At 73.0% G+C, this 104,757-nt stretch carries 76 protein-coding genes, 1 tRNA gene and 1 pseudogene; 56 read left to right on the forward strand and 22 right to left on the reverse strand.

The window, feature by feature from the left end; translation table 11 throughout:
* Positions 1–192 precede the first annotated feature (192 nt).
* Together ABZ479_RS29065 and ABZ479_RS29070 are read left to right on the forward strand one after the other, a co-directional pair.
* A complete protein-coding gene (locus ABZ479_RS29065; RefSeq protein ID WP_500464325.1) occupies positions 193–1,158 on the forward strand; it encodes a DegT/DnrJ/EryC1/StrS family aminotransferase in 966 nt (321 codons plus the stop codon).
* Positions 1,159–1,241: 83 nt separating this feature from the next.
* Positions 1,242–1,314, forward strand: a tRNA-Thr gene (locus ABZ479_RS29070).
* A gap of 73 nt (positions 1,315–1,387) precedes the next feature.
* Here the strand turns inward: ABZ479_RS29070 and ABZ479_RS29075 are convergent.
* Positions 1,388–4,003, reverse strand: coding sequence for a SpoIIE family protein phosphatase (locus ABZ479_RS29075; protein WP_499601983.1), 2,616 nt, complete (start codon positions 4,001–4,003; stop codon positions 1,388–1,390).
* A 284-nt stretch (positions 4,004–4,287) separates the two neighbouring features.
* Between ABZ479_RS29075 and ABZ479_RS29080 the strand changes: the two genes are divergently transcribed.
* The 9 genes from ABZ479_RS29080 (at position 4,288) to ABZ479_RS29120 (ending at position 18,553) form a co-directional block, all read left to right on the forward strand.
* Positions 4,288–9,765: a HAMP domain-containing protein gene (locus ABZ479_RS29080; protein WP_500464326.1), complete on the forward strand. Its 5,478-nt coding sequence runs from the start codon at positions 4,288–4,290 to the stop codon at positions 9,763–9,765.
* Positions 9,766–10,034: 269 nt separating this feature from the next.
* Positions 10,035–10,715, forward strand: coding sequence for a response regulator (locus tag ABZ479_RS29085; RefSeq protein ID WP_499601980.1), 681 nt, complete (start codon positions 10,035–10,037; stop codon positions 10,713–10,715).
* Between the two features lie 114 nt (positions 10,716–10,829).
* A complete protein-coding gene (locus ABZ479_RS29090) occupies positions 10,830–13,472 on the forward strand; it encodes a DNA translocase FtsK (RefSeq protein WP_500464327.1) in 2,643 nt (880 codons plus the stop codon).
* 220 nt (positions 13,473–13,692) lie between these two features.
* The gene (locus ABZ479_RS29095; protein WP_499601978.1) at positions 13,693–14,493 is read left to right on the forward strand and encodes a helix-turn-helix domain-containing protein; all 801 of its coding nucleotides are present in this window, start codon (positions 13,693–13,695) and stop codon (positions 14,491–14,493) included.
* Between the two features lie 113 nt (positions 14,494–14,606).
* Positions 14,607–16,091, forward strand: coding sequence for a 30S ribosomal protein S12 methylthiotransferase RimO (gene rimO / locus ABZ479_RS29100; protein WP_500464328.1), 1,485 nt, complete (start codon positions 14,607–14,609; stop codon positions 16,089–16,091).
* Positions 16,088–16,825: a CDP-diacylglycerol--glycerol-3-phosphate 3-phosphatidyltransferase gene (gene pgsA / locus ABZ479_RS29105; RefSeq protein WP_500464329.1), complete on the forward strand. Its 738-nt coding sequence runs from the start codon at positions 16,088–16,090 to the stop codon at positions 16,823–16,825. The genes rimO and pgsA overlap by 4 nt, the downstream gene beginning before the upstream one ends.
* Positions 16,822–17,364: a CinA family protein gene (locus tag ABZ479_RS29110; protein ID WP_499601975.1), complete on the forward strand. Its 543-nt coding sequence runs from the start codon at positions 16,822–16,824 to the stop codon at positions 17,362–17,364. Before pgsA ends, ABZ479_RS29110 begins: the two co-directional genes overlap by 4 nt.
* Positions 17,365–17,458: 94 nt before the next feature.
* On the forward strand, positions 17,459–17,842 hold the full coding sequence (locus tag ABZ479_RS29115) for a helix-turn-helix domain-containing protein (RefSeq protein ID WP_089228334.1): 384 nt from the start codon (positions 17,459–17,461) through the stop codon (positions 17,840–17,842).
* Between the two features lie 240 nt (positions 17,843–18,082).
* A complete protein-coding gene (locus ABZ479_RS29120) occupies positions 18,083–18,553 on the forward strand; it encodes a Dps family protein (protein ID WP_499601974.1) in 471 nt (156 codons plus the stop codon).
* 540 nt (positions 18,554–19,093) lie between these two features.
* Here the strand turns inward: ABZ479_RS29120 and ABZ479_RS29125 are convergent.
* Genes ABZ479_RS29125 through ABZ479_RS29135 form a run of 3 tightly spaced genes read right to left on the reverse strand, consistent with a single transcriptional unit; the run spans position 19,094 to position 25,496 of the window.
* A complete protein-coding gene (locus ABZ479_RS29125) occupies positions 19,094–19,891 on the reverse strand; it encodes an SDR family NAD(P)-dependent oxidoreductase (RefSeq protein WP_500464330.1) in 798 nt (265 codons plus the stop codon).
* Positions 19,892–19,927: 36 nt separating this feature from the next.
* Positions 19,928–20,755, reverse strand: a complete 828-nt coding sequence (locus ABZ479_RS29130; protein WP_500464331.1) for a DNA-formamidopyrimidine glycosylase family protein — start codon at positions 20,753–20,755, stop codon at positions 19,928–19,930.
* Positions 20,756–20,786: 31 nt separating this feature from the next.
* Positions 20,787–25,496 (reverse strand): ATP-dependent helicase, encoded by a 4,710-nt coding sequence (locus ABZ479_RS29135; protein ID WP_500464332.1) that lies wholly within the window; start codon positions 25,494–25,496, stop codon positions 20,787–20,789.
* Between the two features lie 109 nt (positions 25,497–25,605).
* Here ABZ479_RS29135 and ABZ479_RS29140 point away from each other — a divergent pair, with 109 nt between their 5' ends.
* Genes ABZ479_RS29140 through ABZ479_RS29155 form a run of 4 tightly spaced genes read left to right on the forward strand, consistent with a single transcriptional unit; the run spans position 25,606 to position 28,772 of the window.
* Positions 25,606–26,454: an AraC family transcriptional regulator gene (locus tag ABZ479_RS29140; protein WP_500464333.1), complete on the forward strand. Its 849-nt coding sequence runs from the start codon at positions 25,606–25,608 to the stop codon at positions 26,452–26,454.
* Between the two features lie 25 nt (positions 26,455–26,479).
* On the forward strand, positions 26,480–27,196 hold the full coding sequence (locus tag ABZ479_RS29145) for an AzlC family ABC transporter permease (protein ID WP_500464380.1): 717 nt from the start codon (positions 26,480–26,482) through the stop codon (positions 27,194–27,196).
* The gene (locus tag ABZ479_RS29150) at positions 27,193–27,501 is read left to right on the forward strand and encodes an AzlD domain-containing protein (RefSeq protein ID WP_499601969.1); all 309 of its coding nucleotides are present in this window, start codon (positions 27,193–27,195) and stop codon (positions 27,499–27,501) included. The genes ABZ479_RS29145 and ABZ479_RS29150 overlap by 4 nt, the downstream gene beginning before the upstream one ends.
* 50 nt (positions 27,502–27,551) lie before the next feature.
* Complete coding sequence (locus ABZ479_RS29155) at positions 27,552–28,772, forward strand: PucR family transcriptional regulator (RefSeq protein ID WP_500464334.1); 1,221 nt, start codon at positions 27,552–27,554, stop codon at positions 28,770–28,772.
* A 6-nt stretch (positions 28,773–28,778) separates the two neighbouring features.
* Here ABZ479_RS29155 and ABZ479_RS29160 read toward each other — a convergent pair whose 3' ends face one another.
* A complete protein-coding gene (locus ABZ479_RS29160; RefSeq protein ID WP_499601967.1) occupies positions 28,779–29,681 on the reverse strand; it encodes a hypothetical protein in 903 nt (300 codons plus the stop codon).
* Between the two features lie 254 nt (positions 29,682–29,935).
* On the opposite strand from ABZ479_RS29160, the gene ABZ479_RS29165 reads away from it, so the two are divergent.
* From ABZ479_RS29165 to ABZ479_RS29180, 4 genes are all read left to right on the forward strand, one after another.
* The gene (locus tag ABZ479_RS29165) at positions 29,936–32,377 is read left to right on the forward strand and encodes an ATP-binding SpoIIE family protein phosphatase (RefSeq protein WP_500464335.1); all 2,442 of its coding nucleotides are present in this window, start codon (positions 29,936–29,938) and stop codon (positions 32,375–32,377) included.
* Positions 32,378–32,504: 127 nt separating this feature from the next.
* Entirely contained in the window at positions 32,505–34,595 is a 2,091-nt protein-coding gene (locus ABZ479_RS29170) for a SpoIIE family protein phosphatase (RefSeq protein ID WP_500464336.1), read from the forward strand.
* A 110-nt stretch (positions 34,596–34,705) separates the two neighbouring features.
* Positions 34,706–35,665 carry a polyphosphate kinase 2 family protein gene (locus tag ABZ479_RS29175; RefSeq protein ID WP_500464337.1) on the forward strand — a complete coding sequence of 320 codons (960 nt, stop codon included), beginning with the start codon at positions 34,706–34,708 and terminating at the stop codon, positions 35,663–35,665.
* Positions 35,666–35,722: 57 nt separating this feature from the next.
* Complete coding sequence (locus ABZ479_RS29180) at positions 35,723–38,506, forward strand: cation-translocating P-type ATPase (RefSeq protein WP_500464381.1); 2,784 nt, start codon at positions 35,723–35,725, stop codon at positions 38,504–38,506.
* Here the strand turns inward: ABZ479_RS29180 and ABZ479_RS29185 are convergent.
* Together ABZ479_RS29185 and ABZ479_RS29190 are read right to left on the reverse strand one after the other, a co-directional pair.
* Positions 38,467–39,567, reverse strand: a complete 1,101-nt coding sequence (locus ABZ479_RS29185; RefSeq protein ID WP_499601961.1) for a sensor histidine kinase — start codon at positions 39,565–39,567, stop codon at positions 38,467–38,469. The genes ABZ479_RS29180 and ABZ479_RS29185 overlap by 40 nt on opposite strands.
* Positions 39,564–40,229, reverse strand: a complete 666-nt coding sequence (locus tag ABZ479_RS29190) for a response regulator (protein ID WP_500464338.1) — start codon at positions 40,227–40,229, stop codon at positions 39,564–39,566. Before ABZ479_RS29190 ends, ABZ479_RS29185 begins: the two co-directional genes overlap by 4 nt.
* A gap of 174 nt (positions 40,230–40,403) precedes the next feature.
* Between ABZ479_RS29190 and ABZ479_RS29195 the strand changes: the two genes are divergently transcribed.
* Positions 40,404–41,627, forward strand: coding sequence for a DUF418 domain-containing protein (locus ABZ479_RS29195; RefSeq protein WP_500464339.1), 1,224 nt, complete (start codon positions 40,404–40,406; stop codon positions 41,625–41,627).
* Between the two features lie 41 nt (positions 41,628–41,668).
* Here the strand turns inward: ABZ479_RS29195 and ABZ479_RS29200 are convergent, their stop codons facing one another.
* Entirely contained in the window at positions 41,669–43,519 is a 1,851-nt protein-coding gene (locus tag ABZ479_RS29200; RefSeq protein WP_500464340.1) for a Na+/H+ antiporter NhaA, read from the reverse strand.
* Between the two features lie 308 nt (positions 43,520–43,827).
* On the opposite strand from ABZ479_RS29200, the gene ABZ479_RS29205 reads away from it, so the two are divergent.
* The 4 genes from ABZ479_RS29205 to ABZ479_RS29220 all read left to right on the forward strand — a co-directional run bounded on the left by ABZ479_RS29205 (position 43,828) and on the right by ABZ479_RS29220 (position 50,266).
* The gene (locus ABZ479_RS29205) at positions 43,828–46,431 is read left to right on the forward strand and encodes a Pls/PosA family non-ribosomal peptide synthetase (RefSeq protein ID WP_500464341.1); all 2,604 of its coding nucleotides are present in this window, start codon (positions 43,828–43,830) and stop codon (positions 46,429–46,431) included.
* Between the two features lie 178 nt (positions 46,432–46,609).
* Positions 46,610–49,087 (forward strand): ATP-dependent Clp protease ATP-binding subunit, encoded by a 2,478-nt coding sequence (locus ABZ479_RS29210; protein ID WP_500464342.1) that lies wholly within the window; start codon positions 46,610–46,612, stop codon positions 49,085–49,087.
* Positions 49,088–49,180: 93 nt separating this feature from the next.
* Complete coding sequence (locus ABZ479_RS29215; protein ID WP_500464343.1) at positions 49,181–49,600, forward strand: SHOCT domain-containing protein; 420 nt, start codon at positions 49,181–49,183, stop codon at positions 49,598–49,600.
* A gap of 54 nt (positions 49,601–49,654) precedes the next feature.
* A complete protein-coding gene (locus ABZ479_RS29220) occupies positions 49,655–50,266 on the forward strand; it encodes an HdeD family acid-resistance protein (protein WP_500464344.1) in 612 nt (203 codons plus the stop codon).
* 15 nt (positions 50,267–50,281) lie between these two features.
* On the opposite strand, the gene ABZ479_RS29225 is transcribed toward ABZ479_RS29220, so the two are convergent.
* From ABZ479_RS29225 to ABZ479_RS29235, 3 genes are all read right to left on the reverse strand, one after another.
* Entirely contained in the window at positions 50,282–52,585 is a 2,304-nt protein-coding gene (locus ABZ479_RS29225) for a SpoIIE family protein phosphatase (protein ID WP_500464345.1), read from the reverse strand.
* Positions 52,586–52,678: 93 nt separating this feature from the next.
* Positions 52,679–53,899 (reverse strand): PP2C family protein-serine/threonine phosphatase, encoded by a 1,221-nt coding sequence (locus ABZ479_RS29230; RefSeq protein ID WP_499601948.1) that lies wholly within the window; start codon positions 53,897–53,899, stop codon positions 52,679–52,681.
* 284 nt (positions 53,900–54,183) lie between these two features.
* A complete protein-coding gene (locus ABZ479_RS29235; RefSeq protein ID WP_500464346.1) occupies positions 54,184–54,765 on the reverse strand; it encodes a TMEM165/GDT1 family protein in 582 nt (193 codons plus the stop codon).
* A gap of 333 nt (positions 54,766–55,098) precedes the next feature.
* Between ABZ479_RS29235 and ABZ479_RS29240 the strand changes: the two genes are divergently transcribed.
* The 5 genes and pseudogenes from ABZ479_RS29240 to rny all read left to right on the forward strand — a co-directional run bounded on the left by ABZ479_RS29240 (position 55,099) and on the right by rny (position 60,057).
* Positions 55,099–55,293, forward strand: a complete 195-nt coding sequence (locus tag ABZ479_RS29240) for a DUF3046 domain-containing protein (RefSeq protein ID WP_500464347.1) — start codon at positions 55,099–55,101, stop codon at positions 55,291–55,293.
* Between the two features lie 134 nt (positions 55,294–55,427).
* Positions 55,428–56,582, forward strand: a complete 1,155-nt coding sequence (locus ABZ479_RS29245) for an AI-2E family transporter (RefSeq protein WP_500464348.1) — start codon at positions 55,428–55,430, stop codon at positions 56,580–56,582.
* A gap of 191 nt (positions 56,583–56,773) precedes the next feature.
* On the forward strand, positions 56,774–57,907 hold the full coding sequence (gene recA, locus ABZ479_RS29250) for a recombinase RecA (protein ID WP_500464349.1): 1,134 nt from the start codon (positions 56,774–56,776) through the stop codon (positions 57,905–57,907).
* Positions 57,817–58,476, forward strand: a pseudogene (gene recX / locus ABZ479_RS29255) (recombination regulator RecX); the annotation flags it as partial. The gene recA and the pseudogene recX, both read left to right, overlap by 91 nt.
* A gap of 93 nt (positions 58,477–58,569) precedes the next feature.
* Complete coding sequence (rny, locus tag ABZ479_RS29260) at positions 58,570–60,057, forward strand: ribonuclease Y (protein ID WP_500464350.1); 1,488 nt, start codon at positions 58,570–58,572, stop codon at positions 60,055–60,057.
* A gap of 84 nt (positions 60,058–60,141) precedes the next feature.
* Here the strand turns inward: rny and ABZ479_RS29265 are convergent, their stop codons facing one another.
* From ABZ479_RS29265 to ABZ479_RS29285, 5 genes are all read right to left on the reverse strand, one after another.
* Positions 60,142–61,797, reverse strand: coding sequence for an FAD-dependent monooxygenase (locus ABZ479_RS29265; protein WP_500464351.1), 1,656 nt, complete (start codon positions 61,795–61,797; stop codon positions 60,142–60,144).
* 105 nt (positions 61,798–61,902) lie between these two features.
* Positions 61,903–62,751, reverse strand: coding sequence for an amino acid ABC transporter permease (locus tag ABZ479_RS29270; RefSeq protein WP_500464352.1), 849 nt, complete (start codon positions 62,749–62,751; stop codon positions 61,903–61,905).
* Positions 62,748–63,395 (reverse strand): amino acid ABC transporter permease, encoded by a 648-nt coding sequence (locus ABZ479_RS29275; protein WP_500464353.1) that lies wholly within the window; start codon positions 63,393–63,395, stop codon positions 62,748–62,750. Before ABZ479_RS29275 ends, ABZ479_RS29270 begins: the two co-directional genes overlap by 4 nt.
* 111 nt (positions 63,396–63,506) lie before the next feature.
* On the reverse strand, positions 63,507–64,430 hold the full coding sequence (locus tag ABZ479_RS29280; protein ID WP_499601937.1) for a glutamate ABC transporter substrate-binding protein: 924 nt from the start codon (positions 64,428–64,430) through the stop codon (positions 63,507–63,509).
* 40 nt (positions 64,431–64,470) lie between these two features.
* Positions 64,471–65,247, reverse strand: coding sequence for an amino acid ABC transporter ATP-binding protein (locus ABZ479_RS29285; protein ID WP_499601936.1), 777 nt, complete (start codon positions 65,245–65,247; stop codon positions 64,471–64,473).
* A 291-nt stretch (positions 65,248–65,538) separates the two neighbouring features.
* Here ABZ479_RS29285 and ABZ479_RS29290 point away from each other — a divergent pair, with 291 nt between their 5' ends.
* The gene (locus ABZ479_RS29290) at positions 65,539–66,246 is read left to right on the forward strand and encodes a response regulator transcription factor (protein WP_500464382.1); all 708 of its coding nucleotides are present in this window, start codon (positions 65,539–65,541) and stop codon (positions 66,244–66,246) included.
* A 14-nt stretch (positions 66,247–66,260) separates the two neighbouring features.
* Positions 66,261–67,649 (forward strand): sensor histidine kinase, encoded by a 1,389-nt coding sequence (locus ABZ479_RS29295; RefSeq protein WP_500464354.1) that lies wholly within the window; start codon positions 66,261–66,263, stop codon positions 67,647–67,649.
* On the opposite strand, the gene ABZ479_RS29300 is transcribed toward ABZ479_RS29295, so the two are convergent.
* Entirely contained in the window at positions 67,624–68,391 is a 768-nt protein-coding gene (locus ABZ479_RS29300) for a GntR family transcriptional regulator (protein WP_500464355.1), read from the reverse strand. The genes ABZ479_RS29295 and ABZ479_RS29300 overlap by 26 nt on opposite strands.
* A 277-nt stretch (positions 68,392–68,668) precedes the next feature.
* Between ABZ479_RS29300 and ABZ479_RS29305 the strand changes: the two genes are divergently transcribed.
* Genes ABZ479_RS29305 through ABZ479_RS29325 form a run of 5 tightly spaced genes read left to right on the forward strand, consistent with a single transcriptional unit; the run spans position 68,669 to position 74,486 of the window.
* A complete protein-coding gene (locus ABZ479_RS29305) occupies positions 68,669–69,829 on the forward strand; it encodes an ABC transporter substrate-binding protein (RefSeq protein ID WP_500464356.1) in 1,161 nt (386 codons plus the stop codon).
* Between the two features lie 8 nt (positions 69,830–69,837).
* Complete coding sequence (locus tag ABZ479_RS29310) at positions 69,838–70,734, forward strand: ABC transporter permease (RefSeq protein WP_500464383.1); 897 nt, start codon at positions 69,838–69,840, stop codon at positions 70,732–70,734.
* Positions 70,722–71,558, forward strand: coding sequence for an ABC transporter permease (locus ABZ479_RS29315; protein ID WP_500464357.1), 837 nt, complete (start codon positions 70,722–70,724; stop codon positions 71,556–71,558). Before ABZ479_RS29310 ends, ABZ479_RS29315 begins: the two co-directional genes overlap by 13 nt.
* A 7-nt stretch (positions 71,559–71,565) precedes the next feature.
* The gene (locus ABZ479_RS29320) at positions 71,566–72,657 is read left to right on the forward strand and encodes an ABC transporter ATP-binding protein (RefSeq protein ID WP_500464358.1); all 1,092 of its coding nucleotides are present in this window, start codon (positions 71,566–71,568) and stop codon (positions 72,655–72,657) included.
* A 47-nt stretch (positions 72,658–72,704) separates the two neighbouring features.
* Complete coding sequence (locus ABZ479_RS29325; protein WP_500464359.1) at positions 72,705–74,486, forward strand: HAD-IA family hydrolase; 1,782 nt, start codon at positions 72,705–72,707, stop codon at positions 74,484–74,486.
* Positions 74,487–74,523: 37 nt separating this feature from the next.
* Here ABZ479_RS29325 and ABZ479_RS29330 read toward each other — a convergent pair whose 3' ends face one another.
* Together ABZ479_RS29330 and ABZ479_RS29335 are read right to left on the reverse strand one after the other, a co-directional pair.
* Positions 74,524–76,362 carry a bifunctional serine/threonine-protein kinase/glutamate ABC transporter substrate-binding protein gene (locus ABZ479_RS29330; RefSeq protein ID WP_500464360.1) on the reverse strand — a complete coding sequence of 613 codons (1,839 nt, stop codon included), beginning with the start codon at positions 76,360–76,362 and terminating at the stop codon, positions 74,524–74,526.
* Between the two features lie 124 nt (positions 76,363–76,486).
* Positions 76,487–77,470: a TAXI family TRAP transporter solute-binding subunit gene (locus ABZ479_RS29335; RefSeq protein WP_500464361.1), complete on the reverse strand. Its 984-nt coding sequence runs from the start codon at positions 77,468–77,470 to the stop codon at positions 76,487–76,489.
* 145 nt (positions 77,471–77,615) lie between these two features.
* Between ABZ479_RS29335 and ABZ479_RS29340 the strand changes: the two genes are divergently transcribed.
* From ABZ479_RS29340 to ABZ479_RS29355, 4 genes are all read left to right on the forward strand, one after another.
* Positions 77,616–78,500, forward strand: a complete 885-nt coding sequence (locus tag ABZ479_RS29340; RefSeq protein ID WP_500464362.1) for an MBL fold metallo-hydrolase — start codon at positions 77,616–77,618, stop codon at positions 78,498–78,500.
* A 122-nt stretch (positions 78,501–78,622) separates the two neighbouring features.
* On the forward strand, positions 78,623–80,113 hold the full coding sequence (gene miaB, locus ABZ479_RS29345; protein ID WP_500464384.1) for a tRNA (N6-isopentenyl adenosine(37)-C2)-methylthiotransferase MiaB: 1,491 nt from the start codon (positions 78,623–78,625) through the stop codon (positions 80,111–80,113).
* Positions 80,114–80,167: 54 nt separating this feature from the next.
* A complete protein-coding gene (locus ABZ479_RS29350) occupies positions 80,168–80,497 on the forward strand; it encodes a hypothetical protein (RefSeq protein WP_500464363.1) in 330 nt (109 codons plus the stop codon).
* Positions 80,498–80,522: 25 nt separating this feature from the next.
* The gene (locus ABZ479_RS29355; RefSeq protein ID WP_500464364.1) at positions 80,523–81,218 is read left to right on the forward strand and encodes a class III extradiol dioxygenase subunit B-like domain-containing protein; all 696 of its coding nucleotides are present in this window, start codon (positions 80,523–80,525) and stop codon (positions 81,216–81,218) included.
* Positions 81,219–81,249: 31 nt separating this feature from the next.
* Here ABZ479_RS29355 and ABZ479_RS29360 read toward each other — a convergent pair whose 3' ends face one another.
* A complete protein-coding gene (locus tag ABZ479_RS29360) occupies positions 81,250–81,489 on the reverse strand; it encodes an antitoxin (protein ID WP_500464365.1) in 240 nt (79 codons plus the stop codon).
* A gap of 108 nt (positions 81,490–81,597) precedes the next feature.
* Here ABZ479_RS29360 and miaA point away from each other — a divergent pair, with 108 nt between their 5' ends.
* The 7 genes from miaA (at position 81,598) to hflX (ending at position 90,408) form a co-directional block, all read left to right on the forward strand.
* Positions 81,598–82,539 (forward strand): tRNA (adenosine(37)-N6)-dimethylallyltransferase MiaA, encoded by a 942-nt coding sequence (gene miaA / locus ABZ479_RS29365; RefSeq protein ID WP_500464366.1) that lies wholly within the window; start codon positions 81,598–81,600, stop codon positions 82,537–82,539.
* 147 nt (positions 82,540–82,686) lie between these two features.
* On the forward strand, positions 82,687–83,220 hold the full coding sequence (locus ABZ479_RS29370) for a hypothetical protein (protein WP_500464367.1): 534 nt from the start codon (positions 82,687–82,689) through the stop codon (positions 83,218–83,220).
* Between the two features lie 311 nt (positions 83,221–83,531).
* Entirely contained in the window at positions 83,532–84,008 is a 477-nt protein-coding gene (locus ABZ479_RS29375) for a hypothetical protein (protein WP_500464368.1), read from the forward strand.
* A gap of 16 nt (positions 84,009–84,024) precedes the next feature.
* On the forward strand, positions 84,025–84,903 hold the full coding sequence (dapF, locus tag ABZ479_RS29380; RefSeq protein ID WP_500464369.1) for a diaminopimelate epimerase: 879 nt from the start codon (positions 84,025–84,027) through the stop codon (positions 84,901–84,903).
* Positions 84,904–85,055: 152 nt separating this feature from the next.
* Positions 85,056–87,200, forward strand: a complete 2,145-nt coding sequence (locus ABZ479_RS29385) for a RelA/SpoT family protein (protein WP_500464370.1) — start codon at positions 85,056–85,058, stop codon at positions 87,198–87,200.
* A 72-nt stretch (positions 87,201–87,272) separates the two neighbouring features.
* The gene (locus ABZ479_RS29390) at positions 87,273–88,757 is read left to right on the forward strand and encodes a M1 family metallopeptidase (RefSeq protein ID WP_500464371.1); all 1,485 of its coding nucleotides are present in this window, start codon (positions 87,273–87,275) and stop codon (positions 88,755–88,757) included.
* A gap of 142 nt (positions 88,758–88,899) precedes the next feature.
* Positions 88,900–90,408 carry a GTPase HflX gene (gene hflX / locus ABZ479_RS29395; RefSeq protein ID WP_500464372.1) on the forward strand — a complete coding sequence of 503 codons (1,509 nt, stop codon included), beginning with the start codon at positions 88,900–88,902 and terminating at the stop codon, positions 90,406–90,408.
* Positions 90,409–90,481: 73 nt separating this feature from the next.
* Here hflX and ABZ479_RS29400 read toward each other — a convergent pair whose 3' ends face one another.
* The gene (locus ABZ479_RS29400; protein ID WP_500464373.1) at positions 90,482–91,657 is read right to left on the reverse strand and encodes a trypsin-like serine peptidase; all 1,176 of its coding nucleotides are present in this window, start codon (positions 91,655–91,657) and stop codon (positions 90,482–90,484) included.
* Positions 91,658–91,870: 213 nt separating this feature from the next.
* On the opposite strand from ABZ479_RS29400, the gene ABZ479_RS29405 reads away from it, so the two are divergent.
* The 4 genes from ABZ479_RS29405 to ABZ479_RS29420 all read left to right on the forward strand — a co-directional run bounded on the left by ABZ479_RS29405 (position 91,871) and on the right by ABZ479_RS29420 (position 97,992).
* Complete coding sequence (locus tag ABZ479_RS29405) at positions 91,871–93,250, forward strand: diaminobutyrate--2-oxoglutarate transaminase family protein (RefSeq protein ID WP_500464385.1); 1,380 nt, start codon at positions 91,871–91,873, stop codon at positions 93,248–93,250.
* Between the two features lie 67 nt (positions 93,251–93,317).
* Positions 93,318–95,183 carry an IucA/IucC family protein gene (locus ABZ479_RS29410; RefSeq protein ID WP_500464374.1) on the forward strand — a complete coding sequence of 622 codons (1,866 nt, stop codon included), beginning with the start codon at positions 93,318–93,320 and terminating at the stop codon, positions 95,181–95,183.
* Between the two features lie 21 nt (positions 95,184–95,204).
* Complete coding sequence (locus ABZ479_RS29415) at positions 95,205–95,924, forward strand: GNAT family N-acetyltransferase (protein ID WP_499601903.1); 720 nt, start codon at positions 95,205–95,207, stop codon at positions 95,922–95,924.
* 79 nt (positions 95,925–96,003) lie between these two features.
* Complete coding sequence (locus ABZ479_RS29420) at positions 96,004–97,992, forward strand: ATP-dependent DNA helicase (RefSeq protein WP_500464375.1); 1,989 nt, start codon at positions 96,004–96,006, stop codon at positions 97,990–97,992.
* A gap of 143 nt (positions 97,993–98,135) precedes the next feature.
* On the opposite strand, the gene lexA is transcribed toward ABZ479_RS29420, so the two are convergent.
* Positions 98,136–98,906, reverse strand: a complete 771-nt coding sequence (gene lexA, locus ABZ479_RS29425) for a transcriptional repressor LexA (protein WP_499601900.1) — start codon at positions 98,904–98,906, stop codon at positions 98,136–98,138.
* Between the two features lie 536 nt (positions 98,907–99,442).
* Here lexA and nrdR point away from each other — a divergent pair.
* The 5 genes from nrdR to ABZ479_RS29450 all read left to right on the forward strand — a co-directional run.
* Positions 99,443–99,955 carry a transcriptional regulator NrdR gene (gene nrdR, locus ABZ479_RS29430; protein WP_499601899.1) on the forward strand — a complete coding sequence of 171 codons (513 nt, stop codon included), beginning with the start codon at positions 99,443–99,445 and terminating at the stop codon, positions 99,953–99,955.
* A 126-nt stretch (positions 99,956–100,081) separates the two neighbouring features.
* Positions 100,082–102,997: a vitamin B12-dependent ribonucleotide reductase gene (locus tag ABZ479_RS29435; protein ID WP_500464376.1), complete on the forward strand. Its 2,916-nt coding sequence runs from the start codon at positions 100,082–100,084 to the stop codon at positions 102,995–102,997.
* Positions 102,998–103,261: 264 nt separating this feature from the next.
* Entirely contained in the window at positions 103,262–103,573 is a 312-nt protein-coding gene (locus tag ABZ479_RS29440) for a hypothetical protein (RefSeq protein WP_500464377.1), read from the forward strand.
* A gap of 124 nt (positions 103,574–103,697) precedes the next feature.
* A complete protein-coding gene (locus ABZ479_RS29445; RefSeq protein WP_500464378.1) occupies positions 103,698–104,162 on the forward strand; it encodes a hypothetical protein in 465 nt (154 codons plus the stop codon).
* A gap of 51 nt (positions 104,163–104,213) precedes the next feature.
* The coding region (locus tag ABZ479_RS29450) for a serine/threonine-protein kinase (protein ID WP_500464379.1) at positions 104,214–104,757 on the forward strand (544 nt) is incomplete at its 3' end.

Below are 104,757 nucleotides of genomic sequence, written 5' to 3' on the forward strand. Positions count from 1 at the left end.
GCCGATGGTACTGCAGGGGGGACCCTGTGGGAGAGTAGGACGCCGCCGAACAATCATTCAGAGCCGTGCCCCCGGACCCAGTCCGGGGGCACGGCTCTTTGGCGTATCCACACCCGCTGTTCATGTTCAGATCAGCAACGCATCATCCGCTGCGGTGATCCTTGCCGGACCGGGTAAGTGGAGGTGAGCCTGATGCAGCAGTTCCTGGTTCAGGGTGCTGAAGTAGCCGCGCTGGAGGACGAGTTCTCGTCGGCGGTGGACGGGCGTCATACCGTTGCCGTGGATTCGGCGACCTCCGCGTTGCAGCTGGCGCTGCTCTCGCTCGGCATCGGCGCCGGCGAGGAAGTGATCCTGCCGTCGTTCGCGCCCGTGGAGACCGCGGCCGCCGTGCGGCAGGTCGGTGCGGTGCCGGTCTTCGCGGACATCGACCCGCTGACGTTCTGCCTCGATCCGGAGGCCGTCGCCGCCGCGATCACGCCCCTCACGGTGGCCATCCTCCCGGTGCACCTCTTCGGGCACCCCGCGGCCGTCGACCAGATCACCGACATCGCCGCCCGGCACGGCCTGGCGATCGTCGAGGACGCCACCCAGGCCCAGGCGGCCACGCTGGCCGGCCGCCGGGTCGGCACCTACGGCGTGCTGAGCGTGTTCTCCGTCGAGGAGGGTGCCGTGGTCACCACGGAGCACCCCGAACTGGCCAGTGCCGTCAAGCGGCTTCGGGACACCGTCCACGCCCGGGCCCGCATCACCGACCGCAAGGCGGCCGCGGGCCGGGGGGCGCTGGCGAAGCTCGCCGGTGCCGTCGCCCGGCAGCGGGCCAACTGCCGCTACCTGGACTCGGCGTTGACCGGTGTCCTGGTGCCGTACGTGGAGCCCGGCGCCCACCACGTCTACCACCGCTACACGGTGCGCATACCGGGGAACGGCCGGCCGGACCGGGACGCGTTCGCGATGGCCCTGGCCGCGCGGGGCGTTCAGGCGAACGTGAGCATCCCGACGCCCGTGCACCGGCTCCCGGAGTACCGGTCGAGTTCGTACCTGCCGCGTACCGAGAAGGCGGCCGGCGAGACGCTGTCGCTGCCCGTCCACCCGGGTCTGACGGAGAAGGAGTTGGAGCGGATGGCCGCGGCGTGCAACACGCTCGGCGGCCTGCTCTGATCCCTGGCCGTTCCGGTGGGTCCGTACGTCGAGCGGATTTCCGAACCGGGACCGGGATGGGTTAAGATCCTTCACGTCGACGCGCCCCAATAGCTCAGTCGGCAGAGCGTCTCCATGGTAAGGAGAAGGTCTACGGTTCGATTCCGTATTGGGGCTCTGATGAGGAGAGGCCCCCGCCGTCACGGCGGGGGCCTCTCCTATTTCCCGGGCTCTGCGCGGACCGGGCCCGCTAGGCGGGCAGTTCCGGGACGCGCATCGAGAGGATGGCCATGTCGTCGGAGGGCGCGTCCGATGCGAAGCGCTCGACGGCGCGCTGGATGCGGGCCGCGACGGCGCCGGCGGTGAGGCCCGTGCACGTCGCCAGGACGTCGGCGAGGCCGTCGTCGCCGAGCATGCGGGTGCCCTCGCGGCGTTCGGTGACGCCGTCGGTGACGCAGAGCAGGACGTCGCCGGGGTCGAGGGTGACGGTCTGCTCGACGAGTTCGAGGTCCTCGATGACGCCGAGCAGCGGCTGCGGCTCCGCGGCGGGTTCCACGACGCCGCTCTGCCGCAGTCGCAGCGGCAGCGGGTGCCCTGCGCACACCACCTTCAGGACGGCGCTGCCGTCGCTCTGCGGCCACATCTCGCCGTAGAGGAGGGTGAGGAAGCGGCTGCGGGCCCCCTCGTCCAGGATGGCCGCGTTGAGGCGCTCCAGGACGGACGGGCCGCTGAAGCCCTCACGGGCGAGCAGGCGCAGCGCGTGCCGGGCGAGACCGGTCACGGCGGCGGCCTCGGGGCCCGTGCCGCACACGTCGCCGATGGCGAAGCCCCAGCAGCCGTCGCGGATCGGGAACACGTCGTAGAAGTCGCCGCCGACCTCGTTGCCCTCGCCTGCGGCGCGGTAGACCACCTCGACCTCGACGCCGGGGATCACCGGCAGGCCGGGCGGCAGCAGGCTGCGCTGGAGGGACTGGCTGATGGCCGTGCGCTCGCTGTAGAGGCGGGCGTTGTCCAGGGCGAGGGCGGCCCGGCGCGACAGGTCCTCGGCGAGTTCCAGGATCTCCTGGCGGAAGCGTTCGTCGGCGGACTTGCCGAGGGTGAGCATGCCGATGACGCGGTTGCGGGCCACCAGCGGCAGGACGACCGTCTCCCCGCCGACGGCCGCCGCGGTCGCCAGGGCCGTGCCGGGGCCCGTGGCGGGCCGTGCGGCGTCGCCGAGGCCCAGGCTGCGCAGGGAGGCGCGCAGGGCCGTGGAGTGCGCCGCGTCGGCCGGAGCCGTCCACACCCGGGCCCCGGGGGTGGGGTCGGGCTCGGGAGGGGCGACACGGGAGAGCAGGGCCTTGATGCCGTCGATGCGGTCCTCGTCCTCGTGGAGGACGAAGGCGAGTTCGGGCTCCGAGGCCTGGTCGGCGATCGTGTAGACGGCGCACCAGTTGGCCAGGGTCGGCACCGTCATCTGGGCCATCAGGGCGAGCGTCTGGTCGCGTTCCAGGGTGCCGGCGAGCAGGTCGGAGGCCTCCACCAGGAAGGACAGCGAGCCGCGGCGCAGCCGCTCCAGCTCGGTCAGGCGCGCGCTCTCCACCGCCAGCGCGATGCGGTCGGCGGCGAACTGCAGCCGCAGCGCCTCCTCGTTGGTGTAGCGGCCGGGGCTCTCCGCGGCGACGCCCAGCGAACCGGTGAGGCGGCCCTCGACCTTGAGGGGGACGGTGACGACGGAGCGCATGCCGGTGCCGGCGAGCAGCGGGACGGCGCCGGGCACCGCCGTGAGGTCCTCGTGGACGGCGGGCATGCGGGCGCTGCCGTAGCGGCCGGTGCCGGCCTCGACGGGGACCCGCGCGAAGCGCTGCCGGGCGGAGGGCAGACCGGTGGAGGCCCGTACCTCCAGTTCGGTCTCGTCGTCGGTGGCGAGCAGCAGGTAGGCGGCGTCGCCGTCGAGCATGTCGCGGGCGCGCTCGACGGTGCGCTGCAGCAGCCCGTCGAGGTCGTCGGGGGCGGGGGAGCCGATGAAGGACTCGAAGGGGTCCACGGCCTTGCCGCGTTCGGCGCCGCCCTCGACGGCGATCATGCCGCGGCCCGGGTTCTGCAGGACGGCCCGCTCGTCCTCGCGCACCAGCAGGCACACGGTGGACGGCTCGCCGGAGGAGTCGCGCACCCGCAGGTGCGTGCCGTAGACGGGGAGGATCCGCCCGTCGGCGCCGCGGAGGCCGTAGCTGCCCTCCCAGCGGGACAGCCGCAGGGCCTCGGCGATGCCGTGGCCGGTGCCGGGGGTCTGCGGCCAGGCGGCGAAGTCGCCGAGCGGCTTGCCGGTCACCTGGTCGCCGGCGTGGCCGAAGAGCTCGGCGGCGTCCTGGTTCCAGCGGGTGATGATGCCGCCGCGGTCGACCTGGACGACGGCGACGCGGACCCGTTCGTCGGCCAGCGGCAGCGCCTGGACGGGCAGGGCCGGGCCCGCGGAACGGGTGCCGGCGGGGCGCTGCGGGAGTTCCAGGCGGAACCAGACGTGCTTGTTGGCGGCGGTGTACTCCACGCCCCACCGGCTGGCCAGCGCCGAGCACAGCAGCAGCCCGCGGCCGCCCTCGTGGTCGGGGTGGATCTGCTTCTTGGCGTCGTGGAGAGGAAGCTCACGTTCCGGGTAGCGGTCGGCGACCTCGATCCGTACGGCGGACTCGAAGCGCAGGCACTGGACGTCCGCCGCGGTACCGGCGTGGACCACGGCGTTGGTGACGAGTTCACTGGTGAGGACGACGGCGTCGTCGACGACCTCGGAGAAGCCCCAGCCCTGCAGCGTGTCGCGGACGAACGCGCGTGCGGTGGCGACCGAGCGTCCCACGGGTTCGAAGGTGGCCGCTGCCCGCGCCGTGATCACGGATCTCCTTGTTTGTCCCGGGACGTCACCGTTTGTCGTCCGCTGTACTGTCACCACCGGCCCCCACTTCGAGGTGTACGCCCGGCCCAAGGTGGGCAACCGCATGCCAGGTTACTTACCCCCGGCGACCGCGTGTGTGCCGGTTGGGGGTGTTCCTGCCCCGATCATGACGCCGGTCATATGCGATGCTGCCGAACTGTTATGGCCGGGCCCGGGCATGGTGAAACACTGGTCATGCCTGAACGAGGCACCTGCAGGTCGGTCGACCCTCCGGGAGGGACACGGTGGAGTCTGGCGCATCGGCGCGAGGCGGCGCGGCATCCGCGGCGAAGCGGGGCGGTTCCGCACGGGTCAAGAACGCGCGGTCGCGTACGGGCGGGGCCGGTACGGGGACCGTAGAGGTCGACTCGGCGGCCCTGCACCGGCTGCTGTCGGCGTTGGAGTCCATGCGGGACGGCAACTTCCGCAAGAGGCTGACGGTCACGGGCGACGGCGTCATGGCGGAGATCTCCGCCGTGTTCAACGAGGTCGCCGACCGCAACCAGCACCTGACCGGGGAGCTGGCGCGGGTGCGGCGGGTCGTGGGCCGCGAGGGCAAGCTCGCGGAGCGCCTGGAGACGGGGGCGTGCGAGGGCGCCTGGGCGGCGGCCATCGACGCCTCCAACGCGCTCGTGGACGACCTCGTGCGCCCCATGTCCGAGGTCGGCCGGGTGCTGTCGGCGGTCGCGGAGGGCGACCTGGAGCAGCGGATGGACCTGCGCGCGCAGGGTGCCGACGGTTCCGGGCACCCGCTGCGCGGCGAGTTCCTCAAGGTCGGCCGTACCGTCAACGGGCTGGTCGACCAGCTGTCCACGTTCACCGACGAGGTGACCCGGGTGGCGAGCGAGGTCGGCACCGAGGGCAAGCTGGGCGGCCAGGCGCGGGTGCGCGGCATGTCCGGTTCGTGGAAGGACCTCACGGACTCGGTCAACACCATGGCGTCCCGCCTGACGGCCCAGGTGCGTGACATCGCCCTCGTCACGACGGCGGTCGCCAAGGGCGACCTGTCGCGCAAGGTCACCGTGCACGTGGCCGGCGAGATGCTGGAGCTGAAGAACACCGTCAACACGATGGTGGACCAGCTCTCCTCCTTCGCGGCCGAGGTGACCCGCGTCGCGCGTGAGGTGGGCACCGAGGGCCAGCTGGGCGGCCAGGCCAAGGTGGCCGGTGTCGACGGCGTGTGGAAGGACCTCACGGACTCCGTCAACCTGATGGCCGGCAACCTGACGGCCCAGGTGCGCGACATCGCCCAGGTGACCACCGCGGTCGCCAACGGCGACCTGTCGCAGAAGATCACCATCGGCGCGCGCGGCGAGGTCGCGCAGCTCGCCGAGACCGTCAACGCGATGACCGAGACGCTGCGCACCTTCGCCGACGAGGTGACCCGGGTGGCCGGCGAGGTCGGCGCGGAGGGGCGGCTCGGCGGCCAGGCGCAGGTGCCGGGCGCCGCGGGCACCTGGAAGGACCTCACCGATTCGGTGAACACCGCGTTCCGCAACCTGACCGGTCAGGTGCGGGACATCGCGCAGGTGACGACGGCGGTCGCCAACGGCGACCTGTCGCAGAAGGTCACGGTGGACGTTTCCGGCGAGATGCTGGAGCTGAAGAACACCGTCAACACGATGGTGGACCAGCTGTCGGCCTTCGGCGCCGAGGTGACCCGGGTGGCGCGTGAGGTCGGCGTCGAGGGCGAGCTGGGCGGCCAGGCGCAGGTGCCGGGTGCGGCGGGTCTGTGGAAGGACCTCACCGATTCGGTGAACACCGCGTTCCGCAACCTGACCGGCCAGGTCCGCAACATCGCGCAGGTGACGACGGCGGTCGCCAACGGCGACCTGTCGCAGAAGGTCACGGTGGACGTCTCCGGCGAGATGCTGGAGCTGAAGAACACCGTGAACCGCATGGTGGACCAGCTGTCCTCGTTCGCCGGACAGGTCACGCGCATGGCCCGGGACGTGGGCACGGAGGGCCGCCTCGGCGGTCAGGCCCGGGTCGACGGCGTCAGCGGCGTGTGGAAGGAGCTGACGGACTCCGTCAACTTCATGGCGGGCAACCTCACCTCGCAGGTCCGCCAGATCGCCCAGGTGACGACGGCGGTGGCGCGCGGTGACCTGTCCCAGAAGGTCGACGTCGACGCGCGCGGCGAGATCCTGGAGCTGAAGAACACCATCAACACGATGGTCGACCAGCTGTCCTCGTTCGCCGAGCAGGTGACCCGGGTGGCCCGCGAGGTGGGCACCGAGGGCCGGCTCGGCGGCCAGGCGCAGGTGCCGGGCGTCGCCGGCGTGTGGCGGGACCTCACCGACTCCGTGAACGGCATGGCGGGCAACCTGACCGCCCAGGTCCGCAACATCGCCCAGGTGGCGACCGCGGTGGCCCGCGGTGACCTCTCCCAGAAGATCGACGTCGACGCGCGCGGCGAGATCCTGGAGCTGAAGAACGTCCTCAACACGATGGTCGACCAGCTGTCGTCCTTCGCCGAGCAGGTGACCCGGGTGGCCCGCGAGGTGGGTACCGAGGGCATCCTGGGCGGCCAGGCCGAGGTGAAGGGCGTGTCGGGCACCTGGAAGGACCTGACGCAGTCCGTCAACTTCATGGCGAACAACCTCACCATGCAGGTCCGCAACATCGCCGAGGTCACCACCGCGGTCGCCCAGGGCGACCTGTCCAAGAAGATCACCGTCGACGCCAAGGGCGAGATCCTCGCCCTGGTCACCACCGTCAACACGATGGTCGACCAGCTCTCCGCCTTCGGTGACGAGGTGACCCGGGTGGCCCGCGAGGTGGGCACCGAGGGTCAGCTGGGCGGCCAGGCGCGGGTGCGCGACGTCTCCGGCATCTGGAAGGACCTCACCGACAACGTCAACCTGATGGCCAACAACCTGACCAGCCAGGTGCGTTCGATCTCCTCCGTGGCCACCGCCGTCGCCAACGGCGACCTCACCAAGAAGATCACCGTCGAGGCGCGCGGCGAGGTCGCCCAGCTCGCCGAGACCATCAACACGATGGTCGACACGCTCTCCGCCTTCGGTGACGAGGTGACCCGGGTCGCCCGCGAGGTGGGCACCGACGGCATCCTCGGCGGCCAGGCCCGCGTGCCGGGCGTGTCCGGCTCGTGGAAGGACCTCACCGAGTCGGTGAACAACATGGCCTCCAACCTGACCGGCCAGGTCCGCAACATCGCCATGGTCACCACCGCGGTCGCCCGCGGCGACCTGTCCAAGAAGATCGACGTCGACGCGCACGGCGAGATCCTGGAGCTGAAGACGACCATCAACACGATGGTCGACCAGCTGTCGGCCTTCGGTGACCAGGTGACCCGGGTGGCCCGCGAGGTGGGCACCGAGGGCCGGCTGGGCGGACAGGCGCGCGTGCCGGGCGTCTCGGGCATCTGGAAGGACCTCACCGAATCGGTGAACCTGATGGCGAACAACCTGACCCGTCAGGTGCGCAACATCGCCCAGGTGGCCACCGCGGTGACCCGCGGCGACCTCAACATCCGTACGGACGTGGACGCGGCGGGCGAGATCCTGGAGCTCCAGGACTACATCAACACCATGATCGTCAGGCTCCGCGAGACCACGCTCGCCAACAAGGAGCAGGACTGGCTCAAGGGCAACCTCGCCCGCATCTCCGGTCTGATGCAGGGCCGCCGCGACCTCAACGACGTGGCGGCGCTCATCATGAGCGAGCTGACCCCGGTGGTCTCCGCCCAGCACGGCGCCTTCTTCATCGCGGAGGAGCCCTCCGGCGGGGAGGAGATCGACGAGGGCTACGAGCTGCGGCTGAGCGGCTCGTACGGCTTCTCCAAGCGGACGATGCCGACCGTCTTCCTGCCCGGCGAGGGCCTGATCGGCACGGCCGCGGTCGAGAAGCGCTCCATCCTGGTGGAGGACGTGCCGCCGGGCTACCTGAGGATCTCCTCCGGTCTCGGCGAGGCGCCGCCGGCCCACGTCATCGTGCTGCCGGTGGTGTTCGAGGACCGGGTGCTGGGCGTGATGGAGCTGGCCTCCTTCCAGCCGCTCACGCAGATCCAGAAGGACTTCCTCGGCCAGATCACCGACATGATCGCGGTCAGCGTGAACACCATCAGCGTGAACACCAAGACCGAGTACCTGCTGGAGCAGTCGCAGGAGCTGACCGAGCAGCTGCGGGAGCGGTCGGCGGAGCTGGAGAGCCGGCAGAAGCAGCTGGAGATCTCCAACACGGAGCTGGAGGAGAAGGCGGAGCTGCTGGCCCGCCAGAACCGGGACATCGAGGTGAAGAACACCGAGATCGAGGAGGCCCGGCAGGTCCTGGAGGAGCGCGCCGAGCAGCTGGCGGTCTCGATGCGCTACAAGTCCGAGTTCCTGGCCAACATGTCGCACGAGCTGCGCACCCCGCTCAACTCGCTGCTCATCCTGGCCAAGCTGCTCGCGGACAACGCCGAGGGCAACCTCTCCCCGAAGCAGGTCGAGTTCGCCGAGACGATCCACGGCGCCGGCTCGGACCTGCTGCAGCTCATCAACGACATCCTGGACCTGTCCAAGGTCGAGGCGGGCAAGATGGACGTCAGCCCGACCCGCATCGCCCTGGTGCAGCTGGTCGACTACGTGGAGGCCACCTTCCGCCCGCTCACCGCGGAGAAGGGCCTGGACTTCTCGGTGCGGGTCTCCCCGGAGCTGCCGGCCACGCTCCACACCGACGAGCAGCGGCTGCTGCAGGTGCTGCGCAACCTGCTGTCGAACGCGGTGAAGTTCACCGACAGCGGCTCCGTCGAGCTGGTCATCCGGCCGGCCGGTCCCGACGTGCCGCAGGCTATCCGGGAGCAGTTGCTGGAGTCCGGGTCCCTGCGGGGCGCGGACGAGCCGCTGATCGCCTTCTCGGTGACCGACACGGGCATCGGCATCGCCGCGAGCAAGATGCGGGTCATCTTCGAGGCGTTCAAGCAGGCGGACGGCACCACCAGCCGCAAATACGGCGGTACGGGCCTGGGCCTGTCCATCAGCCGGGAGATCGCCCGGCTGCTCGGCGGCGAGATCCACGCCGACAGCCAGCCCGGCCGCGGTTCGACCTTCACCCTCTACCTGCCGCTCAACACCACGGAACTGCCGCCCCAGGGCTACCCGCAGCTCCCCGGCGGCGAGGCCGCGGAACTCGAGGGGGCGCCGCCCGAGCCGCTGCACGCCCCCGCCCACGGCCACGTCGCCGTACGCGGGCGGGGCGCGGGCAGCAGCCTGGCGCGGCTGCGCCGGCGTTCGGCGGCGCAGCGGCCCGCGGCGGCCCCGGGGCCGGCCGAGCGCACCGCACTGCCCGAGTCGTGGGTGGAGGGCGCGCACAGCGACGCCTACACCGGCTTCGCGGGCGGGTTCAGCGGTGAGAAGGTGCTCATCGTCGACGACGACATCCGCAACGTCTTCGCCCTGACCAGCGTGCTGGAACAGCACGGGCTGACCGTGCTGTACGCCGAGAACGGCCGGGAGGGGATCGAGGTCCTGGAGCAGCACGACGACGTCGCGGTGGTCCTGATGGACATCATGATGCCCGAGATGGACGGTTACGCGACCACGGCGGCGATCCGCCGGATGCCCCAGTTCGCCGGGCTGCCGATCATCGCGCTGACGGCCAAGGCGATGAAGGGCGACCGGGAGAAGAGCATCGAGTCCGGGGCGTCCGACTACGTGGCCAAGCCGGTGGACACCGACCACCTCCTCGCGGTGATGGAGCAGTGGATGCAGTCCAGGTGACGCCGCGTCGGCGCCACGTTGGGTGACCGACGGGGCAACGGACGGTGAATGTCCATGACTCGGCGTGTGTGAAGAGGTGTGGGAGTGCGGGATTCTGGGAACCTTCTGGTCTCCGCTTGCGTTTCTGCTACGTGCACAGTGACATGGCGGTGACAGGGTGTGGCGGACAGCGGGGTGCGGCTACCATGACCGGCACAAGGACGGGCGGCACTCAGGAGTCGTCCATGGGGGCGGCGACCGGTGCAGTGCCGGGGCGAGGAGGGCGGGCCATGGTGCAGAAGGCCAAGATCCTCCTGGTCGATGACCGGCCGGAGAATCTGCTGGCGCTGGAGGCCATCCTCTCCGCGCTCGATCAGACCCTGGTGCGGGCATCGTCCGGGGAGGAAGCGCTCAAGGCGCTGCTCACCGACGACTTCGCGGTGATCCTGCTCGACGTCCAGATGCCGGGCATGGACGGCTTCGAGACCGCCGCGCACATCAAGCGGCGCGAGCGCACCCGCGACATCCCGATCATCTTCCTGACCGCCATCAACCACGGGCCGCACCACACCTTCCGCGGTTACGCGGCCGGCGCGGTGGACTACATCTCCAAGCCCTTCGACCCGTGGGTGCTGCGCGCCAAGGTGTCGGTCTTCGTCGAGCTCTACATGAAGAACTGCCAGTTGCGCGAGCAGGCCGCCCTGCTCCGGCTGCAGCTGGAACAGGGCGCCCGCTCCGGCGGCAACGGCGCCAAGGAGCCCGTCGGCCTGCTCGCCGAGCTCTCCGCGCGGCTCGCCGCCGTGGAGGAGCAGGCGGAGGCGCTGTCCAAGCAGCTGGACGAGTCCGCGGACGCCGCGGCGGTGGCCACCGCCGCGCACCTGGAGCGCAAGCTGACCGGGCTGCGCCGCGCGCTGGACGCGCTGGAGCCGGGCACGGGCGGCGGCGACAAGAAGATTCCCCCGCAAGAGTGAAGCGTGTGCGCCAGTTGATGCAGGGTCATCCTTGGCGCACCAGGGGCACGACACGAATGGCGGTATGCGTGGCCACACGTGTCGTGTGCGGGGCGGAACGGTAACCTCACCACCATGGCCTCACGTACGTCCGGCACCGCCAAGAAGGCTGCCGCCAAACCTGCGGCCAAGCCCGCGGCGAAGAAGGCCCCCGCGAAGAAGGCGGCGGCGGCCAAGAAGCCGCCTGCCAAGGCGGCGGCGGCCAAACCCGCGCCGAAGGCCGCGCCGTCCCCGACCGGGGGCGTGTACCGGCTCGCACGGGCGGTGTGGCTCGGCCTGGCGCACACCGTGGGCGCCCTCTTCCGCGGCGTCGGGCGCGGCGCGCGCGGGCTCGACCCGGCGCACCGCAAGGACGGGCTGGCGCTGCTGCTGCTCGGCCTCGCGCTGGTCGTGGCCACCGGTACCTGGTCGGACCTGCGGGGTCCGGTGGGCGACCTCGTCGAGATACTGATCACCGGGCTGTTCGGACGGCTGGACCTGCTCGTGCCGTTCCTCGTCGGGGCCGTCGTGTGGCGGCTGATGCGCCATCCGCAGAAGTCCGACGCCAACGGACGCATCGTCATCGGACTGACCACCCTCAGCGTCGGCGTACTGGGGCTGGTGCACATCGGCTGCGGTGCCCCCGGCCGCAGCCAGGGCGCCGACGCGATCCGCGACGCCGGCGGTCTGATCGGCTGGGCGGCGTCCGCGCCGCTGGACTACACCGTCGGCGCGCCGCTCGCGGTGGCGCTGCTGGCGCTGCTCACCTTCTTCGGGCTGCTGGTCACCACCGCGACCCCGGTCAACGCCATTCCCCGGCGGCTGCGCGAACTCGGCATCCGGCTGGGCCTGGTGGAGGAGGAGGGCACCACGCCGGCGGAGGACGACGCCGTGCCCTTCAGCGACCTGCTGGAGGAGGAGACCGGCTCCCGGGACGGCGGGGAGGGGTCGCGCCGCCGCTCCTCCAGGCGCCGCCAGGAGCGGACGGACCTGCCCGATCTCACGCCCGGCGACGGCCTGGACGCGGTCGGCCTCGCCTACGGCGTCGCCGCCGACCTCGACGGTGCCCTCACCTACGGTGTGCCCGGCTCCTCGGTCGTGGCGGACCTCGTCAGCCAGTCCCTGCCGCAACGCCGCGACGCCGCGGAGGAAGGCGCCGCCGAGGACACCGCGGGCACCTCCGTGCCCGACCTCACCAAGGCCGCCGCGCCCGAGCAGGGCGCGCCGCTGCCGCCGCGCGCCGAGCAACTCCAGTTGTCCGGCGACATCACCTACGGCCTGCCCTCCCTGGACCTGCTGGAGCGCGGCGGTCCCGGGCGCACCCGAAGCGCCGCCAACGACGCCGTGGTCGAGTCGCTGACGAGCGTCTTCTCCCAGTTCAAGGTGGACGCCCGGGTCACCGGGTTCACCCGCGGCCCGACGGTGACGCGTTACGAGGTGGAACTCGGCCAGGCCGTCAAGGTCGAGCGGATCACGGCGCTGGCCAAGAACATCGCCTACGCCGTGGCCAGTCCGGACGTGCGGATCATCAGCCCGATCCCCGGCAAGTCGGCGGTCGGCATCGAGATCCCCAACAGCGACCGGGAGATGGTCAACCTCGGCGACGTGCTGCGCTCGGCGGACGCCGCCGGCGAGGAGCACCCGATGACGGTGGGCCTCGGCAAGGACGTCGAGGGCGGCTACGTCATGGCCAACCTCGCGCGCATGCCGCACATCCTCGTCGCGGGGGCCACCGGGTCCGGCAAGTCGTCCTGCATCAACTGCCTGATCACCTCGATCCTGGCGCGTGCCACGCCCGACGAGGTGCGGATGGTCCTGGTGGACCCCAAGCGCGTCGAGCTGACCGCGTACGAGGGCATCCCGCACCTCATCACCCCGATCATCACCAACCCCAAGCGGGCGGCCGAGGCGCTGCAGTGGGTCGTGCGCGAGATGGACCTGCGCTACGACGACCTGGCCGCCTACGGCTTCCGGCACATCGACGACTTCAACGCGGCCGTGCGCAGCGGCAAGGCGAAGCCGCCGGAGGGCAGTGAGCGCGAGCTCTCCCCGTACCCCTACCTGCTGGTGATCGTGGACGAGCTCGCCGACCTGATGATGGTCGCGCCGCGGGACGTGGAGGACGCGATCGTCCGCATCACCCAGCTCGCCCGGGCCGCCGGCATCCACCTGGTGCTGGCCACCCAGCGGCCCAGCGTGGACGTCGTCACGGGTCTCATCAAGGCCAACGTGCCCTCCCGGCTGGCCTTCGCGACCTCCTCCCTCGCCGACAGCCGGGTCATCCTCGACCAGGCCGGCGCCGAGAAGCTGATCGGAAAGGGTGACGGGCTGTTCCTGCCCATGGGCGCGAACAAGCCGGTGCGCATGCAGGGCGCCTTCGTCACCGAGGACGAGATCCACGCCCTCGTCGCCCACTGCAAGGCGCAGTTGACGCCCGCCTACCGCGACGACGTGGTCGTCGGCTCGGGACCGAAGAAGGAGATCGACGAGGAGATCGGCGACGACCTGGACCTGTTGTGCCAGGCCGCGGAACTCGTCGTCTCCACGCAATTCGGCTCGACTTCGATGCTCCAGCGCAAACTGCGTGTCGGCTTCGCGAAAGCGGGCAGGCTCATGGACCTGATGGAATCGCGCGGGATCGTCGGCCCCAGCGAGGGGTCGAAGGCCCGCGACGTACTGGTCAAGCCGGACGAGATGGACGGAGTGCTCGCCGTGCTCCGCGGCGACGCCGGTTCGTAGCCATTTTGTGGCTCACTCGTAAGTGGGCTGGACGCAACCGTTGCTCCCGCCCGTACGTCAAGTTAGTGCAGGGGGAAGGCGTATGGCCGACTGTCATCGGCGCCGGGAGAGACGGCAATCCTGATGGCGGACAAACAACGCCCGCCCGCTTGCCCGTCCTTTTGCACACCCCCCTAGACTGAGTCTCCAGCAGGTGGCTACACGCTCGAAAGGCGCCCCCGTGTCCATCGGCAACCCGCCCCCCGACGACCGGATCCCGGTCGGTCGTGCCCTCGCCCAGGCCCGCGTCGCCGCGGGCCTGACCGTCGACGAGGTCAGCAACACCACGCGTGTGCGCGCGCCCATCGTGCACGCGATCGAGCAGGACGATTTCTCCCGCTGCGGCGGCGACGTGTACGCCCGCGGCCACATCCGGGCGATCGCACGCGCCGTGGGCCTCGATCCCGAGGCCCTGATCGAGCAGTTCTCGGCGGAGCACGGCAGTGCGCCCGCCCCGACCCCCGTGGCGCCGCTGTACGAGGCGGAGCGGATGCGTTCCGAGCCGCGTCGCCCCAACTGGACCGCCGCCATGGTGGCGGCGATCGTCGCCGTCGTCGGCTTCGTCGGATTCACCCTCTTCAGCGGGGGCGAGGACGGCGGCAAGGAGCCGGTGGCGGGCAAGCCGAGTGCGGCGAGCCCGGCGGCCACCCCGTCCGGTGACCGCACGAGCACCGCGCCGAGGCCCGAGGAGTCCGACAGCGCGATCGCGGCCGCCCCGGCGGACAAGGTCACCGTCAAGCTCACGGCCCCTGACGCCAAGAGCTGGATCCAGGCGGTGGACAGCAACGGAAGGCAGCTCTTCCAGGGCAGCCTGGAGGCGGGCGACTCCAAGACCTTCACCGACAAGAGCAAGATCAACCTGATCATCGGCAACGCGGGCGCGGTCAACCTCTTCGTCAACGGCAAGGACCTCGGCCCGGCGGGTGACCCCGGTCAGGTCCAGCGCCTCACCTTCACCCCCGGCGACCCGGAAGCAGGGTGACGCCCGGTTCCACGGGCGCGCACGGCACCGCGGCGCCCGGCGCGGGACACCAGTCCCCGCGCCGGGCGCCGCTGCGCGTCGGAGCCCCGTCAGGGACAAAGTAGGCTGAGCCTATGTCCGAACCCCGTACCGTCGCTCTTGTCACGCTCGGCTGCGCCCGTAACGAGGTGGATTCCGAGGAGCTCGCCGGCCGTCTGGCGGCGGACGGGTGGCAGCTCGTCGAGGACGCCGCCGTCGCAGACGTGGCCGTCGTGAACACCTGCGGCTTCGTCGAGGCCGCCAAGAAGGACTCCGTCGACGCCCTGCTGGAGGCCAACGACCTCAAGGGCCGGGGGCGCACCCAGGCCGTCGTCGCGGTCGGCTGCATGGCCGAGCGCTACGGCAAGGAGCTGGCCGAGGCCCTGCCCGAGGCCGACGGCGTGCTCGGCTTCGACGACTACGCGAACATCTCCGACCGCCTGCAGACGATCCTCTCCGGCGGCGTCCACGCCTCGCACACCCCGCGTGACCGCCGCAAGCTGCTGCCGATCAGCCCGGCCGCCCGGCAGGCCGCCGGCGAGGTCGCGCTGCCCGGCCACGCGCAGACCGCCGAGGAGCCCGCTCCCGCCCCCGAGGACCTGCCCGAGGGCGTCGCCCCCGCCTCGGGGCCGCGTGCCCCGCTCCGCCGCCGTCTGGACAGCAGTCCGGTCGCCTCGGTGAAGCTCGCCTCCGGCTGCGACCGCCGCTGCTCCTTCTGCGCCATCCCGTCCTTCCGGGGGTCGTTCATCTCCCGCCGCCCCTCGGACGTCCTCGGCGAGACCCGCTGGCTGGCCGAGCAGGGCGTCAAGGAGGTCATGCTGGTCAGCGAGAACAACACCTCGTACGGCAAGGACCTCGGCGACATCCGGCTGCTGGAGACGCTGCTGCCGGAGCTGGCCGCCGTCGACGGCATCGAGCGGATCCGGGTCAGCTACCTGCAGCCCGCAGAGATGCGCCCGGGCCTGATCGACGTGCTGACCTCGACGCCGAAGGTCGCCCCGTACTTCGACCTGTCCTTCCAGCACTCCGCCCCCGGGGTGCTGCGCGCGATGCGCCGCTTCGGCGACACCGGGCGGTTCCTGGAGCTGCTCGACACCATCCGCTCCAAGGCGCCGGAGGCCGGGGTCCGCTCCAACTTCATCGTCGGCTTCCCGGGCGAGTCCGAGGCGGACCTGGAGGAGCTGGAGCGCTTCCTCGGCGCCGCAAGACTGGACGCCATCGGCGTCTTCGGCTACTCCGACGAGGAGGGCACGGAGGCGGCCGGCTACGAGGACAAGCTCGACGAGGACGTGGTCGCCGAACGGCTGGCCCGGGTGTCCCGGCTGGCCGAGGAGCTGACCGCGCAGCGTGCCGAGGAGCGGCTGGGCTCGACGGTGCACGTGCTCGTCGAGTCCGTCGACGAGGAGGAGGGGGCGGTCGGCCGGGGCGCCCACCAGGCGCCGGAGACCGACGGCCAGGTCGTCCTGACCTCCCACGCGGGCCTGGCGCCCGGTACGTTCGTCGCGGCGAAGGTGGTGGACACCGAAGGCGTCGACCTCGTCGCGGAGCCGCTCGGCACGACGGAGGAGGCGCGCAGATGACGGGAGTCCCGGCGTCCGCCGCCGGCGACCACCGGTCCGCACCCGCCGTCCCGGCGACCGCGGTCCGGCGGCCGTCGCTGTGGAACATCGCCAACGTCCTGACGATGGTGCGGCTGCTGCTGGTGCCGGGCTTCGTCGCGCTGCTGGTGCACGAGGACGGCCACGACCCGGCCTGGCGCTCCTTCGCGTGGGCCGCGTTCGCCATCGCCATGATCACCGACCTCTTCGACGGCGAGCTGGCCCGCCGCTACGGTCTGGTCACCGACTTCGGCAAGATCGCCGACCCGATCGCCGACAAGGCGATCATGGGTGCGGCGCTGATCGGGCTGTCCGCCCTCGGGGACCTGCCGTGGTGGGTCACCGCGGTGATCCTCTTCCGTGAGCTGGGCATCACCCTGATGCGGTTCTGGGTGATCCGCTGGGGCGTCATCCCGGCCAGCCGCGGCGGCAAGCTGAAGACGCTCACCCAGGGCGTCGCCGTCGGCATGTACATCCTGGTCCTCACCGGGCCGCTGGCGACGCTGCGGGCGGTGCTGATGGGCGCCGCGGTGGTGCTCACGGTCGTGACGGGCCTGGACTACGTGCGCCAGGCGGTCGTCATGCGCCGGGCCGGGCTCGCGGCGCAGCGCACGGCCGCCGCGCACCGGGCGGACGGGACTGCGGACGGGACCGAGGGGGAGCCCGCGGACGACGTCCCGCCGGCGCTCCCGGAGGAGCAGGGACAGGGCGCGTGAACGCCGCCGCCGAGGTCCTCGGACTGCTGGAGACGCGGCAGGAGTGGCTCGCCGTCGCCGAGTCGCTGACCGGCGGCCTGGTGGCGGCGGAGCTGACCTCGGTACCGGGCGCCTCCCGGTCCTTCCGCGGCTCGGTCACCGCCTACGCCACCGAGCTCAAGCGGGACGTGCTGGGCGTGGACGGCACGCTGCTGGCCGAACGCGGAGCCGTCGACCCGGACGTCGCACGGGGGATGGCGGAGGGCGTGCGGCGCGTGCTGCGCGCCGACTGGGGGCTCGCCACCACCGGTGTCGCGGGCCCCGACCCGCAGGACGGGCAGCCGGTGGGGACGGTCTTCGTGGCGGTCGCCGGGCCGACCGGCTCGTGGTGCGAGAGACTGCAGTTGAACGGCGACCGTGCCGCCATCCGTACCACCACCGTGAACGCCGTTCTGACCCTCTTGCAGCAGACGCTTCTGACGGGCCGGGGAACACCCGGCGAATCCCCGGCGGCGAAGGGTAGGGAAGACAGCGGGGGGCAGGGATGTTTGCAGCCCTGAGTGAACACGTCATCGCTCCCCGCACGGCCGGTGTCGGAGGCGGTACGGTGGGGCAAGAAGGTTGCGAATTCGCGGTCCGAGGAGGGAGCCACCGATGATTCTGCTCCGTCGCCTGCTCGGTGACGTGCTGCGTCGGCAGCGCCAGCGTCAGGGCCGCACCCTGCGTGAGGTCTCCTCATCCGCCCGGGTCTCCCTGGGCTATCTGTCGGAGGTCGAACGAGGGCAGAAGGAGGCTTCCTCCGAACTGCTCTCCGCGATCTGTGACGCCTTGGACGTCCCGATGTCCGAGGTGATGCGGGAGGTCAGCGACGATCTGGCGCTTGCCGAACTCGCCGAGTCGGCTGCTGTCGAGTCGGCAGCCGCGCCTATGCGGCCGCTGCTGGGCGCGGTTCCGTCCGTACCGTCCGGTCCGGACGAGCGGGTCACCATCAAGGCGCCGAAGGCGCCCACCGAGGCCGTGGACGTCGTCGCGGCCTGAGCGACACCAAGCAGTCCCAACCGTGGCCCCGGCCGGTGCGCGAACCGGCCGGGGCCACGGCGTGTCCGCGTGCGGGCTGCGTGGGGGCTGCTGTCGGTCTGGGTCCGGTCCGCGGTCGGTGTGCGTACCCGTCTGCGTTCCGGTCCGCGTTTGGCCCGCTGATCCGGGGAAGGCGCCCTTGTGGCGGGGCCGCCGTGGAGGTGGTCCCGCGACACCAGGCACTTCCCGAGGAGGAGCAGCATGACCGTCGTGAAGAGCACGCTGCCCGAGGCCGACCGCAAGATCGTGGGCGAGGCCCTGCAGCACACCCTCAGCGACCTCATCGACCTGTCGCTCGTCGCCAAGCAGGTGCACTGGAACGTGGTCGGGGCACGGTTCCGGTCGGTCCACCTCCAGCTCGACGACGTGGTCACCACCGCGCGGACCTACGCCGACACCGTCGCGGAACGGGCGGCCGCGATCGGGGTGACGCCGGACGGGCGCGCCGGGACGGTGTCCAAGAGCAGCAGGATCGACGAGGTGCCGGACGGCTGGATCAAGGACGAGAAGGTGGTCGCGGTCATGATCGCCGGGCTCGACGCCGTCATCCGGCGGGTGCGCGAGGGGATCGTGGCGACGGAGAAGCCCGATCCCGTGAGCCAGGACATCCTGATCGGCCTCGCCGCCGAGCTCGAGAAGCACCATTGGATGTTCCAGGCCGAGAACGTCTAGGCGGTCGGGTCCGTCGGGTCTGTCCGTGCCCCGGTGTTCGTCGCCGTGGGTTGCCCTCGGCTGCGGAATGTCGCAGGTAGTAGCCGTACGTGTACTCCTTCCGGGTGAACGTCGTGCGGGGTGGGGCGGCGGAGGTCTAGAGATCTTGTGGGCAGGGGATCGCACCTGTGTACGGGGAAAGCCCGGGATTGGGTCCCTGGTGATTCCCGCCGCAACCTCGGGGCTCCGAAGGAGGCGGCCATGCTTGTTCTCCGCCTGTTTCACGAGCTGTGGGCCCGGCGGCCGGTCCGCTGGGCGATCGCTTTGGTCGCGGGTGTGGTGTGGTGGTGGGCCCTGGTGAGGCTCGTCGTCCAGCCCGCGCAGGCAGGCTCCTTCGAGGGCCTGGTCGTCGCCGGGGGCTGGGGACTCAGCATCGTCCCCCTGCACACGGCGCGGTGGTCACGGGGATCGTCATCCGCCCGCCGGGCGGCCGTCCGTGAGGTTGAGGGCCCGGTGCCGGGAGGTCTGCCGGGAAGACTCCCAGGACCCCGAAGTCAGTCACTACCAGGGCATGACGACGCCCCCGTTGGGGCGCAGGATCTGGCCGGTCGTGAAGGCTGAGGCGTCGGAGGCCAGGAAAAGCACGGTGTGCGCCACGTCCAGCGGGTCGCCCACGCGGCCCAGGGGCGCGGCGCGCACCAGCGCCTCCTCGGCCCGGGCCTGGGCGCGCTCGTCGAAGCGGCCGTCCGGGCCGGTGCCGTAGTGGCTCGTCATCGGCGTGCGGACGAAGCCGGGCGCCACGGCGTTGGCCCGGACCCCGCGGGGCCCCAGCTCCGTGGCCAGGGTCCGGGTGAGCTGGACGACGGCGGCCTTGGAGACGCTGTAGCAGAGCAGCCCGCGGGCGCCGGTGTCGATGGCGCCGGAGGCCATGGTGACGATGCTGCCGGCACCGCGCTCGGCCATCGGGCGGGCGGCCTCGCGGGCGCAGTGCAGCACCCCCTTGAAGTTCACCGACAGCACCCGGTCCAGGTCGGCGTCGTCGGTCTCCAGGACGGTGCTGGAGTGCATGACGCCGGCGATGGCCGCCAGTACGTCCAGCCGGCCGTGGGCGGCCACGGTGGCCTCGACGGCCTCCGCCACCTGCGCGCGGTCGGTGACGTCCACGGTGCGGGCCTCCGCCGCGCCGCCGGCCTTCACGGCCAGCTCGGCGGTGGCCCGGACGCCGGGCCCGTCCACGTCCGCGCAGACGACGGTGGCCCCGGCCTGGGCCAGCAGCAGCGCCGAGGCCCTGCCGATCCCGCCGGCGGCGCCGGTGACCAGGGCGGTGCGCCCGGTGAGGTCGTACGCCGGAACGGTCATGCGGCGACGGTACGACCGGATCTGACGGTCCGTCAATCAGTATGACCGCGACCCCGGGGCGGCCGCGGGCGCGGGTGCGGGACCGCGTTGGCAGCGCGGGCACCAGTACGTCACCCGGGTCTGGCCGGTCGGCCCCAGTTCGGCGACGCGGATCGCCGTCCCACAGCGCAGGCACTCGTGCCGGCCGCGGCCGTACACCCAGTGCGTCCGGCCGCGCCGGGTGTCGCCGGTGGTGATGTGGCCGTGCCGGGTCTTGTTGGCCTGCAGCAGTTTCCTGGCGAGCTCGACCAGCCGCTCGGGCTCGGCGACCTCGCCGACCGGCATCCAGGGCGTGACGCCGCGCAGGAAGCACAACTCGCACTTGTAGACGTTGCCTATGCCGGCGAGATTGCGCTGGTCCAGCAGCGCGTCCCCGACCGGCCGCGCCGGGTCGGCGGTCAGCCGGCGCAGCGCCTCCCGCGGATCCCAGTCCGGGCCGAGCAGATCCGGGCCGAGATGACCGACCGCCCGGTCCTCCTCGGTGGTGCGCAGCAGCTCCAGGACGGGCAGCCGGTAACCGACCGCGACCCGCTCGGCGTTGGCGAGGACCGCCCTGACCTGGTGGTCGGGGCCGCCCCGCCAGCGCTCACCGGGTGCGTACAACTGCCAGGAACCGTCCATGCGCAGGTGCGAGTGGAGGCTCAGCCCGCCCTCGACCCGGATCAGCAGGTGCTTGCCGCGGGCCACGACCTCCTCCACACGGCGTCCCGACAGGTCGGCCGTCGCCAGGCGCGGCACGCGCAGATCGGCCCGGAGCAGCACGTGCCCCGCCAGCGCCCAGTGCAGCCGGTGCGCGGCCAGCCAGATCGTGTCGCCCTCGGGCACGGATCCCCCTGTTCCTGTCTGTGGTTCCCGGTCAGGCCCGCAGCCGCAGGCCGCGGGGTGTCGCGTGGAAGCCGGCCGCCTCCAGGGCGCGGCCGAGCACCGAGGTGAGAGCGGACTCGCCGTTGGTGCGCTCCACCGTGAGCCGGCCGAGCGCGCCGTCCCGTACGGCCAGGGCGAGCGCGTCGGCGGCCGCCTGCAACCGCTCCGCGTCCGCGCCGCCGCCTCCCCCTCCGTCGCCCTCCGCCCCGGACGGGCCTGGCCAGGCCAGCAGCGTCTTGCCGCCGCGCTCCACGTACAGCGTGAGCTCCCCGTCGACCAGGACGACCAGGGCCCCCGCCTTGCGTCCCGGCCGGTGGGTCACCCCCGCGGGCTGCTCGGGCCAGGGCAGGGCGGCACCGTAGGCGTTGGCCGGATCGGCGGCGGCCAGCACCACGGTGCGGGACTTGTCGTGCCGCGCGTCCTCGCGCTCCCGCGCGTTGCTGATGGCCCGCAGGCGGTCCACGGCCCCGTCCATCGCGAACTGGGCCGCGCCCAGACCCTCCACGACGTAGCCGCGGCGTGCCTGGCCGGTCTCCTCGAAGGCCGACAGCACACGGTACGCGGCCGAGAAGCCGCCCTCCACGCCCTCGGCGGCCACCGCGCCCCGGGTGACGACGCCGTGCCGGTCGAGCAGGGTGTGGGTGAGCGCGTGCGCCCGGTGCGTCGCGTCGGACTCCACGGCCGGCACCAGGGACCAGCGACCGGCGGTCGTCGGCGGGCCGCCCCGGGAGGCCGTCACCCGGGGCGCGGGGCGGCCGGTACGGGCCGTGAAGGCGCCGTAGCGGCCGCGGGGCACCGCGCGCGGCGCCCGGTGCGCGGTGGAGCCCGCCGTACGGCCGGAGCCGAGCAGGGCGCGCAGCGGCGCGAGGGTGTCGTTGGTCAGCCGGCCCGACCAGGCCAGTTCCCAGACCACCTCGGCGAGTTCCGGATCGGACAGCTCGTGCCCGGCGGCGCGGACCTGTTCGGAGAGCTGCCGGAAGAACAGTCCGTAGCCGCCGGAGAGCCCGTCCAGGACGGCGTGGTGCACCGGGGAGAGCTCCAGGGGCTGCGGCTGGGGCAGCAGCAGGGGGGCGGTGTCGGCGAGGTACAGCGCCAGCCAGCCGTCCTTGCCCTGCAGGGCGCCGGCCCCGGCCCACACGATCTCGCCCGCCGAGGTGAGCTCGTCCAGCATCGCCGGGGTGTAGTCCGCCACGCGGGCCGGCAGGACGAGCTTCTCCAGGGCCGAGGCGGGCACCGCGGCGCCCTGGAGCTGCTCCACGGCCCGCACCAGGCCGTCGACGCCGCGCAGGCCGTGCGTGCCCACGTGCTGCCACTGCGGCAGGAAGGTGGCCAGGGTGGTCGGCGGCACGGGTTCCAGTTCGTGCCGCAGCGCCGCCAGCGAGCGCCGCCGCAGCCGCCGCAGCACGCCGGCGTCGCACCACTCGTGGCCCGCGCCGCCCGGCCGGAACTCACCCTGGACGACCCGGCCGGACGCGGCGAGCCGGTGCAGGGTGCCGTCGGCGACGGCGGTGCCCAGACCGAAGCGGTGGGCGGCCTCGGCCGAGGTGAACGGGCCGTGGGTACGGGCGTAGCGGGCCAGCAGATCCGCCAGGGGGTCCTTGACGGGCTCGGTGAAGGCCTCCGGCACCCCGACGGGCAGCGCGGTGCCGAGCGCGTCCCGCAGCCGCCCGGCGTCCTCCACGGCGGCCCAGCGGTCGGCGCCCGCGACACGGACCCTGATCGCCCGGCGCGCGCCCTCCAGCCCGGCCGCCCAGCCCGGCTCCGCTCCGCGCGCCGCCAGCTCGGCGTCGTCCAGCGGGCCGAGCACCCGCAGCAGGTCGGCGACGCCCTCGGGGCCCTTGATCCGCCGGTCCTCGGTGAGCCACTGCAGCTCGCTCTCCAGCTCCACCATGACGTCGGCGTCGAGCAGTTCGCGCAGCTCGGCCTGGCCCAGCAGCTCCGCGAGCAGCCGGGAGTCCAGCGAGAGCGCCGCGGCGCGCCGCTCGGCCAGCGGCGAGTCGCCCTCGTACAGGAACTGCGCGACGTAGCCGAAGAGCAGCGACTTGGCGAACGGCGACGGCTCGGGCGTCGTCACCTCGACCAGCCGCACCTTGCGGGACTCGATGTCGCCCATCAGCTCGACCAGCCCGGGGACGTCGAAGACGTCCTGCAGGCACTCGCGGACGGCCTCCAGCACGATCGGGAACGAACCGAACTCCGAGGCCACCTGGAGCAGCTGGGCGGCCCGCTGGCGCTGCTGCCACAGCGGGGTGCGCCGGCCCGGGTCGCGGCGGGGCAGCAGCAGCGCCCGGGCCGCGCACTCCCGGAAGCGGGACGCGAACAGCGCGGAACCGCCGACCTGGTCGGTGACCAGCTGCTCCACCTCGCCCTTGTCGAAGGCGACGTCCGCGGCACCGACCGGTGACTGCTCCGTGTCGTACTCGGCGCCCTGCCGGGCCGGGTCCACGTCCAGCAGGTCAAGGCCCATCAGGTCCGCGTCCGGCAGGCGCAGCACGATGCCGTCGTCGGCGTGCATCACCTGCGCGTCGAAGCCGTACCGCTCGCCGAGCCGGGCGCCCAGCGCGAGCGCCCACGGGGCGTGGACCTGGGCGCCGAAGGGGGAGTGGACGACCACCCGCCAGTCGCCCAGCTCGTCGCGGAAGCGCTCCACCACGATGGTGCGGTCGTCGGGTACGTGGCCGCAGGCCTTGCGCTGTTCCTCCAGGTAGGCCAGCACATTGTCGACCGCCCACGGGTCGAGGCCCGCCGCGGCCAGCCGTGCCCGGCCCTTCTCCGGCGCCAGGGCGGCGACCTCGCGCAGGAAGGCGCCGAGCGCGCGGCCCAGCTCCAGCGGACGGCCGAGCTGGTCGCCCTTCCAGAACGGCAGCCGCCCCGGCACGCCCGGGGCGGGCGAGACCAGCACCCGGTCGCGGGTGATGTCCTCGATCCGCCACGAGGTCGTGCCCAGGGTGAAGACGTCGCCCACCCGGGACTCGTAGACCATCTCCTCGTCCAGCTCGCCGACCCGGCCGCCGCCCTTCTTCGGGTCGGCGCCGGCCAGGAACACCCCGAACAGCCCGCGGTCGGGGATCGTGCCGCCCGAGGTGACCGCCAGACGCTGCGCGCCCGGCCGGCCCGTCACGGTGTTCGCCACCCGGTCCCACACCACGCGTGGGCGCAGCTCGGCGAAGGCGTCGGACGGGTAGCGCCCGGCCAGCATGTCCAGCACCGCGGTGAACGCCGAGTGCGGCAGCGCCGCGAAGGGCGCGGCCCGGCGCACCACCGCCAGCAGTTCGTCGACGTCCCACGTGTCCAGCGCCGTCATCGCGACCAGTTGCTGCGCAAGAACGTCCAGGGGGTTGGCCGGGACGCGCAGCGCCTCGATCGCGCCCTCCCGCATCCGCTCCGTGACGACCGCCGACTGCACCAGGTCGCCGCGGTACTTGGGGAAGACCACGCCCGTCGAGACCGCCCCCACCTGATGCCCGGCCCGGCCCACCCGTTGCAGCCCGGACGCCACCGACGGCGGCGACTCCACCTGCACGACCAGGTCGACCGCACCCATGTCGATGCCCAGCTCCAGGCTGGACGTGGCGACGACGGCCGGCAGCCGCCCGGCCTTGAGGTCCTCCTCGACCAGGGCGCGCTGCTCCTTGGAGACCGAGCCGTGGTGTGCCCTGGCCAGCACCGGCGGCGCCCCCTGCGCCGCACCGGACTGCGCCATGATCTCCGCGGGCGGCGCCCCCTCGGGCAGGGGCTCGCCGGTGGCCCGCTCGTACGCGATCTCGTTGAGCCGGTTGCACAACCGCTCGGCCAGGCGGCGCGAGTTGGCGAAGACGATGGTGGAGCGGTGGTCCTGCACCAGGTCGGCGATGCGCTCCTCGACGTGCGGCCAGATCGACGGCCGCGGGTCGTCGCCCTCGGTGGCAGGCGAGCCGCCGAGCTCGCCCAGGTCCTCGACGGGGACGACGACCGACAGGTCGAACTCCTTCTGCGACGGCGGCTGGACGACCGTCACCTTGCGCTGCGGCGACAGGAAGCGCGCCACCTCGTCCACCGGGCGGACCGTCGCCGACAGGCCGATCCGCCGCGCGGGGCGCTCCAGCAGCTCGTCCAGCCGCTCCAGCGACAGCGCCAGATGCGCGCCCCGCTTCGTCCCGGCGACGGCGTGCACCTCGTCCAGGATCACGGTCTCGACGCCGCGCAACGACTCCCTCGTCGAGGAGGTCAGCATCAGGAACAGCGACTCGGGGGTCGTGATCAGGATGTCCGGCGGCCGGGTCGCGAGCGCGCGCCGCTCGGCGGCCGGGGTGTCGCCTGAGCGGATCCCCACCCGCACCTCCGGCTCCGGCAGCCCCAGCCGTACGGACTCGTGCCGCAGACCGGTCAGCGGGCTGCGCAGGTTCCGCTCGACGTCGACGGCGAGGGCCTTCAGCGGCGACACGTACAGCACGCGGCAGCGGCGCTTGGCCTCGGCGGGCGGTGGCGTCGACGCCAGCCGGTCCAGGGCGGCGAGGAACGCCGCGAGCGTCTTCCCGGAGCCGGTGGGGGCCACCACGAGCACGTCCGACCCGCCGGCGATCGCCCGCCATGCCCCCGCCTGGGCGGCGGTGGGCGCGTTGAAGGCCCCCGTGAACCACGCACGCGTGGCGGGGGCGAACGCGTCGAGGGCCGCCGCGGGATCCTGCTCCCGCGGGGTGCCTCCGGTGCTCCGTCGCGACATGCCATCCATCCTGCCTCGCCGCACTGACAAACCGCCCCCACTCCGTGCCGGCACCGGCTTTCCGGGCGGGGACCGGAGGGACGGGCGGGGGACGGCGCAGAATGGTGCGATGGGGTCGGACGAGCGGGCGCGGTTCTGGAGGCATCCGGGGTTGCCGGACGTCGACCTCCTGCGGGCGCGCTACGTGCGCAAGACCTTCGTCCGGCACACCCACGAGTCCTTCGTGATCGCCGGCATCACCAGGGGCGTCGAGGCCTTCCACCACCACGGCAGGATCGAGCGGGCGGGACCGGGGGCGCTGGCGCTGATCAACCCCGACACCGCGCACACCGGGCACGCCGGGGTGCCCGAGGGGTGGACGTACAGCGTGCTCTACCCGGGGGCGGACGTCGTCGCCTCCGTCGCGGCGGAGACGACGGCGATCCGCGGGACGGCGGGCTTCGCCGTGGCCGTCGCCGAGGACCCGTACGCCGTGCACCTGGTCACCCAGGTGCTGCGGGCCACCGACCAGGGCAACGCGCTCGCCGCCGACACCATGATGCGGCTCGCCATCGCGCGGCTGCTGTGCGGCCACGGGGGAGCGCTGCCGGAGCGCGTCCCGCTCACCGCGGGCGCCCGCAACGCCGAGCGCGCCCGGCAGATCCTGGAGGCGCGCCTCACCGACCCACCGCCGCTGGCCGAGCTCGCGGCCGGGCTCGGCACCAGCCCCTTCGCGCTGCTGCGCGGCTTCCGCGACCTGTACGGCATGCCGCCGCACGCCTGGCTCACCGACGCCCGGGTGCGCCGCGCCCGGCGCCTGCTGGACGACGGGACGGCTCCGGCCGAGGCCGCGGTGGCCGTGGGCTTCACCGACCAGCCCCATCTGAACCGCCACTTCACGCGGATCGTGGGGGTGCCGCCGGGCGCATATCAGCGGGAGCGCAAGAACGTACAAGACGGCGCCGAGGGCGCGGCCTAGCGTCGGACGGGTGACCGCAGCACCCCTGGAAGCCGGAGAGCACCGGCAGCAGCATCCACCGTCCTCCGCCAGACCGCGTTCCGCGGTGGTCCGCGACGCCCTGGGCGTGGGCGTGGCCGTCGGCCTGTCCGGCTTCGCCTTCGGGGTGACCTCGGCCGGGGCCGGGCTGAGCCTTCTGCAGACCTGCGCGCTCAGCCTGCTGGTGTTCACCGGCGCCTCCCAGTTCGCGCTCGTGGGCGCCCTGGGCGCGGGCGGCAGCCCCCTGGCGGCCGCGGCCGGGGCGCTCTTCCTGGGGGTGCGCAACGCCTTCTACGGGCTGCGGCTGTCCGGGCTGCTGCGCCTGCCGCGCGCCGTGCGGCCCCTGGCGGCGCAATGGGTGATCGACGAGACCTCCGCCGTGGCCCTGGCGCAGCCCGACCGGGCGAGCGCCCGCCTGGGCTTCACGGTCACCGGCGCCAGCCTCTACGTGCTGTGGAACCTGACCACGTTCCTGGGCGCGCTGGGCGCCGCCGCGCTGGGCGACCCGGCGGACTGGGGGCTGGACGCGGCCGGACCCGCGGTCTTCCTCGCGCTGTTCGCGCCGATGCTGCGCGGCCGCCGCGAGCGGGCCACGGCGGCGCTCGCCGTGCCGCTCGCCCTGCTGTGCCTGCCCCTGCTGCCCGCTGGGGTGCCCGTCCTGGTCGCGGCCCTGGCCGCGCCCCTCGTCCTGACCGTGACCCGCCGCAAGGAGGCCGACCGTTGAGCACGTGGATCGCCGTGGGCGTCACGGCCCTGGGCTGCTACGCCGTCAAGCTGCTGGGTCTGTCCGTCCCCGCCGGCTTCCTGGAGCGTCCCGTCGTACGCAGGCTCGCGGCGCTGCTGCCCATCGCCCTGCTGGCCGCCCTCACCGCATTGCAGACCTTCGGGGACGGCCGCGCCCTGGTGCTCGACGCGCGCGCCGCGGGCCTGGCCGCGGCGGGCGTCGCCCTGCTGCTGCGCGCACCGTTCCTGGTGGTCGTCGCCGTGGCCGTCGTGGTGACCGGAGCGCTGCGGACCGTCACCGGGTGACGGGTTAATGTGACCCGTCACAACACATGCGGCAAGTGGGGGGTGGGACGATGGCGGCCGACGCCCTGCCGGTCCTCTCCGAGGCGGCCCGGGCCCTGGCGGCGCGCTGCGAGCACAAGGTGAACGAGATCGCCCGCTCCATGACGACGCGTGCCTTCGCCGACCTCCCCGGCTACGCCGAGCTGCCGGCCGACGTCAAGGACGGGGAACTCGCCGCCACCGCACGCCACGGCCTGCGGCTCTTCCTGCGCCGGGTCGTCCACGGCACCCCCGCGGAACGGCCGGAGCGGGGCGACTTCGACCGCTTCAGGGAACGCGCCGCGCAGCGCGCCGAGGAAGGGCTGCCCCTGCACTTGGTGCTGCGCAGCCACCTGCGCGGCACCGCGGTGCTGTGGCGGGCGCTGCGCGAGGTGGCCCGGCCGGGCGAGGAGGCCGCGCTCGCCGAACTCGCCGACCTCCTCATCGGCCTCCAGGAGGGCATCGTCGGCGCCGTCTCCGAGACGTACCTGGACGAGCAGAGCACGCTCGCCGCCGAACGCCGCGAGGAACGCCGCGCCCTGGTGCGGGCGCTGCTCGACGGCACCCTGCCGCCGGAACGGTTCCCCGCCGGACGGCTGGGCCTGGCGGACGGCGCCCTGGTGCTGGCCCTCCACTTCCCGCCCGAGGACAGCGCCGGCCGTCCCCCGGGCGCCGCGCACCGCAGGCCCCGCCGCGCCCAGGCCGCGCTCGACCGCGCCTTCGGCACCGAGGTCCCGGCCCTGCTCGACGACACCGGCGGCCACGCCGTCGTCCCCGGCCACCGGACGCCGCCGGGCGGCGACGAAGCGCTGCTCGCCCCGTTGCGCCGCGCCTGCTCCCCGGACGTACGGCTGGCCGCCGTGACGGCCGACCGGCCGGCGGACATCCCCGGCGCGGCCCGCACGGCCTCGGAGGTGCTGCGGGTGGCCCGCGCGGGCGGGCTGCCGCCGGCGCTGCACCGGCTCGACGACGTGCTGCTGGAGTACCACCTGTCCCGGCGCGACGAGAGCAGCGGGCGCATAGCCGCCCTGCTCGACCCGATCGCGGACCGCCAGGACCTGGTCGAGACGCTGCGGACCTACCTCGGCAGCCGACAGGAACGCCGCAGCACCGCCCGGCAGTTGGGGCTGCACCCCAACACCGTCGACAACCGGCTCGCCCGGATCTGCGAACTCACCGGGCTCGACCTCGCCGCGCCGCACGGTACGGCCCTGGCGCTGGCCGCGCTGCTGCTGCGCGACGCCGCCGGGTGAGCGGCGTCAGGCCAGGCGCCCGTACGCCCGCAGGGTGAGCAGCGCGTCGAGGGTGACGAGGGGCCGCCACTCCAGCAGCGTCCCGGGGGCCCACGCGGGCCGGCGGGCGGGCCAGCCGCCGTCGTCCCGCTGCGTGTCCGCCAGGAAGTCCAGCGCGCGGTCCATCTCGGCGTCCGTGAACCACTCCCGCGCCGGGGAGTCCGGGGTGCGCGCGTAGTCGTACGCGAAGCGGTGCTCGCCGTCGGGGGACTCGGACGGCGGCGTCCGCTCCCCGTACCGCCCGGGGTCCAGCACGACGAGCCGCTGCTCGCGCACGATCCGCCCCAGCCGTGCCGCGGCCTCCCGGGCCCGCGCGCGGTCGGGCGCGTGGTCCAGGAACGCCATCGCGGCCACGGCCTCGCCGGGATGCGTCTTGTCGAGCGTCTCGATCGCCGCCCAGCAGAAGTCCGTGGCCCGGAACAGCCAGGCGTGCCACACCTCGTTGCGGTGCAGGGCGCCCACGACGGGCCCGGTGGCCAGCAGGTCGCCGGGCGGGCTGTCCACCACCGGCAGCCAGGGGGCGACCGGGAAGCCGCGCAGCGAGGTGTGGAGCGCGGGCAGGGCGCCCTCCGGGGTCGAGACGGCCGTCACGTAGCGGCAGATCCGCTCGGCGCGCTGACCGGCGCACCTGCCGATCTCGTCGAGCACGCGCAGCGCGTGGGCCACGTGCAGGGGCTGGCTGACCGTCCCGCGCAGATCGGGGTCGAGGGCGTGGCCGTAGCCGTCGTCGGCGTTGCGGTACGCGGACAGCGCGGTCTCCACCGCGTCCGCCGGGCCGTTCCGGAAGTGGTACGCGAACCTGCGCTGCTCGAGCACGCGTGCGGTCAACCACACGAAATGCTCGGCGCGTTCTAGCGGGGTTGCTGGCATGTGCGCACAGTAGGCCTCCGTAAGCGCTCTGCACACAGAAGTGCGCAGGGAGCACCCTGGCGTGCGACCACGCGCCCCCCGGTACGGGTCACGAGCCGCCGGGAGTTGACGGCCCCGGCGCATCCGGCACCCCATGCGCCGGAAAACGCGGGGGCGGGGAGATCCGGCCCCCGGCGCACCCCCGTCGTGACGATGCGCGCGCGGGCCCACCGGGGGGTTGAATGGGAGGGGGCCCCACGACATCGGACGACCGGGTGACTGCACACAACGACCTGGACCACCGCGGCTCGCCGCACGACGGCAGCTGCGCCCTGTTCGTCGTCGACGGGCACGGTGACGTCCTCATGTGCACCGGGTCGGTGCGCGGGCTGACCGGACGGTCCCCCGACACGGTGTGCGGGCGCCCGGTGGCCGCACTCCTGGTGACGCCCGAGGCGTGGGCCCGGCACCTCCCCGCCGCGGGCGTCGCCGAGACGGAGTGCGACGCCGAACTGCGGCACGGCGACGGCACGGCGGTCCCCGTGCGGCTGCGGGTGCAGGCGACGGCCGCGGGCGGCGGCCCGGCCGGGGGCCTGCTGGTGACCGCCACGCCCCGCGCGGTGGCCGAACGCCGCAAGGAGGACGAGGCCTTGATCAGGGCCCTCTTCCTGCAGCGGCACGTGGGCCTCGCGATCCACGACCTGACGCTGGAGACCACCCGCTTCAACCTCGTCCCCGGCATCGACCTGCCCTCTCGGGCCGGCCCACGCATCGATCCGGTGGATTGGCGCATCGAGGACGTGCTGATCCCCAAGGACGCGGCCGCACTCCGGGAACAGTTCCGGCACGTCGCCGAGACCGGGGAGCCGCTCGTGGACTGGGTGCACAGTGCCCGGCGCCAGGAGGCGCCCGACGTGAAGCGGGTGGCGTCCTTCTCCGCCTTCCGGCTGCACGGCACGAACGACCGGCCCGTCGGGGTCGCCGTCATCTTCACCGACGTCACCCAGGAGCAGGCCGCACGCCAGCGCATGGAGTTGATGCACGCCGCCGCGGAGCGCATCGGCCGCAGCCTGGACGTCGCCAGGGTCGCGCAGGAACTTGTGGACGTGCTGGTCTCCCACCGCTTCGCCGACCTGGCCGCGGTGGACCTGACCCACACCGTGCTGATCGGCCAGGAGCCCGGCGAGTTCCGGCTCGGCGCCCCCTTCCGCAGGGTCGCGGTGGCCTCCACGGACGGCTCGTGGCCCGCCGAGATCCACCCCCGGGGCGCCGGTTTCCGGCTGCGCAGCCTGGAGAGCGACCACCTGCGCCGGGGCGCCGCCGTCTTCAGGTCGGACCTGACCTCCTGGCGCGAGGGCCTGGCCGGGGACCTGGAACGCAGCCGGTTGCTGCTGCCCGACGCGGCGGCGTCCTTCCTCAGCGTGCCGCTGATCGCCCGCGGCTTGGTGCTCGGCGTCCTGATGATGTGGCGGACCGCTGATCTCCCGCCGTACGGCACGGGTGACGCCGGACTCGCCGAGGAGCTGGCCTCACGGGCCTCCCTGGGCCTGGACAACGCCCGCCGCTACACGCGGGAGCACCGCACCGTGGAGGCGCTGCAGCGCAGCCTGCTCCCGCCGTCGATCACCGAGACCAGCGGGGTGCTGACCGCGGGCAGCTACGTGCCGGCGGGCACGACCGAGGCGGTCGGCGGCGCCTGGTTCGACGTGATCCCGCTGTCCTCCAGCCGGCTGGCGCTGGTCAGCGGTGACGTCACCGGCCACGGCCTGAACGCCGCGGCCACCATGGGGAGGCTGCGCACGGCGGTGCAGACCCTGGCCGACCTCGATCTGCCGCCCGGCGAGCTCCTGGCCCACATGGACGACCTCGTCGTCAGGCTCGGCGACGTCGCCCCGCCGCACGGCGAGGAGGAGGACGGCACCGCGCGCGGCGGCGCGGTCGGCGCCACCTGCCTGTACTGCGTCTACGACCCCGTCGAGGGCCGCTGCGAGATGGCGAGCGCCGGGCACCCCCCGCCGGTGTACGCCGCGCCCGGCGCCCCCGCCCAGGTGATCGGGCTCAAGCCCGGGCCCGCGCTGGGCGTGGACAGCCTGCCCTTCGAGCCGGTCGGCTTCGCGGTGCCCCCGGGGAGCGTGCTCGCGTTCTTCAACGAACCGCTCATCTCGCACCCCGACGGCTCCGCGCGGGAACGGCTGGGGCGGCTGTGCTCGGTGCTGGCGGCGGACCCCACCGGGACGCGCACCCCCACCCGCACCGGCCGCGCGATCCTGGAGGAACTCCTCGCCGAGCCGCCCGGCGACGACGTCACGCTGCTGGTGGCCCGTATGCGCCCGCTGCCGCCGGGGTCCGTCGCCACCTGGGAGTTCCCCGCCGATCCCGCCGTCGTGGCGCGGGCCAGGACCGCGGTGGAGAGCCAGCTGCAGATCTGGGACCTCAAGCACCTGTCGTTCACGACCGAACTCATCACCAGCGAGCTGGTCACCAACGCGATCCGCTACGGCGGCGCCCCGGTCGGCCTGCGCCTGATCCGCGACGACACCCTGGTCTGCGAGGTCTCCGACCCGAGCCAGACCCAGCCCCGGCTGCGCCGCGCCCGGCTGTCCGACGAGGGCGGCCGCGGGCTGTTCCTCGTCGCCCAGCTCTCCAGCCGCTGGGGCAGCCGCTACACCGCGGGCGGGAAGACCATCTGGGCCGAGCAGCCGCTGTCCGAGCCCTGAGGCCCGTGTCAGGCGTCCGGGCCGCCCGGGTCGCCGGTTCGGGTGGTTCCCACCGAAGCTGGGAGGACGACCGTAGGCGGCGTCCGTCCGGTGCCCCTCCGGGCGCACGCCGACGGAGGTGGTTGCAGTGGCGCACGGCGGCCCACCCGCCCCCATGGGCGACGCGGAGGCGGCGATCCTGCGCGCCCTGTTCACCCAGTCGCCGGTGGGGCTGCACGTCCTCGACCCGGAGCTGCGTGTCGTCCGCGTCAACATGGGCACTCCGGCCATGCGCGGGGTTCGGCCGGAGGACCTCCTCGGGCGCTACTTCCGCGACGCCTATCCCGTCGTCTCGCCCGACGACGTGGAGATACGCGTGCGCCGCGTCCTGGAGACGGGGGTGCCCCTGATCGAGGACGTCGTCAGGACACGCGCGGTCACCGGGAACGGCGCGGAGCACTCCTACGCGGTGTCCGTCTTCCGTCTGGAGGACCCGGACGGGACGGTCCTCGGCGTCGCGCTCGCCGTCGTCGACGTGACCGAACGGGAGAAGGGCCGGGCCCGGCTGCGCGTGCTGAACAGGGTGCGCGACCGGGTGGGCCGCACCCTGGACGTGGTGGTGACCTGCGAGGAGCTCGTCGGCGCCCTGGTGCCGGCCTTCGCCGACATCGTGGTGGTGGAGGTCGTCGACGACGTGGTGCGCGGTGACGACCCGCCGCTGTCGCCGCTGCCCCGGGGGACCCCGCTGCGGCGGGCAGCGTTCGGCAGCAGCGCGGGGGCGGGGCAGCCCCAGGCGTACCCGGTGGGAGACGTGCGGAGCCTTCCCGACCCGACCCCGTACACCCAGGCGCTGTCCGACCTGCGGCCCCGGGTGCTGCGGCTGCACACCGGACTGCCGTGGCTGGCCACCGACCCCGCCCGCGCCGAGGCGATCCGCGCCTCGGGGGCGCGGACGCTGCTCACGGTGCCGCTGACGCTGCGCGGCACCGTGCTCGGGCTGATCAGCCTCTACCGCACCGAGCGGCTGGAGCCCTTCACGGAGGACGACGTCGAGATCGCCCTGCAACTGGCCGACCACACCGCCCTGTGCGTCGACAACGCCCGCCGCTACACCCGGGAGCACACCGTCGCCGCGACGGTGCAGCGCCAACTGCTGCCCCGCCGCCCGGTGTCGCACACCGCGCTGGAGACCGCCTACCTGTCGACGGCGCGGGAGAGCGCCGCCGGGTCCTGGTACGACACCATCCCGCTGTCCAGCGCCCGCACCGCGCTGGTCGTCGGCGACGTCGCCGGGCAGGGCATCCACGCCACCGCCGGCATGGGCCAGTTGCGCACCGTGATCCGCTCGCTGAGCGCGTTCGACCTGGGGCCCGACGAACTGCTGGCCCGGCTCAACGACATCACGACCCACCTCGCCGCCGAGCGCGCCACCCTGCCGGCGGCCGACCCGCTGCACCGGGAGGCGCTCACCGCGGCCTGCGTGTACGCCGTGTACGACCCGCTGACCCGCCGGTGCACCATGGCCCGCGCCGGGCACCTGGCGCCGGTGATCGTACGGCCGGACGGCAGCGCGCGGATCGCGGAGATCCCGGACGGGCCGCGGCTGGGCACCGTCGGCGGCGCGCCGTTCGCCGCCGCTGAACTGGACATCCCCGAGGGCAGCGTCCTGGCCTTCACCAGCTCCCCGGTGCTGTCCCTGCACCTGGCCGGCGGTTCCACCCCGCTCAAGGGCGTCCCGCCGGGGCGCGGACGCCCGCTCCAGGAACTCTGCGACGAGATCATGTACACCCTCCCCGTCGGCATCGACCGGGGCGTGCCCATGCTCCTGCTGGCCCGCACCCACCCCTTCCCGCAGGACCGCGTCGCCGCCTGGCCGCTCGGCGACGGCCTCACGGCGGTCGCCACCGCGCGCAGGCTCGTCCGCGACCGGCTCGCCGTGTGGGGGGCGGACGAGGACACCGCCTTCAACACCGAGCTGATCGTCAGCGAACTGGTCACCAACGCCCTCCGCTACGGCAGTCCACCGATGCGGCTGCGCGTCATCAACGACCGCATGCTGACCTGCGAGGTGCGGGACGCCAGCCCCGCCGCCCCGCACCTGCTGCACGCGCGCACCGTGGACGAGGGCGGCCGCGGGCTGTTCATCATCGCCCAGCTCGCCGACCTGTGGGGGACGCGGTACGCGGAGGACGGCAAGACCATCTGGACCGAGCAGGCCCTCCCCCCGCCACGGGTCTGAGGACCCCGCCGGCGCACCCGTTCAGGCGAACGGCCCCGGTCCGTTTGACGCACCGTCCGGGGCGGCGGAACGTGGCGGGTACCCCCCGCTCGTAGAAAGGCCGGACGGCGATGGCGGACACCCGGACCAGGCGCATAGCGAAGTTCATCGAGCCGCTGCGTGTCGAGCCGGGGTCCACCGTGGACCTGGCCAGGGACTTCGACCCCCGGTACAAGGGCAGCCTCAGGAAGCGGGACGGCGCCGGCCTGCTGAGCACCGGCGTGTCGCTGCTGGCCGAGTACCAGGCACGGCTGGCCGCCCAGGACACCTACGGGGTGCTGCTCTGCCTCCAGGCACTCGACGCGGGCGGCAAGGACGGCACCATCCGCCACGTCATGAGCGGGGTGAACCCGCAGGGAGTGCGGGTCAGCAGCTTCAAGGTGCCGTCCTCGGAGGAGCTCGACCACGACTACCTGTGGCGCTACGCGCAGCGGTTGCCCGAGCGGGGCGAGATCGCCATCTTCAACCGCTCCCACTACGAGGAGGTCCTCGTCGTCCGGGTGCACCCCGAGGTGCTCCGGCGGCAGAAGCTGCCGGAGCGGCCCAAGGCGGCCGGCATCTGGGAGCGCCGCTACCGGGAGATCAACGACTGGGAGCGCTACCTGACCGACAACGGCTTCAAGGTCGTGAAGGTCTTCCTCAACCTCTCCGAGGAGGAGCAGCGCACCCGCTTCCTGAAGCGGATCGACCTCCCCGAGAAGAACTGGAAGTTCTCCGCCGCCGACGTGCGGGAGCGCCGCCACTGGGACGAGTACCAGGAGGCGTTCTCCGAGATGCTGTCGGCCACCAGCACCAAGCACGCCCCCTGGTACGTCGTCCCGGCGGACCGGAAGTGGTTCGCGCGGATCTGCGCCGCGGCGGTGCTCGTCCACACGCTGATGGAGATCGACCCCCAGTACCCCACGCTCGGTGACGAGGCGCGGCGCGACCTGCTCACCGTCCGGCGGGAGTTGGAGGCCGAGGCCCCCGAAGGGGCGGCGGCCGACCCGTACGCGGCCCGGCGGCGGACGAAGGACGCGCGGCGCCCCTGACCCGGGGCCCGCCGGACGGCGACGGCCGGACGCCGTGACCGGATCGGAGGCATGACGATGACGGTGCAGCCCACCCCGGAGGGGGAACGGCCCGCGTCCAGCGAAGGCTGGTACGCGCGGTCCCCGCAGGACGTCGCCATGGCGTTCGGGGTCGACCCGGACGCCGGCCTGCCGGCGGCACGGGTGACCGAACTGCTCGCCGTCCACGGCCCGAACGCGCTGCCCGAGGAGAAGCCGCCGCCCGCCTGGCGGCGCTTCCTCGACCAGTACCGCAGCTACATGCAGATCATCCTGGTCGCCGCCGCCGTCGTCTCCTTCCTGATCGCACAGTGGAGCACCGGCATCCTCCTCGTCCTGCTCACCCTGCTCAACGCCGTCGTCGGGCTGCGCCAGGAGGGCAAGGCCGAGAGCGCCATGAACGCCCTCAAGTCGATGATGAAGGCGACCGCCCGGGTACGGCGCGACGGCACCGAGTCGCAGGTCCCGGCCGAGGGCGTCGTCGTGGGCGACGTCGTGCTCCTCGCCGCGGGCGACCAGGTCCCGGCCGACGGGCGGATCGTCCGGGCCAACGCCCTGCAGATCGACGAGTCCGCGCTGACCGGCGAGAGCGTCCCCGCCGCCAAGGACGCTGGCACCCTGCCCGCCGGCGCCGCACCCGTCGGGCCCGGCGACCAGACGAACATGGCCTTCATGAACACCCCCGTCACGCACGGGAGCGGCGTCATGGTCGTCACCGGCACGGGCGCCGGCACGGAGCTGGGCAAGATCTCCGGGATGCTGTCGGCCACCGCCAAGGAGCAGTCGCCGCTGACCAAGGAGCTGGACGACCTCACCCTGTGGATCGCCGCGGCCGCGGGCCTGACGATGGTCGTGATGTTCGCCCTCGGCCGCGCCCGCGGCCAGGAGTGGGACGCGCTCTTCGTCAGCGCCGTGTCCCTGGCCATCGCCGCCATCCCCGAGGCACTGCCCACGGTGACCCAGGTGATCCTCTCGGTCGGCAGCCTCAACCTGGCCCGGCGCAACGCGATCGTGAAGGAACTGCCCTCCGTCGAGACCCTGGGCTTCACCTCGGCCATCAACTCCGACAAGACCGGCACCCTGACGATGAACCAGATGACGGCCGTCGAGGTGATCAGCCCCACCGACCGCTACACCGTCTCCGGCACCGGCTACGGCCTGGCGGGCCGGATCCACCACGCCGCGGGCTCCTCCGCGGGCATCGAGGACGCGATCCTGCCGTACGTGGTGGCCAGTGACGCGAAGCTGGTGGACGGAACGGTGGTCGGCGACCCCACCGAGGGCGCGCTGCTCGTCCTCGGCCACAAGGCCGGGCTGGACGTCGAGGCGACCCGGGAACGGCTGCCGCGGCTGGCCACCCTGCCCTTTGACCCCGACTACAAGCTGATGGCCACCTTCCACTCCGCCACCGACGCCTCGGGCCGCCCCATGGTGCGGTGCTTCGTCAAGGGTGCGGCGCCCGCGGTGATGGCGCGGGCCGCGACCGCCCTGTCCGCCGGCACGACCGTCCCCTGGGACGACGAGCTCAGCCGGCGCGCCCATGGTGCCGTCGAACGGATGGGCGGCGAGGGACGCCGTGTCATGGCCGCCGCCACGCGCGACCTGGATCCCGCCGCGTTCGACCCCTCGGGCGATCTCCTCGCCTTCGTCACCGACCTGCGGATGACCAGCCTCGTCGGCATGATCGACCCGCCCCGTGACGAGTCCCGCGACGCCGTGGCCGACGCCCAGGCCGCCCACATCAGGGTCCGCATGGTCACCGGCGACGACGTCACCACCGGCGCGGCCATCGCCCGGCAGCTCGGCATCCCCGGCGAGGCGGTGCTCGGCGCCGACTTCGCCGCGCTGCCGGAGGAGGAACGGCTCGCCCGGATCGACCGCATCGGCGTGGTCGGACGGGTCGCGCCCGAGCACAAGGTGCTGCTCGCCGACACCCTGAAGAAGAAGGGCGAGGTGGTGGCGATGACCGGCGACGGCGTCAACGACGCCCCCGCCATCAAGGCCGCGGACATCGGCATCGCGATGGGCAGCGGCACCGACGTCGCCAAGAACGCCGGCCGCATGATCCTCTCCGACGACAACTTCGCCACGATCATCCACGCGGTGGAGGAGGGCCGGAAGCTCTACGACAACCTCACCAAGTACATCCGCTTCGTCCTCCTGCTGCTGGTCGCCTTCGTGCTGACCTTCCTCGGCGCCACCCTGTTCAACATCGCCGCCGGCGAGCCCTTCACCCCGGCCCAGGTGCTGTGGGTGCACTTCGTCGTCAACGCCCCCTTCGGCTTCGCCCTCGGGTTCGACCGGGAGAGCCCCGGCCTGATGCGCCGCACGCCCCGGCCCCGCGGGCAGTCCGTGCTGACCGGGCCCGTGCTGGTCACGGTGGGGCTGAGCGGGCTGGCGATCACCGTCATCCTGCTCGCGCTGATCAAGGTGGGGGAGAGCCACTTCCACAGCGCCGCCGTGGGCAACTCGATGGCCTTCACCGCCTTCGCGCTCTGCCTGGTCGTGGCCGCGTTCGAGTGCCGCAGCGAGACGGCGTCCGTCCTCACCACGTCCACCTTCGACAGCAAGCAGATGAACTGGGCGGCGCTGTCGGAGTTCGTCCTCGCCGTGCTGGTCACCCAGGTGGACGGCTTCCGGCGGATCCTGGGCACCACCGAGATCGACCTGCGGCAGTTCGGCTGGGCCCTGCTGTCCGCCGTCGTCCTGCTGCTCCTGTGGGAGCTCGGGAAGCTGATCGCACGCCGGGCGCGGGCCGCGTCCCGCGCCCGCACGACGCCGCTTCAGCTGCCCGCGGCGGGCAGTTCCAGCCTCAGCTCGTAGCCGCCGTCCGCCGTGGGACCCGAGGTGACGGTGCCGCCGAGCAGCGCGGCGCGCTGCCGCAGGCCGACGAGCCCGTAGTGCGCGCTGGGCAGCGGGAGCGCGGGCCGGGTGGGGGCGGTGTTGGTGACCGTCACCCGGACCTTGCCGCCCTGGTGGCGGATCCGGACCCGCGCCGAGGCCCCGGGCGCGTGCTTGCGCACGTTGGTCAGCGCCTCCTGGACGGTGCGGTAGACCGCGCGCTGCACCGTCGGCGGCAGCCCGTCCGGCAGGTCCGGCTGCAGCTCCGCCTCGATGCCGCTGCCGCTCACCAGTCGTTCCAGGTCGGCGAGGGAGGGCTGCGGGGTGAGCTCGGTGGGCCGGCCGCCGGCGGCGCGCAGCACGCTGACCATGTGCCGCAGCTCGTCCAGGGTCTGCACGCTCAGCCGCCTGATGGTCGCCGCGGCCTCCTTGACCTCGGCGTCCTGCGTGCCGACCTGCAGCGCCCCGGCCCGTACGGCGATCAGGCTGACCTGGTGGGACACCACGTCGTGCATCTCCCGCGCGAGCTGGGCGCGCTCCTTGGCCAGCACGGTCTGCGCGGTGAGCAGCCGTTCGTGGTCGCGGGCCTCCGAGATCTCGGCGAGCCGCAGCGACAGGTCCCGCCGGGCCTGGACCAACTGGCCCAGGAAGACCGGGGCGGCGGCCGTCGCCGCCGTGTAGCTCAGCGTGATCAGCGTCGAGGGCTCGGACAGGTCGAACTTCGGCGCCGGCCACGGGGCCATGTCCGCGATCGTGAAGGCCAGCGCGCAGCCCGCCAGCAGCCACCGGCGCCGGGTGAACGAGGCGAGCGTGTAGAGCGCGGCCAGGGTGGCGAAGGCCGCGTCCGAGACCAGTACGGCGGGCAGTGCCAGCACGAAGGTGGTCAGCGGCAGGCGCCGGCGCAGCATCAGCGCGACCGCGCCGCCGAGGGCGCAGCCCAGGCGCTCCGGCTCCGCGGGGTCGACGTTCACCCAGATGTCGAACAGCGCGACCGCCACGACGACGAGGTCCACCACCGGAGGCGACGGACGCCGGAACCTCATCCGCCCTCACCGTCCTGCGGCCGCTTGAGCAGCCCCGCGCGCTCCGCGAGCAGCGCGGCCTGCACCCGGCTGCCCACCTGCAGCTTGGTCAGGATGGCGCTCACATGGTCCTTCACGGTGCCCGTCCCCAGGTGCATCCGCCCCGCGATGTCCGCGTTCGACAGGCCCTCGGCGACCAGCAGCAGGACGGCGCGCTCGCGGTCGGTCAGCCGGGCCACGCCGCGGGTCGCCGACTCGTGCGGGCCCGCGCCCAGGTACCCGTCGACGACCGTCCGGGTGACCTTGGACGACAGCACCGCGCCGCCGTCGGCCAGGGTCCGCACCAGGAACGGCAGTTCCTCGGGGTCGGTGTCCTTCAGCAGGAAGCCGGCCGCGCCCGACCGGAGCGCGGTGGCCACGTACTCGTCCATGTCGAAGGTCGTCAGCATCGCCACCACCGGAGGCTGCGGCAGCCGGCGGAGGCCGGCCAGGACGGTCAGCCCGTCCACGTCGGGCATCCGGATGTCCAGCAGGACGACGTCGGGCTGGGACTCCTGCGCGGTGCGGATCGCCTGCCCGCCGGGCACGGCGGCGACGACCTCGATGTCGTCCGCCGCGTCGAGGATGCGCTGGAAGCCCGTACGGATCAGGGCCTCGTCGTCGACCACCAATACCCGGATCACGCGTGCTCCACTCACCACCGGACCCCTGTCCGATTCCTACCACGCCGCGGGCGGTCCGGCGGGGACCCGGGCCGCGTCCGGCCAGGTGACGGGGGAGCGGGGGTCAGGAGGCGGAGGCGGTTCCGGACGACTGCCGGATGGGGCGCCGCGGGCGGTCTGCACAACCCTGGAGCAATGACCAACGTAACACCGGGCGCCCCGCGGGAAGCGGCGCGCGCGGTGGGACAGGGCCCGACCACGGGCCGCCTGGTGGGACTCGACCTCGCCCGCGGACTGGCGGTGCTCGGCATGTACGCGTCGCACGTGGGTCCCGATCCTCCCGGCGGCGGGCCCGTGGGCTGGGCGGCGGAGATGTCCCGCGGCCGCTCCTCGGCGCTGTTCGCGCTGCTCGCCGGATTCACGCTGGTCATCCTCACCGGCCGGCCCGAGCCGCGGACCGGGCGGGCCGGACGGCAGGCCGCCGGCCGGGTGCTCATCCGCTCCGCGGTCCTGGTGGTCCTGGGCGGGGTGCTCACGGCCCTCGACACCTCGGTGAACGTGATCCTCGCCTACTACGGCCTGGCCCTCGCCCTCGCGCTCCCGCTGAGACGGCTGCGGAGCGCACGCGATCTGGCGCTCGTCGCGCTCGTGGCCGCCCTCGTGCTGCCGCAGGTGCTGTACCCGCTGCGCGTGGCGGCCTACGGCGGGGGATGGGCCGACGTCCTCGCCGACCACGACCCGGTGGCCGTGGTCAGCGGCGGGGACGGCCTCCTCGACCTGCTCGTCACCGGCGACTACCCGGTGCTCACCTGGCTGCCGTTCATCGTCGCCGGCATGGCTGTCGCCTGGCTCGACCTCGGCCGCCCCGGCGTACGCGCCAGGCTCGCCGGGTACGGCGGCGTCCTCACCGCGGCCGGCTACGGCGGGTCGTGGCTCGCCCTGCACCTGGTGCCGGGTGCGCTCGGCGCGGTGGGCGCCGCCACGGACGGGGGTCCGGCCGGGGCCGCCTGGTGGTCCGACGCCGTCGGCTCACCCGGGTACACCACCCCGGCCTGGCTGCTCGTGGCCGCACCGCACAGCCAGACGACCTTCTCGATCCTGGGCAACACCGGCGTCGCCCTCCTGGTGCTCGCCGGCTGCCTCGTCCTCGTCGACCGCTCGGCGGGCCTGCGGCGTCTGGCCGCGCCCGTCATCGCCGTCGGCTCGGTCTCGCTGACCGCGTACGCCGGGCACATCGTCGCCCTCGGCGCGTTCGACCTCGACGACCAGGACCGGTCCTACACCGGCGCCGTCGCGCTCTGGCTCTGCTTCACGGCGACGGCCGTGCTCGCCGCCCTCCTGTGGACCCGCGTCTTCCGGCGCGGCCCCCTGGAGTACGTGCTCCACTCCGTCACCCTGCCCGCCCGTCTCATTAACTGACGCCGTCCGGGGTCCGAGGGCAGGCATCCGCCCGGCGGGCGTCAGTGGTGGAGGGCCGCCTTGGCGTGTTCCAGGGCGACGCGGACCGCCGCGGAGAGGGTCTCGATGTCGTACGCACGGTAGTGGCGGCGGCCGTTGATGAAGAAGGTCGGTGTGCCCGACACGTGGCTCAGGTCCGCGGACTCGGCGTCCTCGGCGACGCGGACCGCGACGGAGCGGGTCTCCATGTCGTGCCGGAAGCGGTCCATGTCGAGCCCCACCGCCACGGCCAGCCGCTCCAGTCCGCGGACGTCCAGCGCCTGGGGGTGGGCGAAGATCTGGTCGTGCATCTCCCAGAAACGGTCCTGCTCGGCCGCGGCCTCCGCGGCGCGGGCGGTCTGGACGGCGTGCGGGTGCACGTCGGCGAGCGGCAGGTGGCGCCACACGTACCGGACGTCGCCGAAGTCGGCGAGCAGGTCGCGGATGACGGGCTCCGCCTCGCCGCAGTAGGGGCACTCGAAGTCCCCGTACTCGACGACCGTCACCAGGGCGTCGTGCGGGCCGCGGATGTGGTCGCGCTCCGGGTCCACGGGGACGGCCAGGTCCTCCAGTTGCTGCGCCTTGCCGAGCAGCGCCCGCCGCCGCACCGCCCGGGGCAGCCGGGACAGCACGAGCGTCACGCACCAGGTGAGCAGGAAGGAGAGGAGCACCGCGGTGAGGATGCCGACCTTCGCCTCGGCGAGCCGTCCGCCCTGGAACGCGCGGGCCGCGATGAGCAGCGCGATGGTGAAGCCGATGCCGGAGATGGTGCCGCCGGCCGTCACCGCGCCCCAGCCGACCGGGGGGCGCAGCCGGCCGCGGCTGAGCCGTGTGGTCAGCGCCGAGGCGCCCACGACGCCGAGGGGTTTGCCCACCACATAGGCGACGACGATGCCCAAGGTGACGGGAGAGGCGAACGCGGCCGTCAACTGCTGCGCGTCGAGGGTGATGCCCGCGTTGGCCAGGGCGAAGGCGGGGACGATCAGATAGCTGGTCCAGGGGCGGAACAGCTCCTGCAGCCTCGAGTTGAGCGACACCGACAGCGCCAGGCCGCGCCGGGCCGTGCGCTCCAGCGCGGGTGTCGGCTGCTCTCTAAAGCGCAGGTAGAGCGTGCTCGCCCGGCGCAGGTCGGCGCCGCGCGCCGGATGGTCGCAGGCCATGAGACCGAGCGCCAGCCCGGTGACGACCGGGTCCACCCCGGAGCCCAGCAGCGCGAACCACACGGCCACGCCGGTCAGCGCGTAGGCGGCGCCGCGGAACTCGCCGCAGGCCCGAACGATGCACGTGGACGCGCCGAGCCCGACGACGAAGATGCCGATGGCGACGAGCAGTTCGGGCCAGGAGATGCCGCTGGTGTAGGCGAACGCGATGACGGCGAGTGCGATGAAGTCGTCGACGACCGACGCGGTCAGGATGAACGCCCGCGTGGCCGCCGGGAGTCTGCGGCCCAGCAGGGCGTACAGGCCGAGGGCGAAGGCGGTGTCCGTGGAGATCACCGTGCCCCAGCCGCGCGCGTCGGGTGTGCCGTGGGTGAAGGCGAGGTAGAGGCCGAGCGGTACGAGCATCCCGGCCAGTCCGGCCGTGGTCGGCAGGGTGATCCGGGTCCGTTCGCGGAACTCCCCGAGGTCGAACTCCCGGCGGGCCTCCAGGCCGACGATGAAGAAGAACAGCGTCATCAGCCCGCTGTTGATCCACTCCCGCAGGTCGAGCGACACCCCCTGCGAGCCCAGGGTGAACGACAGACGGGTGTGCCACACCGACTCGTAGTTCTCCGGCGCCAGGTTGGCCCAGGCCAGGGCGATGACCGTGGCCGCCAGCAGGAAGCCGGCGCCCGCCGTCTCGGTGCGCAGGAAACTCAGGCGCGGAGTGGTCACGCCGGGGCGGCGCGGAGTCTGCCCCGTTGCTTGCAGTGACGAGAACGCACCCACCCGCACATCGTGGCACGACCCCGCGGCGGCGGCCTGTCGCGCGGCCTCCCGGGCGCACCGCCGGTCGGCCCGGCGGGCCGCCACCCTACGCACGGTGACCGCTCCAGCCGTCGCGGGCCCGGCGGTTGGCGCCCCGGCGCGGGACGTCCGAGACTGCAAGGAGACGACTTCTTCCCGTACGGCCGGACACGTGCCCACGACCTCGTGGCAGCGGGCCGCTGGGTGCGGACGGTCGTGGACCCTCAGGGGATCACATGGTGGACAAACCCGCCGACGTCCGTCGGCGCGATCAGGACGAGGCCCCGACCGCCGGGGGTGATCGTGCCGGTCCCCGGACCGGCACGGAGAGGATCCTCGCGGAGACCCTGTCCGGTGTCGTCCACACCGGACAGGTCCGCGTCGACAGCCACTTTGTCGACAGCCACTTCTTCGACGACCTGGGCGCCGACTCGCTGGTGATGGCGCACTTCTGCGCGCGGTTGAGGAAGCGGCCGGACGCCCCCTCGGTGTCGATGAAGGAGATCTACCGCCATCCCACCGTCCGCAGCCTGGCCGCCGCCCTGGACGAGGCCCCTCCGGCCCCCTCCGCGGCTCTCTCCGCGGCTCCCGCTCCGGCCCCCTCCGCGCCCGCACCGCGGCCGGCGGCTGGACCACCGTCCGGCGCCCCGCACTACGTGCTCTGCGGGGTGCTGCAGCTCGCCTTCTTCGTGGCGTACTCCTTCGGCGCCGCCCTGGTGCTCACCAAGGGCGTGGACTGGATCGCCGGCGCCTCGGGCCTGGTCGACACCTACCTGCGGGCGATCACCTTCGGCGCCGTCACCTTCGCCGCGGTGTGCCTGCTCCCCATCGTCGCCAAGTGGGTGCTCGTCGGCCGGTGGCGGCCCCGGAGGATCCGCATCTGGAGCATGGACTACCTGCGCTTCTGGTGCGTCAAGACGCTCATCAGGTCGGACCCGCTGGTCTTCTTCCACGGATCGCCGCTGTACACGCTCTACCTGCGCGCGCTCGGCGCCAGGATCGGGCGGCGGGTCACCGTCCTGTCACGGCGCGTGCCGGTCTGCACCGACCTGCTCACCATCGGCGACGACACGGTGATCCGCAAGGACGTGTTCTTCTCCTGCTACCGCGCCGAGTCGGGGGTGATCCGGACCGGCCCCGTCACGCTCGGCAGGGACGTCCTCGTCGGCGAGGTGACGGTGATCGACGTCGACACGGTCATGGGCGACGGGACCCAGCTCGGGCACGCGTCCTCGCTCCACGCCGGTCAGCGCGTGCCCGACGGCGAGCACTGGCACGGGTCCCCGGCCCAGCCGGCCGACGTCGACTACCGGGCCGTCGGCCCCGCCCGCTGCGGCACGGCGCGCAGGGCGGGCTACACGCTCTCGCAGCTGCTCGGAGCGGTCCTGGTCTACGTGCCGCTGGCCGTCGCCGGCACGGTGCTGCTGTTCGCCGCCGTGCCGCAGTTCGCCTCGCTCCTGGAGCCGGGCCCCAGGGCGCTGACGACCTGGGCGTTCTACTCCGACGCCCTGGTCACCTCGGTCGCCCTGTTCTTCGGCGCGGTGGTGCTCGGCCTGCTGTTCACGGTGACGGTCCCGCGCGTGCTGAACCGGGCCGTCAGACCGGACACGGTCTACCCCCTGTTCGGCTTCCGGTACGGGATGCACCGGACCATCGGCTTCGTCACCAACCGGCGCTTCTTCAAGACCCTGTTCGGCGACAGCTCGGCCATCGTCCACTACCTCGGCGGCCTGGGCTACCGGCTCTCCCGCGCGGAGCAGACCGGGTCGAACTTCGGCACGATCATGAAGCAGGACAACCCGTTCCTCAGCACCGTCGGCCGGGGGACGATGGTGGCCGACGGACTGTCGATCATCAACGCCGACTTCTCCAGCTCGTCCTTCTGCGTCTCGCGGGTCACCATCGGGCCGCACAACTTCGTCGGGAACTACGTCGCCTACCCCTCGCAGGGCAGGACGGGGGACAACTGCCTCCTGGCGACCAAGGTCATGGTCCCGGTGGACGGGAAGGTGCGGCAGGACGTCGGCCTGCTGGGCTCGCCCAGCTTCGAGATCCCGCGGTCCGTCCTGCGCGACAGCAAGTTCGACCACCTCAAGGACGGCGAGACCTTCCGGAGCCGACTGGCGGCCAAGAACAAGCACAACGTCCTCACCATGGCGCTGCATCTGCTCGTGCGATGGGTGTTCTTCTTCTGGGTGGCACTCGTGGTGTCGGTGGCCGCGGACCTGTACGCCGCGCTCGGGGTGTCGGTGATCGCGCTCGCCAACATCCTCACGCTCGCCTTCACGGTCGCCGACATGGTGGTCTCCGAACGCATCGCCACCGGTTTCCGGGGACTGAGGCCGCTGTACTGCTCGATCTACGAGCGTCCCTTCTGGCGCCACGAGCGGTACTGGAAGGTCACCAGCGTGAGCGAGGCGATCATGGTCTTCAACGGCACGCCCTTCAAGGGCGTCGTCTGGCGCTGGCTCGGCGTCCGGGTGGGACGGCGCGTCTTCGACGACGGGTGCTACTTCCCGGAGCGCTCCCTGGTCAGCATCGGGGACGAGTGCGTCCTCAACGAGGGCAGCCGGATCCAGTGCCACTCGCAGGAGGACGGCACCTTCAAGTCCGACCACAGCGCCCTCGGGGCCGGCTGCACCATCGGTGTCGGCGCCCTCGTCCACTACGGCGTGACGATGGGCGACAGGACGGTCCTCGCGCCCGACTCCTTCCTGATGAAGGGCGAGGAGATGCCGGACGGCGCCCACTGGGCCGGCAACCCCGCACGCGAGATGCCGGACGAGCTGCCGGTGCCCCCGGCGCACCGCGACACCAGGCCCACCGCCCGGACCGGCTGAGCGCCCCGCCCCCGCCCGGGTCCGCCCGCGCCGAGCGGCCCGCCGGGGCGCGTTCCGCGAGCGTGCGGCCACTGCGGTGGCAGGTGCGTCCGATCGGGCCAACACTGGTGGAGTACGGGCAATTCGACTACGGCGGGCGCCACTCAGCCGTTGTGTGCCCGCCGGACGGGTGGGCAAGGTGACGACTTCCCCCTTCGGGTCCGGCGACCCGTTCTCCGACCTCTTCAACCGCTTCTTCGGGATGAGCCCGGCGGCATCGCCGCCCGCCGTCCAGCGCGTCCCCATCGGGCGCCTGCTCAGCGACTCCTCGAACGAACTGCTGGCGGCCGCCGCGAGCCGGGCGGCCGCGGACGGCGCCGACCTCGACACCGAGCACCTGCTGTGGGCGGCCACCCGCGTGGCCGCGGGCCGGCAGTTGCTGGAACAGGCGGGTGTGGACCCCGACCGGCTGGCCGAGGACGTGGCCGCGGTCCTGCCCTCGGGCACCGGGAGCGGGGAGCCCGCGCTCACCCCGGCCGCCAAACGCGCCCTGCTCGCCGCCCACGCGCGCTCCCAGGCCTCCGGCGCCTCCTACATCGGCCCGGAGCACATCCTCGCCGCGCTCGCCGACGACCCGCACTCCGGCCTGGAGATGCGCTCCGAGGGCGGCGATCCCACGGCCCTCGCGGGCAAGGCCGGCGGCAGCCGGCCGGCGCCGACCGACACCCCGACGCTCGACGAGTACGGCCGCGACCTCACCGAGGAGGCGCGCGGCGGACGGCTGGACCCGGTGGTCGGCCGCGGCGAGGAGATCGAGCAGACCGTCGAGGTGCTCTCCCGGCGGACGAAGAACAACCCCGTCCTCATCGGGGACCCGGGCGTCGGCAAGACCGCCATCGTCGAGGGACTCGCCCAGCGGATCGTGGCCGGGGAGGTGCCCAGGTCCCTGCGGGACCGCCGGGTGGTCGGGCTGGACCTGGCCGGACTCGTGGCCGGCTCCAAGTACCGCGGCGAGTTCGAGGAACGCCTGAAGAAGGTGATCGACGAGGTCACCGCCGCGAAGAGCAGCGTCATCCTGTTCATCGACGAACTCCACACCGTCGTCGGCGCCGGGGCGGGCGGCGAGGGCGCCATGGACGCGGGGAACATCCTCAAACCCGCCCTGGCCCGCGGTGACCTGAGCGTCGTCGGCGCCACCACCATCGACGAGTACCGCAAGTACATCGAGAAGGACGCCGCCCTCGAGCGGCGCTTCCAGCCGGTGATGGTGCCCGAACCCTCCGTCGACGAGACGGTCGAGATCCTGCGCGGGCTCCGCGACGCCTACGAGGCGCACCACCAGGTGCGTTACACCGACGAGGCGCTGGACGCCGCGGCCGCCCTCTCCGACCGCTACATCAGCGACCGTTTCCTGCCCGACAAGGCGATCGACCTCATGGACCAGGCCGGGGCCCGCGTGGGCCTGCGCTCCCTCGGCGGCCCGGGCCCGTCCGACGAGCTGGAGGAGCGCCTGACCAAGCTCCGCCGCGAGAAGGACGAGGCCGTCAGCACCGAGGACTTCGAGCGCGCCGGCGGCCTCAAGGAGCGCATCCGGGACCTGGAGCACGAACGCGCCGCGATGGCCGCGCAGCGGGAGCAGACGCCCGGCGTCACCGCCGAGGACATCGCCGAGGTGCTGTCCGCGCGCACCGGCATCCCGGTCTCCCAGCTGACCGAGACCGAGCGCGAGCGGCTGATGAAGCTGGAGGAGGCCCTCCACAAGCGGGTGATCGGCCAGGACGAGGCGGTCGACGCCGTCGCCCAGGCCGTGCGCCGCGGACGCGCGGGCATGGGCGACCCCGACCGGCCCACCGGCAGCTTCCTCTTCCTCGGCCCGACCGGCGTCGGCAAGACGGAACTGGCCAAGGCCCTCGCCGAGCTGCTCTTCGGCGACCCCGAGCGCATGATCCGCTTCGACATGAGCGAGTTCCAGGAGAAGCACACCGTCTCCCGGCTCGTCGGCTCCCCGCCCGGCTACGTGGGGTACGAGGAGGCCGGGCAGCTCACCGAGGCGGTCCGCCGCAAGCCGTACAGCGTCGTGCTGTTCGACGAGGTCGAGAAGGCCCACCCGGACGTCTTCAACCTGCTGCTGCAGGTCCTGGACGACGGGCGCCTGACGGACGCCCAGGGACGCACCGTGGACTTCCGGAACACCGTGGTCATCATGACCAGCAACATCGCCTCCAAGCACATCCTCGACCACGAAGGGGCGATCGACGACATCAGGGACGACCTGATGGCCGAGCTCCACGCCCACTTCCGGCCCGAGTTCCTCAACCGCATCGACGAGATCATCGTCTTCCACGCGCTGACCCGGCCGGACCTCGTGCAGATCGTCGACCTCCTGCTGGAGCGCAGCCGCCGCAGGCTCCACGCCCAGCAGGTCGGCCTCGAGGTGACGCAGGCGGCCAAGGAGTGGCTGGCCGACCGGGGCCACCAACCGGAGTTCGGCGCACGGCCGCTCCGCCGCACCATCCAGACCGAACTCGACAACAGGCTCTCCAACATGCTGCTCGACGGCACCCTCAACCCCGGGGACACCGTCGTCGCCGACGTCAAGGACGCGCAGTTGTCCCTCTCCCTCAAGGAGGGCGAGGCGCGGGAGCCGGCCGATGGGGCGGCACCGTCGGAGAGCTGACCCCGGCTCACCGAGCCGCACACGGGCGGGCATCCGCCCCCGGTCCGCGCCCTCCCCGCAACCGTACGGGGCGGGCGCCAGGAGGAGACGGAAATGACCGGTCACCTGTACCTCGCCTACGACTACCCGGTCCTGGGCGCGTTCTGGACGATGATGTGGATCTTCCTGTGGGTCCTGTGGATCTTCCTCATCGTCCGCGTCGTGATGGACGTCTTCCGCGACGACAGCATGAACGGATGGGCCAAGGCGGCCTGGCTGCTCTTCGTGCTCGTCCTCCCCTTCGTCGGCATCCTGGCGTACCTCCTCTTCCGCGGCTCGGGCATGGGCAAGCGCGAGGCGGAGCAGATGCACGCCCGCCAGAAGGCGTTCGACGACTACGTCCGCGAGACCGCGGGCGGCACCGGCACGGCGGCGGGCGGGGTCGACGCGCTCGCCAAGCTCTCGGAGCTGAAGGCGAAGGGCGACCTGACGGAGGAGGAGTTCCAGCGGTTCAAGGAGAAGGTCCTGCACTGAGCCGTCCTCGTCGCGCGGCGGCGCACGCCGCCGCGCGCTGCGCCGGGAGACACCATGAACGCACCGTACGGACACGCCCCGACGCAGGGGCCGGCCGACCCCGAGGAGGTGCTCGGCAAACTGGGCGGCTCCTGGGGGTGGTCGCTGGGCTTCGCCCTCGCGACGCTCGCCGCCGGGGTGATCGTGCTGGTCTGGCCGGACGAGACGCTGCACGTGCTGGCGGTCGTCATCGGCCTCTACCTGCTGGCCACGGGGGTGTTCCGCTTCGTCACGGCGTTCTCCCGCCCGGACGGCGGCAGCAGGGTGACGGCGGTCGTCGTCGCGGTCGTCGCCGTGCTCGCCGGGGTGCTCTGCCTGCGGCACCCGCTGCAGACCGCGGCTGTGCTCTCCCTCGTCCTCGGCGCGTACTGGCTGGTGTCCGGGCTGCTCGTCGGGTTCGTCGCCGTCACGGGGCGGGACATGCCGCACCGCGGCATGGCGTTCGCCGTGGCCGCGCTCGGGGTCGTCGCCGGTGTCGTCGTGCTCGCCTTCCCGGTGCAGTCGGCGGTCGCGCTGGCCCGCCTGATCGGGCTGTGGCTCGTCCTGCTCGGCCTCGCCGAGGTGGCGGCGGCCCTCGCACTGCGCTCGCTCGCCGCGCGGCCGGCGCCGCCGCGCCCGCCCGGCTGATCAGGGCCCGGCTGATCAGGGCCCGGTGCCGCCGTCTGTCTGCGCCGGCGCCGGGGTCCGCAGCGTCTGCTCGGCCCAGATGGTCTTGCCCTCGGCGTGGTAACGGGTGCCCCACTGGTCCGCGCAGCGGGAGATGATGAACAGGCCGCGGCCGCTCTCGTCCAGGGTGCGGGCGTGCTTGAGATGGGGCGCGCTCGCGCCCCCGTCGCTGACCTCGCAGGTCATCGTGGCGTCCAGGACGAGTCGCAGTTGCAGGGGCGGCGCCCCGTACCGCACCGCGTTGCCGACCAGTTCGCTGACGATCAGCTCCGTGGTGAAGGCCGTCTCCTCGTCGACCCCCCACTGCGCCAGCCGGCGCCGCGCCATCGACCGTGCGATGGGCGCCGCCTCCGCGTCGCTCGGCAGCGGGCAGGTCAGCACCCGGTCGCCGGGGAACCCCCGGGTGCGGGCGAGCAGCATGAGCAGGTCCCCGGGCCGGCTGCCGTCGTTGACGGCGTACGCGAAGGCGTCGCTGAGCTCCTGCAACGGACCCCGGCCGTACCGCTCCAGCAGGCCGTGCAGCGTCCCGGAGCGCGGGTGCAGCAGGTCCGTCAGCGAGGAGGTGCCGAACAGCAGGGTGGTGCGGTCGGGCAGGGTGACCGTGGTCGCGGTGAAAGGGGCGTTGCCCGACTCGGCCAGCAGCGGTCCGGGGGAGACGGGCAGCGCCTCGATCGCGCCGTCGGGGAAGACGGCGACCGGCTGCGGGTGCCCCGCGAGGGCGATGGTGCAGGTGAGGTCGAGCGGGTCGTAGACGGCGATGACGCACTCCGCGGTCAGCGGCTCGCGGTGCAGCGGGTCGCCGGCAGGGAGCGCCGCCCGTTCCTCCGCGAGCCGGGTCGCCGTGTCGCTCAGCCGCGCCAGCAGTTCCTCGGGCTGCAGGTCGAGCGCGGCGAGGGAGTGGATGACCGTCCGCAACTGCCCCATGGTGGTGGCGGCCTCGACGCCCCGCCCCTTGACGTCACCGGCGACCAGGGCCGTCCGGGCGCCGGGCAGGGGGATCACGTCGAACCACGCCCCGCCGCCCTCCACGCCCGGCAGGTGGAGGTGGGACGTCTCCAGCGCGATCCGCGGTGACGGCCGCTGCGGCAGCAGCCGGCGCTGCACGGTCGCGGCGATGGTGCGCTCGCGGGTGAAGCGCCGGGCGTTCTCGATGCACAGCGCCGCGTGGGTGCACACGTCCAGCGCCAGCCGCACGTCGTCCTCGTCGAAGAGGTCCTCGTCGTCGTGCCGGTAGAAGCTGACCAGGCCCAGCGCCTCACCGCGCACCGCCAGCGGCGCCACGATCAGGGAGTGCACGTTCTGCCGGCGGATCGCGTCGGCGCGGGCCGGGTCCGCCGCCAGCCACATGGTGTCCTCGTCCACCGGGACGAGCCGCGGCTTCAGATCGGCCAGCACACGGGCGAACGGGGTGCCGTACGGCAGGTGCCGGACGTCGCCCACCGGGTACGCCGACACCTTGCCGCGGTAGGCGGCCCTGCGCAGCGGCACGTCCCGGTCGACGGGGACCAGTGGCGGCACCTCGCCCCGCACGACGTCCTCCACGACCTCCACCACCACGATGCCGGCGAACGCCGGGACCACCGCCTCCGCCAGTTCCTCGCAGACCGCCACCACGTCCAGCCGCTGGCCCACCCGTTCGCGCACCGAGTCCAGCACGGCCATCCGCCGGCGGCTCGTCTGCCGCTCGGTGACGTCGGAGGCCGCGGCCACCAGTCCCAGCACCTCGCCGTGCGGGCCCTCCAGACGGAAGACGGAGGAGAGGTACATGCGCCGGCGCGGCCGCCCCTCGCCCAGCGCGCCGCGCACCAGGCGGTTGAGCACCGGTTCCCCCGTCTCGAGCACCCGCCGGGCGACCTCCTCCTCCGTCACCGGGTCGTCCAACTGGAATACCTCGCCGAAGGGCCGTCCCGGGCTCAGCGGCGCATCGTGCAGCGCCCGCGTCGCGCTGTTCATCCGCACCAGGCGCAGCTGGTCGTCGAGGACGTGCAGACCCACCGGGGCCTGCGTGAACATCACCTTCAGCAGCGCGGCGTCCCGCTCGCCCAGGGTGTCGCCGTCGCCCGCGCGCACCTCCCACATCACGGCGGCGCCGCGTAGGAGCGGCCGGACGAGCAGCTCGCCGCGGGCCAGGGCGGAACCGGGCTCGCGCACGAGGTCGGCGACGGGCCGCCCCACGGCGCCCTCGGCGGGCAGGCCGGACAACTCCTCGGCCCCCGGCCGCCACTCCACCACCCGCCCGTCCTCGTCGACGAGCAGGAGCACGTCACCGCCACCCGCCATCCGCACACACCTCCCACCTCACCCTCCCCCACCCCACCAGCCCCCGCACCCCGGCGTTTTCCCCCGGGGGGACGGCCCGCGGCCGGGACCGCGTCAGGAGGTGAGGAGCCGCTCGTCGGACGGCGCGGGGGAGGGCGAGGGGAACCCGTCGCCGTACCGCACCGCGATCATGGCGATGTCGTCGTCGAGCTTGACGGCGCCGCCGCCCACGTGCAGGGAGAGCCCGTCGAGCACGTGCTGGAGCAGCTCCTCCGGGCGGGAGCCCGGCCAGGCGGCCACGTGCGCCCCCAGGTCGTAGAACTGCCCGGCGTCGTTGCGGGCCTCGATGGCCCCGTCGGTGTAGAGCAGCAGCGTCGCCTCGTGGCCGAAGGGGAAGGTGTCGACGACGTAGTCGTCGGCGTTCAGGCTGCCCAGGCCGAGCGGGGGAGCGGGCACGGCCGGCGACAGGAGCAGGGTGTCGGAACGCTGCGCCATGTAGGGCGGGGGGTGTCCGCAGTTGACCATGTGGATCTCGGCGCAGTCGTCGGGGACCTCCAGGACCAGCGCGGTGATGAACCGTTCCACGGCGTCGCTGTCGGTCCGCCCGGTCTCCTCGAAGTGGCCGCGCACCGCGTGCTCCAGGTCGGCCACCAGCTCCGGGAGCGAGCCGAACTTGCGGGCGGCCCCCCGGAACGCCCCGAGCAGGGCCTCCGCGTCCTCGACCGCCGGCAGCCCCTTGCCCTTGACGTCCCCGATCAGGAAGCGCACCCCCGCGGCGCTCCTGGCCACCGCGTACAGGTCCCCGCCGATCTGCGCGTACGGATGGGAGGCGTGGTACGTCGCCCGTACGAGCAACGGCCCGATGCGCGGGGGCAACGGGCGCAGCAGGACGCGCTGGATGGTGTCGGACACGATCCGCACCTCCATCAGCTCCCGGACGCTGCGGTCACGGATGCTGCGTGAGGCGATGACGAAGGCCGAGACGAGGAGGATCTCCAACTGGTGCACGGCAGGTATGGAGGTGCCGAGCAGGTCGTCGTGCACGTCCAGCACGAAGGCGGCGACACAGGACAGCGCGGCGCTCAGGGTCGTCGTCCCCGGCCCCGCCAGCACGGCCGTGGTGGCGGGGACCACCACCATCAGCGAGGCGAGGTGTTCGGTGGGCGGCAGGATGAAGCCGGTGACCACGATGGAGCCGATCATGAACAGCGCCAGCGCCAGCGGCCCGTGGCCCTGGGTCACCTGCGTCACCCAGGAGGGGCCGGTACCGGAGCCGGGCGGAGCCGCCCGCCGCCCGGGCAGCCGCCGCAGGCGGTGCGTGAGACTGTCCTTCATCGCGGCTCCGGGTCCCCGCCGGGGCCTGGAGCCGGAGCACGAAGGTCGTCCTCCAGCGCTGCCGATCGCATACACCGAATGTACGCCCGCCAAACATCCCGGGTCATCACGGTGCTTAATGGCGCCATTCGGAAAAAGCGGACGAAATGCGGAAGTGTGACGGGTGGTGGGCCCGGGGGGCAGGCCGGGGCGACCGCACGACGCCCGCCGGGAACGGCGCCCGGTGGTCCGGACGCCGGCCCGTGAGCGGCCCGTACGCGGGCCCGTGAGCGCCCGCTGAACCGTCAGCCCGTGAAGGCCTCGACCAGGGTCCAGGCGGCCAGGCCCGCCATGCAGACGCCGCCGACCCGCTGGATGGTCTTCAGCGGGACCTTCTTGGCGATGAACCGGCCCACCACCAGCGCGAGGGCGGAGACCGCCATCAAGGCGGCGGCAGAGCCGATCGCGGTCGGCAGCCAACCGTTGGTGGCGGCCAGGTTGGCGGTGGTGATCTGCGTGAGGTCGCCCCACTCGCTGATGAACACGGCCGTGAAGGCGGTGGAGTACACCGGCCAGAAGCCGGTCACGGTCCTGCCGGCCTCGTCGTGGTCGTCGTCGCCCCCGCCCCGCAGCAGCATCACGGCGCCGAAGGCGAACAGGGCGGCCGAGACCAGCTTCACCGCCATGTTCGGCAGCATGCCGATCAGGCTGCCGGCGCCGACCGCGATGGCCACGTGCACGACGAAGGCGGTCGAGGTGCCGAACCAGACGTACAGCGGCCGCATGCGCGTGCCCATCGCCAGGGAGGCGAACATCGTCTTGTCCGGGAGCTCGGCGAGGAAGATCAGCCCGAAGGCGGTGACGAGCGCCAGGGGGTCGAAGGTCATTCCGGTGCTTTCTGCTGGGGCCGGACCGCGGACTCGACGGCACCCAGGGGGCGACGGGGAAGCGCCAACGGCCCGGCACGACGGAGCGGCCCGCACGGAGGCGCGGACCACGTCTTGCCTTGGCCGAAGGTCTCGTCCACCCCCGCACCAGGTGCGGCGGCCCGGTGGCCGGGACGTCCACGGACGTCCAGTGTGTCGACCAGCCGGTATTGCGGGACTACTCCCCTTCGCTTCACCCAGTGTACCCAACGCTCCGGCCGGCCCCGGGCGGCGGGCGGGTGCGCCGGTGTGCGACGCCCGCACGTTCGGCCCGCGGCGCGGGATACTGGGCGCATGAAGCTGACGGTGTTCTGGGAACGGATGCGCGCGCACTTCGGCGAGGCGTACGCCGACTCCTTCGCGCGCGACCACGTGATGTCCGAGCTCGGCGGCCGGACCGTGCACCAGGCACTGGACGCGGGCTGGACGACCAAGGACGTGTGGCGGGCGGTCTGCGCGGCCGTCGACGTTCCGGCCTCGCGCCGCTGAGCACGGGTGAGACTGGGGCCGTGGCGGGAAGCGACGAGACGATAGACGGGGCGACCGAGGGTCATCGGTCGCCGGGGGATCCCGGGGAACCGGGAAGCGGAACGGGTACGGGGGAGGGGGCGGGGGGTTCGGCGATGCCGCGCTGGCTACCGAAGGCGATGGTGCTGGCGATCGCGCTGCTGGCCGCCTTCCAGCTGGCGAACTGGGCGTTCCACCAGGTCATCGGATTGCTGGTGAACATCCTGCTGGCCTTCTTCGGCGCGCTGGCGATCGAGCCGGCGGTGGACTGGATGGCCGCGCGCGGCATGCGCAGGGGGTGGGCGACCGGGCTGGTGTTCCTGGTCGTGCTCGCCGCGGGCGGCATCTTCGTGGTGCTGCTCGGCTCCCTGCTGGTGGACCAGATCACCTCGATCGGCCGCAACCTGCCGGAGTACGTCGACGACGTGGTCGTGTGGGTCAACCAGACCTTCGGCACCGACCTGTCCGTCGGCAAGCTGCAGGAGAACGTGCTGCACTCCGACTGGCTGCGCAACTACGTGCAGCGGCAGGCGGGCAACGTGTGGGGGCTGTCGGCGACGGTCCTCGGCGGGGTCTTCCAGGTGCTGACGATCGGCCTGTTCACCTTCTACTTCGCCGCCGACGGGCCGCGGATGCGCCGCGCGGTGTGCTCGGTGCTGCCGCCGGCCCGGCAGGCCGAGGTGCTGCGGGCGTGGGAGATCGCGGTGGCCAAGACCGGCGGCTACCTGTACTCGCGGGCGCTGATGGCGCTGATCTCGGCGGTCGCCCACTACGTGCTGTTCGTGGTCATCGGGGTGCCGTACGCGCCGGCGCTGGCGGTCTGGGTCGGCGTGGTCTCGCAGTTCGTGCCGACGGTCGGCACGTACCTGGCGGGGGCCCTGCCGATGCTGATCGCGTTCACGCAGGACCCGTGGGACGCGGTGTGGGTGCTGGGCTTCGTCGTGGTCTACCAGCAGTTCGAGAACTACGTGCTGCAGCCGCGGATCACCGCGCGCACCGTCGACATCCACCCCGCGGTGGCCTTCGGGTCGGTGATCGTCGGCACCGCGCTGCTGGGGGCGGTGGGCGCGCTGGTGGCGATCCCGGCGACGGCGACGCTGCAGGGCTTCCTCGGGGCGTACGTGAAGCGGTACGCGGTCACGGACCCGCGGGCGCACGGGCCGCAGCGGCGGCAGCTGCTCCGGTGGCGGTGGCGCCGGGACGGCGGGGACGGTGGGGAAGGCGGGGACGGTGGGGACGGCCGGGGTGGTGCGGGCGACGGGGGAGCCTGAGGTTCGCGGGTCGCTTGACACGAAAATCGAACATCCATTCTCATGGATGTCGCGGGCCCGGTTCCCCAGGGGTTTCCACGGACTCCCATGGGGTTGTCCACAGGCCCGGGCGGCGTCGGGACGCATTGTCAGTGGCAGGCAGTAGCGTCATGGACGTGAAGCGAACGACTCAGACACCCAGGGTGGAACCCATGGCAGGAACCGACCGCGAGAAGGCGCTCGACGCCGCGCTCGCACAGATTGAACGGCAGTTCGGCAAGGGTGCCGTCATGCGCCTCGGCGACCGGCCGAACGAGCCCATCGAGGTCATCTCGACGGGATCCACCGCCCTGGACGTCGCGCTCGGCGTCGGCGGTCTCCCGCGCGGCCGCGTGGTGGAGGTGTACGGCCCGGAGTCCTCCGGCAAGACGACCCTGACCCTGCACGCGGTGGCCAACGCCCAGCGGGCCGGCGGCAAGGTCGCCTTCGTGGACGCCGAGCACGCCCTCGACCCCGACTACGCCAAGCGCCTCGGCGTGGACGTGGACTCCCTGCTGCTGTCCCAGCCGGACAACGGTGAGCAGGCCCTCGAGATCACCGACATGCTGATCCGCTCCGGCGCGCTGGACCTCATCGTGATCGACTCCGTGGCGGCCCTCGTGCCGCGGGCCGAGATCGAGGGCGAGATGGGCGACTCCCACGTGGGTCTGCAGGCCCGTCTGATGAGCCAGGCGCTGCGCAAGATCACCGGTGCGCTCAGCCAGTCCAAGACCACCGCGATCTTCATCAACCAGCTCCGCGAGAAGGTCGGCGTGATGTTCGGCTCCCCGGAGACCACCACCGGTGGCCGGGCGCTGAAGTTCTACGCCTCCGTGCGTCTGGACATCCGCCGCATCGAGACCCTCAAGGACGGCACGGACGCGGTCGGCAACCGCACCCGCGTCAAGGTCGTCAAGAACAAGGTCGCGCCGCCGTTCAAGCAGGCCGAGTTCGACATCCTCTACGGCCAGGGCATCAGCCGCGAGGGCGGCCTGATCGACATGGGCGTGGACCACGGCTTCATCCGCAAGTCCGGTGCCTGGTACACCTACGAGGGCGACCAGCTCGGCCAGGGCAAGGAGAACGCGCGCAACTTCCTGCGCGACAACCCCGACCTCGCCGACGAGATCGAGAAGAAGATCAAGGAGAAGCTCGGCATCGGCGTCCGGCCCGAGCCCGCGGGCGAGCAGCCCGCCGGTGACGCGGTCGCTCCCGCGGCGGTGACCGACCCGGCCAAGGCCGAGGCCGCGACCGTTCCGGCGCCCAAGGCCGCCAAGGCGACCAAGGCCGCGGCCGCCAAGGCCTGACGGTGGCGTCCGGGCACAAGGATCGTGGCGGCTCTTTCTTGTCGAGGGCCGAGCAAGAGCCGCCACCTGACCCCGTGGACCAGGCGCAGGCGCTCTGCCTGCGTCTGCTCACCGGGACCCCTCGCACCCGCAAGCAGCTCGCCGACGCCATGCGCCGCCGGGAGATCCCGGAGGAAGCGGCGGAGCACGTGCTGGAGCGGTTCGAGGACGTCGGGCTGATCGACGACCAGGCGTTCGCCAACGCCTGGGTGGAGTCCCGGCACCACGGCCGTGGTCTCGCCCGGCGTGCCCTCGCCCGGGAACTGCGCACCCGGGGGGTGGACGCCGAGGCGATCGGCCAGGCCGTGGGGCAGCTCGACGCGGAGCAGGAGGAGGAGACGGCCCGCGCCCTCGTCGACCGCAAACTCCGGTCCACCCGCGGCCTGGAGAGGGAGAAGCGGATCCGCCGGCTCGCCGGGATGCTCGCCCGCAAGGGGTACGCGGAGGGGCTCGCCCTCAGGGTGGTCCGCCGCGCCCTGGAGGAGGAGGGCGAGGACCCGGAGTCGCTCGAGTACTACCTGCCCGACTGAACCTCCGTTGAGGTTCCTTGACCGTGCCTCTGAGTCGACCTAGCCTCACAACGGGTGAGGGATCGCGTCCTCAGAGATACGGGAGTTGGTGCCATGGGCATCGCGCTGGGGACCGAATCCGTGTTTACGGCCGTGGCCGTGGCGGTCACCGTGGTCGTCGCCGTCACCGCGGGCGTGCTGCTCCAGCGGCTCCGCGCCGAACGCGAACAGCTCAGGGCCGCGGCCGAGCGTGAGGCCCGGGAGATCCGGTCCGCCGCCAAGGAGGAAGTCCGCGAGATCCGGGCCGACTTGGAGCGGCGTGAGCAGCGGCTCGCCGACCGGGAGTCCCGCATCGACGCCGAGTCGGAGCAACTCCACCGGCGCCGCCGCGAACTGGCGGAGGAACGCGAGGAACTGGAGCGCCGCCGCGCCGAGCTCAACCGGCTGGAGGAGGAGCGGCGCGAGGTCCTGGAGCGCGTCGCCGCCTACACCGCCGCCGAGGCCCGCGCCGACCTCGTGCGGTCCGCCGAGCAACAGGCCAAGCGTGAGGCGGCGGTGATCGTCCGCGACATCGAGCGGGCGGCCCGCGACCGCGGCGAGGAACGCGCCCGGCGGATCGTCGCCGGGGCCATCCAGCGGGTGGCCACCGAGCAGACCGCCGAGTCCGTGGTCTCGGTGCTGCAACTGCCGGGCGACGAGATGAAGGGGCGGATCATCGGCCGCGAGGGCCGCAACATCCGTGCCTTCGAGGCCGTCACCGGGGTCAACCTCATCATCGACGACACGCCCGAGGCGGTGCTGCTCTCCTGCTTCGACCCGGTGCGCCGCGAGGTCGCCCGGCTCGCCCTCGACGCGCTCGTCACCGACGGCCGCATCCACCCGCACCGCATCGAGGAGGTCTACGAGCGCAAGCAGGCCGAGGTCGAGCAACTGTGCGTGCGCCACGGCGAGGACGCCCTCACCGAGATCGGCATCACCGACATGCACCCCGAACTGGTCACGCTGCTCGGACGGTTGCGCTACCGCACCTCCTACGGCCAGAACGTGCTCGGCCACCTCCTGGAGTCCGCCCACATCGCCGGCATGATGGCCGCCGAGCTCGGCATCGACCCGGCCGTGGCGAAGCGCGGCACGCTGCTGCACGACATCGGCAAGACCCTCACCCACGAGGTCGAGGGCAGCCACGCCCTCATCGGCGCGGACCTGGCACGACGGCACGGCGAGTGCGAGGACGTCGTCCACTCCATCGAGGCCCATCACAACGAGGTCGACCCGCGGACCGTCGAGGCGGTCCTGACCCAGGCCGCCGACGGGATCTCCGGGGGCCGTCCCGGCGCACGGCGCGAGTCCCTGGAGAGCTACGTCCGCCGGCTCAAGCGACTGGAGCAGATCGCCGCCGCGCACGCGGGCGTCGCCAAGGTCTTCGCCATGCAGGCCGGACGCGAGATCCGGGTGATGGTGCGCCCGGAGGACGTGGACGACATCCAGGCGCAGGTCATCGCCCACGACGTGGCCAAGCAGGTCGAGGAGGAACTCACCTACCCGGGCCAGATCCGCATCACGGTCGTCCGGGAGTCCCGTGCGACGGAGTTCGCCCGCTGAAGCGTCCCCGCCCGAAGGCCCGCACGGGACCGGCGGCCACAGCCGTGCGCCCGCTCCGGACCACCGCCGGGCCCCGTGATCTCGTCAGTGGGGGACGCGGTCCTGGACGGGGCTCGGGGGGCCGCCGCGGGCGAGGTCGGCGTAGGCGTACAGCTCGGTCGGACGGCAGCCGGTCATCACGGTCACCAGGTGGCCGTCCGGGCGGATCAGCAGCACGCTGTGCGCCGTCGACCCCGGATAGGCCTCCGTGACCAGCAGTTCCGCCCGGGTGGGCAGCGCCGCCACCGCCTTGGCCAGCCGCGGCATCAGGCCCGCGGTGAGCCAGTGGCGGCTCTCCCAGACGCCGGTGCCCGGCGCGACCAGGACGACCAGCAGGTCACGCCCGAGGCGCTCGTACAGACGCGCCCGCGAACCGTCCAGCGCCGTGACCGGCACGTCGACCACCGCACCGCCCGGGGGAGTGGCGCAGGACCCCAGCAGCGGCGACGGCGCGGCCGCCGAGGAGGCCGAAGCCGCGGCGCCCGCCCCGCGGGGCGCGGGGAGCGCGAGCGGTGAGCGGGTGTAGACCGGGGGCGCGCCGAGCGGGCCCCGGCCGAGGTGGCCGTCGGTGAGCAGTTCGGCGTACCGCCGGGCGGAGCCCGACAGCACGGAACGCCGCACGGTGTGCCAGACACCGCTGGCCCGCAGCAGCGGCAGCACCTGGTCGGTGGCCCGCAGCCGCGCGCCCACCGCGCCGCGCCGCTCGGCCTGGTAGCTGTCGAGCAGGGTGTCCGAGGCCCCGTGGTGCCAGGCCAGGGAGAGCTTCCAGGCGAGGTTGTCGGCGTCGCGCAGGCCCTCCTCCAGGCCCTGCGCGCCCAGCGCGCCCATGAGGTGCGCCGCGTCGCCGGCGAGGAAGACGCGTCCGGCCCGCCAGCGCCGGGCCAGCCGCTGGTGCACCGGGTACTCGGCGGAGCCCAGCAGCTCGTACGGAGGAACGCTTCCGCACCAGGCCGTGAGGGTGCCGCGGATGCGCGAGACGAGCTCGTCGGAGGTGAGCGGCTCACCGCGCGCGGGGAGCAGCCAGTCCAGCCGCCACACCCCGTCCGGCAGCGGACGGGCCGTCACCTCCGGGCCCGCGCCCGGCCCTGGGGGCTCGCGGTGCAGCAGTGCCACGCCCTCGTCGGGCAGCGCGACCCGCAGGGCGGCCACGGCGTGCCGGTCGACCGCCGTGCGGCCGGGGAAGCGCACGCCCAGCAGCTTGCGCACAGTGGACCGCGGACCGTCGCAGCCGATCAGATGACTCCCGCGCCACCAGGTGGCGTTGGCGCCCTTGGTGCGGACGCTGACGCCGCGCTCGTCCTGCTCGACGGCGTCGACGCGCGCCCCGGGGACGATCCGCGCCAGCGCCTGCTCGGCCAGGGCCGCGCGCAGTCCGTGTTCCAGGCGCTCCTGCCCGATGTGCAGCGGGGAGGGCCCGTGGCCGCCGGAGGCCGGGTCGCCGAACTCCACCCGGACGGTCTCCTGGCGGCGGCGCAGCGTCCGCCACGCGTCCCAGGTGGCGCCGGCCTCGTAGAGACGCCGGTGCCCCAGCCGGACCAGCAGTCCGGCGGTCTCGGAACTGAGGACGGCCGTGCGTTCCGCGGGCAGCGAGGGCGCGTGGTCGTGCTCGTCCAGCACGATGCTCGGCACGTCGTGCCGGGCCAGGCAGAGCGCGAGGGCGAGCCCGACCGGACCCGCCCCCGCGATGATCACCGGGTCCACTGCGCGGTCCCGGGAAGTTGCTCAGTCACATTGCGTATGCAACCTACTGCGCGTGCGTGCGTCAAGTGACGACACCTGCCGCGCCGTGGTGCGCCTGGCGCACCGTCACTCCGCCGCGGCCTCCACCGCCTTGATGTCACCGGCCTTCGGCGGCGCGCCCTTGCGGCTGCGGCGGCCCTGGCGCTCGATCCAGTTGGCCAGGGCGCTGAGCGCCAGGCACATCAGGATGTAGATCGGCGCCACGATGATGATCATCGGGATGAAGGGGAAGCCCGCGCTGTTCTTCGCGATGAGGTTGCCGGTGTAGAGCAGCTCCTCGTACGTGATGATGTAGCCGAGCGAGGTGTCCTTCAGGGTGACCACCAGCTGGCTGATGATCGACGGCAGCATCGCCCGGACCGCCTGGGGGATGAGCACGAAGACCATGACCTGCGTCTTGCGCAGGCCGATGGCGTAGGCGGCCTCGCGCTGCCCCTTCGGCACGGCGTTGATGCCGGCCCGGAAGATCTCGGCCTGCACCGAGCCGTTGTAGAGGGTCAGGCCGATCACCAGCGCCCACAGCGGGGCCGAGGTGAAGACGCCCACGTACAACGCGAAGATCATGATCAGCAGCGGCATCGCGCGGAAGAACTCCACGACGACGGTCGCCACCCAGCGCACCGGGGCGTGGTCCGACAGCCGGCCCGCCGCCAGCGCCGCGCCCAGCAACAGCGAGAAGACCGCGGAGAGCGCGAAGGCCTTCAGCGTGGCGAGCAGGCCGTCGACGATGCGCTGCTGGATGTCGGTGTACTGGAAGGGCTCCCAGAGGTACGCGGCGAACTGCCCGGAATCGTCGAGCCGCCGGTAGACGAACCACAGCAGGGCGAGGATCGCCAGGGCGGCGACCGCGCCGACGACCAGGTTGCGGACCTTGGCCCGGGGGCCGGGTGCGTCGAAGAGGACGTTCGCGCTCATCGGGCCACCGCCAGCCGGTTCTCGAGCAGTCGGAAGACCGCGCTGATGAGGAGGGTGAGGACGAGGTAGGCGATCGCCACCCAGATGAAGGTCGCGAAGATGCTGTAGCCCTTCTCACCGAGCGCCTTCTGCACGCTGAACAGCTCGGTGACGCTGAAGCCACCGGCGATCGCGGAGTTCTTGGTGAGCGCGATCAGCAGGCTGCCGATGGGCGGCAGCACGGTCCGGGTGGCCTGCGGCAGGATGATCAGCCGCAGGGTCTGCGTGAAGGTCATCCCGAGGCTGCGGGCGGCCTCGGCCTGCCCGAGCGGGACGGTGTTGATGCCCGAGCGCACGGCCTCGCAGATGAACGCCGAGGTGTAGCAGCTCAGGGCGAGCACGGCGAGCCGGAAGAAGCTCCAGGTGTTCAGCCCCAGGCGGGGCAGCACCAGCACCGCGATGAAGAAGAGCAGGGTCAGCGGGGTGTTGCGCAGCAGTGTCACCCAGACCGTGCCGAAGGCGCGCAGCGGCGGCACCGGGGACACCCGGAACGCGGCCATGATCACCCCGAGCACCAGGGCGATCGCCCCGCTGAGCGCGGTCAGCTCCACCGTGCCGAGGAACCCCTCGCGGAAGAGCGCGAAGTTGTCCAGCAGTACGTTCATCGATTCTCCGAAAGGGGCGCGCCGACGGCCGCTCCTGGCCGCCGGCGCATCAGGCTCGGGCCGTGCCGGGGAGGGAGGACGGGACCCGGGTCAGGCCGGGTCCCGGCCGCTTCAGGACTGGAGCTGCGGGATCTCGGCGCTCACGCCGGACTTGCCGAGCGTGGCGTCGTACGCCTTCTTCCAGTCGCCGTTGTCCTCGTGGTTCTTCAGGGCGTTGGTGAGGGCGTCCTGGAAGACCTTGTCGTCCTTGGCCAGGCCGACGCCGTAGGGCTCCTCGGAGAACGGCTTGCCGACGACCTCGAGGTTGGCCGGGTCCTGGGCGGCGTAGCCCTTGAGGATGGCGTCGTCCGTGGTCACCGCGTCCACCTGGCCGGAGGCGAGGTTCTGCACGCACAGGGAGTACGAGTCGTACTCGACCGGCTCGGCGCCGTAGCCGCCGTCCTTGATGCGCTGGATGGAGGTGGAGCCGGTCGCCGAGCAGACCTTCTTGCCCTTGAGGTCGTCCGTGCTCTTGATGTTGCTGCCCTTCTTGACCAGGAGGTCCTGGCCCGCGACGAAGTACGGGCCGGCGAAGGAGACGGACTTCTTGCGCTCGTCGTTGATCGTGTACGTGCCGACGTAGTAGTCGACCTGGCCACCGGACAGGGCGGTCTCGCGGTTGGCCGACTGGATCGTCTTGAACTCGATCTTGCTCTCGTCGAAGCCGAGGTCGGCGGCGATCATCTTGGCGATCTCGATGTCGAAGCCGGAGTACTTCTTGCTGCCCGGGTCCTGGTAGCCCAGGTTCGGCTGGTCGGCCTTGACACCGACGACGAGCTTGCCGTTCTTCTTGACCCGGTCCCAGGTCTTGGACCCGGCCAGGTCCACCCCGGTCTTGACGGTGTAGGTGGGCAGCTCGGCGGCGGCCGCGCTGCTGGAGCCGCTCTTGTCGGGGGTGCTCGAGGAGGAGGGCGAGCCCTCCTTGCCGCACGCGGTGGCGGTCGCGGTGAGGGCCAGGACGGCCAGACCGGCGGCGGCAGTGGTACGGAACCTCATGGTGATCATCCTTAGGGTCGCAGAACCGTCGGTGTCGGTCTCAGTGGTGAAGGATCTTCGAGAGGAAGTCCTTGGCCCGGTCGCTCCGGGGGTTGCTGAAGAACTGGTCGGGCGTCGCCTGCTCGACGATCCGCCCGTCCGCCATGAAGACGACGCGGTTGGCGGCGGAGCGGGCGAAGCCCATCTCGTGGGTGACGACCACCATCGTCATCCCGTCGCGTGCGAGCTGCTGCATGACCTCCAGCACCTCGTTGATCATCTCCGGGTCGAGCGCCGAGGTCGGCTCGTCGAAGAGCATGACCTTCGGCTCCATCGCCAGTGCGCGGGCGATCGCCACGCGCTGCTGCTGGCCTCCGGAGAGCTGGGCCGGGTACTTGTCCGCCTGGCTGCCCACGCCCACCCGGTCCAGCAGGGCGCGGGCGCGGTCCTCGGCGGCCTTCTTCCCTGCCTTGCGCACCTTGACCTGGCCGAGCGTGACGTTCTCCAGGACCGTCTTGTGCGCGAAGAGGTTGAAGGACTGGAAGACCATGCCGACGTCGGCGCGCAGCCGGGCCAGCTCCCTGCCCTCCTGGGGCAGCGGCTTCCCGTCGATCGTGATCAGGCCCGAGTCGATCGTCTCCAGGCGGTTGACCGCGCGGCACAGCGTCGACTTGCCCGACCCCGAGGGGCCGATGACGACCACCACCTCGCCGCGGCCGATCGTGAGGTTGATGTCCTGGAGCACGTGCAGCGCGCCGAAGTGCTTGTTCACGTCCTTCAGTACGACCAGGTCGTCGGGCGCCGTCACGGCGTCCTCGGTCACCGGCACTTCGGTCATCGGCGTGTGCTCCATCCTCGTCGGTTGACCAGACCTTGGCGATCACCCTATTGACGCCGGGCAAACGGAGTCAGCACATCTGAGGGGAACTTGAGCATCACGATCCGGTCACCGGCTGGAACAAATCCGGCACTGTGGGTGAGCCCGGCCGGTTGTGCAGCGTACCGGCTCCGTAACAGTCGCCACACAGGGCCGGGCGGCGCTTGACGCGCACGTGGCCCATCGGCGTGTATTCGATGGTGGAGCATGAAGGCGAAGGACGTCGAGCGCCGGGTCGCGGGAGGTGAACGGATGAGACTGCTGCTCGTGGAGGACGACCACCGGGTCGCCGCCGCGTTGTCGGCCGTACTGGCCAAGCACGGGCTGCAGGTCACCCACGCCCGCAGCGGCGAGGAGGCGCTGCACGCGCTGCTGCCCGACCACGGGCCCGGCTTCGACGTGGTCCTGCTGGACCTCGGCCTGCCCGACCAGGACGGCTTCGAGGTGTGCAGCCGCATCCGGCTCCGCACCGCCATCCCCGTGATCATGGTGACCGCCCGTGCCGACGTGCGGTCCCGGATCCACGGACTCAACCTCGGCGCCGACGACTACGTGGTGAAGCCGTACGACACCGGGGAGCTGCTCGCCCGCATCCACGCCGTCTGCCGCCGCAAGGCGCAGGAGGCGCCCGCGGGTCCGGAGGCGGAGGGCGCGGAGACGTCCGACGTGATCGTGCTCGGCCCGGTCCGGGTGGAGCCGGCCACCCGCAAGGTGACGGTCGGCGACGAGCCCGTGGCGCTGACCCGCAAGGAGTTCGACCTGCTCGCGATGCTCGCGCAGCGGCCCGGGGTGGTCTTCCGCCGTGAGCAGATCATCAGCGAGGTGTGGCGGACGAGTTGGGAGGGGACCGGGCGCACCCTCGAGGTGCACGTGGCGTCCCTGCGGTCCAAACTGCGTCTGCCCTCCCTGATCGAGACCGTCCGCGGGGTCGGCTACCGCCTCGTCGTCCCCTCCGGCTAGGAGGCCGTTCCCCCGTGCATGCCCGGCTGCTGCCGCTGCTCATCGTGCTGATGGCCGGTGTGCTGCTGGCCCTCGGCTTCCCGCTCGCCGCCAGCCTGGCCGCCACCCAGCAGCAGCGGGTCGTCGTCGACCGCATCGACGACACCGCGCGCTTCGCCGCGCTCGCGCAGTACGTCAGCACCGACGGCGGCGGCGAACGGGAGAGCACGCTGCGGGCCGAGATGCTGCAGTACCACGAGGTGTACGGCATCAGGGCCGGCGTCTTCGACCGCGACGGCAAGCCGGTCACCTCGGCCCCGGCCGGCTGGACGCTGCCCACCGGCGGTGAGGCGTACAACGCGTACAGCGAGGCACTCGCCGGGCGGCGCAGCCACGACCCCAAGCAGATCTGGCCCTGGCAGCACCGCTCCCTGCCGGTCGCCTCCCCGGTCGTCCGGGACGGCGACGTCGTCGCGGTGGTGCTCACCGACTCGCCGACCGGCGCGATGCGCTCGCGCATCCTGCGCGGCTGGCTGCTGCTCGCGGCCGGTGAACTGGCCGCCATGATCGTGGCCGTCATGGCCTCGTTCCGGCTCACCGGCTGGGTGCTGCGCCCCGTCCGGGTGCTGGACCGGGTCACCCACGACATCGCCACCGGCCGGATGAAGTCCCGCGTGGCGGTCTCCGGCGGGCCGCCGGAACTGCGCCGCCTGGCCCGGTCGTTCAACGAGATGGCCGACAACGTCGAGGAAGTCCTCGACCAGCAGCGGGCCTTCGTCGCCGACGCCTCCCACCAGCTGCGCAACCCGCTGTCCGCGCTGCTGCTGCGGATCGAGCTGCTCGGCCTGGAACTGCCCGACGGGCACGAGGAGATCGCCTCGGTCCGGGAGGAGGGCAAGCGCCTCGCCTCGGTCCTGGACGACCTGCTGGGCCTGGCCACCGCCGAGCACGCGGAGGCCAACCTCGCCCTCACCGACATCGCCGCCCTCGCCGCGGAACGCGTCGAGGCGTGGCGGCCGGTCGCCGAGCGCGACGGCGTGGAACTCTCCTACGCCGGCGCCGCCGCCGTGACCGGCTGGGCGGACCCGGTGGCGCTGTCCAGCGCCCTCGACGCGGTGATCGACAACGCCGTGAAGTTCACGCCGGAAGGTGAGGGCGTGACCGTCACCACTGCGCTGCGGGGCCGCCCCGGCGCCATCGACGTCACCGTCGCCGACGGCGGCCCGGGCCTCACCGAGGACGAGCTCGCCCGGATCGGCGACCGCTTCTGGCGCAGCCCGCGGCACCAGAACGTGGACGGCTCGGGCCTCGGGCTGTCCATCGCGCGGGTGCTGCTGACCCAGGGCGGCGGCAGCATCGCCTACGCCCCGAACGAGCCGCACGGGCTGCGGGTCACCCTCACGGTGCCGCGTACGGCTCCCTGAGCCCGGGACCGGCCTGGCGGGCCAGCGGGTTGGACCCGATCGAGTTGTGGATGCTGAAGTTGACCGCGTCCGAGCGGTAGCGGTCGTCCGACCACTCCACCGGCCGGCCCTTCTGCGTGGTGGTCACCCGGCGCACCCGCAGCAGCGGGCTGCCCCGCCGCACGCCCAGCAGTTCGCTGTCCCGGGTCCCGGCCGCGACCGCGTCGATCAGGTGCTCGCCGTAGGCGAAGACCAGGCCCATGTCGTCGTAGAGCCGCTGGGTGACGGACTCGCAGTCGGGCTCTATGCGCAGCACCGCGGGGGCGATCCAGTCGGCGTAGACCGTGCGCTCCACCAGGACGCGCTCGCCGTCGAGTCCGCGTACCCGCAGCACGTACAGCACGTCCGTGCCCGCGCGCAGGTGCAGGCGCGTGGCGTCCTCCGCGGTGGCCGGCCGGGTCTCGGTGCGGACCACGGTGCCGGAGGCGGCACGGCCCATGGCCCGCGCCCACTGCGCGAAGCTGCGCAGTTCCGCGAAGCTCTGGCTGCGCCGGCTGGCCAGCACGACACGGCGGGCCCCCTGGCGGGAGCCGATCAGCCCCTCCGCGGTCAGCGCGGCGACCGCCTGGCGCACCGTGCCGCGGGAGACGCCGTACCGGGCGGCCAGTTCGGTCTCCGGGGGGAGCAGGGCACCGACCGTGTACTCCTCGTCGTCGATGGCCCGCCGGAGCTCCTCGGCGATCTCCTCGTGCCGCGCCGCCACCGCGTCCCCTTCCGTTCATGCACCGTCTGCGCACAACTTTGCCCAGCGTAGACGAGCTTGCCGCCGATCGCGCGAAGGGGTCGGCCGCTTTCCGGGCCCCTCGCGAGGCCCCTGGCCGAAAAGGGACGACTGCCCTCTGCAGGCTCGCCGGGGTTTTCCCGCCGTTTACGGAAAGGCCATTGACGCACGGCCTACTGAAGGCCAACTTGTTCGGACAAGTTGAAGCGCTCCCCGACCTCCCTGCCTTTCAGGACCCACTTCCCTCCAGGAGACCTCCGTGCCCGCGTCCCTCCCGAAGGCGGCCGCACTCGCCGCCGGCCTCGCCGTGACCGCGCTGGCTCTCAGCGCCTGCGGCTCGGCCCCCACCACGCAGACCGCCGCCGACGGCAAGAACGGCAAGAGCGCGGCCACCGCGACCTCCGCCGAGGAGTTCGGCGGCATGGACGCCCTGGTCGCCGCCGCCAAGAAGGAGGGCACGCTCAACGCGATCGCCCTGCCCCGCGACTGGGCCAACTACGGCGCGCTGATCGACGGCTTCACCAAGAAGTACGGGATCAAGATCCAGAACGAGACCCCGGACGCCGCCAGCCAGGACGAGATCAACGCCGTCACCTCCCGCAAGGGCCAGGACCGCGCCCCCGACGTCCTCGACCTCGGCGCGTCCTTCGCGATCAGCGGTGCCCAGCAGGGCCTGTTCGCCTCCTACAAGGTCGCCTCCTACGACGACATCCCGGCCGCCCAGAAGGACGCCCAGGCCCGCTGGTACAACGACTACGGCGGCTACGTCTCCATCGGCTGCGACGCCAAGCGCGTCAAGAACTGCCCGACCACCTTCGCCGACCTCCTCAAGCCCGAGTACAAGGGCCAGGTCGCGATGAACGGCAACCCGACCAAGTCCGGCTCCGCGTTCGGCGGCGTCTACGCGGCGGCGCTGGCCAACGGCGGCTCCTTCGACGACATCCAGCCCGGCATCGACTTCTTCGGCAAGCTGAAGAAGAACGGCAACTACAACCCCGTCGAGTCCACCCCGGCCACGGTCGAGAAGGGTGAGACCCCGATCAGCATCGACTGGGACTACCTCAACGCCGGCTACGCCGAGGAGTTCGCCAGCAAGGGCGTGGACTGGAAGGTCTCCGTCCCGAGCGACGGCCAGTACGCCCAGTACTACGCGCAGGCGATCAACAAGGACGCCCCGCACCCGGCGGCCGCCCGCCTGTGGCAGGAGTACCTCTACAGCGCCGAGGGCCAGAACCTGTGGCTCGCCGGCTTCGCCCGCCCCGTCCTGATGCCCGCCATGGACAAGGCCGGCACCCTGGACAAGACCGCCGCCGCCAAGCTCCCCCCGGTCGCCGGCACCCCGTCCTTCCCGACGGACGACCAGCAGAACAAGGCCAAGGAAGTCCTGGCCCAGGGCTGGGGCAAGGCCGTCTCCGGATGACCGACCCGATGACCGCCACCACGGCGCCCGTCGTCGCCGCCGCCGGGGCCACCGCCCCGGCGCGGCGGCGCCCGGCCGGCTGGCTCGCGGTGCTCCCGCTGCTCGTCTTCGTGGCGATCAGCTTCGGGGCCCCCGCGGTCGCCATGGTCAACGGCGCCTTCACCGTCAAGGACCCCGCGAGCGGGACCTCCTCGTACACCACGGCCAACCTGACGGCCTCCCTGCAGGGCGCCTACCTGACCGCCCTGTGGGGCAGCGTGAAGCTCTCCGGGCTCTCCGCCGCCATCGGCGCGGTGCTCGGGCTGCTGCTCGCCCAGGCCGTGGTGACCTCGCGGTTCCGCGCGCTGCGCGAAGCCGTGCTGACCGCGTCCGGCGTGCTCGCCAACTTCGGCGGGGTGCCGCTGGCCTTCGCCTTCGTGGCGACCCTGGGCAACGCCGGTGTCCTCACCCGCCACCTGGGTCTCGACGAACACGGCTGGAGCCTCTACAGCTTCTGGGGTCTGGTCATCGTCTACCTCTACTTCCTCATCCCCCTCATGGTGCTCACCGTGACCCCGGCGCTGGAGGGGCTGCGCGTCCAGTGGCGCGAGGCCGCCCAGAACAACGGCGCCACCGCCGGCCAGTACTGGCGGCACGTCGCCCTGCCCGTGCTGGCCCCCTCGCTCCTCGGCGGCCTGGTCCTGCTCTTCGGCAGCGCCTTCGCCGCCTACGCCACCGCCGCGGCGATGGTCGGCAGTTCCGTGCCGCTGATCACCCTGCAGATCGCCGACGCCATCTCCGGCAACGTCCTGGTCGGACAGGAGAACGTGGCGCTCGCCCTGAGCCTCGACATGATCGTCGTCGCCGGCCTGGTCATGGCGGTCTACCTGCCCCTGCAACGACGGAGCGCGCGATGGCTGGTCTGACGGGCACACGGATCCGGCCCTGGCGCGGTGTCGTCCTCGCCGGTGCCGCCCTCTACTTCCTGGTGCCGCTGGCCGCCTCGGTGCTCTTCACCGTGGACGTCCCCGGCAAGGGCGTCACCTTCGACGCGTACGGGCAGATCCTCAAGGCGGAGGGCTTCACCTCCAGCCTGCTGCTCTCCCTGGAGCTCGCGGCCGCCACCATCGTGGTCGTCCTGCTGCTGATGGTCCCCGCCATGGTCGCGCTGCGTCTGTCCGCGCCCCGGCTGCGCCCGCTGGTCGAGGTGATCTGCTCGCTGCCGCTGGTGGTGCCGCCGATCGCGCTGGTCGCCGGCGTCAGCAGTGTGCTGCGCTGGGGCCCCGAGCACCTGGCCAGCACGCCGTTCTTCCAGACCTTCGTGGCCATCCAGAACCCGGCCTTCCCGGTCGTCCTGGTGCTCACCTACGTCGTGATGGCGCTGCCCTTCGTGTTCCGGGCCCTGGACGCCGGGCTGCGGGCGGTGGACGTCCGCACCCTCGTCGAGGCCGCCCGGTCCTGCGGGGCGAACTGGCCGGCCGCGCTGGTCCGGGTGGTGCTGCCGAACCTGCGCGGGGCGCTGCTCAACGCCTCCTTCCTCACCCTCGCCCTGGTGCTCGGCGAGTTCACCGTCGCACAGCTGCTGGGCTTCCAGCCCTTCGCGGTGTGGATCGTCACGGTCAGCGGCTCGCAGGCCCAACTGTCGGTGGCCGTCTCGGTGCTCAGCCTGCTGGTCACCTGGCTGCTGCTGCTCGTCCTGGCCGCCGTCGGCGGACGCCGCCCCACCTCACGTACCGCCTCCCGGAAGTGACCGAGACATGACCGACACCGTCCCCGCCCCGGCCGACGCCGCGCCCATCGTGCCCGGCGGTGCCACCGTCGAGTTCCGGGCGCTGCGCCGCGCCTTCGGCGCCACCACCGCCCTGGACGGGCTGGACCTGACCGTCCGGCCCGGCGAACTCCTCGCCCTGCTCGGCCCGTCCGGCTGCGGCAAGACCACCGCGCTGCGGATGCTCGCCGGCTTCGAGCACCCCGACTCCGGTCAGGTGCTGGTCGACGGCAAGGACGTCACCAAGACCCCCGCGCACCGCCGTGACGCGGGCATGGTCTTCCAGTCCTACAGCCTCTTCCCGCACCTGAGCGCCGCCGACAACGTGGCCTTCGGGCTGCGGATGCGCAAGGTCGGCGCCGCCGAGCGGCGCAGCCGCGCCGCCGAACTGCTGGAACTCGTCGGCCTGCCGTCCCAGGGGGACCGCTACCCCCACCAGCTCTCCGGCGGCCAGCAGCAGCGCGTGGCCCTCGCCCGCGCCCTGGCGCTGCGGCCGCGCGTACTGCTCCTGGACGAGCCGCTGAGCGCGCTGGACGCCAAGGTGCGCACCACCCTGCGTGAGGAGATCCGCCGCCTGCAGCGCGAACTCGGCATCACCGCCCTGTTCGTGACGCACGACCAGGAGGAGGCGCTGTCCATGGCGGACCGCGTCGCCGTGATGAACGCCGGGCGGATGGAGCAGTGCGCCGCCCCCGCCGAGCTGTACGACCGGCCCGCCACCGCCTTCGTCGCCGAGTTCGTCGGCACCAACAGCCGCCTGCCGGGCCGGCTCTCCGACGGCGGTCAGGTCGAGGTCCTCGGCCGGCGGCTCCCCACCCAGGGCGACGTGCCCGCCGGCACCGAGGTGGACGTCCTGGTCCGCCCCGAAGCGGTACGCGTCCACGCCGACCCCACCGGCGACGCACGCGTCGTGGCGACCGCCTTCCTGGGCGCCGTCACCCGGCTGACCGTGCAACTGGCCGACGGCACCCGCGTCAAGGCCGACCTCGCCAGCTCCGAGGCCGCCGCCCTGCCCCCGGGCGCCACCGTCACCGTGTCCCTGCCCGACCGGCCCGTCCTGGTCACCGCGCGCGCCGCCTGACCCTCCAGCACCTCCATCCCCCCACACCCCCGATGAAAGAGAGCCCCGTGACCCACCCACCGCACCACCCGCTCCAGGCCGTCCTGTTCGACATGGACGGCACGCTCGTCGAGACCGAGCAACTGTGGTGGGAGGCGGTCGCCGAGGTGGCCGCCGGGCTGGGGCACGTGCTCGGCGACGCGGACGTGACCGAGGTCCTCGGCCGCGCCGTCGAGCACACCGCCACCCACCTGGTGACCACCACCGGGACGGCGACCGGCGCCGACGAGGTGGCCGCCGTCCTGCACCGGGAGTTCGCCGCGCGGGTCCGCGCCCGCACGGTGCCCCGTCCCGGCGCGCTGGAACTGCTCGACGAACTCGCCCGGCACGACGTCCCCATCGCGCTGGTCTCGGCGTCCCCGCGCGAGGTCGTCGACGTCGTGCTGGCGGTGCTCGGCCGCGAGCGCTTCGTCGTCTCCCTCACCGCCGACGACACCCCCCGCACCAAGCCGGCCCCCGACCCCTACCTGGCCGCCGCCCGCGCCCTCGGCGTGGACCCCGGCGCCTGTGTCGCCGTCGAGGACACCCCGACCGGCGTCGCCTCCGCCGAGGCCGCCGGCTGCCGGGTGCTCGCCGTGCCGTCCCTGGCGCCCATCGCCCCCGGCGCCGGCCGCGCCGTGCTCGACAGCCTCGAACGGGCCGACGTGGCCCTGCTGCGGGCCCTGGTCGCGCAGCCGCCGTCCTTCCTCGTGCCCGCCTTCACCAGCCGCCGCGCCCGCGTCGGGGAGCCGATCCGGGTCACCGTCGCCGGGCTGCTGCGCGGCGCCCCCGTCACCTGCGCCAAGGCCGCCGGCCCCGGCTGGGCCCGGGTCTCCGCCGACGGCACCGTCACCGGCACCCCCGACGCCGCCGGCGACGCGGAGGTCACCGTCACCGCCACGGACGCCGAGGGGCGCTCCGCCACCGTCACGGTGCGCGTGCCGGTCGTCGCGGCGGGCGAGCCCGTGGTGCGGCGGCTGCGCGTCATGAGCTGGAACCTGTGGCTCGGCGGCAGCCGCGTCGACGACCACCGGGACAAGCAACTGCGCGTGCTGCTGGACGCCGACGTCGACGTCGTCGGCCTCCAGGAGACGCGCACGCACTCCGCGAAGGAACTCGCCGAGGCACTGGGCTGGGAGCACCACCAGGCGGGTGACAACCTCGGCGTCATCAGCCGCTACCCGATCGTCTCCCGCCACGGCCTGCCCGCGAGCCCGTTCTACGGCGGCCTCGGCGCCACCGTCCGGCTCGACGAGGGCCGCGACGTCACGCTGTGGAGCGCGCACCTCAACTACACCCCGTACGGCCCCTACGACGCCCTTCACGACGGCCGGCCCGTCGAGGTGCTGGTCGAGCACGAGGCCGCCTCGGGACGCCTGGAGCAGATCCGGGACATCCTGGACGACATGGCCGCCGACCTCGCCGCCCGCGACACCACCCCGGTCGTCCTGGTCGGCGACTTCAACGTCCCCTCCCACCTGGACTGGACCGCCGAGGCGGCGCCCCTGCACGGCGGCTACGGACCCGTGCCCTGGCCCGTCACCCTGGCCGCCGAGGCCCGCGGACTGCGCGACTCCTACCGCGAGGCCCACCCGGACCCCGTGCGCGACCCGGGCACCACCTGGTCACCGGTCAACCCCGAGCCGGAGCCGCAGGACCGGATCGACTACGTTCTGTACGCTGGCCGGGCCCTGCGGGTGCTGGACTCCGCGACCCTGGTCACGGGCGATCCCCGTCCCGAACCGCACGTCGCGGGCAACGACTGGCCCTCCGACCACGCCGCCGTCGTCACCACGTTCGCCCTGTCCTGAACGGGCGGGCCCGCGCGACCGACCGGTCGCGCGGGCCTCAGTCGCACTCGCTCATCTCGTCCAGCCGCGGCCGCTGGTCCGCCACCTCCTGGGAGGCCAGCGGCTTGAGGTGCTTGACGTACGAGGCGCGCCAGGCCCCGGAGGAGATCTCGTCCTTGATGGCGTCGCATATGGCGTGCTTCAGTTCGGGCTCGTTCTGTGCCAGCCCCACGCCGTACTCCTCGGTCCCGAAGGGGACGCCCAGCAGCCGCAGTTGCCCGGTGTGCTGCGCGCGGTAGCCGGCCAGGATGATGTCGTCGGTGGAGACGGCGTCGACCTTCCCCGCCAGCAGCTGGCCGACGCACAGCCCGTACGAGGTCTGCTGCTCGGTCCGTATCTGCGGGTACTCCTTGCGGAGCCGTTCGGCGGGCGTCGAGTCGGTGACGGTGCAGACATGACGGCCGAAGAGGTCCTGCACGCTGTGGACGGGGGCGTCCTTGCGGACGAGGAAGTCCTGGCCGGCCTGGTAGTAGGGGCCCGCGAAGTCGACGGACTTCTTGCGTTCTTCGGTGATGGAGTAGCTCGCCACTATGAAGTCGACGTACCCGGCGCGCAGGAAGTACTCGCGCGACTGGGTGTCCACGACCGTGAACTGCACCTTGTCGAAACCCAGATGCCTGGCGATGGCCCTCGCGAGGTCGATGTCGAACCCCTCGTAGCCGTCCTTGGCGGTGCTGGAGGCCTCGCTGAGGCCCGGCTGGTCCTTCTTCACGCCGACCACGAGGTAGCCGCGGTCGCGCGCCGTCCGGTAGGTCGGCGAGGAGGAGAGGTCGGGGCCGTCGTCCCTCAGCCGGTCGACGGCGAACCATCCGGCCGCCGCCAGGACCGCGAGCGCGACCCCGCCCGCCGCCAGCGTGTACCAGCGCCGCCGGGAGGGGCGCGGTCGCGGGGGCTGCGGATCCTGCGGCGGGGTCACGGAGTCGGGAACCCGCTGTGCGGTGCCGCCGGACCCGTCCGTCCGCGTGGCGTCCGGGTCGTAGTCCGGGTGGACGGCCACCGGGAACTGCGGGGTCTCCTGCGCCACGTGCTGCAGCAACTGCTCGGCGCGCTCCGCCGACAGCCGCGCCCCCGGCTCCTTGACCAGCAGCCCGTCGATCAGCGGGCGCAGCGGCCCCGCGTGCGCCGTCGGCGGCGGCTCGGCCGTGCGGACGGCCTCCAGCACCTCGTACGGCGTCGGGCCGCGGAAGGGGGCCCGGCCCTCGACCATCTCGTACAGAGTGACGCCCAGCGACCACAGGTCGGCGGCGGGCGTCGGCGTCAGCCGGTTGGCGAGCTCGGGCGCCAGGTACTGCGGGGTGCCGACCGTCTCGTGCAGCCGCGTCACCTGGGCGGCGCCCTCGAAGGTCGCGATCCCGAAGTCCATGAGCACCGCCCGCCCGTCCCGGCGGAACAGGATGTTGTGCGGCTTCACGTCGCGGTGCAGCACCCCGGCCGCGTGCACCGCGCGCAGCCCGCGCAGCACCTCAAGGCCGATCTGCGCCGCCTGCAGCGCCGGGATCCGGCCCCGCTCGCGCAACTGGTCCGCCAGGGAGTGCGGGTTGACCTGCTCCATGACGATCCAGACCTGGCCGTCGGCCTCGATCACGTCGTGCACGGCGACCACGTGCTCGTGCCCGATCCGGGCGATGGCCTGCGCCTCGCGGCGCGCCCGCTCCACCCACTGGGCCTGCGTCTCCGGGTCCAGCGCGCCGCGGAACAGCAGTTCCTTGACGGCGACCTGACGACTCAGCCGGTTGTCGTACGCCTCCCACACCACGCCCATGCCGCCGCGCCCCAGTTGCCGGCGCAGCTCGTAGCGGCCGTCGACGAGGGTGTGCGGCATCCCCCCAGAACTCATGCGTGTGCCCCCATCGGTACGTGGTCCGCTACAGGTTAGGGGGCTCTGACGGGGATGAACATCGTCCTCGGGGCGCGGGACGATCACATGTCGGGCGGAATGGTCCGTACCGGCCCGGCGGAGCCTAGGGCTTCACCGAACGGTAGTAGCGCTCGGCGCCCGCGTGCAGCCGCAGCGGGTCGGTGAAGACCGCCGTCCGCAGGTCCATCAGCTGGGCGGCGTGCACCTCCTGCCCGATCCGGTCGCGGCTGTCGATCACGGTGCGGGTGAGCCGGTCCACCAGCCCGGTGTCCGTCCGGTCGGTGGTGATCAGCAGGTTGGCCACGGCGATCGTCTGCACCGCGCGCCCGCCCTGGACCATCGGGTAGGCGTCCGCGGGCATGACCGCCTGCCGGTAGTACGCCGACTCCTCGCTCCCGGCGTGCAGCCGGGCCACCAGGTCGCCGAGCTGGACCAGTCTGACGTCGGTGGTCTCCGCCAGGTTCGCGATGGTCCTGGTCGGCAGTCCGCCCGACCAGAAGAACGCGTCCAGCTCCCCCCGGCGCAGCATCTCCGGCGCCCGGTCGATGCCCACCGTCTTGCGCCGCACGTCACCGGGCTGCCCGAGGTCCGCGGCCGTCAGCAGCCGCTGCGCTATCAGGTTCACCCCGGAGCTGGGCTGGCCGATCCCCACCCGCAGCCCGCGCAGGTCCTTCGCCGACCGCACGGGGGAGTCGGCGGGCACCACGAGCTGCATGTAGTCGTCGTACAGCCGGGCGCAGGCACGCAGCCGCCCCGCACCCGGGCCGTCGTAGTCGGCGACGGCGTCGGCCGCGGCGATGGCGAAGTCGGCCTTGCCGGTCGCCACCCTCCGGACGTTGTCCACCGACCCCTCGGACCGCACCAGGCGCACCGGCACCCCGGGCAGGTCCGTGTGCAGGTAGGGCTGGAGCCGCTTCCCGTACGTGTCGTACACCCCGTTGCGCACGCCGGTGGCGAAGTCGACCCTGTCCTTGGGGTACGAGGGCCCGTCGGAGGGCAGCACCCACCACAGCAGCAGCGCGACCGCCGCCGCCACCGCCAGCACGGCCTGCACGGCCCGGCGTCTGCCGATTCGGGGGAGCTCCATCCCCGTGATGGTGCCAGGCCCGCCGCCGTCGTGGCCAGCACCCGGCCCCGGACCCCGGCCCCACCGGGCCCCGGATCCCGCACGTGCCTCTCCCGCCCCACGGGGAAGACTCCTGCTGGGGCGCACCCTCCGGAGGGAGGCCCGTATGGCAGGCCCGGTGACCTGGACGGCGGGCGACATGGTCGTCCACCGCGTCGACGAGACGACGCTGCCCCCGGGGACCGGACGGCGGCTGCTGCCCGCCGCCACGCCGCAGGTCGTGGCGGGCACGCCGTGGCTGCGGGACTTCGCCGCCGCCGACGGCACGCTCCGCCTGGCGACCCACACCTTCGCCGTGGTGGCCGGCGGCCTGCGCGTCCTGGTGGACACCGGGATCGGCAACGGCAAGACCCGCGCCGACCCCGCGTGGGACCGCCTCGCCACCGACTACCCGCGGCGCCTGGCGGAGGCCGGTTTCCCACCGCACTCGGTGGACCTGGTGATCCTCACCCACCTGCACACCGACCACGTCGGCTGGAACACCCGTGACGACGAGGGCACCTGGGTACCGGCCTTCCCCCACGCCCGCCACCTGGTCTCCCGCGCCGAATGGGAGCACTGGTCCGGCGCGGACCTGGACGAGGACCACCGGCAGGTGTTCCGCGACTCGGTGCTGCCGGTCCGCGACGCGGGACTGCTCGACCTGGCCGAAGTCACCGCGGGTCCCCTGGAGGCGGCTCCCGGGATCCGCCTGCTGCCGGTGCCCGGGCACACCCCGGGGCAGGTCGCGGTCGAACTGCGCGGCGGCGGCCGGGCGGCACTGGTCACCGGCGACAGCTTCCACCACCCCGTGCAGATCGCCCACCCCGGGATCACCAGCACCGCCGACACCGACCCGGCTCTGGCCGTACGGACCCGCCGCGCGCTGCTCGGCGCCCTCGCGGGTACGGACACACTGCTGCTGGGCACCCACTTCCCGCCGCCCACCGCCGGCACCGTCGTGACGTGGGAGGACGGCCACCGCCTCCTGCCCGAGCCGCCGGCCACCTGACGCGGCGGACGCCGCCAGGTGCCGTCCGGACCCGCCGGGTGTCCTCCGCGCGGGGGCGGGCGGGGGCACGGGCGCGCGTGGGGCGCCCTTACCCTGGATGGGTGCAGCGTGAAGAGCAGGGTGTGAAGAGCTACGAGATCCGCACCTACGGGTGCCAGATGAACGTCCACGACTCCGAGCGGCTGGCAGGCCTCCTGGAGGCGGCCGGCTACGTTCGCGCGCCCAAGGGCGAGGACGGCACGGTGGCAGCCGATGTTGTCGTCTTCAACACCTGCGCGGTCCGGGAGAACGCCGACAACCGCCTCTACGGCAACCTCGGCCGCCTGGCGCCGCAGAAGGCCGCTCGGCCCGGCATGCAGATCGCCGTGGGCGGCTGCCTCGCGCAGAAGGACCGGGACACGATCGTCAAGAAGGCCCCCTGGGTCGACGTCGTCTTCGGCACCCACAACATCGGCAGCCTGCCGGCGCTGCTGGAGCGCGCCCGGATCGCCGAGGAGGCGCAGGTCGAGATCGCGGAGTCGCTGGAGACCTTCCCGTCCACGCTGCCGACCCGGCGCGAGTCGGCGTACGCGGCGTGGGTGTCGATCTCGGTCGGCTGCAACAACACCTGCACCTTCTGCATCGTCCCCGCGCTGCGCGGCAAGGAGAAGGACCGCCGCCCCGGCGACATCCTCGCCGAGGTCGAGGCGCTGGTCGCCGAGGGCGTCGTCGAGGTCACCCTGCTCGGCCAGAACGTCAACGCCTACGGCTCGGACATCGGCGACCGCGAGGCCTTCAGCAAGCTGCTGCGCGCCTGCGGGAGGATCGACGGCCTGGAGCGCGTCCGCTTCACCTCGCCCCACCCGCGCGACTTCACCGACGACGTGATCGCGGCCATGGCCGAGACCCCGAACGTGATGCACCAGCTGCACATGCCGCTGCAGTCCGGCTCCGACACCGTGCTGCGCGCGATGCGCCGCTCGTACCGGCAGGACCGCTACCTCGGCATCATCGAGAAGGTGCGCGCCGCCATGCCGGACGCCGCCATCTCCACCGACATCATCGTGGGCTTCCCCGGCGAGACCGAGGAGGACTTCGAGCAGACGCTGCACGTGGTGCGCGAGGCCCGCTTCGCGCAGGCCTACACCTTCCAGTACTCCAAGCGCCCGGGCACGCCCGCCGCCGAGATGGACGGGCAGGTGCCGAAGGCCGTCGTCCAGGAGCGCTACGAGCGGCTGGTCGCGCTCCAGGAGGAGATCTCCTGGGAGGAGAACAAGAAGCAGGTCGGCCGCACCCTGGAGGTGCTGGTCGCCGAGGGCGAGGGCCGCAAGGACGACGCCACGCGGCGCCTTTCCGGCCGCGCCCCCGACAACCGCCTGGTGCACTTCGCGCCGCCCGCCGAGCCGGTCCGCCCCGGTGACGTCGTGACGGCGCAGATCAGCTACGCCGCCCCGCACCACCTGCTGGCCGAGAGCCCGGCGTTCGGCGTCCGCCGCACCGCGGCGGGCGACGCCTGGGAGCGGCGCACCTCTGCCGCCGCGGCCAAGCCCGCAGGTGTCATGCTGGGCCTGCCGACGATCGGCGCGCCCGCGCCGGCACCGCTGGCGGTCGCCCCGGGATGCGGCTGCGACTGACGGGACGGGGACACCGCGGGGACGCGGGGACCGTGGGACGAGGGGGGACACGCAATGGTTCGTTGGGGGCTCTTCGCCGAGGAGACCGTGGGCAGCGGCGACGCCAGGCGCTGGGAGTTCGAGCTCCTCGGCCACGCCGACGGCACACGTGAGGACGCGTTGCGCAAACTGGAGGAGGCGGCGCTCGCCTACCGTCCCAGCAAGCCCTTCAGCGTGCGGCGCAGCTGGCTGTACCGCTCGGGGGAGGGGTACGTCCAGGTCAACGAGGGTGTGACCACGACGTACATCTGCCGCTTCACGGTGGCCGAGCTGGTCCACGACAGCAAGGACCCGAAGGTCGCCGCCACGGCCGAGCCCTGGGACCGCGTGCCCGAGGGCTTCTGAGACGGCGGACGGTAGGGTTCCGATCATGCTGGTCGCCGCCGCCGTATGCCCCTGTCCGCCGCTGCTCGTGCCCGACGTCGCGTCGGGTGCGGCGCCGGAACTGGACCCGCTGCGCGCCGCCTGCGCGGACGCGCTGGCCGTGCCGGCCGCCGCGCGCCCCGATCTGCTGGTCGTGGTGGGCGCCGCCGAATCCGCCCACGTCTGGGAGGGCGGCGGCACGGGCTCGCTGCGCCCCTACGGCGTGAACCTGGCGGTGCGGCTCGGCGACGGCGGCGACCCCGAGCCCCTCGCCCCCTCGCTCACGCTCGCGGCGTGGCTCCTGGAGTGTTCGGGCTCCACCGCGCCGCTGCACGCCTGTGGCGTGCCCGTGCAGGCGCCGGCGGCCCGGATGCTGGAACTGGGGCGGGGCCTGGCGGAGCTGGCCGACCGGGTGGCGCTGCTGGTCATGGGCGACGGCAGCACCTGCCGGACGCTCAAGGCGCCCGGCTACCTCGACAAGCGCGCCGAGCCCTTCGACGCCTCCGTCGCCCGCGCCCTGGGCGCCGCCGACACCGAGGCGCTGGCCGCCCTGGACGTGCCGCTGGCGGCCGAACTGGGGGCGGCCGGGCGCGCCCCCTGGCAGGTGCTCGCCGGCGCCGCCGAGGGCGCGGGGCTCAGCGGCGCGCTGCTGTACGACGAGGCGCCGTACGGCGTCGGTTACTTCGTGGCGGCCTGGTCGTAGCCGCGGCGGGCCCCGGGACCCGGGGCCGGCCTCAGGGCGTGTCCTTGGAGCCGCTCTCCTTCAGGTGCTCCATGGCGTCCTTGGTCTTGTCCACACCCTTGTGGATCTTTCCGCTGTACTTGTGCTTGGTCTTCTCGTCGACCGTGCGCGCGACCTTGTCCAGCCGGGAGCCGATCGCCTCGCCGTGCTGCTCCATGAAGTCGCCGGCCTTGGCGCCGGCCCTGGCCCTGGCGTGCTCGGCCTTGGCCTTCAGCGTGTCCTTGAGGCTCATGCGTCACCGTCTCCCGTGGATGCCTTTGCCGGAAATGACCCTTTTCCCGTAAAGATCTTACTCGTCCACAGGTAAAACCGCCCCGCCGGAATTTGCGAAACTGTGCACGTGAGAATTGACGTCCCCCATGTGATCGCGGTGGTCGGCCCCACCGCGGCCGGCAAGTCCGACCTCGGAGTCGCCCTCGCCCAGGCCCTCGGCGGCGAGGTGATCAACGCGGATTCCATGCAGCTCTACCGCGGCATGGACATCGGCACCGCCAAGCTCACCGAGGACGAGCGGCAGGGCGTGCCGCACCACCTGCTCGACATGTGGGACGTCACCCAGGCCGCCAGCGTCGCCGAGTACCAGCGCCTCGCCCGCGCCGAGATCGACCGGCTGCTGGCCGCCGGGCGCACCCCCGTGCTCGTCGGCGGCTCGGGGCTCTACGTGCGCGCCGCCATCGACGCCCTGGAGTTCCCCGGCACCGACCCGGAGGTGCGCGCCCGGCTGGAGGCGGAGCTCGACTCCCTCGGTTCCGGCCCGCTGCACGCCCGCCTGGCCGCCGTGGACCCGGAGGCGGCCCGCGCGATCCTGCCCAGCAACGGCCGGCGGATCGTCCGCGCCCTGGAGGTCGTGGAGATCACCGGCCGCCCCTTCACGGCGAACCTGCCCGGTCACGACTCCGTGTACGACACCGTCCAGATCGGCGTCGACGTCCCGCGCCCGGAACTCGACGAGCGGATCACGCTGCGGGTCGACCGCATGTGGGAGGCCGGGCTGGTCGGCGAGGTGGCCGCCCTCGAGTCGGCCGGCCTGCGCGAGGGGCGTACGGCCTCCCGGGCCCTCGGCTACCAGCAGGTGCTGGCCGCGCTGGCCGGGGAGTGCACCGACGCCGAGGCGCGCGCGGAGACCGTCCGGGCCACCAAGCGCTTCGCGCGCCGCCAGGACTCGTGGTTCCGCCGGGACGGCCGGGTGCACTGGCTCGCGGGCCGCGGCCAGGAACTCACCGGCCAGGCACTCGCCCTCCTGGGGCCCGCCCGGTCGGGCGGTCACAGCCTGATCACCTGAGGCGCCGCCCGGTCGGCGGGGCCGGGCGGGCGCTCCTCGGCGGTACGGCCGGCCCCGGACCAAGGGGGAAGCACGGGCCCGGAGTTGACGGGAGCGGGCGGCGGGGACGGCTCCGAGGGGCCGCAGAACATGTGATCCCATGGACGCATGGCGGAGGAAGTCACGTTCTTGGGCCCGTTGGAACTGACCGGCGGCATCTGGGGCGTCGGGGACGCCACGCGCCCGGGCACCCATTGGGTGGAGTTCCGCCCGGACGGCCTCCACCAGCACGAGCCGGATGCCGGGGGACGGCTGGTGCCGTGGTCGAGGATCATGACGGGCATCCGGTTCAGCTGGAACAAGTCCTCCCGGAGCACGCAGAGCAAGGGCGAGTACACCCTGTGGGGGACGGTCGCCGGGCGCTCCGGCGGCTGGATGCACATGACGCTGCGCGACCCGTACGAGGACCATGCACTGCGCTTCGACCGGCACGCGCGCCGGTACCGGTCCGTGGACGCCGTACGGCTGGAGTGGATGCTGCGGCACCTCGTCGACGTGGGGAGGCTGCCGCTCCTCGGCGATCCGGGATGGGTGGGCCGTGCCGTGGCGGGCCTGGCCGGCGGGAAGCAGAGCTGGAGCACCGCTGCACTGCGGCGGGTGGTGGTGGAGGCCGTGACGGCGGCCGGACCCGGCCGCGCCTGACCGATCCCTCCCGCCGGGGCCCTGTCCGCGCCTGCCGGTCCGCTGCGGCACGCGGGCGACCAGCCGTGACGACGGGCGGCCGCTCCCCGGATGTCCCGGTCGCCGGGGACCCGCGACGCAGGACGGCGACGGCCGCGTAGATCAACAAGCGCAGGCCGGTGCCGAGCCCCCTCGGATCGGCCGGGCGGGGCGGTCACAGCCTGATCACGTGATGGCATCGGGACGCCCCAGCGGCACTTGACGCCTCTTCGAGCGTGCCATCATCGAGCATCGGAGCTACGGTGTCGGACTTCTTGGGAGGGCGCGTGGCGATGGAAGCCGGCCCTCGCAACGGACCGCAGCCGGACCGCGGCGAGCGCGCCTCCGGCGAGGAGCTCGAGTCCCGTGACCGGCTCGTGGTCGACGGCCCCCTCGATGACCCGCTGGACGAGCAGACCCTCGCCGAGGAGGAGCAGTCCTTCCGCGAGCTGCGGCCCGAGCGGCGCCTGCGCGTCTGGCAGATCGCCCCCATCGTCGCCCTCGGTGTGCTGGGCTCGCTGATGTTCGCCTTCCCGCTGGCCTTCGAGACCGGTGACGGCGGCGCCGTCGTCGCGATGCTCGGGCTCCTGCTCGGCTGCTGCTCCGCGGGCTGGGGGATCATGGCCGCCCGCCGGGTCGGCTACACCTGGCCGGGACTGCCGGCCCGCGGTTCCGGCCGCCGCCCGGACTGGCGCTTCGTGGCGCTGTACGCGGCGATCACCGTGGTGCTGGCGCTGCTCGCCTTCTGGCGGGTCGCCCGTCTGCGCTGACCCGTAGACTCGGCGCATGACCAGCGCAGCACCGCAGGGCCTGCCCTTCCTCAAGGGGCACGGCACGGAGAACGACTTCGTGATCATCCCCGACCCCGACGGGGTGCTCGACCTGACCCCGGTGGGCGTCGCGCGCCTGTGCGACCGCCGCGCCGGGATCGGCGGCGACGGGGTGCTGCGCGTGGTGCGCTCGGCGAAGCACCCGGAGGCCGCCGCCATGGCCGCGGAGGCCGAGTGGTTCATGGACTACCGCAACGGTGACGGCAGCGTCGCGGAGATGTGTGGCAACGGCGTACGGGTCTTCGCGCACTACCTCCTGCGCGCAGGGCTCACCGGCGCCGGCGACGTCGCCGTGGCGACCCGCGCCGGCGTACGCCGGGTGCACATCGACAAGGACGGCGACATCACGGTCGACATGGGCCGTGCCGCCCTCCCCGCCGGCGAGGTCGAGGTGGCGGCCGGCGAGCGCAGCTGGCCCGCCCGCAACGTGAACATGGGCAACCCGCACGCCGTCGCCTTCGTCGACGACCTCGCCGACGCCGGCAAGCTGCTGGACGCCCCGCGGTGGGCGCCCGCGGCGGCCTACCCGCACGGCGTGAACGTGGAGTTCGTCGTCGACCGCGGTGACCGGCACGTCGCCATGCGGGTGCACGAGCGCGGCTCCGGCGAGACCCGCTCCTGCGGCACCGGTGCCTGCGCCGTCATGGTCGCCGCGGCCCGGCGCGACGGCCGCGACCCGGCCGTCACCGGGCGCCCCGAGACGTACCGGGTCGACCTGCCGGGCGGGACCCTGGTGATCACCGAACGTCCCGACGGCACCGTCGAGATGACCGGGCCGGCGGTGATCGTCGCCGAAGGCGTCATCGATCCCGCCTGGCTCGGCGACGGCGGCTGAGGATACCCGCTCCGAGGACCCGGTATTCGCTCGAACGGGTGATGCCGATCACGCTGGGCGAGAGCGTGGCAGCGGCACGTGATGGGCTCGGTAGCATCAAGCACCGGCACGGAAGCCATCCCGCCGGTGGGTGACGCTGCCGGAGGTGCCGCATGAGACCGGACAACGCAGTGGAGACCGCCCCGGGCGCCGCAGGACGCAGGCGCATCCCCCGGGCCGCGGATCTGCGCCGGATGGGACGTGCGGCCCTGCTGGGCGCGGGCGGCCGCGCCGGCCGCATGCCGGAGTCCATCGAGCACATCGCCAAGGTGCACCGCACCCGGCATCCCGGCGCGGACCTCGCCATCCTGCGCCAGGCGTACGTGCTCGCCGAGTCCTCGCACCGCGGGCAGATGCGCAAGAGCGGCGAGCCGTACATCACGCACCCGCTCGCGGTGACCCTGATCCTCGCCGAACTCGGCGCGGAGACCACGACGTTGACCGCCTCGCTGCTCCACGACACCGTCGAGGACACCGAGGTGACGCTCGATCAGGTGCGGGAGGAGTTCGGCGAGGAGGTGCGCTTCCTCGTCGACGGCGTCACCAAGCTGGAGAAAGTGGACTACGGCGCCGCCGCCGAGCCGGAGACCTTCCGCAAGATGCTCGTCGCCACCGGCAACGACGTCCGCGTGATGTCCATCAAGCTCGCCGACCGGCTGCACAACATGCGCACCCTCGGCGTCATGCGCCCCGAGAAGCAGGCCCGCATCGCCAAGGTCACCCGGGACGTGCTGATCCCGCTCGCCGAACGCCTCGGCGTCCAGGCGCTGAAGACCGAGCTGGAGGACCTGGTCTTCGCCATCCTCCACCCCGAGGACTACCTCCGCACCACCGAACTGATCCTGGAGCACGCGGCCCTGCCCGATCCGCTGGGCGCCGTCGCGGACGACGTCCGCAAGGTGCTCCGCGAGGCCGGCATCGGCTCCGAGGTCGAGGTGCGGCCCCGGCACGTGGTCTCCGTGCACCGGGTCAGGCTCAAGCGCGGCGGCGCGCTGCCCGGGGGCAGCGACTTCGGGCGGGTGCTGATCCAGGTCGCCGAGGACGCCGACTGCTACGCCGTCCTGGGCGAACTGCACACCTGCTTCACCCCGGTCATCGCGGAGTTCAAGGACTTCATCGCGGCGCCCAAGTTCAACCTCTACCAGTCGTTGCACACCGCCATCCGCGACGGCGAGGGACGCGTCGCCGAAGTCCTCATCCGCACCCGGCAGATGCACCACGTCGCCGAGGCCGGCGTCATCGCGCTCGGCAACCCGTACGTCACCGCCGAGACCGCGGACTGCGACGAGGGCGAGCGCGTCGACCCCACGCGCCCCGGCTGGCTCGCCCGGCTGCTGGAGTGGCAGCGCGAGGCCCCCGACCCGGACTTCTTCTGGAGCACCCTGCGCGACGAGCTCGCCCAGGACCGCGAGATCACCGTCTTCTCCGCCGACGGCGGCACCGTGGGCCTGCCCGACGGCGCCACGTGTACCGACGCTGCCTACGCGTTGCACGGCGAGGGCGCCCACTCCTGCGTCGGGGTACGCGTCAACGGGCGGCTCGCGCCGCTGGGCACCGTCCTGCGGGACGGCGACACCGTCCAGCTCCTGATGGCCGGGGCCGGGGCCGGGACGGGCGAAGGGGACGGGGAAGGCTACGGCCCCTCGCCCGAGTGGCTGGAGCACGCCCGCACCCCGGCCGCCCGCATCGCCATCGCCCGCTGGCTGGAGGCCAACCCGGGGGCCACCGCCGAGGAGGAACCGGCCGCCCCCGCGGTCCGTACCGCCGCCACGGCCGCCCGCAGGGCCGCGGAACCGCTCGCGGACACCGACCCGCCCGGCGCCACCGTGCGCATGGCCCGCTGCTGTACCCCCGTGCCGCCCGACGGGATCACGGGCTTCCCCATCCGCGGCGGCACCGTCGCCGTGCACCGCGGCGAGTGCCCCGTCGCCGCGCGCATGGCCGCCTCGGGCCGTGCCACGGTCGCCGTCCATTGGCGCTCCGACGCGCCCGTCACCGGTCACCGGGCCACCCTCTACGCCGAGGCGCTGGGCCGGCCCCGGCTGCTCGCCGACCTCACCGAGGTGATCGCCACCGAGGGCGTCGCCATCGTCTACGCCGCGGTGGAGCCGCCGCAGGAGCACCGGGTGCGCCACACCTACACCGTCGAACTCCCCGACCCGGGCGCGCTGCCCGCGCTCATGCGCGCCATGCGCGCCGTCCCCGGGGTGTACGACGTGTACCGCGCCCAGGAGACCGTGGCCGCCGCGCAGGCGTAGAGGACTACCCGATCGGGTGGGGTACTGACGCGCCGCCGCCGGGCGGGCACGGTGCGCTGATAGCGGTATCCCATGATCGGATCCATTGCGCGCCGTGCCACCGTCACAGCGGCGGCCGTGGTGGCGCTCACCGCGGCCGCACTGCCCGGCGACACGACGCCCGCGGGGCTCGGTGACCGGCTCTACCCGGACCTCGGAAACGCCGGGTACGACGTCTACGACTACGACATCTCGTTCACCTACCGCGGCAACGACCGGCCCCTTGACGCCGTGACCCGGGTCGACGCCCTCGCCACGGACACCCTCGACCGCTTCCACCTCGACTTCCGCGGCGACGTCCGCTCCGTCGAGGTCAACGGCCGCCGGGCGGCGTTCCGCACCCTGCGCGAGGAACTGGTCGTCACCCCCGCCGTCCCCGTCCCCCGCGGCGACCGCCTGCGGGTGACCGTCGTCCACACCAGCGACCCCGCCGTCAAGGGCGACACCGGCTGGATCCGCACCAAGGACGGCCTGGCCATGGCCAACCAGGCCGCCGCCGCCCACACCGTCTTCCCCTGCAACGACCACCCCTCGGACAAGGCCCGCTTCGCCTTCCACGTCACCGCGCCGAACGACCTCACCGTCGTCGCCAACGGCCTGCCCGAGACGGCGGTCCGCAAGGGCCCGGTGACGACCTGGAACTACCGCACCGTCCACGTGATGGCCACCGAGCTCGCCCAGGTCTCCGTCGGCCGCTCCGCCGTCCTGCGCCGCACCGGCCCCGGCGGCCTCCCGCTGCGCGACGTCCTCCCTTCCGCCGACCCCGACCGGGCGGCCCTGGAGAAGCGCCTGGCGATGACCGCCGGGCAGATCGCGTGGATGGAGCGGCAGGTCGGCCCGTTCCCCTTCGAGACGTACGGCATCCTCAGCGCCGACACCGTCACCGGCTTCGAGCTGGAGACCCAGACCCTCTCGCTCTTCGAGCGGCGGGTGCTGCTGGGCCGGGAGGCCGACGCGGCGCCGGTGATGGTGCACGAACTGGCCCACCAGTGGTTCGGCGACAGCGTCTCGCCCGCCACCTGGTCGGACCTGTGGCTCAACGAGGGGCACGCCACCTGGTACCAGTGGCGCTACGCCGCCGAGCACTACCGCGAGCTCACCCTGGAGCAGCTCGCCAAGGCCGCCTACGGCGCCGACGCGCGCCTGCGCCGCGACGGCGGCCCGGCCGCCGCCCCCAAGCCGCCCGGCGCCGACGGCAAGCTCGGCATCTTCCGCGGCAACGTCTACTTCGGCGGAGCGCTCGTGCTGTACGCGCTGCGGCAGGAGATGGGCGCCGACGCCTTCCAGCGCCTGGAGCGGGCCTGGGTCGCCCGCCACCGCGACGGCGTCGCCTCCACCCGGGACTTCATCGCCCTCGCCTCCGAGGTCGCCGGCCGCGACCTGGACGGCTTCCTGAGTGCCTGGCTCTACGGGCCCACCACGCCCCCGATGCCCGGCCACCCCGACTGGAAGCGCTCCGTGCCCGCCAAACCGGTGCACGGTGACGCACACCGGCGCGAGGCGGGGAAAGTCGCGTGACCCGGCGGTGAAGGGCGTGCGACCATCTACCTACGGCGACGACACGCCCGGGCCGGGGAATCCTCCGGCACCGAGCGGCGTTGTTCCCATACGAGGGGCCCGGTGCCCCCCGTCCCCGTCGACCATCCGAGCAAAGGATCCAATGACCTCCTCTTCCTCCTCTTCTTCTGCTTCTTCTGCCCGCAGCCGCCAGCGCCTCCCCGAGAGCCTTCGGGCCGACGCCCTGATGGAAGAGGACGTCGCCTGGAGTCACGAGATCGACGGAGAGCGTGACGGCGACCAGTTCGACCGCTCCGAGCGTGCGTCGCTGCGACGGGTCGTCGGCCTCTCCACCGAGCTCGAGGACATCACCGAGGTCGAGTACCGCCAGCTCCGCCTGGAGCGGGTCGTGCTCGTCGGCGTCTGGACGGACGGCACGGTGCAGGACGCGGAGAACTCCCTCGCGGAGCTCGCCGCCCTCGCCGAGACCGCGGGCGCCCACGTCCTGGACGGTGTCATCCAGCGCCGCGACAAGCCGGACCCGGCCACCTACATCGGTTCCGGCAAGGCCCAGGAGCTGCGCGACATCGTCTCGGAGAGCGGTGCCGACACCGTCGTCTGCGACGGTGAGCTCAGCCCCGGCCAGCTCATCCACCTCGAGGACGTCGTCAAGGTCAAGGTCGTCGACCGCACCGCGCTGATCCTCGACATCTTCGCCCAGCACGCCAAGAGCCGTGAGGGCAAGGCGCAGGTCTCGCTCGCGCAGATGCAGTACATGCTGCCGCGGCTGCGGGGCTGGGGCCAGTCGCTCTCCCGGCAGATGGGTGGCGGTGGCTCGGGCTCCTCGGGCGGCGGCATGGCCACCCGTGGTCCCGGTGAGACCAAGATCGAGACGGACCGGCGGCGCATCCGCGAGAAGATGGCCAAGATGCGCCGTGAGATCGCGGAGATGAAGACCAGCCGCGACCTCAAGCGCCAGGAACGCAAGCGCCACAAGGTGCCCTCGGTCGCGATCGCCGGCTACACCAACGCCGGCAAGTCCTCGCTCCTCAACCGGCTCACCGGAGCGGGCGTCCTGGTGGAGAACGCGCTGTTCGCCACCCTGGACCCGACCGTGCGCCGGGCGGAGACCCCGGGCGGCCGGCTCTACACCCTGGCCGACACCGTTGGCTTTGTGCGGCACCTGCCGCACCACCTGGTCGAGGCGTTCCGCTCCACCATGGAGGAGGTCGCCGAGGCGGACCTCATCCTGCACGTGGTGGACGGCTCACACCCCAACCCGGACGAGCAGCTCGCCGCCGTGCGCGAGGTCTTCCGCGACGTCGGCGCGCTCGACGTGCCGGAGATCGTGGTGATCAACAAGGCGGACGCCGCCGACCCGGTGATGCTGCAGTCCCTGCTGCGCCGCGAGAAGCACTCCATCGCCGTCTCCGCCCGCACCGGGCGGGGCATCGCGGAGCTGCTGGCCATGATCGACGACGAGCTGCCGAGGCCCGCCGTCGAGATCGAGGCCCTGGTGCCGTACACGCGCGGCGCGCTCGTCGCCCGCGTCCACGCGGACGGCGAGGTGCTCTCCGAGGAGCACACCGGCGAGGGCACCCTGCTCAAGGCGCGGGTGCACGACGAGCTCGCGGCGGAGCTCGAACCGTTTGCCCTGGCCGCGCGCCACTAGGCCGGATCACGGTACGCATCATGAGGGCCCGCCCCCGGCCGGGGGCGGGCCCTCATGGCGTCCGGCGGCCCGGTCAGCCGCGGACGGCGTCGAAGACCTCCTCGGCCTCGGAACCCAGGTGCGGACCCGCCAGCCAGCGGGGGCTGTCCTGCGGACCGATGGAGGTGTTGCTGACCAGCGCGAGCCCGCCGCCGGGCTCCCGGGCGAACCAGCCGCCGCCGGAGGAGCCCGCCGTCATGGTGCAGCCGAGCCAGTGCATCGTCGGCGCCCCCCTGTCCAGGGCGAGGCGGACCGGATCGCCCGAGCAGTGGTACTGCTGGTAGCCGAAGCCGTCGAAGGGGGCCGCGGCCGGGTAGCCGCGGATGTCCATGGAGTCGATGGCGGCCGAGGTGGGCGCGTCGAACCAGACCGGCACCGAGGCCCCGACCGTCTCCTCCAGCGAGGTGCCGGAGTCGGGGTTGGTCACCTTCAGCACCGCGAAGTCGTAGGGGTAGGCGGAACTGGTCTCCGAGGACTCCCCGCCCCCGTCGATCCACTGCTGGGAGGTCCCCGCCTTCGTCGCCCACCACGTGCCGTAGGGCGCGAGCTGCTCCTTGCCGGCGCTCCGCAGCGCGGCGCCGGTCAGGCCCGCGTCGTTGAAGGACGGCACGAAGACGATGTTGCGGTACCAGCCGCCCCGGGCGCCCGCGTGCACGCAGTGCCCGGCCGTCCAGACCAGGTTGCTGCGGCCCGGGTTCGCCGGGTCGCTCACCACGGTCGCCGAGCAGACCGCCTGGCCGTCGGGCATGTCGAAGAGCAGCTTGCCCGTGGCCGGGGAGGCCTGGTGGTACGGGGTCGGCAGCCGCTGCGCCCGGATCGCGGCCGGCTCCGGGTCGGTGGTGCCGTCGTCCGCCTGTCCCAGGTCGGGCCGTTGCTCGTCGTCCGGGGTCCCGTCGGCGTTGCGGAGCCGGTCGGCGTCCCAGAGGTCCTTGATGATCGGGTTGATGAAGTCGGCCGCGTCGCGCAGCCACTTGTCCTTGTCCCAGTCCTTCCAGCCGCCGTTCTTCAGCGCGTCGGCCCACTTGTCCAGGTCGTCGAGGCTGGTGGGGAGGGCGGTCGGCAGTCGGAGGCCGCCGTCGCCCGCCGTGGCGGTGGGCGTGGGGCTCGGCTTGGCGTCGGCGTTGTCGTCGGACGGGCCGCAGGCCGTCGCGGTCACGGCGAGCAGTGCCGCGGCGATGGCGGCCGCGGCCAACCGGCTTATCGGTGCCATGGGTTGTGGTCCCCCTGTTGTCAACACGTCGTCAACAGTCGTCTGCCCGCTCGAGGGCGCCCCCGCACCATGCCCTCACGAGGAGGACGGCGCCGGCCCCGCCGACGGTTCCTCGCCACGATCTCCGCCCCAGGCAGTTGCCGGTCAGCGCGTACGTCGTTGGTAGCTCCGGGGACGCAAGCGCCGACACCGAGGAGTGAGCACGTGACCGCCATGCCGAGCGCGAGGAGCCGACCGGCGGTGCACGAGGGCGGACGCGTGGACACCGAGGGCATCCTGCGCCGCCAGTCGTCACGCGAGTCCGCCGCCCGCACCTACGCCCGCTGGCTGCCCGTCGTCCCCGTGCGCGCCCGCGGCATGACCATCGAGGGCGCCGACGGCCGCCGTTACCTCGACTGCCTCTCCGGCGCCGGCACCCTCGCCCTCGGGCACAACCACCCCGTCGTCCTCGAGGCCGTCCGCGCCGTCCTCGACTCCGGCGCCCCGCTCCACGTGCTGGACCTCGCCACCCCCGTCAAGGACGCCTTCACCACGGCCCTCTTCGAGACCCTGCCGCCCGAACTCGCCCACCGCGGACGCGTCCAGTTCTGCGGCCCCGCCGGCACCGACGCCGTCGAGGCGGCCCTCAAACTCGTCCGCGCCGCCACCGGCCGCGACGGACTGCTCGCCTTCTCCGGCGGCTACCACGGCATGACCGCCGGCGCCCTCGCCGCCACGGGCGACACCGCCGTCCGCGGCCCGGCCGCCGCCGACGCGCGGATCACCCGGCTCCCGTACCCGTACGACTACCGCTGCCCGTTCGGCGTCGGCGGGGAGCACGGCGCCGAACTCGCCGCCCGCCTGACGGAGAACCTGCTCGACGACCCCAAGGGCGGTGTCCAGCCCCCGGCGGGGATGCTCCTCGAACCCGTCCAGGGCGAGGGCGGCGTCATCCCCGCCCCCGACGACTGGCTGCGGCGCATGCGCGAACTCACCGCGGCGCGCGGCATCCCCCTCATCGCCGACGAGGTGCAGACCGGCGTGGGGCGCACCGGCGCCTTCTGGGCCGTCGACCACAGCGGTGTCGTCCCCGACGTGATGGTGCTGTCCAAGGCGATCGGCGGCAGCCTCCCGCTCGCCGTCATCGTCTACCGCGAGGAACTCGACGTCTGGCGGCCCGGCGCCCACGCCGGGACCTTCCGCGGCAACCAGCTCGCCATGGCCGCGGGCACCGCCACGCTCGCCTACGTGCGCCGCAACGGCCTCGCCGAGCGTGCCGCGCTGCTCGGGGCCGGCATGCTCTCGCGCCTGCGGGCGCTGGCCGCGGAGCACCCGTGCGTGGGCGACGTCCGCGGCCGCGGCCTCATGCTCGGCGTCGAACTCGTCGACCCGGACGCACCCGCCGGCCCCGGGGGCGTCCCCCCGACCGCACCGCGCCTGGCGGCGGCCGTCCGGCGGGCCGCCCTCGACCGCGGGCTCATCGTCGAACTCGGCGGCCGCGACGGCAGCGTGATCCGGCTGCTTCCCCCGCTGACGATCACCGAAGAACAGTCAGAAGCCGTCCTCGACCGTCTCGCCGACGCCCTCGCCGCGGCGACCGCGGTCCCGGCGTGACCTCGCGCCCACCGGCCCCGCCCCGGAGCGGACGCCACCGGGCGCCGACCCCCCACGGAGCGAAGCGATGACCGTACGTCCCGGCGAAGAGGCCACCGTGGCCGTCCCCCAGCAGCGCGCCGCCATGGCCGAACCGCCGGGCCGCACCGAGCCGGCGGCCCCCGCGGAACCCGCGGAGCCGTCCGCCGCCCCGACCGGCGCCGACCCGCTGGAGCAGGCGGACCCGTGGGCCGCCGCCGACGCCGCGGGCACGGAGGCGCTGCTGCGCTGCTGGGTCCGCGAGAAGGGGCTGCCGCCGGAGCCGGACGGCCGCACCCTGCGCGTCCCGCTGCCGGCGAGCGGCGCCGAACTCCTGGTCCCGGTACGCCACTGGTCGGCCGTCGGCCACCACCGCTTCGGCGTGCCGCGGCCCGCCTCCGCAGGCGGCCCGCTGGACGCCGTCACCCTCGCCGCGCTGCTCGCCCGCGAGGCCGCCACGACCGGCCCGGACGGTCCCGGCCTCGTCGCGCGCGTCGCCGACTCCGTACGCCAGACCGCCGCGTTCCTCACCGGACGCCGCGCCCGCCCCGCCGCCCCCCACGGCACCCACCCCTTCCTCGACGCCGAGCAGGCCCTCGTCCTCGGCCACCCGCTGCACCCCGCGCCCAAGGGCCGGGAAGGACTCACCGAGGCCGAAGCCTCGGTGTACGCCCCGGAGCTGCGCGGGTCCTTCGCCCTGCACTGGCTGTCCGTGCACCCCTCGCTCCTGGCCGCCGACTCCGCCTGGACCGAACGCGGCCGCCCCGTCCCCGCCGGGCACCTGCTGGCGGCCCTCGCCGGACCGGAGCTCACCCGGCGGCTCCCCGCGGGCACCGTGCCCCTGCCGCTGCACCCCTGGCAGGCCCGCGAGGTCGCCCACCGCCCGGGGGTGCGCGCCCTGCTGGAGGCCGGACTCCTCCACGACCTCGGTGCCGCCGGCGAGCCCTGGCACCCCACGTCCTCACTGCGCACCGTCTACCGGCCCGGTGCTCCCGCGATGCTCAAGCTCTCGCTGGCCCTGCGGATCACCAACTCCCGCCGTGAGAACCTCCGCAAGGAGCTGCACCGGGGCGTCGAGGTGCACCGGCTGCTCAGGGCCGGCCTCGCCGCGCGCTGGCACGCCGCCCACCCCGGGTTCGACATCGTCCGCGACCCCGCCTGGCTGGCCGTCGGCACCCCCGAGGGCGTCCCCGTGCCCGGCCTCGACGTCGTCCTGCGGCACAACCCCTTCGGCCCCCGCGACGAGGTGCGCTGCCTCGCCGGCATCACGGCCCCCCGACCCGCGCCGGACGGCGGCGGCGCCCTGCGCTCAGGGCTCGCGGAACTGCTGGGCCGGCTCGCGTCCCGCACCGGGCGACCGGTCGCCGCCGTCGCCACCGAGTGGTTCCTGCGCTACCTCGACGCCGTGGTCCGGCCCGTCCTGTGGCTCGACGGCGAGGCGGGCATCGCCCTGGAGGCCCACCAGCAGAACACCCTGGTCGTCCTCGACGCCGGCGGCTGGCCGGCGGGCGGCCGGTACCGCGACAACCAGGGCTACTACTTCCGCGAGTCCGCGCGCGCCGGCCTCACGGCCCTGCTGCCCGGAGCCGGCGAGGACAGCGACACCTTCGTGGCCGACGCCGTCGCCGACGAGCGCTTCGCCTACTACCTCGGGGTCAACAACGTCCTCGGCCTGGTCGGCGCCCTCGGCTCCCAGCGGCTCGCCGACGAACGCGTGCTCCTCGCCGCCCTCCGCCGCTTCCTGGAGCGGGCCGCCCGCACCGGCCGCTCGGGACTGCCCGCGCGGCTGCTGGAGGAACCCTTGCTGCGCTGCAAGGCCAACCTCCTCACCCGGCTGCACGGCATGGACGAGCTGGCGGGCCCGGTCGACACCCAGTCCGTCTACGTCACCGTCCCCAACCCCCTCACCGCCTGACGAGAGGAGGCCGCGACCGCCGTGGCGACCGCCGAACCCACCCCCGCCCCCGCAGCCCCGCCCGGGAACGCCGACGACACCCTCGACCTGGAACTGCCCCCCGAGATCCGTGCCCTCTTCGACGAGGACGTCACCGCCGACGACCGCGCCGGCGGCCCGACCCCCCTCGACGACCTCCTCGACGGCGTCGCCGACTGGGGCCCGGTCGGCACCCCCGCGGGCACCTTCCAGCTCGTCCCCGTACGGCCCGAACGCGACCTCCCCGTCATCGCCCACTGGATGAACGACCCCGCCGTGGCGGAGTTCTGGGAGCTCGCGGGCCGGCCCGAGGTCGCCGAGCGGCACCTGCGCGCCCAGCTCGACGGCGACGGCCGCAGCATGCCCTGCGTCGGGGTCCTCGACGGGGTGCCCATGAGCTACTGGGAGGTCTACCGCGCCGACCTGGACCCGCTGGCCCGCTACTACCCGGCCCGCCCCCACGACACCGGCCTCCACCTGCTCATCGGCCCCGTCGCCGACCGGGCACGCGGCCTCGGCGGCACCCTGTTGCGGGCGGTCGCCGACCACGCCCTGCGCCGGCGTCCCCGCTGCACGCGGGTGGTCGCCGAGCCGGACCTGCGCAACACCCCGTCCGTCGCCGCCTTCCTCACAGCGGGCTTCCGCTTCTCGGCGGAGGTCGAGCTGCCCGGCAAACGGGCCGCGCTGCTCGTCCGCGACCGCGCGCTGCGTCACCTCCTGTGACCCGCCGGTCCCGCGGGGGGACCGGCGGACGTCCGGCGGCGACCGCGCTGTCGGTGCCGCCCCGTAGGCTGGACCCCCTATGACACAGCCCGCGAAGCCCGCCCTCACCGACCTCCTCCACGCCGCCGTCAGCGCGGTCGGCGGGGTGGAGCGGCCCGGCCAGGTCGCCATGGCCGAAGCCGTCGCCGAAGCCGTCGACAACGGCTCCCACCTGCTCGTCCAGGCCGGCACCGGAACCGGCAAGTCGCTCGGCTACCTGGTGCCCGCACTGGCCCACGGCGAGCGCGTGGTGGTCGCCACGGCGACCCTGGCCCTGCAGCGCCAGCTCGTCGAACGCGACCTGCCGCGCACCGTCACCGCGCTGCATCCCCTGCTGCGCCGCGAGCCGCAGTTCGCGATGCTCAAGGGCCGCTCCAACTACCTGTGCCTGCACCGGCTCCACGAGGGCGTGCCGCAGGACGAGGGCGACGGGCTCTTCGACCAGTTCGAGGCCGCCGCCCCCACCAGCAAGCTCGGCCAGGACCTGTTGCGGCTGCGCGACTGGTCGGACGAGACGGAGAGCGGCGACCGCGACGACCTGACCCCCGGCGTCTCCGACCGCGCATGGCAGCAGATCTCGGTGACCTCCCGGGAGTGCCTGGGCGCCTCGCGCTGCGCCTACGGCGCCGAGTGCTTCGCGGAGGCGGCGCGCGAGCGCGCCAAGCTCGCCGACGTCGTCGTCACCAACCACGCGCTGCTGGCCATCGACGCCCTGGAGGGCGCGCCCGTCCTGCCCTCCCACGAGGTGCTCGTGGTCGACGAGGCCCACGAACTGGTCTCGCGCGTCACCGGCGTCGCCACCGGCGAGCTCACCCCCGGCCGGGTCAACCGCACGGTGAAGCTCGCGTCCAAGCTGGTCAACGAGAAGGCCGCCGACGCCCTGATGAGCGCGTCGGAGGGCTTCGAACGGCTGATGGAACTCGCCCTCCCCGGGCGCCTCGAAGAGCTGCCCGAGGATCTGCGCTACGCCCTGATGGCGCTGCGCGACGCCTGCCGCCAGGTCATCACCTCGCTCGGCGAGACCCGTGACCGCTCGGTGCAGGACGAGGACGCCGTCCGGAAGATGGCGCTGGCCGCCACCGAGAACGTCCACGAGGTCGCCGAGCGCATCGTCGAGGGCTCCGAGTACGACGTCGTCTGGTACGAGCGCCACGACCGCTTCGGCGCCTCGCTGAGGGTCGCTCCGCTCAGCGTCTCCGGCCTGCTGCGGGAGAAGCTGTTCACCGAGCGCTCCGTCGTCCTGACCTCCGCCACGCTCCGGCTCGGCGCCGGCTTCAACGGGGTCGCGGCCTCGCTCGGGCTGGCCCCGGAGGGCACCGTGGCCAAGGAGGGGGAGGAGGAGCCGCCCGAATGGAAGGGCCTCGACGTCGGCTCGCCGTTCGACTACCCCAAGCAGGGCATCCTCTACGTCGCCCGCCACCTGTCGCAGCCCGGCCGGGACAGCGGCCGGGAGGACATGCTGGACGAGCTCGCCGAGCTGATCGAGGCCGCCGGCGGTCGCACGCTCGGGCTGTTCTCGTCCATGCGTGCGGCCCAGTCCGCCGCCGAGACGCTGCGCGGCCGGATCGACCACCCGATCCTGCTGCAGGGCGAGGAGACCCTCGGCGAGCTGATCCGACGCTTCGCCGCGGACGCCCGGACCTGCCTGTTCGGCACCCTCTCGCTCTGGCAGGGCGTGGACGTGCCTGGGCCGAACTGCCAGTTGGTGGTCATGGACCGGATCCCGTTCCCCCGGCCGGACGACCCGCTGATGAGCGCACGCCAGAAGGCGGTGGAGGAGAAGGGCGGCAACGGCTTCATGGCGGTCGCGGCCACGCACGCGGCGCTGCTGATGGCGCAGGGTGCCGGCCGCCTGGTGCGCGCCTCCGGTGACCGCGGGGTCGTCGCGGTCCTCGACCCCCGGCTGGTCACCGCGCGCTACGGCAGCTTCATCAAGGCCTCCATGCCGGACTTCTGGCAGACGACCGACCGCAACCAGGTCCGCCGCTCGCTGGCCGCCATCGACGCGGCCGCCTCGGCGGCCGAGTGACACCACCGGGCACGGGCCGTCCCGAGGACAGGCCCCCGGAACACACCACCGGAACACACCCCCGGCAGACGCTCCCCGGAACACAACAGGGCCCCGGAACCGGCGCAGAGGTCCCGGGGCCCGGTCACGGGCGGGTCCTAGGCTCAGACCCGGCGCAGCACCGCCACGACCTTGCCGAGGATGGTCGCCTCGTCACCGGGGATGGGCTGGTACGCGGCGTTGTGCGGCATCAGCCACACGTGCCCGTCCTCGCGCTTGAAGCGCTTGACCGTGGCCTCTCCCTCGATCATCGCCGCGACGATGTCGCCGTTCTCCGCGACCGGCTGACGGCGCACGGTCACCCAGTCGCCGTCACAGATGGCGGCCTCGATCATCGAGTCGCCGACGACCTTGAGGACGAACAGCTCGCCGTCGCCCACCAGCTGGCGGGGGAGCGGGAACACGTCCTCCACGGACTCCTCGGCGAGGATGGGGCCACCGGCGGCGATCCGGCCCACCAGGGGCACGTACGACGCGGAGGGCTTGCCCGCGGTGTCCGTGGGCTGTGCCTGCGCGGAGTCCGAGGCGCGCACCTCGTACGCGCGGGGCCGGTGCGGGTCGCGCCGGAGGAATCCCTTGCGCTCCAGGGCCATGAGCTGATGGGCGACCGACGACGTGCTCGACAGCCCGACGGCCTGACCGATCTCACGCATGGACGGCGGGTATCCGCGCCGCTGGACGGAATCCCGGATCACCTCGATGACGCGCCTTTGGCGGTCGGTGAGTCCGGAGCTGTCCGCCCGGATTCCTGGAGGTCGTCCGGGTAGCGCTCGCGCGGGCTTTGGCGTCTCGTCGTTCATCGCTTCCATCGGGCGTACCCGGTCCTGGGGGCGGTCATGGGCGGTCAATGCGGCGCTGTCGGCGGTGGTGGTCACGGCGGCCCCTCTCGAGATGTTCTCCCTAGTAGGACAACGGTAGTTGCTTTCGAAAGGTTGCGCCAAACACACGTTCGAGTGAATTTGCACAGATCTACTGACGCGAGCAAGGTGTAGATGGTATTGATCGAATATAAATTCGAATTCACCGTGCATTCGAGATCCGAACGCCGTTTCCCCGGGCGGGTATTGCGGTGCCGCCCCCGTTCCCCTCGCCCGTCTCCATGATGCGCGAGCCGTGACGATCCGTACACCCAGTGTGTCACTCGCGCCCCGGCTCCCCCGGGAGGCGCCGCGTCGCGTAGGCTCCCGTCCCGTCGGCGGGCCGCGACACGCGGTCCGTGCGATGGGCGCATTTGGCCACCACGGCACCAGATCTAGTGGTTGGATGGAGTGCAGCCCCCACAAGTAGTGGTCCCCGGGTCATCAAGCCCTCCTGGATCGCCTATGCTTGTGGCTGCTTCGCGGGGCCGTCACCGGCCCTTCGGGCTCAGAAGTCGTGCGCTCACCGTGGGTGAGGGAGGGAGAGGGAAACGATGCACTGCCCCTTCTGCCGACACCCCGACAGCCGCGTCGTCGACAGCCGGACCACCGACGACGGCACCTCGATCCGCCGTCGCCGGCAGTGCCCCGACTGCGGCCGCCGGTTCACCACCGTGGAGACGGCCTCGCTGATGGTGATCAAGCGCAGCGGGGTCACCGAACCCTTCAGCCGGAACAAGGTCATCGCCGGGGTCCGCAAGGCCTGCCAGGGCCGGCCCGTCACCGAGGACGCCCTCGCCCAGCTCGGGCAGCGCGTCGAGGAGGCGGTCCGCGCCACGGGCAGCGCCGAGCTGTCGACCCACGACGTCGGACTGGCCATACTCGGCCCGCTGAAGGACCTGGACCTGGTCGCCTACCTGCGGTTCGCCTCGGTCTACCGGGCCTTCGACTCGCTCGAGGACTTCGAGGCGGCGATCGCGGAGCTGCGCGACCAGGGGCCGCCGGGCGACACCGGAGGGCGGGGCCGGGACGGAGCCGTCCCCACCGCCGCCCTCGCCGCGGAATAGCGGCGGCGCACCGGCACCGGACTTGCCGGGCACCTGGGGGTGCACCGGCCGTGAGACACATCGACGCGGGAAGACCGCGGCGCTTCAGGGCGTTTTACCTGTAATGCCTGTAATGGGAGGCGGCACATGACAGAGACGACGAGCGGCCCGGCACGGGGTTCCCGAGCCAAGGCCGGCAAGGCGGCCGCGGCGGCCCCGGCCGCCAAGGGCCTGCGCATCGAGCGCATCCACACCACCCCGGGGACGCACCCCTACGACGAGGTGGTCTGGGAACGCCGTGACGTCGTCATGACCAACTGGCGCGACGGCTCGATCAACTTCGAGCAGCGCGGCGTGGAGTTCCCCGACTTCTGGTCGGTGAACGCGGTCAACATCGTCACCAGCAAGTACTTCCGCGGCGCCGTCGGCTCCCCGCAGCGCGAGAGCAGCCTCCGGCAGCTCATCGACCGCGTCGTGACGACGTACCGCAAGGGCGGCGAGGACCACGGCTACTTCGCGTCGGCCGCCGACGCGGAGATCTTCGAGCACGAGCTCACCTGGGCCCTGCTCCACCAGGTCTTCAGCTTCAACTCCCCGGTCTGGTTCAACGTCGGCACCGCCCAGCCGCAGCAGGTCTCGGCGTGCTTCATCCTCTCGGTCGACGACTCCATGGAGTCCATCCTCGACTGGTACAAGGAAGAGGGGATGATCTTCAAGGGCGGTTCCGGCGCGGGCCTGAACCTCTCCCGCATCCGCTCCTCCAAGGAGCTGCTCTCCTCCGGCGGCAACGCCTCCGGCCCGGTCTCCTTCATGCGCGGCGCCGACGCCTCCGCCGGCACCATCAAGTCCGGCGGCGCCACCCGCCGCGCGGCCAAGATGGTCGTCCTGGACGTCGACCACCCGGACGTCGAGGCCTTCATCGAGACCAAGGTGAAGGAGGAGGAGAAGATCCGCGCCCTGCGCGACGCGGGCTTCGACATGGACCTGGGCGGCGACGACATCACGTCCGTCCAGTACCAGAACGCCAACAACTCCGTCCGCGTGAACGAAGAGTTCATGAAGGCGTACGAGAACGGCGAGAAGTTCGGCCTGCGCGCCCGGATGACCGGCGAGGTCATCGAGGAGGTCGACGCCAAGGCCCTCTTCCGCAGGCTGGCCGAGGCCGCCTGGGCCTGCGCCGACCCCGGCATCCAGTACGACGACGTCATCAACCACTGGCACACCACGCCGGAGACCGGCCGCATCACCGCGTCCAACCCCTGCAGCGAGTACATGCACCTGGACAACTCGTCCTGCAACCTCGCCTCGCTCAACCTGATGAAGTTCCTCGACGACGACGGCAAGGGCAGCCAGCGCTTCGACGCCGTGCGCTTCGCCAAGACCGTCGAGCTCGTCATCACCGCGATGGACATCTCCATCTCCTTCGCGGACTTCCCGACGCAGAAGATCGGCGAGACCACCCGCGCCTTCCGCCAGCTGGGCATCGGCTACGCCAACCTCGGCGCGCTGCTCATGGCGACCGGCCACGCCTACGACTCCGAGGGCGGCCGCGCGCTCGCCGGTGCCATCACCTCCCTGATGACCGGCACCTCCTACAAGCGTTCCGCGGAGCTCGCCGCGGTCGTCGGCCCGTACGACGGCTACGCCCGCAACGCCACCGCCCACAAGCGCGTCATGAAGCAGCACTCCGACGCCAACGCGGTCGCCACGCGGATGGACGACCTGGACACCCCCGTGTGGGCCGCGGCCACCGAGGCCTGGCAGGACGTCCTGCACCTCGGCGAGAAGAACGGATTCCGCAACGCGCAGGCCTCCCTGCTGGCGCCGACCGGCACCATCGGCCTGATGATGGACTGCGACACCACCGGCATCGAGCCGGACCTCGCCCTGGTCAAGTTCAAGAAGCTGGTCGGCGGCGGCTCCATGCAGATCGTGAACAACACGGTCCCGCAGGCCCTGCACCGTCTCGGCTACCAGCAGGAGCAGATCGAGGCGGTCGTCGCCCACATCTCCGAGCACGGCAGCGTCCTCGACGCGCCCGGCCTGAAGCCCGAGCACTACGAGGTCTTCGACTGCGCCATGGGCGAGCGCTCCATCGCGCCGATGGGCCACGTCCGGATGATGGCCGCGACCCAGCCGTTCCTGTCCGGCGCCATCTCCAAGACGGTCAACATGCCGGAGTCGGCGACCGTCGAGGAGATCGAGGAGATCTACTACGAGGGCTGGAAGCTCGGCCTGAAGGCGCTCGCGATCTACCGCGACAACTGCAAGGTCGGCCAGCCGCTCTCCGCCAAGACGAAGGCGGGCGAGAAGAAGGCCGAGGCGACGCCGGCCGCCGCCCCCGCCGCGGTCGAGAAGGTCGTCGAGTACCGCCCGGTCCGCCGCCGGCTCCCCAAGGGCCGCCCGGGGATCACCACCTCCTTCACGGTGGGCGGCGCCGAGGGGTACATGACCGCCAACTCCTACCCGGACGACGGTCTCGGCGAGGTCTTCCTGAAGATGTCCAAGCAGGGTTCGACCCTCGCGGGCATGATGGACGCCTTCTCCATCGCCGTCTCGGTGGGCCTGCAGTACGGCGTGCCGCTGGAGACCTACGTCTCGAAGTTCACCAACATGCGCTTCGAGCCGGCCGGCCTCACGGACGACCCGGACGTGCGGATGGCCCAGTCGATCGTCGACTACATTTTCCGCCGCCTGGCGCTGGACTTCCTGCCCTTCGAGACCCGTTCCGCCCTCGGCATCCACTCCGCCGAGGAGCGCCAGCGCCACCTGGACACGGGTTCCTACGAGCCCGCCGCCGAGGAGGTCGACGTCGAGGGTCTGGCGCAGTCCGCCCCGCGCCAGACCGAGGCGCCCAAGCCGGCGGCCACCGTCGTGCCCGAGGCCGAGGCGGTCGCGGTGGCCCCGGCCCCGAAGACCGCGCACAACTCGACGGAGCTGCTGGAGATCCAGCTCGGCCTGAACGCCGACGCCCCGCTCTGCTTCTCCTGCGGCACCAAGATGCGCCGCGCGGGCAGCTGCTACCTCTGCGAGGGCTGCGGCTCCACCAGCGGCTGCAGCTGACCTGAGGCCGCCGGCCTGATCCGGCCGTCGTCCCCCGCGTGTCCCCCCGAAGCGCTCCGCTCCGGGGGGACACGCTGCGTTGCGGGCCTTCTCCCTGCGTTCCGGAGGTCCGGGCGCCGCCGAAGCCGGCGCGCACCTTCTATTCCGGTCCCTCCGGGCCCGCATAGGGTCGAGGGGACCGCTGTCGCATTCCCGTGACGGTGAGGCGTTTCCCCTCCCGCGGCGATCGGCGCCTTCTTCCGCGTACGCCAAGGAGTTCCCCCGTTGTCCACCGATCCCCTCGCCGGCACCGTCGCGTCGCTGATCCCGGCGGCACGGGAGGAACTCGCGGAGCCCGTCGCGTTCAGGTCGGTCGCGGACCCGGCCCTCGCGCCCTCCGAGGAATGCCACAAGGCCGCCGCCATCGGATTCCGCGGACCCGGGGCACGGATCCACTCCGTGGACGAAAGCGTGTCCGTCGGCGAATTGCGGCGCCCGGCCGTCGCCGAAGCCCAGTTCATGCGCCATTCCGTGGGAACGGTCGACCGCGAACAGCGGGGCGGTGCGGGTCATGGCGGTGCGGGTCATCGGAAGTGACGTGCTCTTCCCGGGGAAGCGTTGTTGCCTTTGAGCCGCCGCGCCGTTCCCCGGTCCGTCGTCGATCCGCGTGCCGCCGTCCGTCCGGCGCCCTGCGCGACTCACCCGCCCTTTGGAGCACCCGGTGCGGAAAGCACTCGTATCCGCCGTACTCGCCACCGCCGGACTCGGCGTGTTCGTCGTCGGGCAGCCGAGGGGTTCCGACGCGCACGGGGCGGTGGGGGGCGCCGCCTCCGCGGCGGGTCTGCGGGTCGGCGCCGTCTGCTCGTCGGGCATCGCTTACGCCACCGAGGTCTCCTGCGGGCTGGGCGAACTCGGGGACGTGCGCTTCCGGTGCCCCGAGGGCACCTCGGCCGGCCCCTGCCCGCGAACCCGCACCGTCACCCTGGAGAACACCGGCCGCGCGTCCCTGCGGCTCGTCACCATCAGCGGCTCGGCGCCGGGCGAGCGGCACGAGACGGTCTCCGGCCTCCTGCGGCCCGGGGCCCGGACGGCCCTGGGGCCGCGGGCCGGCGACACCTACCTCTACGACATCGTTCTGCGCTTCGACGCCGGCCCGGTCCGGGCGCGGGTCGTCGCCCTGTCCTGAGCCCGGCCCGGCGACCGGCCCCGACCACGGATGACCTAGGAGTATCGCGCGATGTCCGACCTCGGACGCCTGGTGGCCGGCAGGTACCGGCTGGTGGAGCGGATCGGCCGTGGCGGGATGGGCACGGTCTGGCGGGCCGAGGACGAGCTGCTGGGACGCGCGGTGGCGGTGAAGCGCCTGCACCCGCCGCAGCCGCACCTGCACGAGGACGAGCTGGAGACGCTGTTCGAGCGGACCCGGCGGGAGGCGCGCAGTGCGGCGCGGATCAGTCATCCCAACGTGGTGGTGGTGCACGACGTGGTGGACGACGAGGGTCTGCCGGTGATCGTGATGGAGTACGTGCCGTCGACGACGCTCGGGGACGTGCTGAAGGAGCGGGGTCCGGTGGTGCCGGGGGAGGCCGCGCGGATCGGGCGGGCGATGGTGGCGGCGTTGCGGGCGGCGCATGCGGCGGGGGTGCTGCACCGGGACGTGAAGCCGGGCAACGTGCTGCTGGCGGGGTCGGGCCGGGTGGTGCTGACGGATTTCGGGATCGCGCAGGCTTCGGGGACGTCGACGCTGACGCGGACGGGTGAGCTGATCGGGTCGATCGACT

The sequence above is a fragment of the Streptomyces sp. NPDC005722 genome, from assembly GCF_040630935.1.
Classification (GTDB): Bacteria; Actinomycetota; Actinomycetes; order Streptomycetales; family Streptomycetaceae; genus Actinacidiphila.

What these genes read in the sequence shown, in the direction of transcription:
- ABZ479_RS29065 (WP_500464325.1), top strand. Translation starts at nt 193, where the DNA reads ATGCAGCAGTTCCTGGTTCAGGGTGCTGAAGTAGCCGCGCTGGAGGAC.
- ABZ479_RS29085 (WP_499601980.1), top strand. Translation starts at nt 10,035, where the DNA reads ATGGTGCAGAAGGCCAAGATCCTCCTGGTCGATGACCGGCCGGAGAAT.
- ABZ479_RS29090 (WP_500464327.1), top strand. Translation starts at nt 10,830, where the DNA reads ATGGCCTCACGTACGTCCGGCACCGCCAAGAAGGCTGCCGCCAAACCT.
- rimO (WP_500464328.1), top strand. Translation starts at nt 14,607, where the DNA reads ATGTCCGAACCCCGTACCGTCGCTCTTGTCACGCTCGGCTGCGCCCGT.
- pgsA (WP_500464329.1), top strand. Translation starts at nt 16,088, where the DNA reads ATGACGGGAGTCCCGGCGTCCGCCGCCGGCGACCACCGGTCCGCACCC.
- ABZ479_RS29115 (WP_089228334.1), top strand. Translation starts at nt 17,459, where the DNA reads ATGATTCTGCTCCGTCGCCTGCTCGGTGACGTGCTGCGTCGGCAGCGC.
- ABZ479_RS29120 (WP_499601974.1), top strand. Translation starts at nt 18,083, where the DNA reads ATGACCGTCGTGAAGAGCACGCTGCCCGAGGCCGACCGCAAGATCGTG.
- ABZ479_RS29125 (WP_500464330.1), bottom strand. Translation starts at nt 19,891, where the DNA reads ATGACCGTTCCGGCGTACGACCTCACCGGGCGCACCGCCCTGGTCACC.
- ABZ479_RS29135 (WP_500464332.1), bottom strand. Translation starts at nt 25,496, where the DNA reads ATGTCGCGACGGAGCACCGGAGGCACCCCGCGGGAGCAGGATCCCGCG.
- ABZ479_RS29140 (WP_500464333.1), top strand. Translation starts at nt 25,606, where the DNA reads ATGGGGTCGGACGAGCGGGCGCGGTTCTGGAGGCATCCGGGGTTGCCG.
- ABZ479_RS29155 (WP_500464334.1), top strand. Translation starts at nt 27,552, where the DNA reads ATGGCGGCCGACGCCCTGCCGGTCCTCTCCGAGGCGGCCCGGGCCCTG.
- ABZ479_RS29160 (WP_499601967.1), bottom strand. Translation starts at nt 29,681, where the DNA reads ATGCCAGCAACCCCGCTAGAACGCGCCGAGCATTTCGTGTGGTTGACC.
- ABZ479_RS29175 (WP_500464337.1), top strand. Translation starts at nt 34,706, where the DNA reads ATGGCGGACACCCGGACCAGGCGCATAGCGAAGTTCATCGAGCCGCTG.
- ABZ479_RS29180 (WP_500464381.1), top strand. Translation starts at nt 35,723, where the DNA reads ATGACGGTGCAGCCCACCCCGGAGGGGGAACGGCCCGCGTCCAGCGAA.
- ABZ479_RS29185 (WP_499601961.1), bottom strand. Translation starts at nt 39,567, where the DNA reads ATGAGGTTCCGGCGTCCGTCGCCTCCGGTGGTGGACCTCGTCGTCGTG.
- ABZ479_RS29195 (WP_500464339.1), top strand. Translation starts at nt 40,404, where the DNA reads ATGACCAACGTAACACCGGGCGCCCCGCGGGAAGCGGCGCGCGCGGTG.
- ABZ479_RS29205 (WP_500464341.1), top strand. Translation starts at nt 43,828, where the DNA reads ATGGTGGACAAACCCGCCGACGTCCGTCGGCGCGATCAGGACGAGGCC.
- ABZ479_RS29215 (WP_500464343.1), top strand. Translation starts at nt 49,181, where the DNA reads ATGACCGGTCACCTGTACCTCGCCTACGACTACCCGGTCCTGGGCGCG.
- ABZ479_RS29220 (WP_500464344.1), top strand. Translation starts at nt 49,655, where the DNA reads ATGAACGCACCGTACGGACACGCCCCGACGCAGGGGCCGGCCGACCCC.
- ABZ479_RS29225 (WP_500464345.1), bottom strand. Translation starts at nt 52,585, where the DNA reads ATGGCGGGTGGCGGTGACGTGCTCCTGCTCGTCGACGAGGACGGGCGG.
- ABZ479_RS29230 (WP_499601948.1), bottom strand. Translation starts at nt 53,899, where the DNA reads ATGAAGGACAGTCTCACGCACCGCCTGCGGCGGCTGCCCGGGCGGCGG.
- ABZ479_RS29235 (WP_500464346.1), bottom strand. Translation starts at nt 54,765, where the DNA reads ATGACCTTCGACCCCCTGGCGCTCGTCACCGCCTTCGGGCTGATCTTC.
- ABZ479_RS29240 (WP_500464347.1), top strand. Translation starts at nt 55,099, where the DNA reads ATGAAGCTGACGGTGTTCTGGGAACGGATGCGCGCGCACTTCGGCGAG.
- ABZ479_RS29245 (WP_500464348.1), top strand. Translation starts at nt 55,428, where the DNA reads ATGCCGCGCTGGCTACCGAAGGCGATGGTGCTGGCGATCGCGCTGCTG.
- recA (WP_500464349.1), top strand. Translation starts at nt 56,774, where the DNA reads ATGGCAGGAACCGACCGCGAGAAGGCGCTCGACGCCGCGCTCGCACAG.
- rny (WP_500464350.1), top strand. Translation starts at nt 58,570, where the DNA reads ATGGGCATCGCGCTGGGGACCGAATCCGTGTTTACGGCCGTGGCCGTG.
- ABZ479_RS29270 (WP_500464352.1), bottom strand. Translation starts at nt 62,751, where the DNA reads ATGAGCGCGAACGTCCTCTTCGACGCACCCGGCCCCCGGGCCAAGGTC.
- ABZ479_RS29275 (WP_500464353.1), bottom strand. Translation starts at nt 63,395, where the DNA reads ATGAACGTACTGCTGGACAACTTCGCGCTCTTCCGCGAGGGGTTCCTC.
- ABZ479_RS29280 (WP_499601937.1), bottom strand. Translation starts at nt 64,430, where the DNA reads ATGAGGTTCCGTACCACTGCCGCCGCCGGTCTGGCCGTCCTGGCCCTC.
- ABZ479_RS29285 (WP_499601936.1), bottom strand. Translation starts at nt 65,247, where the DNA reads ATGACCGAAGTGCCGGTGACCGAGGACGCCGTGACGGCGCCCGACGAC.
- ABZ479_RS29290 (WP_500464382.1), top strand. Translation starts at nt 65,539, where the DNA reads ATGAGACTGCTGCTCGTGGAGGACGACCACCGGGTCGCCGCCGCGTTG.
- ABZ479_RS29310 (WP_500464383.1), top strand. Translation starts at nt 69,838, where the DNA reads ATGACCGCCACCACGGCGCCCGTCGTCGCCGCCGCCGGGGCCACCGCC.
- ABZ479_RS29315 (WP_500464357.1), top strand. Translation starts at nt 70,722, where the DNA reads ATGGCTGGTCTGACGGGCACACGGATCCGGCCCTGGCGCGGTGTCGTC.
- ABZ479_RS29320 (WP_500464358.1), top strand. Translation starts at nt 71,566, where the DNA reads ATGACCGACACCGTCCCCGCCCCGGCCGACGCCGCGCCCATCGTGCCC.
- ABZ479_RS29330 (WP_500464360.1), bottom strand. Translation starts at nt 76,362, where the DNA reads ATGAGTTCTGGGGGGATGCCGCACACCCTCGTCGACGGCCGCTACGAG.
- ABZ479_RS29335 (WP_500464361.1), bottom strand. Translation starts at nt 77,470, where the DNA reads ATGGAGCTCCCCCGAATCGGCAGACGCCGGGCCGTGCAGGCCGTGCTG.
- ABZ479_RS29340 (WP_500464362.1), top strand. Translation starts at nt 77,616, where the DNA reads ATGGCAGGCCCGGTGACCTGGACGGCGGGCGACATGGTCGTCCACCGC.
- ABZ479_RS29350 (WP_500464363.1), top strand. Translation starts at nt 80,168, where the DNA reads ATGGTTCGTTGGGGGCTCTTCGCCGAGGAGACCGTGGGCAGCGGCGAC.
- ABZ479_RS29355 (WP_500464364.1), top strand. Translation starts at nt 80,523, where the DNA reads ATGCTGGTCGCCGCCGCCGTATGCCCCTGTCCGCCGCTGCTCGTGCCC.
- ABZ479_RS29360 (WP_500464365.1), bottom strand. Translation starts at nt 81,489, where the DNA reads ATGAGCCTCAAGGACACGCTGAAGGCCAAGGCCGAGCACGCCAGGGCC.
- ABZ479_RS29370 (WP_500464367.1), top strand. Translation starts at nt 82,687, where the DNA reads ATGGCGGAGGAAGTCACGTTCTTGGGCCCGTTGGAACTGACCGGCGGC.
- ABZ479_RS29375 (WP_500464368.1), top strand. Translation starts at nt 83,532, where the DNA reads ATGGAAGCCGGCCCTCGCAACGGACCGCAGCCGGACCGCGGCGAGCGC.
- dapF (WP_500464369.1), top strand. Translation starts at nt 84,025, where the DNA reads ATGACCAGCGCAGCACCGCAGGGCCTGCCCTTCCTCAAGGGGCACGGC.
- ABZ479_RS29385 (WP_500464370.1), top strand. Translation starts at nt 85,056, where the DNA reads ATGAGACCGGACAACGCAGTGGAGACCGCCCCGGGCGCCGCAGGACGC.
- ABZ479_RS29390 (WP_500464371.1), top strand. Translation starts at nt 87,273, where the DNA reads ATGATCGGATCCATTGCGCGCCGTGCCACCGTCACAGCGGCGGCCGTG.
- hflX (WP_500464372.1), top strand. Translation starts at nt 88,900, where the DNA reads ATGACCTCCTCTTCCTCCTCTTCTTCTGCTTCTTCTGCCCGCAGCCGC.
- ABZ479_RS29400 (WP_500464373.1), bottom strand. Translation starts at nt 91,657, where the DNA reads ATGGCACCGATAAGCCGGTTGGCCGCGGCCGCCATCGCCGCGGCACTG.
- ABZ479_RS29405 (WP_500464385.1), top strand. Translation starts at nt 91,871, where the DNA reads ATGCCGAGCGCGAGGAGCCGACCGGCGGTGCACGAGGGCGGACGCGTG.
- ABZ479_RS29410 (WP_500464374.1), top strand. Translation starts at nt 93,318, where the DNA reads ATGACCGTACGTCCCGGCGAAGAGGCCACCGTGGCCGTCCCCCAGCAG.
- ABZ479_RS29420 (WP_500464375.1), top strand. Translation starts at nt 96,004, where the DNA reads ATGACACAGCCCGCGAAGCCCGCCCTCACCGACCTCCTCCACGCCGCC.
- nrdR (WP_499601899.1), top strand. Translation starts at nt 99,443, where the DNA reads ATGCACTGCCCCTTCTGCCGACACCCCGACAGCCGCGTCGTCGACAGC.
- ABZ479_RS29435 (WP_500464376.1), top strand. Translation starts at nt 100,082, where the DNA reads ATGACAGAGACGACGAGCGGCCCGGCACGGGGTTCCCGAGCCAAGGCC.